Raw genomic sequence first — 111,487 nt, forward strand, 5'->3', positions numbered from 1 at the left:
GCCCGCAGCTGGCCACCAGGCCGTCGGACCAGTCGCGCGCACCGACGTCGAGCCACAGCGTGCCCGAGGCGTCCGACATGTCGCTGGCCCGGGTGCCGCAAAGCATGAAGCGCAGCCAGTCCTTCGGCAGCAGCACGCAGGCGATGCGGGCGAACAGCTCCGGTTCGTGGGCCCGCATCCAGAGCAGCTTGGGCGCGGTGAAACCGGGCATGGCGAGGTTGCCGGCGATGGCGGCGAGGCAAGGGACACGGGCGGCCAGCTCGTCGCACTCGGCGGCGCTGCGGCCATCGTTCCAGAGGATGGCCGGGCGCAGCACCTGGCCGTCGGCATCGAGCGCGACCGCCCCGTGCATCTGGCCGGACAGGCCGATGGCGCGCACCGCGGCCAGCGCGCCGGCATCGGTCGCGCGCAGCGAAGCCATCGCGGCCTCGAGCGCGGCCCACCACTGCGCGGGGTCCTGCTCGGACCACAGCGGTGCGGGCCGGCTGACCGTCAGCGGGGCGCGTGCCAGGGCGGCGATCCGGTGCTCGCGGTCCAGCAGCAGTGCCTTCAGCTCCGTGGTCCCGAGATCGAGTCCGAGGTACATGCGCGGCCCTATCCGGCCAGGCTGCCGAAGCGGCTGTCGCTCTGCCGGCGGAATTCGGTCGGCGTCATGCCCTTGATCTCGAGGAAGCGGCGGTTGAAGTTGGCGACGTTGTTGAAGCCGACCTGGTAGCAGATGTCGGTCACGTAGTGGTCGGTCTGCATCAGCAGGTGGCAGGCGCTGTTGATGCGCACCCGGTTGACGAAATCGGTGAAGCTGTTGCCGGTCGAGCGCTTGAAGAAGCGGCTGAAGCGGCTTTCGCTCATGCCGAGCTCGCCCGCGATGTCCGCCATCGCCACCGGCTCGGCGAGGTTCGAGGTGATGCGGTTGACGATGGCGTTGACCTGGTCGACCTCGGTGTCGCCTTCGACGCCCTGCATCTGCACGTTCGACAACAGCCGGTAGTCGCTGCAGTGCGCCAGTTCGCACAGGTAGTCCAGGAACAGCGCGAGACGGTGCAGGCCCCGGGCGGCCTTGATCGCGTCCCAGTGCGCCAGCGCGCGCTCCTCGAAGCCGAAGAACTCGATGCCGTGGCGGGCCCGCCCGAGCAGCTGCAGGGCTTCGCGCAGCTCGGGGATGTCGGCCGCGGCGCGCTCGATCGGATCGTGGCGGAACTGGATCACGCGGTCGCGCCCGGTGGCGCCGCCCTCGGGGATGTCCAGCGAGATCCAGTTGTGCGGCAGGCGCGGCCCGCACAGCACCAGGTGGCCGGGGTGGAAGGGCCCGATCCAGTCGCCGACGAAGGCCCGGCCCGAGGTCTCGGTGATGAGGTGCAGTTCGTACTCTTCGTGGAAGTGCCAGCGCACCAGCGGGCTCGGGAATCCGTGGGCCAGGCAGCGCACCAGGCCGGCGTCCTCGGGCGCCTCGTAGCCCAGCGAAGGCGAACGGGTGAAGTCGCGCTCGAGTTCGGGTTTGCGATCGCGGGGCAGATGGCGTTGGCGCGGCGATGTCATGGCGTGGTCCTTTCCCCTGAACCTTCAGCTCATGACATTACCACCGTCGACATTGAGCGTCTGCGCCGTGATGTAGCGCGCCTCGTCGCTGGCCAGGAACACCGCCACGCCGGCGATGTCGGCCGGCGTTCCCATCCGGCCGAGCGGAACCTCGCGCCCGACCCGCTGCTTCTTTTCCCCCGGGCGCAGGCCTTCGTGCTTCGCGAAAAGGGCGTCGACCTGGTTCCACATCGGCGTGTCCACCACGCCCGGCGCGATGGCGTTGACCCGGATGCCGTGCGGCGCCATCGCCAGCGCGGCGCTCTGCGTGTAGCTGATGACCGCCGCCTTGGTCGCGCAGTAGTGCGACACCAGCGCCTCGCCGCGGCGGCCGGCCTGCGAGGCCATGTTGATGACCGAGCCGCCCGCGACGCCGGCATCCACCATGTGCTGCAGCACGCGCTGCATCACGAAGAACATGCCCTTGACGTTGACCGCGAACAGGCGGTCGAAGGAGGCCGCGTCGCTCTCGAGCAGCGGCGCCATGTCGAACAGCGCCGCGTTGTTGACCAGGGTGTGGATGTCGCCGTGCGCCGCCCGCGCCGCGTAGAGCATTCCGCCCACCGATGCGCTGTCGCTGACGTCCGCCGCCACGTAGGCGGCCGCGTCGGGGTGCCGGCGCCGCAGCTGCGCCACGCCATCGGCCGGGGTGTCGGCCCGGTCGGCCAGTGTGCAGACGGCGCCTTCGGCGAGGCAGGCCTCTGCGATCGCGAGCCCGATCCCGCCGCCGGCACCGGTGATCAGCACATGGCGCTGCGCCAGACGGCCGGTCATGGCCGTGCTCCGGCGATGAAGCGCTGCACCCGCAGGTCGGCGGCCCGCAGCGCATCGACCAGCCGGGCGTCGCCGGCGGCGTCGCCCCACAGGCCGCGGTCGGCGCCCAGCGCCGCCACCGGATCGGCGGCCGCGCAGATCGCATGGGCGAGCGCCTCGTCCATGCCCTGGTCCTGGTATGCGTAGGGCAGCGTGCCCTGGTGCCAGCGCTGCAGGAAGGCCAGGAACAGGGCCGGCAGCAGGGCGACGCTGGCGATGGGCTCGCCGCGCGACAGCCGCTCGCGCACGGTCGGCGCGATGAAGCCCGGGATCTTCGAGAAGCCGTCCATCGCCACCCGCTGGTTGGTGTCGCGGATCGCAGGATTGCCGAAGCGCTCGAGCACCACGTCGCGATAGGCCGGCAGGTCGACCGGACTCGGCTGTCCCGGGCGGTCGAGGCAGGGGATGACATCGTCCGTGACGTAGTCGAAGGCCATGCGCCGGATCGTCGCGTCCTGCGTGCCTTCATGGATGTAGTTCAGCCCGGCCAGGGTGCCGGCCCAGGCGATGCAGCTGTGGCTGGCGTTGAGGATCCGGATCTTCGCCTCCTCGTAGGGCGAGACCGAATCGACCAGCTGCACGCCGACCTTTTCCCATGCGGGCCGGCCGTGGATGAAGCGGTCCTCGATCACCCACTGGATGAAGCTCTCGCCGGTGACCGGCGCGGCGTCGTCCCAGCCGGTGGCGGCGCGCACCCGCTGGCGCAGCTCGGGCGGCGGGCGCGGCGTGATCCGGTCGACCATCGCGTTCGGCGTGCTGGTGTGGGCGTGCGCCCAGGCCAGCAGATCGGTCTCGCCGGCGGCCTCGATGAACGCGCTCAAGCCGCGCTGGAAGCGATCGCCGTTGTGGCGCAGGTTGTCGCAGTTCAGCAGCGTCACCGGCCCGCCATCGGTGGCCCGGCGCGCGCGCAGGATGGCGCAGACCGCGCCGTAGATGGTGCTGCCGGCGAGCCCTTCGCGAGCCCGGTCGAGGTCGCACGCCAAGTCGGGCGCCGCGACATCGAGCCGGTCGTGGGGGTCGAGGTAGTAACCGGCCTCGGTCACGGTGAACGAGACGATCCGGGTGCGGGGGTCGGCGCCGCGGGCGATCACCGTGGCCAGGCTGGGCTCATAGGGCAGCACCTCGCGGATCGCCTCGATCCGATGGTAGAGGTAGGCGCCGGCCGGCGACACCGTCTCCAGCGTATAGCGGCCACCTTGTGCGCGCAGGGCGGATTCGACATCGGCCATGTCGGGCCGCAGATTGGCGCCGCTGATCGACCAGCGCGTGTCGCCGGCATCGATCAGCGCCTGCATGTACGCTGCCTGGTGGGCCCGGTGGAAGGAGCCGAGCCCGAGGTGGAGCATCACGAGGTCGGTAGGGGCAGGGGAGGTCATGGCGCAAGCAGGGTCAGGCCGCGACCGCGCGGCCTTCGCGGTTGAAGAAATGAAGCACGGCGGGGTCCAGTTCGACGCTCACCGGGTCGCCGGCCTGCAGGGCCGTGCGCTCGTTCTGGCGCGCCACCAGCGGCACGCCGCCGACATCGATGTGGATCAGCGTGTCGGCGCCGAGCGCTTCGATCAGCTCGACGCGGGCCGGTGCGCCGAGACCTTGCCCCTGGTGCACGCGCAGCGCCTCCGGGCGCACGCCGAGAAAGCCGTCGGCCGGCAACCGGCCGCCGGTCTGGGCCGAGAAGCTGGGGATCGCCTTGGCCTCGACCATGTTCATCGACGGCATGCCGATGAACTGGGCGACGAACTGGTTGGCCGGGCGGTCGTAGAGTTCCATCGGCGTGCCGACCTGCTCGATCAGGCCGTCGCGCAGCACCACCACGCGGTCGGCCAGCGTCATCGCCTCGACCTGGTCGTGCGTCACGTAGATGCTGGTGGCGCCCAGCGCGCGGTGCAGCTTGTGAATCTCGACCCGGGTGTTGCCGCGCAGCGCGGCGTCGAGGTTGGACAGCGGCTCGTCGAACAGGAACACCTTCGGCGCCCGCACGATCGCGCGGCCGATCGCCACCCGCTGGCGCTGGCCGCCCGACAGTTCCTTCGGCGTGCGGGCCAGGTACTGCGTGAGGTTGAGCGTCTTCGCCGCGTAGTCCACCTTGCTCTTGATCACGTCCTTCGACACCCCCGCGAGCTTGAGCGCGAAGGACATGTTGTCGAACACGCTCATGTGCGGATAGAGCGCATAGCTCTGGAACACCATCGCCAGGTCGCGCTTGCCCGAGGGCGTGTGCGTGATGTCCTTGCCGTCGAGCAGGAGCCGGCCGCTGGTGATCGATTCGAGCCCCGCGATCAGGCGCAGCAAGGTCGACTTGCCGCAGCCCGAGGGGCCGACGAAGACGATGAATTCGCCCTTGTCGATCTCCAGGTTCACGCCCTTGATCACGTGCGTGTCGCCGAAGCTCTTCTGGATGTTGTCGAGTTGGAGGTAGGCCATGTGGGTGTCCTCTCTGAGGTTCGTTACTTGACTGCGCCGAAGGTGAGGCCTTGAACGAGTTGCTTCTGGCTGAACCAGCCGAAGACCACGATCGGTGCGATCGCCATGACCGAGGCGGCCGACAGCTTGGCCCAGAAGAGGCCTTCGGGGCTCGAGTACGAGGCGATCATGGTCGCCAGCGTGCCGGCCTTCGCGGAGCTGAGGTTGAGCGCCCAGAAGGCCTCGTTCCAACTCAGGATCAGGCACAGCAGGCCGGTTGAGGCGAGCCCGCCGATCGACAGCGGCAGCACCACGTGGCGGAATTCGGTCCACAGGGTCGCGCCGTCCATGCGCGCGGCCTCGAGGATCTCGGGCGGGATGTCCTTGTAGCTCGTGTAGAGCATCCACACCATGATCGGCAGGTTCGACAGCGTGAAGACCACGGTGAGCGCGGTGCGCGTGTCGAGCAGGCCGGCGGTCTGTGCGATGACGTAGATCGGCACCAGTGCGCCGACCGCCGGCATCATCTTGGTGGAGAGCATCCACATCAGGATGTCGCGCGTGCGCTTCGTGCGGAAGAAGGCCATCGAGTACGCGGCTGGTGCCGCGATCGCGAGGCCGATGATCGTGGAGCCGATGCTCGTGATCAGCGAGTTCCTCGCGAACAGCAGGTAGTCGCTGCGGCGCTGCACCTCGGTGAAGTTCTCCAGCGTCGGCTCGAAGAAGAAGAGCGGCGGCACGTGGATCGCCTGCAGCTCGGTCTTGAACGAGGTCAGCACCAGCCAGCCGAGCGGAAAGAACAGCAGCAGGGTGACGATCCACGCACCGACGGCGCGAAGGATCAGGGGGAGTCGGCGTTCGTCCATGGCGTGCATCCCTTCAGTCGAGGTTCTTGCCGATGATGCGGATCAGGAAGGCCGCCACGATGTTGGCCAGCACCACCGCGAACAGCGCGCCCGCCGATGCGACACCGACGTCGAAGTTCATCAGCGACTGCTTGAAGATCATGTACGTGAGGTTCGTGCTCTCGTTGCCGGGGCCGCCGGCGGTGGTGATCGCGATCTCGGCGAACACGGAGAGCAGGAAGATCATCTCGATCATGATCACCACCGCCATCGGCCGTCCGAGGTGCGGCAGCGTGAGGTAGCCGAAGCGCTGGACGGCAGTCGCGCCGTCCATGCGCGCGGCCTCCATCTGCTCGCGGTCGAGCGACTGCAGCGAGGTGATGAAGATCAGGCAGGCGAAGGGCAGCCACTGCCAGGCGACCATGATGATCACGGAGAACAGCGGCAGGTCCGTGAGCCAGTCGACCGGCTCGGCCCCGAAGGCCCGCCAGAGGTCGGCCAGCACGCCATAGATCGGGTTCATCATCATGTGCTTCCACAGCAGCGCGTTCACCGTGGGCATCACGAAGAAGGGCGAGATCAGCAGCACGCGCACGATGCCGCGGCCCGGGAAGGGCTCGTTCACCAGCAGCGCCAGCCCCACGCCCAGCACCACCGTGATGACGATCACGCTGCCGATCAGCACCAGCGTGTTCCACACGGCGGGCCAGAAGTCCGGGTCGGTGACGAAGTAGTGGAAGTTCTCGATCCCGTTGAACGTGCGCTCGCCGGGCTGCATGAGGTTGTAGTTGACGAACGAGAAGTAGATCGACATCAACAGCGGCGCCAGCATCCAGAGGAGCAGGACCGCCACGGCCGGCGCCATCAACGCGCGCGGAAGCAGGCGGCCCGCGGCTGCGTCCTTTGGAGCGGACCGGGTGCCGCCATGGAGCCAGCCCTGCGGGTCCGCCGGCGGTGTCTCCGGGACGGGAGTTGGGAGATGCGACACGGCGAAATGTCCGGTGTCGGGCTACTTGTAGTACCCGGCCTTCTTCATCTCGCGCTCGGCGGTGGTCTGCGAGGTCTTCAAGGCCTGGTCGACCGTCACCTTGCCCGCGAGCGCCGCGCTCATCTGCTGGCCCACGGCCACGCCGATGGCCTGGAATTCCGGAATGGCCGCGTACTGCACGCCGACGTACGGCGACTTGGGCAGCGTGCTGTCGTTCGGGTTCGCAGTGTCGATGGCCTTCTTCTCGGCCTCGGCGAAGCGCGCGGCCTTGACGAACTCCGGCGTGGCATAGGTCGACTTGCGCGTGCCGGTCGGCACCGAGCCCCAGCCTTCTTCCTTCGCCACCAGCTTGATGTAGTCCTTCGAGGTCGCCCACTTGATGAAAGTCTGCGCCGCGTCGACCTTCTGCGAGCCGGCCGGAATCGCGAGCGCCCAGGCCCACAGCCAGTTGGCGCCCTTCGGCGTGACCGCGGTCGGGGCCTGCGCGAACGCCACCTTGTCGGCCACCTTCGACTGCTTGGGATCGCTCACGAACGAGGCCGCGATGGTGGCATCGACCCACATCCCGCACTTGCCTTCGTTGAACAGCGCCAGGTTCTCGTTGAAGCTGTTCGCCGACGCGCCGGGCGGGCCGTAGGCCTTCATGAGGTCGACGTAGAAGCTGATCGCGTCATGCCAGGGCTTGGTGTCGATCTGGGGCTTCCAGCTGTTGTCGAACCACTGGCCGCCGTTGGTGTTGACCATGGTCGTCAGCAGCGCCATGTTGTCGCCCCAGCCCGGCTTGCCGCGCAGGCAGATGCCGTAGACACCGGCCTTCGGGTCGTGGATCTTGCCGGCGAGCTCCTTCACCTGCACCCAGGTCGGCTGGTCGGGCATCTTGAAGCCGACCTTGTCCGCGAGGTCCTTGCGGTACATGAGCATCGAGCTTTCGCCGTAGAAGGGCGCGGCGTAGAGCTTGCCGTCGGCAGAGAGGCCGTTGCGCATCGCCGGCAGCAGGTCGTCGACGTCATATGCCGCGTCGGTCGCGATCGGGTTGAGCCAGCCCTTCTTGGCCCAGATCGGCGTCTCGTACATGCCGATGGTCATGACGTCGAACTGGCCGCCCTTGGTGGCGATGTCGGTCGTCACGCGCTGGCGCAGCGTGCCTTCTTCCAGCGTGACCCACTTGAGCTTGATGTCGGGGTTGGCCTGCTCGAAGAACTTGCCGAGCTTCTGCATCTCGATCATGTGGCCGTTGTTCACGGTCGCGATCACGAGCTCGGTTGCGGCATGGGCCAAGCCCGCACCGGCCATTGCGAGCGCGAAGCCCGCCTTCAGAAAACGCTTCATGAATGTCTCCTTGTGATCGACGACGCGGGTCGCCGTGCGCCGATTGTGGAGACGCGAATTTCCGGGTTTGGTACTTCCTTTGCCCCGGCTGATACTTGGATGCACCGATCATCTCGGTGTCATCCCTAATCCCGCAACCAGGGATGTGCAGGGGGACTTGCTTTGGCGGGCTCAGGCGGTCTGCAACAGCGCTTCGCGGTCGCCCAGCCGGCTGCTCCAGGCGGCCAGGGCCAGGGCGCCGAGCGAGATGGCCGCGCCGGCCCAGGGCAGGCCGGCCAGCGGCGCGCCCGCGGCCAGCATGCCGCTGCCGATCCAGGCGCCGGCGGCGTTGCCGAGATTGAACGCGCCCTGGTTCAGGGTCGAGGCGAGGTTCGGCGCCGCGCTCGCCTGCTGCACGATCAGCGTCTGCAGCAAGGGCACCAGTGCGAACGAGAGCGTGGTCCACAGCAGCATCAGCAGCACCGTCGGCGCCTTCAGCGGCAGCGCGAAATGCAGCAGCCCCAGCACCAACGCGTTGAGCCCCAGCACCCCCAGCATCGAGGGCACCAGCCGCCGGTCGCCGAGGCGGCCGCCGATGGTGCTGCCGATCGTCAGTCCGACGCCCAGCAGCAGCAGGACCGGTGCCACGGCCGCGTTCGAGAAGCCGCTGACTTGAGTCAGCAGCGGCGCGATGAAGGTGAAGACGCAGAACAGGCTGGCCGAGGTGAGGGCGCTGGTGGCGAGCGCGAGCAGCACGCGGCGGTCGGCCAGCACGCTGAATTCGCGGAGGATATTGCCCCGCTGCATCTCGATCTGCCGCGGCAGCAGCGCGACCAGGGCGGCGACGGCGCCCAGCGCAATCACCACGATCGCGGCGAAGGTCATCCGCCATCCGAAGTGCTCGCCGATGATCCGGCCCATCGGCACGCCGAGCACGTTGGCCAGCGTGAGGCCGGTGAACATCAGCGCGATCGCCTGCGAGCGGCGGTTGGGCGGCACCAGTCCTGCGGCGACCACCGATCCGATGCCGAAGAAGGTGCCATGGGCCAGGGCGGTGATGACCCGGGCGGCCATCAGCAGTCCGTAGTCCGGTGCCAGCGCGCACAGCAGGTTGCCCAGCACGAACAGGCAGGCCAGCGCGACCAGCGTGGCCTTGCGCGGCAGCCGTGCCGTCGCCACTGCGAACACCGGCGCTCCGACCACCACGCCCATCGCATAGCCGGTCACCAGCAGGCCGGCCTGCGACAGCGTGACGCCGAGGTCCAGGGCCATGTCGGGCAGCAGGCCCATCACGACGAACTCGCTGGTGCCGATGGCGAAGGCGGCGGCGGCGAGGGCGAGCAAGGCCACGGGCATGCGCGGCGACGCGCGCTGCGGGGAAGGAGCTGTCATCAAGGGGGGGGGGGGCGAGGGTTAACCCTTATTATCTCGAAGCGCTGCCGCGGGCGGCGGCGAAAGGGCTTTGCGCCTGAATTCGGTGCCGTAATACAACAGGCCGACCCCCCCGAAGCCGGCGCCCAGGGCGCACAGCGCGCCCCATCCGTGGAAGGTGTAGACCGCCGCCGCCAGCGCCGAAGCCACCGCGGCGCAGAGGAAGATGAAGGTCAGGAACAGCCCGTTGAGCCTGCCTCGCAGTTCCGGCGCCATGATGTAGAGGCTGCGCAGACTCAGCACGTTGCACAGCTGAACCGCGCCGTCGAGCAGCACCGCGGCAGCCACCAGCGCCGCCATCGAATGAAAGCGGAAGCCGAGCGCGGCGACACCGAACGAGAGCAAGGCGACGCCGATGGCCGCGCCCGTGGCGGGTTGCGTGTGTCCCCGGTCGGCCAGCCGGCCGGCCCAGGGGGCGACCAGCGCACCGGCCGCCCCGGCCAGCGCGAACAAGGCGATGCCGCCCTGGCCGAGGCCGAACTCGTGCGCCAGCGCCAGCGGCACGGCGGTCCAGAAGGCCTGGAAAGCCGAGAAGAGCAATCCTTGGTAGAGCGCTCGCCGGCGCAGCAGGGGCGTGCGCCGGACGATGCCCGGCAGCGAGGCGAGGGTGCGGGCATATCCGATCGAGCGATGGGGATGGCGCCGGGGCAGGGCCCGCCAGAGCACCCCGGCCAGCACGGCCATCAGCAGCGCCGAGACCGCGAACACCGCCCGCCAGCCGAAGGCCGAGGCCACCAGGCTGGAGAACGGGCGGGCCAGCATGATTCCGGCCAGCAGCCCGGCCATGATGTTGCCGACCACCTTGCCCCGTGTCGCGTCGGCCACCAGGTGCGAGGCCAGGGGCACCAGCACCTGGGCCGCCACGGCGCAGGTGCCGACCAGGAAGGAGGCCGCCAGAAAGGTGACGGCCGAGTTCGACAAGGCGATCCCGACCAGGCCCACGACCGCGCCGGCCATCGCGGCCAGGATCAGCCGGCGGTTTTCCACCACGTCGGCCAGCGGCACCAGGAAGAGCAGCCCGGCGCCGTAGCCGAGCTGGGTCAGCGTCATGATCAGCCCGGCCAGGCCGGCGTGCATCTGCAGCGTGGCCGCGATGGGGCCGATCAGCGGCTGGGCGAAGTAGATGTTGGCGACGCACAGCCCGCAGGCCACCGCGAACAGCAGCGTGAGTCCGGTCGAGAGCGCGGCAGGCACGGCGGGAGCCTGCGGCCCGGCATGGCCGGGTGCTGGGTGAGATGGCACGGGGGAGGGGAAGGTGAAGGGTTAACCCTGGATTCGCACCATAGCATTTCCGCCGAAGGCCTGCAGGCGGGCGCTTCGAGCGCGCGGCATAGAGCGAATGGCGCATGGATTCCGCACCCGCGGCGGACCAGACTGACCGCCGGGCAACTCCGAGAAAAGGACGCAGCATGGCGAAGAACATCGTTTTTTGTGCCGACGGCACCTGGAAGGGCCTGGGCCATGACCAGGGCGATGGCGACGAGTTGCAGGCCGACGCCACCAACGTGCTGCGGCTGTTCGCGGCCCTCGCCGGCGAGGTCACGCCCGACTCGCTGCGCAAGCAGGACGAACAGGAAAAAGTCGCGCTCGGTCCCGACGGCGGCGCCACCCAGGTCGCCAAGTACCTGCATGGCGTGGGCGATTCGGGCAATGCGATCCGCAAGATCCTGGGGGGCGTCTTCGGCGAGGGCTTCATCGAGCGGATCGTGCGCGGCTACACCTTCTTGTCCCGCAACTACCAGCCGGGCGACCGCATCTACCTGGCCGGCTTCAGCCGCGGCGCCTACACCGTGCGCGCCCTGGGCGGCATGATCGCCGCGATGGGCCTGCTGCCTCCGGACGCGATGCGCGGCGACGACGGCCGCTACGACGCCGGCAAGGCCTATGGCCTCGGCATCCATGTCTGGGCCGAGTACCGGCGGCGGGCGGGCAAGGCGAGCACCCTGCTGGGCTACCTGGAGGAATTCAAGTCGCGTCGCATCGACCTGGCGCGGCTGGTGCAGGGTGCCGGCATCGAGGCCATCGGCGTCTGGGACACGGTCGGCTCCCTGGGCGTGCCGCTGTACGATCCGGCCGACGCGAAGAAGATCGACGTCTTCGAGTTCGCCGACCGGGCGTTGTCGCCCAAGGTGCGCAGCGGCTTCCATGCCATCGCCATCGACGAGCAGCGGGGCGACTTCGAACCGACCCTGTGGGACGCCAGGGACGGCGTCCACCAGCGCTGGTTCTGCGGCGCACACGCGGATGTCGGCGGCGGCTACCCGACGCAGGACCTGTCGGGCTTCGCGCTCGACTGGATGATTGGCCACTTCAGGGACGGCGGCGTGGCGATCTCGCCGCAGTACCAGGCGGTGAAAGCTGGCAACTTCGGGCCGGTCCATACACCGTACAAGGACCCGCCCTTCGCCCTGCTGCCTCACGGGCCGCGGAAGATCCCGCAGGATGCGCTGTTCCATCCGAGCGTGCAGGTCTACCTGGACGGTTTCGCGGGCTACCAGCCGCAGGGACTGGCGGCGCTGTTGCGGGGGCGCCGGCTGGATCCGGGCCTGCTGCGGGCTTAGGGTGGCAAAATTCGGCACTCCGTCCGCCGCCCAGGGCGAGCCAAGTCCCACTTCGAATCCGGAACGCCTCCTTGACTGCACCGAAGATCCTGTCCGTCGCACCCATGATGGACTGGACCGACCGCCACTGCCGCTACTTCCATCGCCTGCTGACCCGCCGCGCCTTGCTCTACACCGAGATGGTGACCACCGGCGCGCTGATCCATGGCGACGTGCCGCGCCACCTGCGCTTCAACGCCGAGGAGCACCCGGTGGCGCTGCAGCTTGGCGGCAGCGAGCCCGCCGACCTCGCCCACTGCGCGAAGCTGGGCGAGGCCTGGCGCTACGACGAGATCAACATCAACTGCGGCTGCCCGAGCGAGCGGGTGCAGCGCGGCGCCTTCGGGGCCTGCCTCATGAACGAGCCGCAGCTGGTGGCCGACTGCGTGAAGGCGATGGTCGACGTGGTCGACGTCCCGGTCACGGTCAAGCACCGCATCGGCATCGACAAGATCGAGAGCTATGAATTCGTGCGCGACTTCGTCGGCCGGGTCAGCGAGGCCGGTTGCAGCACCTTCATCGTCCATGCCCGCAACGCCTGGCTCAAGGGCCTGTCGCCGAAACAGAACCGTGAGGTGCCGCCGCTGCGCTACGAGCTGGTGCACCGGCTCAAGCACGACTTCCCGGCGCTCGCCTTCTCGATCAACGGCGGCTTCGCCGACACGGCGCAGATGCAGGCCCATCTGCGCCTGCTCGACGGCGTGATGATTGGCCGCGAGGCCTACCACAACCCCTGGAGCCTGTCCGAGTGGGATGCGGTGTTCTACGGCGAGCCGCCGTCGACGCTGACGCGCGAAGCGGTCGAGCTGCAGATGTGCGACTACATGGCCCGCGAGGCCGCCGAGCACGGCACGCCCTGGTCCAATATCGCGCGCCACATGCTCGGCCTGCGCAACGGCCTGGCGGGCGCTCGCCGCTGGCGCCAGGTGTGGAGCGACCACAAGCTCAAGACGCTGCCGCCGCACGAAGTGATGGACATCGCGCACGAAACGGTCGCCGCCGCCCAGTGACCTCCGGCCGGCGAAGCCCGGCCGTGTTCGACGAACTCAATTCGCCGCCTGCAGTCCGTTGCGGAAGTGTTCCTGCGTCCGGGCCATCGCCGCGTCCGGGTCGCGCGCCTTGATCGCCGCCATGATCGCCCGGTGCTCGTTCAGCGATTCGTCGATCCGCCCCGCCTTCAGCAGCGAGTTGTGGCGGTTCAGCTTCATCACCTTGCGCAGGTCGGCCACCATCTGGTCGCGCCAGCGGTTGTTGGCGATCGCCAGCAGTCGCATGTGAAAGCGCTCGTTGAGCGCGAAGAAATGCTCGCGGTCGACATGCCCGGGCTTGGCGGCCGCCTCGAGTTCGGCGTGCAGCCGCTCGAGCTCGGCCAGTTCGGCCTCGCTTGCGTGCCCGGCCACGACGCCGGCCGCATCGCTCTCGAGCAGGCTCAGCAGGTGGTAGACGTCCGCCAGGTCCTTTTCCGACACCTCGGTGACGTAGGCGCCGCGCCGCACCTTCATCGTCACCAGTCCTTCGGCGGCCAGCACCTTCAGCGCCTCGCGCAGCGGCGTCCGGCTGATGCCGTATTCCTCGGCCAGCCGGAGTTCGTCGATCCAGCTCCCGGGTTCGAGCTCGCGGCTGAAGATGCGCTGGCGCAGCAGCTCGGCCACTTCTTCATAGAGGGCGCGCGGGGTGAGGGTGACGGCGGACATGCCTGAAATGTACCGCAAACCGGCGACTTGAATTAATAATTATGAATAAGGTACACTCGCTGGCGTTGTGCTGCGACTGCGCAGACACTCGTCCCCGAACCTTTGCATGACCTCCTAAGCGGCGCCCATGAGCAAAACCGACTACACCTTCTCGCCTGCCACCCTCGAAGCCTGGACCAGGGCGGCCGCCAAGTCCGCCCCCGGCGGCAACCTCGAAGCGCTCAACTGGGTCACGCCGGACGGCATCACGGTCAAGCCGCTCTACACCGCGGCCGATCTCCAGGGCCTCCAGTACGCCGACACCTTGCCCGGCTTCGAGCCCTACCTGCGCGGCCCCCAGGCCACCATGTACGCGGTGCGGCCATGGACCATCCGCCAATACGCCGGCTTCTCGACCGCCGAGGAATCGAACGCCTTCTACCGCAAGGCCTTGGCGGCAGGCGGGCAGGGCGTATCGGTCGCCTTCGACCTCGCCACCCACCGCGGCTACGACAGCGACCATCCGCGGGTGACGGGCGACGTCGGCAAGGCCGGCGTGGCGATCGACTCGGTCGAGGACATGAAGATCCTGTTCGACCAGATCCCGCTCGACAAGGTCAGCGTCTCGATGACCATGAACGGCGCGGTGCTGCCTGTGCTGGCGGGCTATGTGGTCGCGGCCGAAGAGCAGGGCGTGGCCCAGGACCAGCTGAGCGGAACCATCCAGAACGACATCCTCAAGGAGTTCATGGTCCGCAATACCTACATCTTTCCGCCGGCGCCGAGCATGCGGATCATCGGCGACATCATCGAGTACACGGCGCAGAAGATGCCGAAGTTCAACTCGATCTCGATCAGCGGCTACCACATGCAGGAGGCCGGCGCGAACCAGGCGCTCGAGCTGGCCTTCACCCTGGCCGATGGCAAGGAATACGTGAAAACCGCGCTGGCCAAGGGCCTGGACGTCGACGGCTTCGCCGGCCGGCTCAGCTTCTTCTGGGCCATCGGCATGAACTTCTACCTCGAGGTCGCCAAGATGCGCGCCGCGCGCCTCCTGTGGTGCCGGATCATGAAGGAGTTCAATCCGAAGAATCCCAAGAGCCTGATGCTGCGCACGCACTGCCAGACCTCCGGCTGGTCGCTGACCGAGCAGGACCCCTACAACAACGTGGTGCGCACCACCATCGAGGCCATGGCCGCGGTCTTCGGCGGCACCCAGAGCCTGCACACCAACGCGCTCGACGAGGCGATCGCGCTGCCGACCGAGTTCAGCTCGCGCATCGCGCGCAACACCCAGCTCATCATCCAGGAAGAGACCCACATCACCAGCGTGATCGACCCCTGGGCCGGCAGCTACATGATGGAAAAGCTGACGCAGGACATGGCCGATGCGGCCTGGGCGATCATCGAGGAGGTCGAGGCCATGGGCGGCATGACCAAGGCCGTCGACAGCGGCTGGGCCAAGCTCAAGATCGAGGCCGCGGCGGCCGACAAGCAGGCGCGCATCGATTCGGGCCGCGACGTCATCGTCGGCGTCAACAAGTACAAGCTCAAGACCGAAGACACCCACGACATCCTGCAGATCGACAACGTCAAGGTCCGGGATGGCCAGATCGCCAAGCTCAAGGCCATCCGCCAGAAGCGCGACAGCGCCGCCGTTCAAGCCGCGCTCGACGCGCTCACCGCCGCCGCGGAAAGCGGCGAAGGCAACCTGCTCGAACTGAGCATCAATGCGGTGCGCCTGCGCGCCACCGTCGGCGAGATCAGCGACGCGCTCGAGAAAGTCTATGGCCGCCACCGCGCCGACACCCAGAAGGTCACCGGCGTCTATGCCGCCGCCTACGACTCGGCCGAAGGCTGGGAGGCGCTGCAGCACGAGATCGCGGCTTTCGCCGAGGAACAGGGCCGGCGCCCGCGCGTGATGATCTCAAAGCTCGGCCAGGACGGCCACGACCGCGGCGCCAAGGTGGTTGCCACCGCTTTCGCCGACCTGGGCTTCGACGTCGACATGGGCCCGCTGTTCCAGACCCCCGAGGAATGCGCGCGCCAGGCGATCGAGAACGACGTCCATGCCGTGGGCGTCAGCACGCTGGCCGCCGGTCACAAGACGCTGGTGCCGGCCATCATCGCCGAGCTCAAGAAGCAGGGCGCCGACGACATCATCGTCTTCGTCGGCGGCGTGATTCCCCGCCAGGACTACGACTTCCTCTACGAGGCCGGCGTCAAGGGCATCTACGGTCCCGGAACGCCGATCCCGGCGAGCGCCAAGGACGTGCTCGAGCAGATTCGCGCGGCGGTTGCAGCCTGACGATGCCGCCCGCCAAGACACCGGTCACGGTGGACGCCCTGCTGGCCGACGACGGCCCGCCGCAGCGCCGCGCGATCGCCAAGGCGATCACGCTGCTCGAGTCGACCCGTGCCGACCACCGCGCGCAGGCCGACGAGCTGCTCACCGCCCTGCTGCCGCACACCGGGAAATCGTTCCGGCTCGGCATCTCGGGCGTGCCGGGCGTCGGCAAGTCGACCTTCATCGAAACCCTCGGGCTGTTCCTGATCGGACAGGGGCACCGGGTGGCCGTGCTCACCATCGATCCGTCGTCCACCGTCTCCGGCGGTTCCATCCTCGGCGACAAGACGCGCATGGAGCACCTGTCGGTGCATGAGCGCGCCTACATCCGGCCCAGCCCCTCGAGCGGCACCCTCGGCGGCGTGGCCGAAAAGACGCGCGAGGCGATGCTGGTCTGCGAGGCGGCCGGCTACGACATCGTGATCGTCGAGACCGTCGGCGTCGGACAGAGCGAGACCGCGGTCTCGGGCATGACCGACATGTTCGTGCTGCTGCAGCTGCCCAACGCCGGCGACGACCTGCAGGCGATCAAGAAGGGCGTGATGGAGCTGGCCGACCTTGTGGTGATCAACAAGGCCGACATCGACAAGGATGCGGCCACCCGCGCCCAGGCCCAGATCACCTCCGCGCTGCGCCTGTTCGGCCACCATGGCAATCCCGCGCATGCCCAGGCCATCCACGCGGCCCACGCGACGCCCGGCTCGCCCGAGGCCGAAGTGCGCTTCTGGCTGCCCCGGGTGATCCAGCTCAGTGCCCTGCTGGGCACCGGCGTGGACGCCTTCTGGGACGCGGTGCTGCAGTTCAAGTCGCTGCAGGCGGCCAACGGCCGCTTCGCCAGCCGGCGCGAGAAGCAGGCGCTGGCCTGGATGTGGGAGCGCATCGACGCCGGCCTGAAGCAGGCCTTCCGCCAGCATCCGCGGGTGCGCGAACTGCTGCCGCAGGCGGTGGCCCAGGTGGCGGCCGGCCGCCTGCCGGCCTCGACGGCTGCGCGCCAACTGCTCGCCGCCCAGGCCGGACAGGCGTAGCCTTCGGCCATCCCTTTCAAAAAAGATCAACTCCTACGACGGAACGTCATGAAAGAAATCCTCGAACAACTCGAAAATCGCCGCGCCCAGGCGCGGCTCGGCGGTGGCCAGAAGCGCATTGACGCCCAGCATGCCAAGGGCAAGCTGACGGCGCGCGAGCGCATCGCGCTGCTGCTCGACGACAACACCTTCGAAGAATGGGACATGTTCGTCGAGCACCGCTCGAGCGACTTCGGCATGGCCGACAACAAGATCCCGGGCGACGGCGTGGTCACCGGCTACGGCATGATCAACGGCCGCCTGGTGTTCGTCTTCAGCCAGGACTTCACGGTCTTCGGCGGCGCGCTCAGCGAAGCCCACGCCGAGAAGATCTGCAAGGTGATGGACCAGGCCATGAAGGTCGGCGCGCCGGTGATCGGCCTCAACGATTCGGGCGGCGCCCGCATCCAGGAGGGCGTGGCCTCGCTCGGCGGCTATGCCGAAGTGTTCCAGCGCAACGTGATGGCCTCGGGCGTGGTGCCGCAGATCAGCATGATCATGGGCCCTTGCGCCGGCGGCGCCGTCTATTCGCCGGCCATGACCGATTTCATCTTCATGGTGAAGGACAGCAGCTACATGTTCGTCACCGGCCCCGAAGTGGTGAAGACCGTGACCCACGAGGACGTCACCGCCGAAGAGCTCGGCGGCGCCTCGACCCACACCACCAAGAGCGGTGTCGCCGACATGGCGTTCGAGAACGACGTCGAGGCGCTGATGATGCTGCGCCGGCTCTACAACTACCTGCCGCTCAACAACCGCGAGAAGGCGCCGGTGCGGCCCAGCGGCGACCCGGCCGACCGCGCCGACCTGTCGCTCGACACCCTGGTGCCCGACAACCCCAACAAGCCCTACGACATGAAGGAGCTGATCGTGAAGGTGGTCGACGACGGCGATTTCTTCGAGCTCCAGCCCGACTACGCGAAGAACATCGTCATCGGCTTCGCCCGCATGGAGGGCCAGAGCATCGGCATCGTCGCCAACCAGCCGCTGGTCCTGGCGGGCTGCCTGGACATCAAGTCGTCGATCAAGGCGGCGCGCTTCGTGCGCTTCTGCGACGCCTTCAACATCCCGGTCGTGACCTTCGTCGACGTGCCCGGCTTCATGCCCGGCACCAGCCAGGAGTACGGCGGCATCATCAAGCATGGCGCCAAGCTGCTGTACGCCTATGCCGAGTGCACGGTGCCGAAGATCACCGTCATCACGCGCAAGGCCTACGGCGGTGCCTACGACGTGATGGCCTCGAAGCACTTGCGCGGCGACGTCAACCTGGCCTGGCCGCGCGCCGAGATCGCGGTGATGGGTGCCAAGGGCGCGGTCGAGATCATCTTCCGCGAAGACAAGAACGACCCCGAGAAGCTCGCCGCGCGCGAGGCCGAATACAAGGCGCGCTTCGCCAACCCGTACGTGGCCGGCACGCGCGGCTACATCGACGACGTGATCCTGCCGAGCGAGACGCGCAAGCGGATCTGCCGCAGCCTGGTGATGCTGCGCGAGAAGAAACTCGAAAACCCGTGGCGCAAGCACGGCAACATTCCGCTCTGAGACCGGAGAACAACAACATGTTCAAGAAAATCCTGATCGCCAACCGCGGCGAGATCGCTTGCCGCGTCATCAAGACGGCGAAGAAGATGGGCATCCTCACCGTCGCCGTCTATTCCGATGCCGACAAGGACGCGCGCCACGTCGAACTGGCCGACGAGGCGGTGCACATCGGCGGCTCGGCCAGCCGCGACAGCTACCTGCAGGCCGATCGCATCATCGCCGCCTGCAAGGCGTGCGGCGCCGAGGCCGTGCACCCCGGCTACGGCTTCCTGTCCGAGAACGAGGCCTTCGCGCGCAAGGTCGAGGAGGAGGGCATCGTCTTCATCGGCCCGAAGCACTATTCGATCGCCGCGATGGGCGACAAGATCGCCTCGAAGAAGCTCGCCAACGAAGCCAAGGTCAACACCATCCCCGGCTGGAACGACGCCATCGAGAGCGCCGAGCGCGCGGTGCAGATCGCCCAGGACATCGGCTACCCGGTGATGATCAAGGCCTCGGCCGGCGGCGGTGGCAAGGGTCTGCGCGTGGCCTTCAACGACAAGGAGGCCTTCGAGGGCTTCACCTCGTGCCGGAACGAGGCCCGCAACAGCTTCGGCGACGACCGCGTCTTCATCGAGAAGTTCGTCGAGGAGCCGCGCCACATCGAGATCCAGGTGCTGGGCGATGCGCACGGCCACGTGATCTACCTGAACGAGCGCGAATGCTCGATCCAGCGACGGCACCAGAAGGTGATCGAGGAAGCGCCGTCGCCCTTCATCAGCGACGCCACGCGCAAAGCCATGGGCGAGCAGGCCGTGGCGCTGGCCAAGGCCGTGAAGTACCAGAGCGCGGGCACGGTGGAGTTCGTGGTCGGCAAGGACCAGAGCTTCTACTTCCTGGAAATGAACACCCGGCTGCAGGTCGAGCACCCGGTGACCGAGGCGATCACCGGCCTGGACCTGGTCGAGCTGATGATCCGCGTCGCCGCCGGCGAGAAGCTGCCGCTGGCGCAGAAGGACGTCAAGCGCGAGGGCTGGGCGATCGAATGCCGCATCAACGCCGAGGACCCGTTCCGCAACTTCCTGCCCTCGACCGGCCGGCTGGTGCGCTTCCAGCCCCCGAAGGAGACCATGTTCTCCGCCGACACCGAGCACCTGTACGGCGTGCGGGTCGACACCGGCGTCTACGACGGCGGCGAGATCCCGATGTTCTACGACTCGATGATCGCCAAGCTGATCGTCCATGGCCGCGACCGCGCCCACGCCATCGCGCTGATGCGCGAGGCGCTCAACGGCTTCGTGATCCGCGGCATCAGCAGCAACATCCCGTTCCAGGCGGCGCTGCTGGCCCATCCCAAGTTCGTCAGTGGCGACTTCAACACCGGCTTCATCGCCGAGCACTACGGCAAGGGCTTCCATGCCGAGGACGTGCCGCACGACGATCCCGATTTCCTGGTCGCGCTGGCGGCCTTCGTGCATCGCCGCTACCGGGCGCGCGCGTCGGGCATCAGCGGCCAGCTCGACGGACACGGCGTGAAGGTCGGCGAACAGTTCGTCGTGGTCGTGCTGGACGCGCGGGGCCAGCATGTCCACAAGTCGGTGTCGGTCACCGACTTCCATGGCCAGACCGGCTCCAGCGCGGTGACGGTCGGCAGCAACAGCTACAAGATCGACAGCCGCGCACAGCTCGGGAACATCCGGGTCGATGGCCTGGTCAACGGCCGCACCTTCACCGCGCAGGTCGAGCGCGGCGCGGGCAAGAACCCGCTGGCATTGCGGGTGTCGCACAACGGCACGCAGATCGAGGCGATGGTGCTGTCGCCGCTGGGCGCGCAGCTGCTCTCGCTGATGCCCTACAAGGCGCCGCCGGACCTGAGCAAGTTCCTGATGTCGCCGATGCCTGGCCTCCTGGTCGAAGTCTCGGTCCAGCCTGGCCAGCAAGTGCAGGCCGGCGAGAAGCTCGCCGTCATCGAGGCGATGAAGATGGAGAACGTGCTGTTCGCGACGCAGGACGGCGTGGTCGGCCACATCGCGGCGGCCAGGGGCGAATCGCTGGCGGTCGACCAGATCATCATGGAGTTTGCATAGATGGGGGCCAACGACCTGTCGACGGCCAAGGCCGTCACCCTGCATCGCCCGGCGCCGCCGCCGCTTGCGCCGGCGGGGCCATGGTCGGTGGAGGCCGTGCAGGCCCTGCTCGACAAGCCCTTCAATGACCTGCTGTTCGAGGCCCAGGCGGTGCACCGCGCCCATTTCCCCGACGGCGACATCGAGCTCGCCACGCTGCTGTCGGTGAAAACCGGCGGCTGTCCCGAGAACTGCGGCTATTGCCCGCAGTCGGCCGAGTTCGACACCGGCGTCAAGGCGCAGAAGCTGATGGAGGTCGACGAGGTGCTGCGCGCCGCGCAGGCCGCCAGGGACGCCGGCGCCACGCGCTTCTGCATGGGCGCCGCCTGGCGCGCGCCCAAGGATCGCGACGTCGAGAAGATCGCGGTGCTGGTCGAGGCCGTCAAGGGCCTGGGTCTGCAGACCTGCGCCACGCTCGGCATGCTCGAGCCGCAGCATGCGCTGCAGCTCAAGGCGGCCGGGCTCGACTACTACAACCACAACCTCGACACGGCGCCCGAGTACTACACCGACATCGTCGACACCCGCACCTACCAGGACCGGCTCGATACGCTGGCCCACGTGCGCGCCGCCGGCATCAGCGTCTGCTGCGGCGGCATCGTCGGCATGGGCGAGGCGCCGGTGCACCGGGCGGGGCTCATCGCCCAGCTCGCCAACCTCGATCCGTATCCGGAATCGGTGCCGATCAACAGCCTGGTGCGCGTGCCCGGCACGCCGCTGGCCGATGCGCCGCCCATCGATCCGCTGGACTTCGTCCGCATGATCGCCGTCGCCCGCATCACGATGCCGAAGGCACGCGTGCGGCTGTCTGCGGGTCGCCAGCAACTCGGCGATGCGGTGCAGGCGCTGTGCTTCCTGGCCGGCGCCAATTCGATCTTCTACGGCGACAAGCTGCTGGTCACGGGCAACCCCGATGTCGAGGCCGACGTCCAGCTGCTGGCCAAGCTGGGCCTCAAGGCCCGTTCGACCACCGAACAAGGAGCATGCGCATGACGCGTCCATTCAGGGTGCTGGGCATCCAGCAGATCGCGATCGGCTGCCCGGACAAGACCCGGCTGCAGAAGCTGTGGGTCGACATGCTGGGCCTGGAGGTCACCGGCACCTTCAAGAGCGAGCGCGAAAACGTCGACGAAGACATCTGCGCGATCGGCAGCGGCCCCTTCAAGGTCGAGGTCGACCTGATGCAGCCGCTCGACCCCGAGAAGAAGCCGGCGGTCCACACCACGCCGCTGAATCACGTGGGCCTGTGGATCGACGACCTGCCCAAGGCCGTCGAATGGCTCACGGCCCAGGGCGTTCGCTTCGCGCCCGGCGGCATCCGCAAGGGCGCGGCCGGTTTCGACATCTGCTTCCTGCATCCGAAGAGCAACGACGAATTCCCGATCGCGGGCGAGGGCGTCCTCATCGAAATGGTGCAGGCTCCCCCGGAAGTAGTGACCGCCTTCTCGACGATGTCCAGCGGCTGACGCCCAACGTCGGGGCGAGCAGCAACTAGCCGGGGCGGCGCCAGATCGCCAGCGTGGCGGCCAGCAGCCACATGCCGACCGCACAGCCGCGGTTGAGCGCGCGCAGGCTGCGCTGCGAGAGCCAGCGCACGGCCTGGGTGCCGGCGGTGGCATAGCTCAGCATCACCAGTGTGTCGATGCAGACGAAGATGACGCCCAGCACCAGGTACTGGGGGCCCTGGGGATGGGCGATGTCGACGAACTGAGGCAGGAAGGCCGCGAAGAACAGCAGCGACTTCGGATTCGACAGCGCAACCGCCAGGCTGCGCAGCAGCGCCAGCCGGCCGCGCAGCGGCGGGTCCGCCGCCACCGCCAGCGCCGCGCCGACATCCGCCGGCGGCGTGCGCCAGAGCTTGACGCCAAGCCAGACCAGGTAGAGCACGCCGGCGACGCGAAGCGCATTGAAGAGCCATTCGGACGCCGCCAGCAGCGAGCCCAGTCCCAGCGCGACAGTGGTGATCACGACGCAACTGCCGATCGACGCCCCGGCGATGCCCCAGGCGGCCGCGCGCATGCCGCCCGAGATGCCGTTGGAGAGCGCCAGCAGCATGGTCGGCCCCGGCGTGATCGCAAGCGCGATCGAGGCCAGCGCGTAGAGGAGCAGGGTGTCCAGGCTCATGGCTCGCGGCGCTGGCTGGCCGCGGCACGGGCCCGCGCCAGCGCCGCCTCGATGATGGAGCGCTTGCGGTCGGCCGCCTCGGGTGCCGCCGCCGGCGCCTCACTCGGAGGCACGGCCGAAGCCGCGCCTGAGGCCTGCCGGGCGGCATGCAACGCGTAGCGCTCGCGCGCGTGGTCGGCCTGCGCCTGCGACCAGGCCTGCCATCCGGTGCGGCCCGGCGTGACGGTCTCCAGCGAGATGCAGTCGACCGGGCAGGCGGGAATGCACAGCTCGCAGCCCGTGCAATGGGCGTCGATCACGGTGTGCATGCGCTTGTGGATGCCGACGATGGCATCGGTCGGGCAGGCATCGAGGCACAGGGTGCAGCCGATGCACCAGGCCTCGTCGATGACCGCCAGGGTGCGCGGCAGCTCGATGCCGAATTGCGGGTCTAAGGCCCGGGCGGGCCGGCCGGACAGGGCGGACAGCCGCTGCACGCCCTCGGCGCCTCCGGGCGGGCATTGGTTGATGTCGGCCTCGCCGGCCGCGATGGCTTCGGCGTAGCCGGCGCAGTCTGGGTAGCCGCAACGGGTGCACTGCGTCTGCGGCAGGGCGTCCAGCAGGGCGGCAGCGCGCGGGTCCACGGCCTCAGGCGGATTTGCGCGCCACCCGCTTCGTCTGCGTGGCGGGCGCCTTCTTGCGCGCTGCGGCGGTGGCGGGCTCGGCGCTGCGCGTCGCCTTCCTTGCCGTTACCGGCCGCACCATGTCTTCGGCGACCGGCACCGGCGGCCCCGCGCGCTTCTGCGGCTTGTCGTGCTGGGCAATGAAGGCCTGGACTTCGGGGTAGACCAGTTCGCGCCAGCGGCGACCGCTGAAGATGCCGTAGTGGCCCGCGCCCTTGACCTCGTAGTGGTGCTGCTCGCTGTCGACGATGCCGGTGCAGAGATCGTGCGCCGCGCGCGTCTGGCCGGAGCCCGAGATGTCGTCCAGTTCGCCTTCGATCGTCAGCAGTCCGATGCCGCGAATGTCCTGCGGGCGCACCAGTTCGCGCTCGCCCTGGGGGTTGGTCACCTGCCAGGTGCCGTTCACCAGGTCGAACTGCTGGAACACGGTGCGGATGGTGTCCAGGTAGTAGTCGGCGTCCATGTCGAGCACGGCGTTGTACTCGTCGTAGAACTTGCGGTGCGCCTCGGTGCTGGCGTCATCGCCCTTGATCAGGTTCTTGAAGTAGTCGTAGTGGCTGCTGGCATGGTTTTCCGGGTTCATCGCGACGAAGCCGGTGTGCTGCAGGAAGCCCGGGTAGACGCGGCGTCCGGCACCCGGGAAGCCGTCGGGGACGCGGTAGATGACGTTGTTCTCGAACCACTCGAAGCTCTTGTTCATCGCCAGGTTGTTGACCGCGGTCGGCGACTTGCGGGCGTCGATCGGACCGCCCATCATGGTCATCGACAGCGGAATCTGCTCGCCGCGGCTGGCCATCAGCGACACCGCCGCCAGCACCGGCACCGTCGGCTGGCAGACGCTGATGACATGGCAGTTGCCGTATTCGGTCTGCAGGTAGCGGATGAACTCCTCGACGTAGTTGACGTAGTCGTCGAGACGGAACTTGCCCTCGGACAGCGGCACCAGCCGGGCGTTGGTCCAGTCGGTGATGTAGACCTTGTGGCCCTGCAGCAGGGCGCGCACCGTGTCGCGCAGCAAGGTCGCATAGTGGCCGGACAGCGGCGCCACCACCAGCACCACCGGCTGGCTCTTGAGCGTCTTCAGGGTTTCCGGCTGGTCGGTGAAGCGCTTGAAGCGGCGCAGCTTGCAGAACGGCTTCTCGAGTTCGACGCTTTCATGGATCACCACGTCGTGGCCATCGACCTTGACAGTCTTGATGCCGAATTCCGGTTTCTCGTAGTCCTTGCCGAGCCGGTACAGGAGGTCGTAGCCAGCCGCGATGCGCTGCGCCAGCGGCGCCTGTCCGAATGCCGTGCTTTGGCCGTAGAGTTTGGAAGCGGCCTGGGCGAAGTCGGCGAACGGCTCCATGAGGGAGCGCTGCGCTTCGTAGAGTTGGTAGAGCATCGGGGATTCTGAGAGTTGTTGCGATGCAATATATCAGCAGCTCCCCCTCCAAAATAGAGGGGGCGCCCCACTCGGGGGTGCCAGTCGTGACATCTTCACGCGGCGGCGTCGGCAGGGCGCCGGGAACGGCCGGAACCGCCGTCAGAGCACCTTGGCGATGCTCTCGCAGACGTAGTCGATGTTCTTGCTGTTGAGCGCCGCCACGCACATCCGACCGGTGTCAGTGCCGTAGACCCCGAACTCCTCGCGCAGGCGCACCATCTGATCCTTGGTCAGGCCCGAATAGCTGAACATCCCGATCTGGGAGGTGATGAAGCCCATGTCCTGCTTCACGCCGGCGGCCTTCAGGCCGTCGACCAGCTTCTGGCGCATGGCCTTGATTCGCACGCGCATTTCAGCCAGTTCTGCCTCCCAGACGGCGCGTCGTGCCGGGTCGTTGAGGACGGCGGCCACCACTGCGCCGCCGTGGATCGGCGGGTTGCTGTAGTTGGTGCGGATCGCGATCTTGAGCTGCGACAGCACGCGGGCGGCCTCTTCCTTGCTCTCGCACAGCACCGAGAGGGCGCCCACGCGCTCGCCGTACAGGCTGAAGCTCTTCGAGAAGGAGGTCGAGACGAAGAAGGTCAGGCCGGCTTCGACGAACTTGCCGATCACCGCGCCGTCTTCCTGGATGCCGTGGCCGAAGCCCTGGTAGGCCATGTCGAGGAAGGGGGTCAGGCCGCCGGCCTTGACCGCGGCGATGACCTGGTCCCACTGGGCGGGCGTGATGTCGTAGCCGGTCGGGTTGTGGCAGCAGGCGTGCAGCACGACGATGGTGCCGGCCGGCGCCGCCTTGAGCGCCGCCAGCATGCCTTCGAAGTCGATGCCGCGCTTGGCGGCGTCGTAGTAGGGGTAGCTCTCGACCGTGAAACCGGCGTTGGTGAACAGCGCGCGGTGGTTTTCCCAGCTCGGATCGCTGATCAGCACCTTGGCGGCGGGGGTGAGCTTCTTGAGGAAGTCGGCGCCGACCTTCAGGCCGCCGGTGCCGCCGATCGCCTGGATGGTGGCGACGCGGCCGGACTGCACGGGTTCGCTGTCGGCGCCGAAGACCAGGCCCTTGACCGCGTTGTCATAGGCGGCGATGCCGTCGATCGGCAGGTAGCCGCGGGCGCTGGGCGCCTTCATCATGTCTTCTTCCGCGGCCTGCACGCACTTCAGCAGCGGCAGCTTGCCGTTGTCGTCGTAGTACACGCCCACGCCGAGATTGACCTTTTTCGGATTGCCGTCGGCAGCGTATTGCTCGTTGAGGCCCAGGATCGGGTCGCGAGGCGCCATTTCGACGGCGGTGAACATTGACATGGAAAGTCCTTTGGATGAGCGGTTCACGTGAAGCCGGGTCCTGCGTTACGCTGCCCGGTTAGCTTGAATTTTACCGGCCACGCCACCAGCTTCAGCCGTCCACGCCATGCCAGAAACCTCAGAAGTCATTCCCGAACCGCAACATGCCGACCCGGTGGGTCCGCACAAGCCGGGCGAATTCATCAGTTTTCCCGGGTCGCCGTTCGAGCTTTTCCAGCCCTATCCGCCGGCGGGCGACCAGCCGAAGGCGATCGCGGGGCTGGTCGAGGGCGTGCAGGACGGCGAGGTGTTCCAGACCCTGCTTGGCGTGACCGGTTCCGGCAAGACCTTCACCATGGCCAACGTGATCGCCCGGCTAGGGCGCCCGGCGATCGTCTTCGCGCCCAACAAGACCCTGGCGGCGCAGCTCTACAGCGAATTCCGCGAGTTCTTCCCGAAAAACGCGGTCGAGTACTTCGTCAGCTACTACGACTACTACCAGCCCGAGGCCTATGTGCCGCAGCGCGACCTGTTCATCGAGAAGGACAGCTCGATCAACGAGCACATCGAGCAGATGCGGCTGTCGGCCACCAAGAGCGTGCTGGAGCGCCGCGACACGGTGATCGTGGCGACCGTGAGCGCCATCTACGGCATCGGCACGCCCGAGGACTACACGCAGATGCGCTTCATCATGCGCCAGGGCGACAAGATCGGTCAGCGCGACGTGATCGGCCGCCTGATCCGCATGCAGTACACGCGCAACGAGCAGGATTTCTCGCGCGGCACTTTCCGGGTGCGCGGCGACACCATCGACGTCTTCCCGGCCGAGCACAGCGAGCTCGCGATCCGCATCGAGCTGTTCGACGACGAAATCGAGTCGCTGCAGCTGTTCGACCCGCTGACCGGGCGCATCCGGCAGAAGATCCCGCGCTTTACGGTCTATCCGTCGAGCCACTACGTCACACCGCGCGACAAGGTGCTGAGCGCGGTCGAGACCATCAAGCTCGAACTCGACGAGCGGCTCAAGTTCTTCGTCGCCGAGGGCAAGCTGGTGGAGGCGCAGCGCATCGAGCAGCGCACCCGATTCGACCTCGAGATGCTGGCCGAGATCGGCCACTGCAAGGGTATCGAGAACTACACGCGGCATCTCTCGGGCGCCGCGCCCGGCGAGCCGCCGGCCACGCTGACCGACTACCTGCCGAAGGACGCCCTGATGTTCCTCGACGAGAGCCACCAGATGATCGGCCAGCTGGGCGGCATGTACAACGGCGACCGGGCGCGCAAGACGACGCTGGTCGAGTACGGCTTCCGGCTGCCGTCGGCGCTGGACAACCGCCCCCTCAAGTTCGAGGAGTTCGAGACCCGGATGCGGCAGTGCATCTTCGTCTCGGCCACCCCGGCGCAGTACGAGAAAGACAACGCCGGCAACGTGGTGGAGCAGCTGGTGCGCCCCACCGGCCTGATCGACCCCGAGGTCGAGGTCCGCCCCGCCACCCACCAGGTCGACGACGTGCTGCAGGAGATCCGCCTGCGGGTCGACAAGAACGAGCGGGTGCTGATCACCACCTTGACCAAGCGCATGGCCGAGCAGCTGACCGACTACCTGAGCGACAACGGCGTCAAGGTGCGCTACCTGCACAGCGACATCGACACGGTCGAGCGGGTCGAGATCCTGCGCGACCTCCGGTTGGGCAGCTTCGACGTGCTGGTCGGCATCAATCTGCTGCGCGAAGGCCTGGACATCCCCGAGGTCTCTCTGGTGGCGATCCTCGATGCCGACAAGGAAGGCTTCCTGCGCGCTGAGCGCTCCCTGATCCAGACCATCGGCCGCGCCGCGCGCAACCTGAACGGCAAGGCGATCCTGTACGCCGACCGGATGACGGATTCGATGAAGAAGGCGATCGGCGAGACCGAGCGGCGCCGGGCCCGCCAGATCGCCTACAACGAGACCCACGGCATCACGCCGCGCAGCATCGTGAAACAGGTGCGCGACCTGATCGACGGCGTCTACAGCGAGAAATCGGGCAAGGAGGCGGCCAAGCGCGAACTGGAGCGCGCCAAGGTCGAGGACATGTCCGAAAAGGACGTGGCGCGCGAGATCAAGCGGCTCGAGAAGCTCATGCTGGAGCACGCCCGGAACCTCGAGTTCGAGAAGGCCGCCCGGGTCCGCGACCAGCTGGCCGAACTGCGCGAACAGGCATTCGGGGCCTCCGGGCACGACAACATTGCTATCTGAGACCTTGCGGGACAGACCAAGAAACTGCGAAGCAGTTTTTGCTCTGTCCCCAACTGATCAGGTCTCCCCCCGCGCCACCGGGTTTACCCCAGCAGCCTGCAGGGGCTTCTGCTATACTTGACCGAAATACTCAAGAACAAAAGAACTTCGCGATGAAGGGCGACTCCAACCTTTCGGTTCACCGATCGGACCGGGGTCGTGCAGGGCGGAGACGACGTCACCGCGGCCCGGGGGGTTCGGTGTCCTTTCCACGGTAAGCACTCAAGGAGCTTGCGATGCGTCTCACTACCAAAGGCCGCTTTGCGGTTACGGCCATGATCGATCTGGCACTGCGCCAGAACACCGGTCCGGTCACGCTGGCCGCGATCAGCCAGCGGCAGCAGATTTCGCTGTCCTATCTGGAGCAGCTGTTCGGCAAGCTGCGCCGCCATGAACTGGTGGAGTCCACCCGCGGTCCCGGCGGCGGCTATTCGCTCGGCCGCAAGGCGGCCGACATCACGGTGGCCGACATCATCGTCTCGGTCGACGAGCCGATCGACGCCACCCAGTGCGGCGGCAAGGAAAACTGCCTCGGCGAGGCTGGGCGCTGCATGACGCACGAACTGTGGGCTTCGCTGAACCAGCGGATGGTCGAGTTCCTCGACTCCGTCACCTTGCAGAAGCTGGTCGACGACCAGATCGCCAAGGGCGTGCAGATCGAGAATAAGCCGGCCGTCAAGCGGGCGATCTCGGCCCAGCCGGTGGTCAAGCCGATACGCGTGAACGCACCGAACTCCGTGTTCGCACTGGGCAACGCCTTCGCCAAATCCTGATCCGGCGGCGCCTTCGGGCGCCTCGGTTGAAACACCATACACAACGATCAACCCCACGCCAGCCTGAGCCAGCCATGGACGTCACCCCTCATTTCCCCATCTATCTCGACTACGGCGCCACCACGCCGGTGGACCCGCGCGTCGTCGACGCGATGATTCCCTGGTTGCGCGAGCATTTCGGCAACCCGGCGTCGCGCAGCCACGCCTGGGGCTGGGAGGCCGAGGAGGCCGTCGAAAAGGCCCGTGTCGAGGTGGCCGACCTGATCGGCGCCGATCCGCGCGAGATCGTCTGGACCTCCGGCGCCACCGAGTCGAACAACCTCGCGCTGAAGGGCGCGGCGCATTTCTACAAGGGCAAGGGCAAGCACCTCATCACGGTCAAGACCGAGCACAAGGCGGTGCTCGACACGATGCGCGAACTCGAGCGCCAGGGCTTCGAAGTGAGCTACCTGGACGTCCAGGAGGACGGCCTGCTCGACCTCGAGGCGTTCAAGGCCGCGATCCGTCCCGACACCATCCTGGCGAGCGTGATGTTCGTCAACAACGAGATCGGCGTGATCCAGGACGTGGTCGCGCTGGGCAACATCTGCCGCGAAAAGGGCGTGATCTTCCACGTCGACGCGGCGCAGGCCACGGGCAAGGTCGAGATCGACGTCAAGACGCTGCCGATCGACCTCATGAGCCTGGCTTCGCACAAGACCTACGGTCCCAAGGGCATCGGCGCGCTGTACGTGCGCCGCAAGCCGCGCGTGCGGCTCGAGGCCCAGATGCACGGCGGCGGCCACGAGCGCGGCATGCGCTCGGGCACCCTGCCGACGCACCAGATCGTCGGCATGGGCGAGGCTTTCCGCCTGGCCAAGCTCGAGATGAAGGAAGACATCGCCAAGGCCACCGCGCTGCAGAAGCGGCTGCTCGACGGCCTGAAGGACGTCGAGCAGGTCTTCATCAACGGCAATCTCGAACACCGGGTGCCGCACAACCTGAACATCAGCTTCAACTACGTCGAAGGCGAGTCGCTGATCATGGGCATCAAGGGCCTGGCGGTGTCCAGCGGCTCGGCCTGCACCTCGGCCAGCCTGGAGCCCAGTTACGTGCTGCGCGCACTCGGCCGCAGCGACGAGTTGGCCCACAGCAGCCTGCGCATGACCATCGGCCGTTTCACGACCGAAGAAGAAATCGACTACGCGATCTCGACCATCAAGCACAACGTCGCCAAATTGCGCGAACTCAGCCCGCTGTGGGAGATGTTCAAGGACGGCATCGACATCAGCACGATCCAGTGGTCGGCTCACTGAAAATTCACAGAGGTACCCCACCATGGCTTACTCATCCAAGGTCATTGACCACTACGAAAATCCCCGCAACGTCGGCTCCTTCGAAAAGGGCGACGACTCGGTCGGCACCGGCATGGTCGGAGCGCCGGCCTGCGGCGACGTCATGAAGCTGCAGATCAAGGTCAACCCCGAGACCGGCGTGATCGAAGACGCGCGCTTCAAGACCTACGGCTGCGGCTCGGCGATCGCCTCGTCCTCGCTCGTGACCGAATGGGTCAAGGGCAAGACGCTCGACGAAGCGGCGGCGCTCAAGAATTCGCAGATCGCCGAGGAACTGGCGCTGCCGCCGGTCAAGATCCACTGCTCGATCCTGGCCGAAGACGCGATCAAGGCGGCTGTCAGCGACTACAAGGCCAAGCACGGCGTCGCGGCCGCGGCGGCGGAATCCGTTCACTGACATGGCTGTGACCCTGACCGAATCGGCCGCGCGCCACGTCTCCCGATACCTCGGCAAACGAGGCAAGGGCGTGGGCGTGCGGCTGGGCGTCAAGACCACCGGCTGCTCGGGCCTGGCCTACAAGCTCGAGTACGTGGACGAATTCGAGCCCGAAGACGTGGTGTTCGAAGACCATGGCATCAAGGTGCTGGTCGACCCGAAGAGCCTGGCCTACATCGACGGCACGCAGCTCGACTTCGTGCGCGAGGGCCTCAACGAGGGCTTCAAGTTCAACAACCCGAACGAACGCGACCGTTGCGGCTGCGGCGAGAGTTTTCGCATCTGAGCCCCTGCGCGCGATGCACCCGAGCCGCCCACACCAACGTGCCGGCGGCTTTTTAACGAGATGAGCCCCCAAGTTCGGCACTTCGTGTCCTTTCTGCCCCCCGAGGGGGCGCAGGCTGGCCTTGGGGCGGCCCGGCGCCCAGCCTTATGAACCTAAACGACACCGATTTCGTGCTTTTCGGCGTGCCGGCGACCTTTGCGCAAGACCGCGGCGCCCTCGACACCCGCTGGAAGGAACTGCAGCGCGAGGCCCATCCCGACCGCTTCGCGGCGCAGGGCGGCGCGGCGCAGCGGCTGGCGATGCAGTGGTCGGTGCGCATCAACGAAGCCTATCAGCGGCTCAAGAACCCGATCAAGCGGGCCACCTACCTGTGCCAGCTGAACGGCGCGCCGATCCGGGCCGAGACCAACACGGCGATGCCGGCCGCCTTCCTGATGCAGCAGATGGCGTGGCGCGAGGAACTCGACGACGCCCAGGACCCCGCCGCGTTCGAGAAGTTGCGCGTGGAGGTCGAGGCGGCCCGCGCGCGCGCGCTGTCCTCGCTCGACTGGCTGATCGACGAGAAGGGCGACTACGCAGAAGCGGCACGACAAGTGAGAGCCCTCATGTTCATCGAGCGCTTTGCCGAGGACATCGAGGCCAAGGTCGACCAATAGAGAAAATAGCGCGATGGCATTGCTCCAGATTTCAGAACCGGGCCAGGCGCCCGATCCGCACCAGCGTCGCATCGCGGTCGGCATCGACCTCGGCACCACCCATTCGCTCGTCGCGGCGGTCCGCAACGGCGTCGCCGAATGCCTGCCCGACGCCGAAGGCCGCGTGCTGCTGCCCTCCGCCGTGCGCTACCTCGACGCCGAGCGCCGGCAGATCGGCTTCGACGCGCTGGCCGCGCGGGCGAGCGATCCGTCCAACGTCATCACCTCGGTCAAGCGGCTGATGGGCCGCGGCCTGGCGGACGTCGCCAACCGCGAGGCGATGGCCTACCACCTGGCGGGCGACGGCGGCATGGTCAAGGTCCAGACGGCGGCCGGCGAGAAGTCGCCGACCGAAGTCAGCGCCGAGATCCTGGCGACCCTGCGCTACCGGGCCGAAGACACCTTCGACGACGACCTCCATGGCGCCGTGATCACCGTGCCGGCCTACTTCGACGAAGGCCAGCGTCAGGCCACCAAGGATGCGGCGCAGCTCGCCGGCCTCCACGTCCTGCGGCTCATCAGCGAGCCGACCGCGGCCGCGATCGCCTACGGGCTGGACAATGCCAGCGAAGGCGTCTACGCCGTCTACGACCTCGGTGGCGGCACCTTCGACATCTCGATCCTGCGGCTCACGCAAGGGGTGTTCGAAGTCATCGCCACCGGCGGGGATTCGGCGCTGGGCGGCGACGACTACGACCATGCGCTGGCCGGCCTCGTGCTCTCGAAGTGCGGCCTCGAGGCGCGCAGCGATGCCGATCGGGCGGCCCTGCTGGTCGCCGCCCGGGCCACTAAGGAGGCCCTTTCGGAGGCCACGTCCGCGCCTTTCGTCGCCCACCTGGCGGATGGCGACATCCGGGTCGACGTGTCGCGCGAGCAGTTCGAAGCCGCCACCGCCGCGCTGACCGCGCGCACCATCGCGGCCGTGCGGCGCGTGCTGCGCGATGCGCGGCTGGCGCCGGGCGAACTGCAGGGCATCGTGCTGGTCGGCGGCGCCACGCGCATGCCGCAGGTCCGCCATGCGGTGGCCGATTGCCTCGGCCGCGAGCCGCTGACCAACCTGGACCCGGACCAGGTCGTGGCGCTCGGCGCCGCGATCCAGGCCAACCAGCTGGCCGGCAACGGCGGCGCCGGCGACCTGCTGCTGCTCGACGTGATTCCGCTGTCGCTCGGCATCGAGACCATGGGCGGCCTGGTCGAGCGGATCGTGCCGCGCAACCAGACCATCCCGACCGCGATGGCGCAGGACTTCACCACCTACAAGGACGGCCAGACGGCGCTGGCGCTGCACGTGGTGCAGGGCGAGCGCGACCTGGTCGCCGACTGCCGCAGCCTGGCGCGGTTCGAGCTGCGCGGCATCCCGCCGATGGCCGCCGGCGCGGCGCGCATCCGGGTCACCTTCACCGTCGATGCCGACGGCCTGCTCAGCGTGAGCGCGAAGGAGCAGGGCAGCGGCGTCGAGGCCAGCGTTGCGGTCAAGCCTTCCTACGGGCTGTCGGACGAGCAGATCGCGGCGATGCTGAAGGACAGCTTCGCGACCGCGCAGCAGGACATGCAGGCCCGCGCGCTGGTCGAGGCGCGCGTCGATGCCGACCGCATGCTGATGGCGACGCAGAGCGCGCTGGACGCCGACGCCTCGCTGCTGTCGGCCGAGGAGCACGCCGCGATCGAGCAGCTGATGGCCGCGCTGCGCAGTGCGCGCTCGGCCGACGATGCCGCCGTGGTGGAGGCCGCCACCAAGGCGCTGGCCGACGGCACCGAAGCCTTCGCGGCCGCCCGAATGAATGCCGGCATCGCGCGTGCGCTCTCCGGCCGACAGATCGAATCCCTCTAGAACATGCCCACGATCAAGATCCTTCCCCATTCCGAGTACTGCCCGCAAGGCGCCGAGATCACGGCGCCGGCCGGCACCTCGATCTGCGAGGCCATGCTCGAGAACCACATCAACATCGAGCATGCCTGCGAGATGAGCTGCGCCTGCACCACCTGCCACGTGATCGTCCGCAAGGGCATCGAGTCGCTGAACGAGGCGGAAGAGGGCGAGGAAGACCTGCTCGACCGCGCCTGGGGCCTGGAGCCGCAATCGCGCCTGAGCTGCCAGGCGATACTCGCCCAGACCGACTTGACGGTCGAGATCCCGAAGTACTCGATCAACCACGCCAAAGAAAACCACTGATGTCCAGGCTCATCGTTCTAGACACCGAGACCACCGGCCTGTCGGCCGAGAACGGCGACCGCATCATCGAACTGGGATGCGTGGAGCTGTTCAATCGCAAGCTGACCGGCAACGACCTGCACATCTACTTCAATCCCGAGCGCGAGAGCCACGAGGACGCGCTGAAGGTGCACGGCCTGACCACCGATTTCCTGCGCGACAAGCCGAAGTTCGCGACCTTGGCGCAGGATGTCGTCGACTACCTGCGCGATGCCGAGCTGATCATCCACAACGCGGCCTTCGACGTCGGCTTCCTCAACAAGGAACTCGAACTCGCCGGCCTGCCGCCGCTCGCCAGCTTCGTCGGCGAGGTGACCGACACGCTCGCCATGGCCAAGGCGGTCTACCCGGGCAAGCGCAACTCGCTCGATGCGCTGTGCGATCGCTTCGGGGTCGACCGGTCGAACCGCACCTTCCACGGCGCCAAGCTCGACGCCCAGCTGCTGGCCGACGTCTACATCAACCTCACACGCGGACAGGATGCCCTGCTGATCGACGTCGCGTCGAACGAGCCCGCGCACGGTGCGGTGGTGACGATCGACCTGAGCGCCTTCGAGCTGCCGGTGCTGGTCGCGACCGAGCATGAGCTCGCCGCGCACGAAGAGGTCTTGGTGCAACTCGACAAGTCCAGCAACGGCCGAACGCTTTTTCGCCAGACAGCCGAAAAAGCTGTGGCATAATCGCAGGCTTCGCATCGCACGGTGCGAAAAACATCCAGAAGGTATCCAAAAAGATACCTAAAGGTGTGCGGCCAGATTCACTCTGACGCCGTGTACCGGGGGCGGTTAGCTCAGGGGTAGAGCACAGCATTCACACTGCTGGGGTCGGAGGTTCGAAGCCTCCACCGCCCACCAATCACTTTTTTCATCGTCGGCATCCCGCGCGCTAAGCTTGGCGTATGGACGAATTCGATTGCGCCGTCATCGGCGCCGGCGTGGTGGGTCTGGCCGTGGCGCGCGCGCTGGCCCTGCGGGGACGCGAGGTCATCGTGCTCGAATCCGAGGGCGCGATCGGCACCGGCACCAGTTCCCGCAACAGCGAGGTGATCCACGCCGGCATCTACTATCCCCAGGGCTCCCTGAAGGCGCAGTTGTGCGTCGAGGGCAAGCAGCGTCTGTACGCGTACGCCGAAGACCGCGGGCTTCCGCATCGACGCTGCGGCAAGCTGATCGTCGCCACCAGCGAAGCGCAGGTCGGGCAGCTCGAGGCGATCGCCGCCAAGGCGCGCGCCAACGGCGTCGACGATCTCGTGCTGCTCTCGCGCACTCAGGCCAGGGCGATGGAGCCGGCGCTCGAATGCCTGGCGGCCCTCCATTCGCCGAGCACCGGCATCGTCGACAGCCACGCGCTGATGCTGAGCCTGCAGGGCGACCTCGAGCATGCCGGCGGCGTGCTGGCGCTGAAGTCCGGTGTCGTCGGCGCTGAGTGCGGCGGCGCCGGCATCGTGCTGAAGGCTTCCGACGGCACGGCCCTGCGCTGCAACAGCGTGGTCAATGCGGCCGGTCTGGCCGCGCCGCTGCTGGCCCGGCAGTTCGACGGCCTGCCTGCGGCCGCGGTGCCGGGGGCCTGGTTCGCCAAGGGCAGCTATTTCACGCTCGCCGGCCGGGCGCCGTTCAGCCGCCTGATCTATCCGGTGCCCGAGGCCGCGGGACTGGGCGTGCACCTGACCCTCGATCTCGGCGGCCAGGCCAAGTTCGGACCGGACGTGCAGTGGGTGGCATCGCCCGACGACCTGGTGGTGGACCCGGCGCGCGGCGAGGGCTTCTATGCCGAGGTACGCAAGTACTGGCCGGCGCTGCCGGACGGCGCGCTGGTGCCGGGCTATGCCGGCATTCGGCCCAAGATATCCGGCCCCGGGGACGCCGCGGCCGACTTCATGATCCAGGGCCCGGCGGCGCACGGCGTGCCCGGGCTGGTCAACCTGTTCGGGATCGAGTCGCCGGGGCTCACCAGCAGCCTGGCGATCGGCCGCTTCGTCGGTGATCTGCTGTCGTAGAGCCGCGCGGGCATGTACCATGGAACGGCGTGCCGTTTTGTCGGCGCGGTGTCGCCGGCGCGGTGCCGGCGTGAATGAGGAGGACCTTTTTCGATGACTGCTTCCACCAACCTCGAAGCCGCGGCCAACGCCGTGGCCGAAGACATCGCCAGCGACGTGCGCGGCGTGCTCGCCAGCAAGGACCTCGATTCCGTGCCGCACATCAAGGCACTGCGCCAGCGCATCGACAGCAAGCTGGCGATCGCGCGGGAGCTGGCGGCCGAGAAGAGCCGCATCGCTGCGCAGAAGGCCCGTGAAGCCGCCAATACGGCCAATGCCTACGCGCATGACGAACCGTGGCAAATTGCCGGCGCCGCGCTGGCCGTGGGTGTGCTGGTGGGCCTGCTGCTTGGGCGCCGCTGATCAACGCCCCAGGGGCGCGGCGGAGTTCGGAGGATGAGCCTCAGCGCCCTGTTCGGAATCAAGTCCCGCCTGCGGCGCCTGCGCATCCTGGCCGGTGAAGGGGCGCTGGCCGCCAGTGATCGCGCCCAACTCCTGCGGCTGGCCTGGGACGAGGAGAAGCAGCGCCTGCGGCTGATGCTCGGCCTCGGGGTGGCGGTTGCCGGGCTGACCACCGTCGTCATCGCGCTGCTGTCGGTGGCGATCGTGGTGCATTTCTGGGACACGCCGTATCGCGCCACGGTGGCCTGGGTGCTGGCGCTGGCGTGGGGTGGGCTCTGGATCGCGGCCGTGCTGCTGCTCATGGGCACGCTGCGCAAGTCCTCGGCCCTCGATTCGGCGCGCCTGACCTTCGAACGCGATCTGGACTGGTTCCACCACCGCTTCGGTGCCGATCAGGACGAAGATGACGCGCAAGCGCTTTCGCTCACCAGCGAGCAGTTGCTGGCCCGTATCGAGCGCCAGCGCGAGCGCATCGCCACGCTCGAGGCGGCCGCCAGCGGCGCCGGCGAAGCGCCGAGCCAGCCCGAAACCGTCTCGGCCGCGGCCCTGCGCATCGCGCGCGAACATCCGATCGCCACCGGGGTCGCGACGGCCACGGTGATCGCCGTGCTGGGTCCGCGTCGCCTGGTCCGATGGGCGACGGTGATCGCCCCGGTGCTCTGGCGGATGCGCGGCTGAAGCCTGGGCGGGCTCGATCTGGCCCGCGCATCTCAGCCTTTGCTTGCGCGCAGGGCCTGGGCGGCCTGGCGCACCAGCGCCGGGCCGCGGTAGATGAGCCCGGTGTAGATCTGCACCAGGTCGGCGCCGGCCTCGACCTTGGCCAGGGCGTCCGCTGCGCTCAGCACGCCGCCTGCGCCGATGATCGGAAAGCCCTTGCCGAGCGTCGCGCGCAGTTGGCCGATCACCCGGTTGCTGGCTTCGCGCACGGGTGCACCCGACAGGCCGCCGGCTTCCTCGGCATGGGGCAGGCCCGCCACGGCGTCGCGTGCCAGCGTGGTGTTGGTGGCGATGACGCCGTCCATCCGGTGGCGCAGCAGCGTCGCGGCGATCACCTTGACCTGCGCCTCGTCGAGGTCGGGCGCGATCTTGACGAACAGCGGCACCCGCTTGCCCTGGCGTGCCGCCAGCGCTTCGCGCTTGTCGGCCACGGCACCGAGCAGGCCGTCGAGTGCCTCGTCGCTTTGCAGCGAGCGCAGGTTGGCGGTGTTGGGGCTCGAGATGTTGATCGCGACATAGTCGGCGTGCGGATAGACCCCATCGAGGCAGACCAGGTAGTCGTCGACCGCGCGCTCGATCGGGGTGGCTGCGTTCTTGCCGATGTTGAGCCCCAGCAGCATCGGCGGCCTCGAGGTGTCGCGCCGGAAGCGGGCCCGCTGCACGTTGGCGATGAAGGCCTCGAGGCCTTCGTTGTTGAAGCCGAGCCGGTTGATGAGCGCGTCGCGCTGCGGCAGGCGAAAGATCCGCGGCTTCGCGTTGCCCGGCTGCGGCTTGGGCGTGACCGTCCCGACTTCGACGAAGCCGAAGCCCATGGCGCCGAAGGCGTCGATGCAGCGGGCGTTCTTGTCGAGGCCCGCCGCCAGGCCGACCCGGTTCGGGAACGACAGCCCCGCCAGGGTGACCCGGTCGGCCACGCGCGGCGCCGCGTAGGCGCAGGCCAGCGGCGTGTTCTGGGTCCGCGCCAGCGCGTCCAGGGTCAGCTCGTGGGCCCGTTCGGCGTCGAATCCGAACAGGAAGGGGCGGGCAAGCGCGTAAAGAGAGGAGGGCAACGGCAGGAGCATCGGATAATTCTCGGCTTCAGACTTCAATCAGCCCAGGATTCTCCCCGATGACTTCCTCCGCACCCGCTCCGGTCCTGACGCAGGACGAACTCAAGGCACTGGTCGGCCGCGCCGCGCTGGACTACGTGCCCAAGGGCGAGATCATCGGCGTCGGCACCGGCTCGACCGTGAACAAGTTCATCGAGGCGCTGGCCGGCATCAAAGACCAGATCCGGGGTGCGGTGTCGAGTTCGGTGGCCTCGACCGAGCGGCTGCGGGCGTTGGGCATCGCGGTGTTCGACAGCAATGCGGTCGACGAACTGGCGGTCTATATCGACGGGGCCGACGAGATCGATGGCCGCGGCTACATGATCAAGGGCGGCGGCGCCGCGCTCACGCGCGAGAAGATCGTGGCGGCGCAGTCGAAGCGCTTCGTCTGCATCGCCGATGCCTCCAAGCTGGTGAACACGCTGGGCGCCTTCCCGCTGCCGGTCGAAGTCATCCCGATGGCGGCCCGGCGCATCATGCGGCAGTTCTCGCGGCTGGGCGGCCTGGCGCAGGTGCGCGAGAAGGACGGCGCCCCGCTGGTGACCGACAACGGCCAGCACATCGTCGACGTGACCGGCCTGCGGATCACGGATCCGCTCGGCTTCGAGAACGAGGTGAACCGGTGGCCCGGCGTGGTCGAGGTCGGCGTGTTCGCCCACCAGCGTGCCAGCGTCTGCCTGCTGGCGACGCCCTCGGGCGTGCGCACGATGACCTTCGGCTGAGGGAACGCCGGAGGCTGCTAGAACCGGATTCCGGCCGGATTGCTCGGCGTCGGTCCGTTGGCCGCAGCGGGCAGGTCGGCCGCCGGCGAAGGCGGCGGTTCCGCGGCGGCCGGCGCGGGCGCCGCCGCAGGTTGCTGCGCCACAAGCGGCTGGGCCGGGCCGTTGCGCCAGCCGGCCGGCAATTGCGAGCTCTTGGGATAGCCGGCCGCATCCAGGTACTGCGACCACTCGGCGTCACCGAAGCCCTTGAGCTGCTGCGATCCGATCGTCAGCAGCGGCAGCGAGCTCTGGCCGCTCAGGCGCTGGAGCGCCGCCACGTCCTCGTTGGACTTGACCGTGCGTTCGTCGAAAGGTACGCCGCGCGTGACCAGCAGCGAGCGACCGGCGGCGCAAGGGCCACAGTCCTCGCTGGCGTAGAGCATGACCGGATAGCGCTGGACCACCTGCCGCAACTCGTAGGGCAGCCCGCCGCCCGCGCTCGCGACGCTGTTGCCGGTCCGGGCCGGCGCCGCCGGCGCGTTGGCGCTCGGCGGCTGGTCGGAGAAGGTGACCTTGCCGTTCTTGTCGACGTTGCGGTACACCGGCTGCGCCAGCGCGGCGCCGGCGACCAGCAGCAAGGTGAGACCCGCGAAGGCAGTCTGGAGCTTCATTCGTGCTTTCTGGATTCCAATGTAACGAAGTATGTCAGGCCGGCTGCGCCTCGGCCATGCCCTGGTGTCGCAACAACGCATCGAGTTGGGGTTCGCGGCCCCGGAAAGCCTTGAAGGACTCCATCGCGCTGCGGCTGCCGCCGGCTTCGAGGATCGCCTCGCGGTACTTGCGCCCGGTTTCGATGCTCGGCTCGCCGTTGGCGCCCGCGGTCTCCTCGAAGGCTGCGTAGGCATCCGCGCTCAGAACTTCGGCCCACTTGTAGCTGTAGTAGCCGGCCGCGTAGCCGCCCGAGAAGATGTGGCTGAAGGTGTTCGGCGTGCGGCTGAATTCGGGCGCCGGCATCACCGCGACTTCCTGGCGCACCTCGGCCAGCAGCGCCATCACGTCGCCCGGCTGGGCGGTGGCGGCGTCGTAGCGGGTGTGCAGCAGCATGTCGAAGAGCGAGAACTCGATCTGGCGCAGGGTCTGCAGGCCGCTCTGGAAGTTCTTCGCCGCGGTCATCTTGTCGAACAGGGGGCGCGGCAACGGCGCGCCGGTGTCGACGTGCGAGGTCATGTGCGCGAGCACGTCCCATTCCCAGCAGAAGTTCTCCATGAACTGGCTCGGCAGCTCGACCGCGTCCCATTCGACGCCGCTGATGCCGGAAACGTCGCGTTCGTCGATGCGGGTCAGCATGTGGTGCAGGCCGTGGCCAAACTCGTGGAAGAGGGTGGTGACGTCGTCGTGCGTGAGCAGCGGCGGTTTGCCGTCGACGCCCTCGGCGAAGTTGCAGACCAGTTGGGCGACCGGCGTCTGCACCCGGCCGGTGTCCGGGCGCAGCCAGCGGGCGCGGACGTCGTCCATCCAGGCGCCGCCGCGCTTGGCGGCGCGGGCCGAGGGATCGAGGTAGAACTGGCCGACCTTCTGGCCGGCGCGCTCGATGCGGTAGAACTCCACGCTGGGGTGCCAGACCGGCGCCGTGTCGCGCTGGATCGACACCTCGAACAGGGTCTCGACGATCTTGAACAGGCCCGCCATCACCTTGGGCGCCGTGAAGTACTGCTTGACCTCCTGCTCGCTGAAGGCGTAGCGCGCTTCCTTGAGCTTCTCGCCGACGTAGGTCCAGTCCCAAGGCTGGGGATCGGCGAGCCCCAGGTGCTCGGCGGCGAAGGCCCGCAGGTCGGCCAGGTCGCGCTCGCCGTAGGGCCGGGCCTTGGCGGCGAGGTCGCGCAGGAACTTGATCACCTGGTCGGCCGACTCGGCCATCTTCGGCACGATCGAGAGCTCGCCGAAGTTGGGGTAGCCGAGGAGCTTGGCTTCTTCCTGGCGCAGCGCGAGGATCTCGCGGATCAGTGCGGTGTTGTCGAAGGCCGGGTCGCCGAATTCGCTGGCCCGCGTGACGTAGGCGCGATAGAGCCGCTCGCGCAGCGCGCTGTTCCTGGCGAACTGCATCACCGGCAGGTAGCAGGGCATCTTGAGCGTGAGCTTGTAGCCGTCCTTGCCCTCGGCCTCGGCGGCGGCGCGGGCGGCGCCGATCACGTCTTCAGGCACCCCATCGAGGTCTTCGAGGACGGCGTACCAGGCAAAGGCGTCGGTGGCGTCGAGCGCGTTCTCGCTGAACTTCTGGCTCAGTTCGGCCTGGCGTTCCTGGATCTCGGCAAAGCGGGCCTTGGCCTCGCCCTGCAACTCGGCGCCGCCGAGCACGAAGTTGCGGATCGCGTTGCGGTGCGCCTGGCGCTGCTCGGGGTTCAGGGTCGCGGGGTCGATGGCCTTGTACTTGGCGTACAGCCGCTCGTCCGAGCCCAGGCGGGTCCAGAAGGCGGTGACGCGCGGCATGGCCTCGTTGTAGGCCGCCCGCAGCTCGGGGGTGTCGGCGACGGCGTTGAGGTGGCCGACCGCGCCCCAGGCGCGGCTGAATCGCTCCGACGCCACGTCCAGCACCTTTGCGATGGCGGTCCACTCGGCCGGAAAGGCGGGCTCGGTCACCGCCTGCAAGGCCGACTCGGCGCCGGCGAGCAGGGCGTCGACCGCCGGTGCGACATGCTCCGGCTTGATCTGGTCGAACAGCGGGAGGTCGTTGAAGTCGAGGAGCGGATTGGTCATGGTCTGATTCAGATGGCGGACGGGGGGCGCGAGTTCAAGTGGCGCTGGCGGCGGCCGTGCGTTCTGCGGCCTCGATCGTGTTCACCAGCAGCATCGTGATGGTCATCGGGCCGACGCCGCCTGGCACCGGCGTGATCCAGCCGGCCACCTCGCGCACGCCGGCGAAGTCGACGTCGCCGCAGAGCTTGCCTTCGTCGTTGCGGTTCATGCCGACATCGATCACGACGGCGCCGGGCTTGACCATGTCGGCCGTGAGCACGTTGCGCTTGCCGACCGCCGCCACCACCACGTCGGCCTGGCGGGTCATGGCGCCCAGGTCGGCGGTCGCGCTGTGGCAGATGGTGACGGTGGCGCTCTTGGCCAGCAGCATCAGGGCCATCGGCTTGCCGACGATGTTGCTGCGGCCGATGACCACCGCGTGCTTGCCGCGCAGCTCGTAGCCGATCGACTCGAGCATCTTCATGCAGCCGTAGGGGGTGCAGGGCCAGAAGCCGGGCGAGCCGGTCATCAGGGCGCCGGCGCTGGCGACGTGGAAGCCGTCGACGTCCTTGGCCGGCGCGATCGCCTCGATCACCTTCTGGGCGTCGATGTGGGCCGGCAGGGGGAGCTGGACCAGGATGCCGTGGATGGCCGGGTCGCTGTTGAGCGCCTCGACGCGGGCCAGCAGGTCGGCTTCACTGAGCTCGGCCGGGTACTTCTCGAGTACCGAGTGCAGGCCGTTGTCCTCGCAGGCCTTGACCTTGTTGCGCACGTAGACCTGGCTTGCCGGGTTCTCGCCGACCAGCACCACCGCCAGGCCGGGCACCACGCCGCGGGCCTTGAGCGCCGCGGCGCGGTTGGCGACCTCGGCGCGCAGTGTCTTGGAGAGCGCGTTGCCGTCAATCAATTGGGCTGTCATCGTTTTTCGAACTTCAGAAATGGAAACGCCCGCTTGCGCAGGCGTGGAGTTTGCAACCGGTTGCCGGTGGCGGTACAGGCCGGCGCCGGGCCGCCCCAAGGCGGCCTGCGGCCCCCTCGGGGGGCAGCGACACACGAAGTGAGGAGCGTGGGGGCAAGTGACTAGGCCTTGGCGGGCGTCGCCGCTTGCCCGAGGGCGATCTTGAGCAGGTCGGCCACGGTGTTGGCGTTGAGCTTTTCCATGATGTTGGCGCGGTGCGCCTCCACCGTCTTGATGCTGATGCCGAGGTCGTCGGCGATCTGCTTGTTGAGGCGGCCGGCGACGATGCGCTCGAGCACTTGGGCCTCGCGGCCGGTCAGCTTGGACAGCAGGGCGTCGCGGCTGGCCGATTGCTGGTGCTGCGCGAAGGCGCCGCGGGCATGGTCGAGCATGCGCTCGACCAGGGCCACCAGCGCCTCGTCGTTGAAGGGCTTCTGGATGAAGTCCATCGCGCCCTTCTTCATCGAGTCGACCGCCATCGGCACGTCGCCGTGGCCGGTGATGACCACGATCGGCAGCGGCGAACGGCGCTCGATCAGGCGGTCTTGGAGCTCGATGCCCGACATGCCGCCCATGCGGATGTCGACGATCAGGCAGGCCACTTCGCGCGGGTCGTAGCGCGACAGGAAGGACTCGGCCGAATCGAAGCAGCGGACCCGGTAGTCCTTGCCCTCGAGCAGCCATTGCAACGAATCACGAACCGCTTCATCGTCGTCGACGACATAGACAGTGCCCTTCTTCGGAATCAAACTCATGCAGGTACTTTCGCCTCGTTGCTTGCTACGGAATCGATAGCGTCCAACACCGGTAACCAGAAGGAAAAACGGCATCCGACCACATCCGGCCCATTGTAGATGTTCTCGGCCTGCATCCGGCCACGGTGGGACTCGACGATGGTGCGGCAAAGGTTGAGGCCGATCCCCATGCCTTCCGGCTTGGTCGAGAAAAAGGCCTCGTAGAGCCGGTCCATGACTTCGGGCGCCAGGCCCATGCCGGTGTCCTGGACCGAAAACTCGACCGCCGGCTGGCCGTCGATGTTCTTGGGCAGCACCCGCAGCTCGACGCTGCGGCGCGCCAGCGGCCGGTTGGCCAGGTCGATCGACTCGGCGGCGTTCTTCAGCAGGTTGACCATCACCTGCTCGATCAGGATCGGGTCGACCCGCAGGATCGGCAGCCGCGCCGCCACGTAGTGATTGAGCCGCACGTTGCGCCGGCGCAACTCGATGCCGGCCAGCTCGACCGCTTCGCTGACCATGGTCGAGACCTCGGCCGGCGTGCGGTTGGGCTCGCTGCGTTTCACGAAGGAGCGGATGCGCTGGATGATCTGGCCGGCGCGCTGGGCCTGCTTGGAGGTCTTCTCGAGCGCCGCCAGCAGGGCCTCCGAGTCGATCTGCTGGCCCTTGATGCGCGACACCATCCCGTTGCAGTAGTTGGTGATCGCGGTCAGGGGCTGGTTGAGTTCGTGCGCCACGCTGGAGGCCATTTCGCCCATCGTGATCAGGCGGCTGGCGGCATGGGCGCGGTCGGCCTGCGCCGCCGCCAGGTCCTCGGCGTCGCGCCGCGGCGTGATGTCGGTGGCGATCACCAGCTGCGCCAGCCGGCCGTCGACCCAGGTCAGGTAGCGCGAGCGCACTTCCAGCCACTTGCCGAGTTCGGGCACGAAGATCTCGTTGTTGGCAGGCTGGGCGGTGGTCAGCTGGTCGATCGGCAGGCCGGCGAAGGAGTCGACGTCGTCCATCTCCTCGTCGCGCGCCTGCGTGGCCGGCACGCCGGCCTGCGCCACCATGCCCAGGTGGCCGACCGTGTTCGAGCCGAACCAGAGCCGGTAGAGCTTGTTGGCGAACAGCAGCTCCTCGCTGCCGAGCGGCGCCACCGACACCGAGGCATCCAGCGCCTCGAGCACCGTCGTGAAGCGCTCGTACGAGGCCGACAGCTGCTCCCGGATCCGGGTCGGCTCGGTGATGTCGGTCATCGAGGTCATCCAGCCGGTCTGGTGGCCGCGGGCGTCGATCAAGGGCGAGACGTAGAGCCGGGCATTGAAGACGCTGCCGTTGCGGCGCTTGACCCGGACCTGGAAGCCGCCGGGCAGGGCGCGGCCGTGGAGTTCTTCCTCGAGCCGCTCGTTCATGACCTCGCGGTCGGACTCGAGCCAATAGGGGAAGGGCGGCGTTTGGCCGACCAGCTCGTTCTCGCTCCAGCCGGTCATGGCGCAGAAGGCGGCGTTGACGTAGGTGATGCGGCCCTCGAGGTCGAGCACCCGCATGCCGGTCAGCATGGAGTTCTCCATGGCGCGCCGGAAATTGGTCTCGGCCACCAGCGCCTGCTGGGCCTGCAGCCGGCGGCGGGTGTGGCGCCAGGTGCCGATCAGCATCCAGCTGGTGAGCACGCTGAGCGCCCCGACCAGCCAGAACAGGCCGTTGCCGACCACGCCCTGCGAGGTTCGATAGGCCTGCGCCCGCAGCACCAGCGCATTGCCGACCGGCGACACCGGGACTTCGTATTCGTTGGTGCGCACGGTCCAGGGCAGCAGCCGGGTGCCGGCGCCGCGCGGGCTGGCGACCGTGTTGCCGGCGATCAGCCCGCCCTTGGCGTCGAGCAGCGACACCGCATAGCGGGCCGACACCTCCGAAGGCATGCCGTAGCGCAACAGGCCGTCGATCGAGAACTCGCCCATCAGCATGCCGGCGAACAGCCCCTGGTCGAACAGCGGGATGTAGAGCCCGAGCATCGGCGGCGGGTCGCCGCCGGCCAGCGGCTGCGAGAACACCGGCTGGCGCAGTTCGCGCGCCAGCGCATAGTTGCTTTCGATGTCGCCCGGGCGCAGCACCTCGCCGACCGCATGCTGCAGCGCCGGATGGACGCTCGGCGCCGCGTAATTGGCCTTGAAGCGCCGGCGGTCGTCGATCCAGCTGACCGACTGCAGCTCGGGGAACTGGCTCACCAGCGACTCCGCCCGGCTGGTGAACTCCGCCGCGTCGATCTCGCGATTGGAGGCGTCGCGGGCCAGCCGCATCAACTGCTCCTGCCGTTCGAGCAGGCGCAGCCGCACCCGCTGCTGGGCGTACTCGACGTCGCGCTTCACCGATTCCTGGACCCGCTCCACCTCCTCGGCCCGCAAGTACCAGAAGGCCGAGACGATGGCCGCGAGGAAGAGCAGAACGGCGGCCAGCGGCGCCAGCATGGCGACCGCGTCCTGCAGCACCGGCGTCTGGCGGCGCCACCAGCGTCGCAGCCAGGACAGCGGCGACGCGGCATTGCGCGCGACGGCGATCGGAGAGGAAAGGGGCATCGTGCAAGTTTAGGTGATGCCCTGTGGCGGGAGAGGGGCGCAGTCCGAGTGCCGGGGACCCACGTGCGGATGCTTTGTCCTGATGAGTTTCATAATAAGAAATCAACAAGCACGATTTGAAATCTCAATAATTCTGTGCGAAACTCCCGCGCACTGCTGGATACGGCACTAAATTACGCCCACAACCCCTCACAAGGAGACAAGCATGTCGGCAAATCCCGAGAACCATTTCGGCTCGGCTGCAAACGACCTGGACGCGCAGGAAACGCGTGAATGGATGGACGCACTGTCCGCCGTGATCGAGAGCGAGGGGCCCGATCGCGCGCACTTCCTCCTCGAGCAATTGCTCGAGCACGCACGCCAGAACAGCATCGACAAACCGTTCTCGGCCAATACCGCCTACGTCAACACGATCGAGACCAACCAGGAGGAGCGCTCGCCCGGCAATGCCGAGATCGAGGAGCGGCTGCGTTCGTACATGCGCTGGAACGCGATGGCGATGGTGGTCAAGGCCAACCGCCACCACCCGCCCGAAGGCGGCGACCTAGGCGGCCACATCGGCTCCTTCGCCTCGCTGGCAAGCATGTTCGGCGCCGGCTTCAACCACTTCTGGCACGCCGAGAGCGAGAACCACGGCGGCGACTGCCTCTACATCCAGGGCCACGTGTCGCCCGGCATCTATGCCCGCGCCTACCTCGAAGGCCGGCTGACCGAAGAACAACTGCTCAACTTCCGCCAGGAAGTCGACGGCAAGGGCCTGTCGAGCTATCCGCATCCCAAGCTGATGCCCGAGTTCTGGCAGTTCCCGACCGTCTCGATGGGTCTGGGCCCGCTGATGGCAATCTACCAGGCGCGCTTCCTCAAGTACCTGCATGCCCGCGGCATCGCCAACACCGAGAACCGCAAGGTCTGGGTGTTCTGCGGCGACGGCGAGATGGACGAAGTCGAATCGCTGGGCGCGATCAGCCTGGCGGCGCGCGAGAACCTCGACAACCTGGTGTTCGTGATCAACTGCAACCTGCAGCGCCTGGACGGCCCGGTGCGCGGCAACGGCAAGATCATCCAGGAACTCGAGGGCGAGTTCCGCGGTTCGGGCTGGAACGTGATCAAGCTGATCTGGGGCAGCAACTGGGACCCGCTGCTGGCGCGCGACAAGGAAGGTGCGCTGCGCAAGATCATGCTGGAGACCAACGACGGCGACTACCAGTCGTTCAAGGCCAATGACGGCGCCTACGTGCGCAAGCATTTCTTCGGCCGCGACCCGCGCACGCTCGAGATGGTCGCCAAGATGAGCGACGACGAGATCTGGAACCTCCGCCGCGGCGGCCACGACTCGCAGAAGGTCTATGCGGCCTTCGACGCCGCCGTCAAGCACAAGGGCCAGCCGACCGTGCTGCTCGTGAAGACCGTCAAGGGCTTCGGCATGGGCAAGATCGGCGAGGGCAAGAACACGGTCCACCAGACCAAGAAGCTCGGCGACGAGGACATCAAGGCCTTCCGCGACCGCTTCAACATCCCGATCCCGGACAGCCAGATCGCCGACCTGCCGTTCTACAAGCCGGCCGACGACACGCCCGAGATGAAGTACCTGCACGAGCGCCGCAAGGCGCTGGGCGGCTACCTGCCGCATCGCCGCGTGAAGGCCGACGAGAGCTTCACCGTGCCGGCGCTGGAGACCTTCAAGGCCGTGCTGGAACCCACCGCCGAGGGGCGCGAGATCTCGACCACACAGGCCTACGTGCGCTTTCTCACGCAGCTGCTGCGCGACCAGGCCCTGGGCCCGCGGGTGGTGCCGATCCTGGTCGACGAGGCGCGCACCTTCGGCATGGAAGGCCTGTTCCGGCAGATCGGCATCTACAACCCCGCGGGGCAGCAGTACACGCCGGTCGACAAGGACCAGGTGATGTACTACCGCGAGGACAAGGCCGGCCAGATCCTGCAGGAAGGCATCAACGAGGCCGGCGGCATGTCGAGCTGGATCGCGGCGGCCACCTCGTACAGCACCAACAACCGGATCATGGTGCCGTTCTATGTGTACTACTCGATGTTCGGCTTCCAGCGCATCGGCGACCTGGCCTGGGCGGCCGGCGACATGCAGGCGCGCGGCTTCCTGCTCGGTGGCACCTCGGGGCGCACCACCCTGAACGGCGAAGGCCTGCAGCACGAGGACGGCCACAGCCACATCCTGGCCAACACGATCCCGAACTGCGTCAGCTACGACCCGACCTTCGCGCACGAAGTCGGCGTGATCCTGCACCACGGCCTGAAGCGCATGGTCGAGAAGCAGGACAACGTCTACTACTACATCACGCTGCTCAACGAGAACTACCCGATGCCCGGCCTGCAGCCCGGCACCGAGGAACAGATCATCAAGGGCATGTACCTGTGCAGGCAGGCGGCCGCGCTCAAGGCCAAGTCGCCGTCGGTCCAACTGCTGGGCAGCGGCACGATCCTGCGCGAGAGCTTCGCGGCCCAGGAGCTGCTCGAGAAGGACTGGGGCGTTTCGGCCGCGGTCTGGAGCTGCCCGAGCTTCAACGAGCTGACTCGCGACGGCCAGGAAGCCGACCGCTGGAACCTGCTTCATCCGACCGAGAAGCCGCGCGTGTCCTTCGTCGAACAGCAGCTGTCGGCGAGCAGCGGTCCGGTGGTGGCTTCGACCGACTACATGAAGGCCTACGCCGAGCAGATCCGTCCCTTCATCCCGAAGGGCCGCAACTACAAGGTGCTCGGCACCGACGGCTTCGGCCGCAGCGACTTCCGCAACAAGCTGCGCGAGCACTTCGAGGTCAACCGCCACTTCATCGTGGTGGCGGCACTGAAGGCGCTGGCCGAAGACGGTGCGGTGCCGGCACAGAAGGTGGCAGACGCAATCAAGAAGTACGGCATCAACGCCGAGAAGATCAACCCGCTCTACGCATAACACCAATCAACGGCGCCCGTAGGGCGGGAGACACGATATGGCAACAGTGGAAATCAAGGTGCCGGACATCGGCGACTTCGACGAGGTCGCGGTGATCGAAGTGCTGGTGAAGGTCGGCGACACGGTGAAGGCCGAGCAGTCGCTCATCACCGTGGAGTCGGACAAGGCCTCGATGGAGATTCCGTCGAGCCAGGCCGGCGTGGTCAAGGAACTCAAGGTGGAGGTCGGCAGCAAGGTCAAGGAAGGCTCGGTGGTGCTGGTGCTCGAAGGCGAGGGCGCGGCTGCGCCTGCGGCCTCGGCGCCCGCGGCAGCAGCACCGGCACCTGCGGCCGCTGCCCCTGCGCCGGCAGCGGCGGCCGGCCCGATCGACATCAAGGTGCCCGACATCGGCGACTTCAAGGATGTCGCGGTGATCGAGGTGCTGGTCAAGCCCGGCGACACGATCAAGGCCGAGCAATCGCTGATCACGGTCGAGTCCGACAAGGCCTCGATGGAGATCCCGTCGTCGGCGGCGGGCGTGCTCAAGGAACTCAAGGTCAAGGTCGGCGACACGGTCAACATCGGCGACCTGATCGCGGTGATCGAAGGCACCGCGGGCGCCGCGGCGCCCGCGGCTGCGGCACCGGCATCGGCACAGGCCGCTGCGGCAGCGGCACCGGCCAGCGCGTCGGCACCGGTCCCTGCGGCGTCCGCACCGGCCGCCGCCCCGCCGGCGCACGACCCGACGGTTGCGCCCAGCGGCAAGATGCCGCACGCCTCGCCCTCGGTGCGCAAGTTCGCGCGCGAACTCGGCGTGCCGCTCGAGGAAGTCAAGGGCAGCGGGCCGAAGGGCCGCATCACCCAGGAAGACGTGCAGAGCTTCACGCGCTCGGTGATGAGCGGCGCGGCCAGCACCAAGGCCGCCGGCGCCAAGGCGCCCGCGGGCGGCGGCGGCGAGGCGCTCGGCCTGATCCCGTGGCCGAAGGTCGACTTCACCAAGTTCGGCACGGTCGAGCGCAAGGACCTGTCGCGCATCAAGAAGCTCAGCGGCGCCAACCTGCACCGCAACTGGGTGATGATCCCGCACGTCACCAACAACGACGAGGCCGACATCACCGAGCTTGAGGCCTTCCGGGTCGCGACCAACAAGGAGAACGAGAAGTCGGGCGTCAAGGTGACGATGCTGGCCTTCGTGATCAAGGCCATGGTCTCGGCGCTGAAGAAGTTCCCCGACTTCAACACCAGCCTGGACGGCGACCAGTTGGTCTACAAGCAGTACTACAACATCGGCTTCGCGGCGGACACGCCGAACGGGCTGGTGGTGCCGGTGCTCAAGGACGCCGACAAGAAGGGCGTGCTGCAGATCAGCCAGGAAATGGGCGATCTGGCCAAGAAGGCGCGGGACGGCAAGCTCGGTTCCGCCGACATGCAGGGCGGCTGCATCTCGATCAGCTCGCTGGGCGGCATCGGCGGCACGCACTTCACGCCGATCATCAACGCGCCCGAGGTCGCGATCCTGGGCCTGTCGAAGGGCCAGATGAAGCCGGTGTGGGACGGCAAGCAGTTCGTGCCGCGCCTGACGCTGCCGCTGTCGCTGTCCTATGACCACCGCGTCATCGACGGTGCTGCGGCGGCGCGATTCAACGCCTACCTGGGCCAGGTGCTCGCGGACTTCAGACGCGTTCTCCTATGACCACGGTGGTGGCCGTCCGCAAGGGCGGCCAGGTCGTGATGGCGGCGGATTCGCTCGTGACCTTCGGCGACACGCGCCTGTCGCACCGCGCCGAAGCCAACCAGAAGCTGTTCATGGTGAACGATGCGGGCGGGCAGAGCATCTTCGCGGTGGCCGGCGCGGCGGCGCACTTTCTTGTGCTCCAGCATGCGCTGGCGGCGCAGCCCCCCGAGGCGCTGCGCTTCGGCAGCAAGGACGAGATCTTTCGCACCTTCACGCTGCTGCATCCGGTGCTCAAGGACTCGTTCTTCCTGCAGGCCAAGGAAGACGAGCACGAGCCCTACGAGTCGAGCCAGTTCACGATGCTGCTGGCCAATGCCAGCGGCATCTACGGCATCTACAGCTACCGCGAGGTGTTCGAGTTCAAGCAGTTCTGGAGCATCGGCTCGGGACGCAGCTTCGCACTCGGCGCCATGCACGCGGTCTACGACAAGGCGCGTTCGGCGCGCGATGTCGCCGAGGCCGGCGTTGCGGCGGCCTGCGAATTCGATCGCAATTCGGCCGGTCCGGTCGACGTTCTCACACTCAAACTGAAGGTGTCCAAATGAGCGAAGTACAAGTCAAGGTGCCGGACATCGGCGATTTCGATGAAGTCGCGGTGATCGAGGTGCTGGTGAAGGCCGGCGACACGGTGAAGGCCGAGCAGTCGCTGATCACGGTGGAGTCGGACAAGGCCTCGATGGAGATCCCGTCGTCCGCGGCCGGCGTGGTCAAGTCGGTGGCCGTGAAGGTCGGCGACAAGGTCAAGGAGGGCTCTGTGGTGCTGACGCTCGAGGCGGCCGAAGGCGCCGCCGCGGCGCCGGCACCGGCACCGGCGGCAGCAGCCCCTGCCGCAAGCCCGGCGTCGGCACCGAAGCCGGCCCCGGCTGCGGCGGCCCCCGCGCCTGCCGCCGCATCGAGCTACACCGGTTCGGTCGACCACGACTGCGATCTGCTGGTGCTCGGCGCCGGCCCGGGCGGCTATTCGGCCGCCTTCCGCGCCGCCGATCTCGGCCTCAAGGTGATCCTGGTCGAGCGCTACGCGACGCTCGGCGGCGTCTGCCTCAATGTCGGCTGCATCCCGTCGAAGGCGCTGCTGCACGTCGCCGCGGTGATCGACGAGGTCAAGCACTTCGCCGACCTCGGCGTCAGCTACGGCGAACCGAAGATCGACCGCGCCAAGCTGCTCGGGCGCAAGAACAAGGTGGTGGGCAAGCTCACCGGCGGCCTGGCGGCGATGGCCAAGATGCGCAAGGTCACGACGGTGCGCGGCATCGGCGAGTTCATCGATCCCTTCCACGTGAAGGTGCAGGAAACCAGCGGCGACGGCCAGGCCACCACCGGCAAGGCGCAGACGGTCAAGTTCCGGCATTGCGTGATCGCGGCCGGTTCGCAGGCCGTGCACCTGCCCTTCATGCCGAAGGACCCGCGCGTGGTCGACTCCACCGGCGCGCTCGAACTCGGCATCGAACCGAAGCGCATGCTGATCCTCGGCGGCGGCATCATCGGGCTCGAGATGGGCTCGGTCTATTCGACCCTGGGCGCGCGGCTCGACGTGGTCGAGATGCTCGACGGGCTGATGCAGGGCGCCGACCGCGATTTGGTCAAGGTCTGGCAGAAGCTCAACGCGCCGCGCTTCGACAACATCATGCTGAAGACCAAGACCGTGGGCGCCGAAGCCACCAAGGATGGCATCCGCGTGACGTTCGAGGGCGAGCAGGCGCCGAAGGAGCCGCAGTTGTACGACCTGGTGCTGCAGGCCGTGGGCCGCAGCCCCAACGGCAAGAAGATCGGCGCCGAGAAGGCCGGTGTCGCGGTCAGCGACCGCGGCTTCATCCCGGTCGACATCCAGATGCGGACCAACGTGCCCCATATCTTCGCGGTCGGCGACATCGTCGGCCAGCCAATGCTGGAGCACAAGGCGGTGCACGAGGCGCACGTGGCGGCCGAGGTGATCGCCGGCGAGCAGAAGGGCGACAAGGAACTGGCGAGCGCGGCTTTCAATGCCCGCGTGATCCCGAGCGTGGCCTACACCGACCCCGAAGTGGCCTGGGTCGGCCTGACCGAAGACCAGGCCAAGGCCGAAGGCGTGAAGATCGAGAAGGGCCTGTTCCCCTGGACCGCCTCGGGCCGGGCGATCGCCAACGGCCGCGACGAGGGCTTCACCAAGCTGCTGTTCGATGCCGAGTCGCACCGCATCGTCGGCGGCGGCATCGTCGGCACCCACGCTGGCGACATGATCGGCGAAATCGCGCTGGCGATCGAGATGGGCGCGGACGCCTACGACATCGGCAAGACCATCCATCCGCATCCGACGCTGGGCGAGAGCATCGGGCTGGCGGCGGAGGCGGTGCATGGCCACTGCACCGACCTGCCGCCGGTGAAGCGCTGAGCGGCGGCTTGCCGCCCCATGAAAAAATCCCGCCTGGCGCGGGATTTTTTTCGTCCGGATCAGGGCGGTATCAGTCGCCCGAGGCCTTGACCTCGTCCTGCGCCGCGGCGACCCGGCGGGCGCCGCTGAAACGGCGCTGCCAGTAGCTGCCGCTCATGTCTTCGACCCGCACTTGCGCGCCGGGCTTGGGGGAATGGATGAACTTGCCCTCGCCGACATAGATCCCGACGTGGCTGAAGGCGCGGCGCATGGTGTTGAAGAACACCAGGTCGCCGGGCTTGAGCTCGCTGCGGTCGATCTTCTGGGTGGCGGCGGCCTGTTCTTCGGCGCGGCGCGGCAGCAGGTGGCCGACCGTCTGGGTGTACATGGCGCGGACGAAGCCGCTGCAGTCGAAACCGGTCTCGGCCGTGTTGCCGCCGCGGCGGTAGGGGACGCCCAGGAAGCCGATGGCGGTCACCACGAGGTCGGAGGTGCGATCGGCGACCGTCTGGCGAACCTGGTGGAATTGGCCCAGCAGGGTCTTCTCGGCGACCGGGGTGCCCGTCTGCGGGTCGGTGGTCGGATCCAGCTGCGGCGCGGCGTGTGCGTGGAGGGCGAGCAGCAAGCTGGCGGTGAGGAGAAAAAGTCGCATGGCGCGTAGGATATGGACGACACCTTGGGGTGTCAATTTCATGCGGATTCGGGATTCTGCACGTAAACAGTTGTCGGAGAAAGGATTTTTTCCATTTCTCACATACCCAAATGTAAAAGTCAACGTTATGGGCCATAAGTTCTTTGCTGGATGTAATGCAAAAGATTTGCAATTCGGGTTGAAATGGCACCGGCCCGGAAATCCGCCGACGCCAAGGAAAACATGAAATCGTTGCTGCTTTCGCGGGTTCGCCAAGGGCTCGCCCGTTTCCTTTTCGCGTCCCTGGCGACCCTCGGCGTGGCGCAGGCGGCACCGCGACCGGAGATCGTCGCGGCCGGGCTCGAGAACCCCTGGGGCGTCGCCTTTCTTCCGGACGGGCGCTTTCTGGTCACCGAGCGGCCCGGGCGGCTGCGGGTGGTGGCGGCAGACGGCCAACTCGGCGCACCGCTGGCCGGGCTGCCACCGATCGCGGCGGGCGGGCAGGGGGGGCTGCTCGACGTGCTGGCCGATTCCGCCTTCGACCGGAACCGCACGCTGTACTTCTGCTTTTCCGAACCCGAGGCGGGCGGCCCGGCCAACGGCACCGCGCTGGCGCGCGCCCGGCTGTCCGCCGACGCCAGCCGCCTCGAGGATGTCAGGGTGATATTCAGCCAGCGGCCCAAGGTGGTCAGCCGCAACCATTTCGGCTGCCGCATCGTCGAGGCCGCGGACGGAACGCTGTTCCTGACCCTGGGCGAGCGTTTCAGCCGCAAGGAAGACGCGCAGAAACTCGACAACCACCTGGGCAAGATCGTGCGTATCGGCAAGGATGGTTCGGTGCCCAGGGACAATCCCTTCGTCGGCCAGGCCGGCGCGCTGCCCGAGATCTGGAGTTATGGCCACCGCAATGGCCAGGGCGCGACGCTGGGGCCCGATGGCAAGCTGTGGATGCACGAGCATGGACCGCAGGGCGGCGACGAGATCAACGTCCCGCAGGCCGGCCGCAACTACGGCTGGCCGGTGATCACCTACGGCGAGAACTACGGCGGCGGCAAGATCGGCGACGGCATCACGCAGAAGGAGGGCATGGAGCAGCCGCTGCACTACTGGGTGCCCTCGATCGCCCCGTCGGGCATGGCCTTCCTGACCAGCGACCGCTACGGCGCGACCTGGAAGGGCAACCTCTTCGTGGGCTCACTCAAGTTCGGCTACCTGGACCGGATCGTCCTCAAGGACGGCAAGGTCGCGTCCGAGCAGAAGCTGCTCGAAGACGGCAAGGCGCGCATCCGCGACGTCAAGCAGGGGCCGGACGGCCTGCTCTATATCCTGACCGACGAGTCGAACGGCAAGCTGATCCGGCTGCGGCCCGACTGAAGCACGTTCCGCCGCCGCAGCACGCGCGGGCCGCAAGTCCCCGCGCAACGGTGGTACGGTCCGGGATCACACCGTATTTCGCGAAAGACTCCCATGCTGCTCGATGCCTCCCAATCCCAACTGGTCCTGGTCGACTACCAGACGCGCCTGATGCCGGCCATTTTCGAGGCCGAGGCCGTCGCGAAGAACGCGGTCCGGCTGGGAGAAATGGCCCGGCTGGTGGAGGTCCCGATCTGGGGCACCGAGCAGAATCCGTCCAAGCTCGGCGAGAACCTGCCTGAGATCCGCGCGCTGTGCCAGCGCACGCTGGCCAAGATGCACTTCAGCGGCGCCGAGGAGGGCCTGGGCGAATGGCTGCGCGTGCCCGTGAAAGCGCCGCAAGGCAACGCCCGCAGCCTTCCCAAGCACTTGCAGAAGCCCGCCGCGGCCGAGGAGCGCAACACCATCGTGATCGCCGGCTGCGAGGCCCACGTCTGCCTGCTGCAGACGGCGCTCGACCTGCTCGAGGACGAGTTCGAGGTCTGGGTCGTGACCGATGCGTGCAGTTCGCGCACCGAGCGCAACCGCGACGCCGCCTTCGACCGGCTGGCCGGCGCGGGTGCCGAACTCGTGACCACCGAGATGGTCGGCTTCGAATGGCTGCGCACGGCCGAGCATCCGCGGTTCAGGGAACTGCAGGCCCTGATTCGCTGACGGCCGGACCCTCGAGACGCGGGGCGCTTCAGGGCGGGGCGCCGCGACGGGGCCGCCGGAGCCGCTTCAGATAGGCGTCGCGGACGATCAGGGCCATGGTCTCCACCGGCGTGAACACCAACGAGGCGCTGCCGAGCACGGCCGAGGCGAAGTCGCCGAGCTGGAACACGGCCGGCCCGCCGTCAGGGGTCAGGAAATGGCTGATGACCAGGGCGTGCCAGAGGAACAGCAAGAAATTGGCCGCCAGCACGGTCTTCAGCAGCCGGCTGCTGAACATGGTCAGGCAGATGCCGGCCTGCACGGTGGCGGCCGCCAGCAGCGCCATGCCGAGCGGGTAGCCCGCCGCGTAGCCTTGCAGCGCGGCGGCGGCCAGCAGCAGGGAGATGGCCGCCAGCAGTGCCGACTTGCGGCGTACCGAAACGATGGCGGCGGAGCGATGGGGAGTCACTGGCCCCAGTCTGGACGAGGCGCGCGCGGAAGTGAATCCGCCATATGGGGGATGGGGATGGCTCGCGACCGGGCCTCAGTGGGCAAAGGCGAGCGGCTCGAAGTCGCGCCCTTCGGCTTGCGCGATCAGCCGCGCCGTGGCGTGGGCGGCCATCTCCAGGCGCCGGACGTCGCGCTGGTCCAGATGGGGGCAGGCCGCGAAACTGAAGCCGCACAACATGCCGTACAGCGTGCCGTCCGACAGGCGCACCGGCACACCGATATGGGCGCCCAGCGCTTCGTAGTAGAGGGGAAGTCCGTAGTCCGAACGGACACTTGCGACGTCCGGCGTCAGGCACGGCATGCGGCCGTCGACGATGCGCTGGCAGATGGTTTCGTCGAGGGGATGGCCCTCGCCCTGCTTGATGACGGCGTCTTCGGTGCGCGAGGCGATGTGGCGGAACACCCGGGAGCCGTCGACGAACTCGCCGATGAAGACCACCTCCAGCTTGAGCTGCTCGCGCACCACACGCAACAGGCTGCCGATCGAGACCTCGATCAGGCCGCTGGCGCGCAGGTCGGCGTCGGCCGTCACAGCGGTGAGCCGCGTCGCCCCGTCGTCCGCAGGGTCGGGGCTCGTGTCGAGAATCGTTTTCATGGAGTGCCGATTCTGCCGCCAGAGTGAAAAAAGCCGAACTCGTTCATTTGTCCTGGAGGCGTCGATAGGCGCTGAAGTGCCGGATCGCCTTCTTTTCGTCTCCCAGGTGGTCGTGCAGGCGCGCCGCATTGAAGTGAGCGTCGCCCAGGCCCGGGTCGAGCGTGAGGCAGCGGTCGTAGGCCATCAGGGCCTCGCGGTAGCGCTCCAGGTCTTCCAGCGCCACCGCGCGGTTGAAATGCAGCAGGGCGACCTCGGGGCGCTGGGCGAGCGCCTCGTCGTAGAGCGCCACGGCCTCCGCATGGCGGCCCGATTCGCAGAGCAGGGCGCCGAGATTCAGGTAGGCGTCGGCATACGCCGGCGCGCCCTCGAGCAGGCGGCGGTAGGCGCGCTCGGCCGCTGCCGGGTCGCTCGCCTCCAGGGCCTCGGCTTGCGCGAACAGCGTCTCGGGCGACGACTGGACCAGCGCCGGCGCCTCGGCCGGGCCGCGCTCGACGAAGGCCACGGTGCCGCTCATCGCCGCGACATCGAAATCCATCAGCAGCTGGCCCGACTCGGCCGCCCACCGGCTGCCCCGCTCGTGCACGGCGACCTCGCTGCCGACGGCGGTGATCCGCAGTCCGCTCAGCGGCAGTTCGGCTGGCAGCGTGCCCTTGAGCCGCTGCAGCGCGCGCACGATCTTGCGCGTCGGGATGTCGGCCAGTTGCAGCTTGTGGGCGGTGCGCAACAGGACGACGTCTCGAAACGAGAAGCGGTATTCGTTGCGCGGTCCGCGCGATGGGCTGACGAAGCCATGGGCGATGAGTCTGGCGACCGCGCTGCGCGACAGGCCCAGCATCTCCTGGATGCCGCGCAGGGTATGGGGCGCCGGCGGCGGCGACGGCTTCACTTTCTCGATCGCGCGCGCGCCGGGGCCGGGGCCTCGGCCTCGGGCGCCTTGGCGCTGGCCCGCTTCACGCCCTTGCGCTCCTTCGAGGCCAGCGGCGTGACCTTGTCGGCGGGCGCCCGCGCGGCGCGCTGGCCGGCTGTGCCGCCGCGGGCCAGGCTGGCACGCAGCATTTCGGTGAGGTCGATGATCTGGCCGCCCGCGTCGGCGTCGCGCGCCTCGGCCGCGACCACCTGCTTGCCGGCGATCTTGGCATCGATGGCGGCCAGGATGCGCTGCTTTTCCTCGTCGACGAACTGGGTCGGGTCGTAGCTGTCCTCGGCGATCTGGTCGATCAGCTGGAGCGCGAGCTTCACCTCCGCGTCCGAGGGCTGGACCTGCTCGATATCGAGTTCCTTCAGCGAGCGGACCTCGTCGGCGTAGAGCAGCTGCTGCAGCACCAGGCCGTCTTCGGCGGCGCGCACCTGGACCACGTACTGCTTGCCCTTCCAGGCCCATTTCGCGAGTGCGCAGCGGCCGCTTTCCTGCATGGCGGCGCGCAGCAGCGAATAGGATTTGCCGCCGCGCTTGTCGGGGGCGAGGTAGTAGGCCTTGTCGTAGTAGATCGGATCGACCGCCTTCTCGGGAATGAAGCTCACGATGTCGATCGCATGGCTGGCGCTTTCCTCGACCGCCTTGAGTTCATCAGGCGTGAAAAGCACATAGCGATCCTTCTCGAATTCGTAGCCCTTGACCATCTCGGACCGCGGAACGACGGTGGCCGGGTCTTTTTCGGACACGTACTGTTGCTTGACGCGGGAGCCGTCGCGAGTGAGGAGGTTGAACTTCACCGTGCTGCTGCTCTCGGTCGCGGAATACAGCTTGACCGGAATGGAGACCAGACCGAAACCCAGGGACAGGGAAGCGATCGAACGAGCTGCCATGCGGACCTCCAAGGACGGTGCGGCGCACCCAGGATGCGCAGGATGCCACTTTACGGTGGCTTCGAACAGGGGCGGGAGCCCCCGGCTGCACCCGTCATTGCTTGCCGAGATGCACCGCGACCTGCTCGACCCGGGGGCCGACGTCCGCCACCGCCTGGCGCAGCGCATGCTCGCTCACGCCGAGCCGTTCGCACCAGTATTGGATCTCGCCCGCCTGAGTGACGTCGATGGGGTCGTGGGCTTCGTCGGACATGGCAGTGTTCTCCATTCGGTAGGCGGCCATCGTGGCCGTCGGCTCGGCGCCGGCATGGCGGAAAATCCTGCGTCTTCGTGCAGGACGATGCCGATGTCCGGGCACTCCATGGCCTTGAACAGTGCCCCCGGCACCGTCATATGCGCGTCGTGGCACAATGCGAGAGTACTCAGGCCCTTCCCCAGCCACAGTCGCATCCGCCAACCGGTCCAGCCGTGTCGCGGAAGGTTTCTTAACCAGCTAGTGCTTCCTTCAGGGAAGCGAAGGTCAGCGGAATATGAGCGATTCCTCGTCGACGGGTTCTTCCGTCTACAGCGCCTACCAAGGCAACACCTACCTCTTCGGCGGCAATGCGCCCTATGTCGAAGAGATGTACGAAAACTACCTCTCCAATCCCGGCAGCGTGCCCGACAACTGGCGCTCGTATTTCGATGCGCTCCAGAACGTGCCCGCCACCGACGGCAGCAATGCCAAGGACGTGCCCCACCTGCCGGTGGTCAACGCCTTCGCCGAGCGTGCCAAGCAGGGCACCACCAAGGTGGTGGTGGCCAGCGGCGCCGACTCCGAGCTGGGCCGCAAGCGCACCGCGGTCCAGCAGCTGATCGCCGCCTACCGCAACGTCGGCGCCCGCTGGGCCGACCTCGATCCGCTCAAGCGCACCGAGCGTCCGGCCATTCCCGAGCTCGAGCCTTCGTTCTACGGCTTCGCCGACGCTGACCTCGAAACGGTGTTCAACACCAGCAACACCTTCTTCGGCAAGGAGACGATGTCGCTGCGCGACCTGCTGAACGCACTGCGCGAGACCTACTGCGGCACCATCGGCGCCGAGTACATGTACATGACCGACCAGGGCCAGAAGCGCTGGTGGCAGCAGAAGCTCGAAAGCGCCCGCACCAACCCGCAGCTGGGTGCCGAGCAGAAGAAGCGCGTGCTCGAGCGGCTCACCGCCGCCGAAGGTCTCGAGCGCTTCCTGCACACCAAGTACGTCGGCCAGAAGCGCTTCTCGCTCGAAGGCGGCGAGAGCTTCATCGTCGCGATGGACGAGTTGATCAACCAGGCCGGCATCAAGGGCGTCCAGGAGATCGTGATCGGCATGGCCCACCGCGGCCGCCTCAACGTGCTCGTCAATTCGCTCGGCAAGCTGCCGGCCGACCTGTTCGCAGAGTTCGACCACACGGCGCCCGAAGACCTGCCCAGCGGCGACGTCAAGTACCACCAGGGCTTCAGTTCCGACGTGACCACGGGCGGCGGCCCGGTCCACCTGAGCCTGGCTTTCAACCCCTCGCACCTCGAGATCGTGAACCCGGTGGTCGAAGGCTCGGTGCGCGCGCGCATGGACCGCCGCGCCGACCCGCTCGGCAAGCAGGTGCTGCCGGTGATCGTGCACGGCGACGCCGCCTTCGCGGGCCAGGGCGTCGTGATGGAAACGCTGGCGCTGGCCGAAACCCGCGGCTACTCCACGGGCGGCACGGTCCACATCGTGATCAACAACCAGATCGGCTTCACCACCAGCGACCCGCGCGACAGCCGCTCGACGCTGTATTGCACCGACATCGTCAAGATGATCGAGGCGCCGGTGCTGCACGTGAACGGCGACGACCCCGAAGCCGTGGTGCTGGCCACCCAGCTCGCCCTCGAGTTCCGCATGGAATTCCAGAAGGACGTGGTGGTCGACATCATCTGCTTCCGCAAGCTCGGCCACAACGAGCAGGACACGCCGGCGCTGACGCAGCCGCTGATGTACAAGAAGATCGCCCAGCACCCCGGCACGCGCAAGCTGTACGCCGACAAGCTAGCGGCCCAGGGCCTCGGCGCCACGCTCGGCGACGACATGGTCAAGGCCCAGCGCGCCGCCTTCGACGCCGGCAAGAACACCTCCGACCCGGTGCTGACCAACTTCAAGAGCAAGTACGCGGTCGACTGGAGCCCCTTCCTCAACAAGAAGTGGACCGACGCCGGCGACACCGCGATCCCGACCGCCGAATGGAAGCGTCTGGCCGAACGCATCACGAAGGCGCCCGAAGGCTTCACGGTGCATCCGCTGGTCAAGAAGGTGCTCGACGACCGCGCCGCGATGGGCCGCGGCGACGCCAATGTCGACTGGGGCATGGGCGAGCACATGGCCTTCGCCTCGCTGGTGGCGAGCGGCTATCCGGTCCGCCTCTCGGGCGAGGACAGCGGCCGCGGCACCTTCACGCACCGCCATGCGGTGCTGCACGACCAGAATCGCGAGAAGTTCGACGAAGGCACCTATGTGCCGCTGCAGAACGTGGCCGACAACCAGGCCCCGTTCGTCGTCATCGACTCGATCCTGTCCGAAGAAGCGGTGCTGGCTTTCGAATACGGCTACGCCTCGAACGATCCCAACACGCTGGTGATCTGGGAAGCGCAGTTCGGCGACTTCGTCAACGGCGCGCAGGTCGTGATCGACCAGTTCATCGCCTCGGGCGAGGTCAAGTGGGGCCGCGTCAACGGCATCACGCTGATGCTGCCGCACGGCTACGAAGGCCAGGGTCCGGAGCACAGCTCGGCGCGCCTCGAGCGCTTCATGCAGCTGGCGGCCGACACCAACATGCAGGTGGTGCAGCCGACCACGGCGAGCCAGATCTTCCACGTGCTGCGCCGCCAGATGGTGCGCAACCTGCGCAAGCCGTTGATCATCATGACGCCGAAGTCGCTGCTGCGGAACAAGGACGCGACCTCGCCGCTGTCCGAGTTCACGAAGGGTGGCTTCCAGACCGTCATTCCGGACAGCAAGGACCTGAAGGCCGAGAAGGTCAAGCGCGTGATCGCCTGCTCGGGCAAGGTCTACTACGACCTGGCCAAGAAGCGCGAGGAGAAGGGCGCCGACGACGTGGCGATCATCCGCGTCGAGCAGCTCTATCCGTTCCCGCACAAGGCCTTCGCCACCGAGCTGAAGAAGTACCCGAACCTGGTGGACGTGGTCTGGTCGCAGGACGAGCCGCAGAACCAGGGCGCCTGGTTCTTCGTGCAGCACTACATCCACGAGAACATGCAGGAAGGCCAGAAGCTCGGCTACTCCGGCCGTGCCGCCTCGGCATCGCCGGCGGTCGGTTATTCGCACCTGCACCAGGAACAGCAGAAGGCGCTGGTCGACGGCGCGTTCGGCAAGCTCAAAGGCTTCGTGCTGACCAAGTAAAAAAAAAGGAGCGCCCAGTGCGCTCCGACCCAATTCCAAAGAAACACGAAGCGAGCACATAGAAATGTCCATCGTAGAAGTCAAGGTTCCCCAGTTGTCCGAGTCCGTGGCCGAAGCCACCATGCTCCAGTGGAAGAAGAAAGCCGGCGACGCCGTCGCCATCGATGAAATCCTGATCGAGATCGAGACCGACAAGGTCGTGCTCGAAGTGCCGGCCCCCGCGGCGGGCGTGCTGGCCGAGATCGTCCAGGGCGACGGTGCCACCGTCACCGCCGAGCAGTTGATCGCCCGGATCGACACCGAAGGCAAGGCCGGCGCCGCCGCGCCTGCCGCCGCCGCACCGGCCGCCGCGCCGGCCGCGGCCCCCGCGCCGGCTGCGGCCGCAGCCGCTGCCACCGGCGGCTCGAAGTCCGACGTCGCGATGCCGGCGGCCGCCAAGCTGCTGGCGGACAACAAGCTGAGCACCGGTGACGTTGCCGGCACCGGCCGCGATGGCCGCGTCACCAAGGGCGACGTGCTCGGCGCCGTGGCGGCCGGCACCACCGCGAAGGTGGCGGCACCCGTGCCCGTGCCGACCGGCGCGCCCAAGGCGGCGCTGCCGCAGGTTGCTGCGCCGACCCGCGCGCCCGACCTCGGCGACCGTCCGGAAGAACGCGTGCCGATGAGCCGCCTGCGCGCGCGCATCGCCGAGCGCCTGCTGCAATCGCAGTCGAGCAATGCCATCCTGACCACCTTCAACGAAGTCAACATGGCCCCGGTCATGGAGATGCGCAAGAAGTTCCAGGATGCGTTCACCAAGGAGCACGGCGTCAAGATCGGCTTCATGAGCTTCTTCGTGAAGGCCGCGGTGCATGCGCTCAAGAAGTACCCGGTGATCAACGCCTCGGTCGACGGCAACGACATCGTCTACCACGGCTACTTCGACATCGGCATCGCGGTCGGTTCGCCGCGCGGCCTGGTGGTGCCGATCCTGCGCAACGCCGACCAGATGAGCTTCGCCGACATCGAGAAGAAGATCGCCGAGTTCGGCCAGAAGGCCAAGGACGGCAAGCTGGGCATCGAAGAGATGACCGGCGGCACCTTCTCGATCTCCAACGGCGGCACCTTCGGCTCGATGCTGTCGACCCCGATCATCAACCCGCCGCAGTCGGCCATCCTGGGCGTGCACGCGACCAAGGACCGCGCGGTGGTCGAGAACGGCCAGGTCGTCGTTCGCCCGATGAACTACCTCGCGATGAGCTACGACCACCGCATCATCGACGGCCGCGAAGCCGTGCTGGGCCTGGTCGCCATGAAGGAAGCGCTGGAAGATCCGTCGCGCCTCCTGTTCGACATCTGAGGAGCACCGGATGTCTGACAAGCAATTCGACGTCGTCGTCATCGGCGGCGGCCCCGGCGGCTACGTGGCTGCGATCCGCGCGGCACAGCTCGGCTTCAACGTGGCCTGCATCGACGAGTGGAAGAACGCCAAGGGCGGTCCGGCCCTCGGCGGCACCTGCACCAACATCGGTTGCATTCCCTCGAAGGCGCTGCTGCAGTCGTCGGAGCACTACGAGCACGCCGGCCACAGCTTCGCCGACCATGGCATCAAGGTCGAGGGCCTGGGCCTCGATGTCGCCAAGATGCTGTCCCGCAAGGACACTGTCGTGAAGCAGAACAACGACGGCATCGTCTACCTGTTCAAGAAGAACAAGGTCGCGTTCTTCCATGGCCGCGGCTCGTTCGTGAAGGCCTCCGACGCCGGCTACGAAATCAAGGTCGAGGGCGCAGCCGAAGAGAGCATTACCGCCAAGCAGGTCATCGTCGCGACCGGCTCCAATGCGCGTCCCTTGCCCGGCGCACCGTTCGACGAGGAGAACATCCTCTCGAACGACGGCGCGCTGCGCATCGGCGCCGTGCCGAAGAAGCTGGCGCTGATCGGCTCCGGCGTGATCGGCCTCGAAATGGGCTCGGTCTGGCGCCGCCTCGGTGCCGAGGTCACGGTGCTCGAAGCGCTGCCGACCTTCCTGGGCGCGGTCGACGAGCAGATCGCCAAGGAGGCGCTCAAGGCCTTCACCAAGCAGAACCTCAAGATCGAGCTCGGCGTCAAGGTCGGCGAGGTCAAGTCGGGCAAGAAGGGCGTCTCGATCGCCTACACCGACGCCAAGGGCGGCGCGCAGTCGCTCGAGGTCGACAAGCTGATCGTCTCGATCGGCCGCGTGCCCAACACCATCGGCCTCAATGCCGAAGCAGTGGGCCTGAAGCTCGACGAGCGCGGCGCCATCGAGGTCGACGAAGAGTGCCGTACCAACCTGCCCGGTGTGTGGGCCATCGGCGATGTGGTGCGTGGCCCGATGCTCGCGCACAAGGCCGAGGAAGAGGGCGTGGCGGTGGCCGAGCGCATGGCCGGCCAGCACGGGCACGTCAACTTCAACACGATTCCCTGGGTGATCTATACCTCCCCGGAAATCGCCTGGGTCGGCCAGACCGAGCAGCAGCTCAAGGCCAGCGGCCGGGCCTACAAGGCCGGCACCTTCCCGTTCCTCGCGAACGGTCGGGCGCGTGCATTGGGCGACACCACCGGCATGGTCAAGTTCCTGGCCGACGCGGCCACCGACGAGATCCTCGGCGTCCACATGGTCGGACCGATGGTGAGCGAGCTGATCTCCGAAGCCGTGGTGGCGATGGAGTTCAAGGCCAGCGCCGAAGACATCGCGCGCATCTGCCACGCCCATCCGTCGCTGTCCGAGGCGACGAAGGAAGCGGCCCTTGCCGTCGACAAGCGCACGCTGAACTTCTGAGTTCGTGACTACTGTCAGGCAGGCGTACGACGCGGAGCTGGCTGCGCGGGGTTACCAAAGCGACCCCGCGCAGCTGCGCGCCGTGGAAGCCCTCGACCGCTGCGCGCGCGAGTGGGGCGAGTACAAGGCGCAGCGTTCCAACGCCTTCAAGAAGCTGATCAACCGGCCGGAGATTCCGCGCGGGGTCTACATGTACGGCGGCGTCGGGCGCGGCAAGAGCTTCCTGATGGACTGCTTCTACAACGCGGTCCCGCTCAGGCGCAAGACGCGGCTGCACTTCCATGAGTTCATGCGCGAGGTCCATCGCGAGCTGGCCGAGCTGCAGGGCACGGTCAACCCGCTGGACGAGCTGGGCCTGCGGATTTCCAAGCGCTACAAGCTGATCTGCTTCGACGAGTTCCATGTCGCCGACATCACCGATGCAATGATCCTGCACCGGCTGCTGGCGGCGTTGTTCGAGAACGGCGTGGGCTTCGTCACCACTTCCAACTTCAAGCCGGACGACCTCTACCCGGGCGGCCTGCACCGCGACCGGATCCTGCCGGCGATCGCGCTGCTCAACCAGCGGCTGGAGGTGATCAGCGTCGACAACGGCACCGACTACCGGCGCCGCACGCTCGAGCAGGTGCGTCTCTACCTGACGCCCAACGGCGCCGCGGCCGACAAGGAGATGCGCAAGGCCTTCGAGCGGCTGGCCGAGAGCGCCGACGAGAACCCGGTGCTGCACATCGAGTCGCGCGAGATCCATGCCCGGCGCAAGGCCGGGGGCGTGGTCTGGTTCGACTTCAAGACGCTGTGCGGCGGTCCGCGCTCGCAGAACGACTACCTCGAGATCGCGACCCAGTTCCACACCGTGCTGCTCTCCGACGTGCCGTACATGCCGGTGCGTATGGCCTCTGAAGCACGTCGTTTCACATGGCTGGTCGACGTGTTCTACGATCGGCGCGTGAAACTGATCATGTCCGCCGAGGTCCCGCCCGAGGCGTTGTATACCGAAGGGCCCCTGGCCCATGAATTTCCTCGCACCGTGTCGCGGCTCAACGAGATGCAATCGACCGAGTTCCTGGCGCTGGAGCGGCGCACCGTCGACACCCGCCTCACATGAAGAACATCGTCCTTGCCTTGTTGTTGGGTGTCGCAGCGTTGCCGCTCTGGGCGCAGTCGAGCGCGACCGCGGCCGGCGCCGACCTCGACGCCGAGCGGGCCCGCCTGGCCGAGGAGCGCAAGGCGATCAGCGCCCGCTACGACGCCGACCGCACCGCCTGCTACAAGAAGTTCGCGGTCGAGGGCTGCCTGCAGGAAAGCCGGCAGCGCCGCCGCGTGGCCACCGACGACGTCAAGCGCCAGGAAGCGGAGATCAATGACCTGGAGCGCAAGCGCCGCGGCGCGGCGGCACTCGACAAGCTCGACGAAAAGGGCAGCAGTGCGCGCGCCAGGGAGGCCGATGCGAAGCGCGAGGAGTCGCTGAAGTCGCAGCAGGATCGCGAGCAGCGCGCCGCCGACCATGCGGCCGGCCGCACCCAGGCAGCCAGCGAAGCGGCCGAGAAGCAGCGCCAGTTCGACGACAAGCAGCGTGCCCATGCCGAGGAGCAGGCGAAGGCGGCGCGCCGCCGCGCCGAAGCGCCGGCTGCACGCCAGGCCTACGAAGACAAGCAGCGGCAGGCCGACCAGCATCGGGTGGACAACCAGAAGCGAAACGCCGACCGGACCAAGCCGCGCTCGGCGCCCCTGCCCGATCCGGGGACTGCGGCCACCCCGGCCGCGACGCCTACTCGTCCTTAGGCAGGTCCTCGAGCTTCACGACGACGATCGAGATGTTGTCGCCGCCGCCGTGGGCGCGCCGGCGGGCTTCGGCGACCAGCAGCTCGACGGCCTCGCGCGGCGGCTTCTCGGCCAGCAGTTCGCCCATCTCTATCGGGCTGAAGTAGTGCCATAGGCCGTCGCTGCAGGCCATCAGCACGTCGCCGGCCTTCAGGCGCGGGATCAGGTGGACGTCGACCGGGGGCGGGGTCGACTTCATGCCGAGGCAGCCGAGCAGGATGTTGCCCTGGGGATGCACGCTGGCCTCGTCCTCGTCGATTTCGCCGCGGTCCACCAGCACCTGCACGTAGGAGTGGTCCTTGGTGCGCTTGACCAGCCGGCCGTCGTGGAAGTGGTAGATGCGGGAGTCGCCCGCGTGGATCCAGGCGCAGTCGCCCTCCGGGTTCATGAGGAAGGCCGCCAGCGTGCTGTGCGGCTCCTGCTCGCTGGACACCGCCGTGAGCTTGATCACGGTGTGGGCTTCCTCGAGCAGCTGGCGCAGCATGCCGACCGGTTCGTCGCGCCCGGGCTTGTAGCGGGAGAAGAGCTGGCGCGCGGTCAGCAGCACCTGGTCGGAGGCCTTGCGTCCGCCGCTGCGCCCGCCCATGCCGTCGGCGACGACCGCCAGCACGCAGCCCGGCACGCGGGGGTGGGTGACGACCAGGACCTGGTCTTGCTGGTAGGGGCGGTCTCCCTTGTGGAGACCGGTGGCGGCGGCGAGTCGAAAGCCTCGGGTCATGTGGCGCTGCTGCGCCGATGGCGCGGTTCTTGTTGTGAGGATGCTGACGGAACGAAGACGTATTATCGAGCGAACACAGGCGCCGGCCGGACCGTCGCCGCTTCGCTTTTTTGACTGCGTGCCCTTGGACTCCAATCTTCACTCATTTTCCCGCCAGCTGATCGAACTGCGGATCGAGCATGCCGACCTCGATGCCACGATCGACCGGCTGGGCGACGTCGTGCCGCAGGACGAACTGCTGCTGCGGCGCCTGAAGAAGAGGCGGTTGGCTCTGCGCGACCAGATCGCGCGGCTGGTCGATCTGCTCGACCCCCAAGAGCCAGCCTGATGCCGCTCGAACAAGAAGTGCGCGAGGTCTTCGCGCAGGGCGGGGTGCTCTCGCATGCCGCCGACCAGTTCCGGGAGCGCGAGGGCCAGACCCAGATGGCGCTGGCGGTGGCGCGCACCATCGAACAAGGCGGCGTGCTGGTGGTCGAGGCCGGCACCGGCGTCGGCAAGACGTTTTCGTACCTGGTGCCGGCGCTGCTGAGCGGCGAGCGGGTGCTGCTGTCGACCGCCACCAAGACGCTGCAGGACCAGCTCTTCGGCCGCGACCTGCCGCGGCTGGTCACGGCACTGGGCCTGCCGGTGCGCACCGCGCTGCTCAAGGGCCGGGCCAGCTACCTCTGCCTGCACCGGCTCGACCTCGCGCGCCACGACGCCTCGCTGCCGGAGCGCGGCTCGCTGCGCACGCTGGCCAAGATCGAGCAGTGGTCCAAGGCCACCCGCACCGGTGACCTGGCCGAGCTGCCGGGGCTCGACGAGCGCTCGCCGCTGATTCCGCTGGTCACGTCGACGCGCGACAACTGCCTCGGCGCGCAGTGTCCGCAGTTCAAGCCCTGCCATGTCAACCTGGCGCGGCGCGAGGCCATGGCGGCCGACGTGGTGGTCATCAACCACCATCTGTTCTTTGCCGACCTGGCGGTGCGCGAATCGGGCATGGCCGAACTGCTGCCGAGCGTGCGGGTGGTGGTGTTCGACGAGGCGCACCAGCTCAACGAGACGGGCGTGCAGTTCCTCGGCGTCCAGCTCGGCACCGGGCAGGCGCTCGATTTCGCCCGCGACATGCTGGCGGCCGGGCTGCAGCAGGCGCGCGGCCTGGTTGACTGGCAGCAGCTGGTGGCGGCGGTCGAGCGCGGCGCCCGCGACCTGCGGCTGGCGGTCGGCAAGCAATGGCCCGGCGCCAAGCTGCGCTGGGCCGGCCCGGCGCCGGAAGGCGTTCCCGCGGCGGCCTGGGAGGACGCGCTGGGCGCCTTGCAGCAGGCCTTCGCCGACGCGGCGCGCGGCCTCGATACGGTCAGCGAGCTGTCACCCGATTTCGTCCGGCTGCAAGACCGGGCGCAGCAGCTCGCGCAGCGCGCCGAGCGCTTCGCCGAGGCCTGCGCGCTCGGATCGGTGCGCTGGGTGGATGTGGGCACGCAGCTGCGGCTGGTCGAATCGCCGCTCGACATCGCCGAGGCGGTGCGGTCGCGGGTGCTCAAGACCGGTGGTGCCGAGCCGGAGGAGGACGACGACGACGCGCAAGGGCGGGCCTGGGTGTTCACCTCGGCGACCCTGGGCGACGACCCCAAGCTGCGCTGGTTCACCGAACCCTGCGGCCTCGAGGACGCCGAGGTGCTCCGGGTCCAGAGCCCCTTCGACTACGCGCGGCAGGCCGCGTTGTTCGTGCCGCGTGTCTTTCCAAAGCCGAATGACCCGGCCCACAGCCAGCAGGTGGCACTGCTGGCCGCACGGGGCGCCGGGGCTCTGGGCGGACGCACGCTGGTCCTGACCACCACCCTGCGCGCGCTGCGCACCATCGGCGAGGCGATGAAGGCGCAGTTCGAGCGCCTCGAGGCCGGACAGCGGCCCGAGGTGCTGGTGCAGGGCGAGCTGCCCAAGCGGGTGCTGATGGACCGCTTCCGCGAAGGCGCCAGCGAGGGCCGGGCGGGCTGCGTGCTGGTCGCGTCGGCCTCGTTCTGGGAGGGCTTCGATGCGCCGGGCGATGCGCTGCAGCTGGTGGTGATCGACAAGCTGCCGTTCCCGCCGCCCAACGACCCGTTGGTCGAGGCGCGTTCGCAGCGGCTCGAATCACAAGGGCGAAGCGCCTTCGGGGAGTATTCGCTGCCGGAGGCCGCAGTCTCGCTCAAGCAGGGTGCCGGCCGCCTGATACGGCGCGAATCCGACCAGGGCGTGCTGGTGATCTGCGACACGCGGCTGGTCGCGATGGGCTACGGCAAGCGCCTGCTGGCCGCGCTGCCGCCGATGCGCAGGATCGAGGGCGAGGCCGAACTCGACGCCGAGATCGCCGCGCTCAGGAGATGAACGGCCAGCGGCCTACCAGAGCTTCCACCAGGGATCGTCCTTGGCCCGGAAGCCGCGCGTGAGGTATTCGCTCTGCGGGTAGTTCTTGGTCAGAACGCGCTGGGCGTCGTCGCGCAGGTCGGTCATGCCGAGCTTGTCGTAGGACATGTACATGATGTACAGCGCCTCTTCGAGTGCCGGCACTTCGCGGTAGTCGGACAGCGCCAGCTGGGCGCGGTTGATCGCCGCCAGGTAGGCGCCGCGGGTGTAGTAGTAGCGCGCCACGTGCACTTCATACTGCGCCAGCGAATTGACGATGTAATTCATGCGCAGCCGCGCGTCGGGCGTGTAGCGCGACTCGGGGAAGCGGGTCACCAGTTCCTTGAACGACTCGAAGGATTCCTTGGCCGCCTTCTGGTCGCGCTCGGACAGGTCCTGGCGGGTCATCCACGAGAACAGCCCGAGGTCGTCGTTGAAGTTGATCACGCCCTTGAGGTAGAGCGCGTAGTCGATCGCCGGGCTGGCCGGGTGGAGCTTCATGAAGCGGTCGAGGGTGGCGATCGCCGGCACCTTGTCGCCGGCCTTCCATTGGGCGTAGGCCTTGTCCAGCTGGGCCTGCTGCGCGAGCGGGGTGCCGGCGGCGCGGCCTTCGAGTTTCTCGAGCAGCGGAACGGCCTTGTCGTAGGCGCCGGAGTTCGATTCGTCCTTGGCTTCGGAGTAGATCCGGTTGGGGCTCCAGTTCGCGGTCTTGTCGGCTTCGGTCGTCGAGCAGCCGGCCACCAGCCACGCTGCGGCGCACAAGGCCAGCCAGCCGGGGACGACCGATAATTTGGCGCGAAACATCAGATAAGGCTTTCGTGAAACAGTTGCCCTCGATTATATCGACCGACCCCCTGGCGGACGCCCCTGAGGCGGCCGACCACGACGAGGGCGTGGAGCTCTCCGCCGCCAGCGAAGTCCGCGCCTTCATGATCGGCCCCGCCGAGCATGGCCAGCGGCTCGATCGCGCGCTCGCGGCGCTGGTGCCGGAGTTCTCGCGCAGCTACCTGCAGCAGCTGATCGAGGCCGGCATGGTCGAGATCCAGGGGCGGGTGCTGACCAAGGCCTCGGCGACCGTCCATGCCGGGGAGGCCGGGCAGATCGAACTGCGGCCTACGCCGCAGAGTCAGGCCTTCAAGGCCGAGCCCATGGCCCTGGCCGTGCTGTACGAGGACGACCACCTGCGCATCATCGACAAGCCGGTCGGTCTGGTGGTCCATCCGGCGCCGGGCCACTGGAGCGGCACGCTGCTCAACGGCCTGCTGGCGCTCGATCCCCGGGCGGCGCTGCTGCCGCGCGCCGGCATCGTGCACCGGCTCGACCGCGACACCAGCGGCCTGATGGTGGTGGCGCGCAGCCGCCAGGCGATGGATGCCCTGGTGGCGTCGATCGCCGCACGGGAGGTCAAGCGCCAGTACCTGGCGCTCGCCCACCGCAGCTGGCAGGGGGCTCGCACGCGCCATGTCGACGCCCCGATCGGCCGCGATCCGCGCAACCGGCTGCGCATGGCCGTGGTCGATCTCGAGCGCCATTCGGGCAAGACGGCCCGCACGCTGGTCGAACTGCTCGACGGCACCGAGCAGGGCTGCGCGGTGCGCTGCACGCTCGAAACCGGCCGGACCCACCAGATCCGGGTCCACATGGCGTCGATCGGGCATCCGCTGGTCGGCGACGCGCTCTACGGCGGTGCGCCCGCAGCCGGCCTGACGCGGCAGGCGCTGCATGCCTTCAGGCTCGAATTCGCGCATCCGGTCACGCACGAGCCGATGGAGTTTCGCTCGCCGCCGCCACCGGACCTGCTTCAGGGTTTCTCCGAGTGGGGGCTGGATTACAATCGCGCCTGACGGTCCCGAGGGCCGCGCCGGCCGCCTGATTGCCGGCTTTGCGTTGCTTTTCGCCGCGTGCCGGCAGCGCCTCCTTCCATCCTTCTGAACTAGCGTCCTCGAGACGCCTTTTCCTGGATAACGCGAACCATGAATACGGCGGATGCCAAGCGCATTCTCGAAACCGCCTTGATCTGTTCGACCCAGCCGTTGCCGGTGCGCGAACTGCGCGTGCTGTTCGACGACGAACTGGGCGCCGACACGATCAAGTCGCTGTTGCTTGAACTGCAGGAAGACTGGTCGCAGCGCGGCCTGGAGCTCGTGAGCGTGGGCAGTGGCTGGCGCTTCCAGAGCCGGCCCGAACTGCGCGACCACCTCGATCGGCTGCATCCCGAGAAGCCGCCGCGATACACCCGCGCGGTCCTCGAGACGCTGGCGATCATCGCCTACCGGCAACCGGTCACGCGGGGCGACATGGAGGACATCCGGGGCGTCACGATCAACTCGCTGATCCTGAAGCAGCTCGAAGACCGCAACTGGGTCGAGGTGATCGGCCATCGCGAAACCGTCGGCCGGCCCGCGCTCTACGCGACGACGCGTCAGTTCCTCGACGACCTGGGCCTGGCTTCGCTGGACCAGTTGCCGCTGATCGAGACGCCGGCGCAACAGGGCGCGCTGATCGACGCGCTCGGCCAGGCGGCCGGCGAGGACCAGCCCGCGCTGCCGATCGAGGACCTGCCGGCCGAAACGCTGCTCCTGGCCGAGGTCGAGGTCGAGGTCGAGATCGAGGCCGAGGCCGAGGCTGCCGCCGTGACTGCCCTCGAGCCTTTCGAACCCCCCATTCCCGCGCCCGTCGACGCCGAAGCGGCGCCCGACGAGGCCGACACCACCGCCGCCCCTTCCGGAACCCGACCATGAGCCCCATTGATCCTGATGATGCAGCCGCGCTGCCGGCCGACGCCGCTTCCGACGTGCCCGCGGTCGAGACCCCCGTAACGGCAGCCGAAGGCGAGGCCGCGCCGCGCAAGCGTCGCCCCCGCAAGCCCAAGGCGGCCGTCGCCCAGCCGATCGACGCTCCCGCCGTGGAGGAGGGCGCCGCCGAAGCGGCCGCGCCGGCCACCCTGGCCGCGGCGCCGGAGGCCGTGGCCGTGGCCGTGGCCGCGGCCGCGGCCGTGGCCGAGGTCGTGCCGCCGCCGCAGCCGCTCGCTCCGGTGGTGGCCGCGCCGGTCACTGTCGCCGCCGCCCGCGACGAGGCGGATGAAGACGAGGAAGAAGACGAGGAAGAGCCGGACGAGGAAGAAGACGACCTCGACCGCGCCCGCCGCGCCGCCGAGCGCGAGCAGCGCAACGCCCCGCCGCCCGAGCCGATCCGCTTCGCCGACGTGATCTCCGGCCAGTTCGACGCCGACGAGGAAAGCCCCGAGGTGCCGCCGCTAAAGCGCGTGCTGCTGCCCGAGGCCGATTCGCCCAAGCTCCACAAGGTGCTGGCGCAGGCCGGCCTGGGCTCGCGGCTCGAAATGGAGCAGCTCATCCTCCAGGGCCGCATTTCGGTCAACAACGAGCCGGCCCACATCGGCCAGCGCATCCAGTACGGCGACCAGGTCAAGATCAACGGCAAGCCGATCCGCTACCGGATCGCGCCGCCGCCGGCGCGCGTCATCGCCTATCACAAGCCGGTCGGCGAGGTCGTCACGCACGACGACCCGCAGAATCGGCCGACCGTGTTCCGCAAGCTGCCGCGCCTGCAGCAGGGCAAGTGGCAGTCGGTCGGCCGCCTCGACCTGAATACCGAAGGCCTGCTGCTGTTCACCAGTTCGGGCGAACTGGCCAACCAGCTCATGCATCCGCGCTTCGGCCTGGAGCGCGAATACGCCGTGCGTGTGCTCGGCGCGCTCAGTGCCGAGGAGAAGAAGCGGCTGCTCGAAGGCGTGCGGCTGGACGACGGCATGGCCCAGTTCGGCACCATCGAGGAGGGCGGCGGCGAAGGCTCCAACTGCTGGTACCGCGTCACTATCTCCGAGGGCCGCAACCGCGAGGTGCGGCGCCTGTTCGAATCGGTCGGCCATGCCGTCAGCCGGCTGATCCGCATCCGCTACGGCGCGATGGTGCTGCCGCGCGGGCTCAAGCGCGGCGCCTGGATGGAGCTCGACGAGCGCGACATCCAGGCCCTGTTCCAGGCCGCCGGCGGTGGCGGCGAACGCGCCCCCCGGCACGGCAACGGGCCCAAGGGCCAGGGGCCGGGCCAGGACAACGGCGGGCGCAACCGCAACCGCAAGCGCCGCGGCAACCGCAACGGCGGCGCGCAGGGCGACGCCCGCGAATCGATCCCGAATCCGCTGGCCCATGGCCCGGGTGCGCGCCCGGACCGCGGCGGCGGCAAGGGCCCGCCCCAGGGGCGCCGCGGCAACCGTGGCGACCGGCCGCCAGGGCAGGGGCCCGGGCCCGGTCCGCAGGGACGCAGCCGCCCGGGTGACGACCGCGCTCCCGGCGGTGCGAACCAGCCCGATCCGATGAAGACCTCGCTCGGCTACATCGGCACCGACAGCTTCTCGCGCCAGCGCAAGGAGCAGCGCCAGGGCCCGCGTCGCGGTGGACCCGGCGGCGGCGGTGGCGGCGGCGGTGGAAACTTCGGCGGCGGCGGCGGCGGCGGCGGCGGCGGCGGTGGTGGCGGTCGACGCCGCGGCCGCTGAATTCGGCAAAACGGCGCGGCCTTTCGCCCGCCCGCGGCGAGGGAAGGCTCTCGCGCCGGTTAAAATCAGAGGCTTTGTCAAGGCTTGCAACCCGCATGTTGCGGCCATGACGGAACTCATTCAGATTCAAGCTCTCAAGAAAGCACTTCCATGGCCATCGAACGCACCCTCTCCATCATCAAGCCCGACGCCGTCGCCAAGAACGTCATCGGCAAGATCGTCTCCCGCTTCGAGGCCGCCGGCCTCAAGATCGTGGCAGCCAAGCTGATCCACCTGTCGCGCAGCGAAGCCGAGCAGTTCTACGCAGTCCACAAGGAGCGTCCCTTCTTCAAGGACCTGGTCGAGTTCATGATCTCCGGTCCGGTGTTCGTGCAGGCGCTCGAAGGCGAGAACGCGATCGCCAAGAACCGCGACCTGATGGGCGCCACCGACCCCAAGAAGGCCGCTCCCGGCACCATCCGCGCCGACTTCGCCGACAGCATCGATGCCAACGCGGTGCACGGTTCCGACGCGCCCGAAACGGCCCAGGTCGAGATCGCCTTCTTCTTCGCCGGCCTCAACGTCTACGCCCGCTGAGGGCGAGCCCGCCTGACGCAATGACCACGGCCAACCTGCTCGACTTCGATCTGGAGGGATTGGCCGCGTTCTGCGAACGGCTGGGGGAGAAGCGTTTCCGCGCGACGCAGCTGTTCCGCTGGATCCACCAGCGGGGTGCCAGCGATTTCGCGCAAATGACCGACCTCGCCAAGTCGCTGCGCGAGAAGCTCGCGACCACGGCCCGGGTCGAGGCGCTGCCGGTCATCACGCAGCACGAATCCGCCGACGGCACCATCAAGTGGCTGTTCGACGTCGGCGACGGCAATGCGGTCGAGGCCGTGTTCATTCCCGAGGACGACCGCGGCACGCTGTGCGTGTCGTCGCAGGCCGGCTGCGCCGTCGGCTGCCGCTTCTGTTCGACCGGGCACCAGGGCTTCAGCCGCAATCTCACCACCGGCGAAATCACGGCCCAGCTGTGGTTCGCCGAGCATTTCCTGCGCAAGCACCTGGGCCGCGCCGAGCGCGTGATCTCCAACGTCGTGATGATGGGCATGGGCGAGCCGCTGCAGAACTATGCGGCGCTGGTGCCGGCGCTGCGCACAATGCTCGACGACAACGCCTATGGCCTGTCGCGGCGCCGCGTGACGGTGTCGACTTCGGGCGTGGTGCCGATGATCGACCGGCTCGGCGGCGACTGCCCGGTGGCGCTCGCGGTGTCGCTGCACGCGCCCAACGATGCGCTGCGCGACGACCTCGTGCCGCTCAACCGCAAATACCCCATCGTCGAACTGCTCGAGGCCTGCAAGCGCTACCTCGCGCATGCCCCGCGCGACTTCATCACCTTCGAATACTGCATGCTCGACGGCGTCAACGACCAGCCCGAGCATGCGCGCCAGCTGCTGGAACTCGTGCGTTCGTCCGGCGTGTCCTGCAAGTTCAACCTGATTCCCTTCAACCCATTCCCGGCCTCGGGCCTGCTGCGCTCGCCGCAGCCCCGGGTCCTGGCCTTCGCCAAGGTGCTGAGCGAAGCGGGCATCGTGACCACGGTGCGCAAGACGCGCGGCGACGACATCGATGCCGCCTGCGGACAGCTCGCCGGCGACGTGAAAGACCGCACCCATGCGGCCGAACGGATGGCGCAGCGGCGCACCGTGATCCTGCACCCGGCCTCTCGCCAGGCCGCCACCCCCAATGCCGAGGAGCAATGATCCGATGAGCAAGGCGTTTCCGAATGCACGCACGCTGCTGCTGCAGGTGTCCTGTGGCGTCGCTGCAGCCTATCTGCTGGCAGGCTGCGTCAACACCCGGAATGGCGTGGTGCAGACTTCCCCCGGCAGGGACGCGGCCATCGTGACGGACTCCGACGAAACCAATGGCCGCAAGCGCGCCAAGCTGCGGACCGAGCTCGCAGTCGGCTACTTCCAGGCCGGGCAGACCACGGTGGCGCTCGACGAGATCAAGCAGGCCCTGGCGGCGGATCCGAGCTTCCCGGACGCCTACAACCTGCGCGGCCTGGTCTACATGCGGCTCGACGACCCGGCCCAGGCCGAAGACAGCTTCCGCCGTGCCATCGCGCTCGACCCGCGCGAGCCCAATGTGCTGCACAACTACGGCTGGCTGCTGTGCCAACAGAACCGCTTTGCCGATGCGCAGCAGCAGTTCTCGGCCGCGCTCGCCATCGCCACCTACACCGACCGGGCCAAGACGCTGATGACGCAGGGCGTCTGCCAGCTCAAGGCCGGTCTGAAGCCCGAAGCCGAACGCAGCCTGATGCAGGCCTACGAGATCGATGCCGGCAATCCGGTGATCGGCTACAACCTGGCCTCGATCCTGGCCCAGCGCAACGACTGGCAGCGGGCCCAGTTCTACATCCGCCGCGTCAACAACAGCCCGTCGGCCAGCGCCGAGTCGCTTTGGCTCGGCATCAAGATCGAACGTCAACTCGCCAACCGCGAAGCGGTCTCGCGGTTGGCGGACCAATTGCAACGGCGCTTCCCACAGTCGCGGGAGGCGATCGCGTACGAGCGCGGAAATTTCAATGATTGAGCGAGCGAGCGAATTCGGGGCTTCGGCCGCGGTGCCCCTGGTCGGTGGCGACAGCACGAACAAGTCGGCCGGCGACATGCTGCGCGAGGCGCGGGAGGCGCACGGCCTGCACATCGACATGGTCGCCGCGGCGCTCAAGGTGTCGCCGCAGAAGCTGGCCGCGCTCGAGGGCGACAACATCGAGGCGCTGCCCGACGCCGTTTTCGCGCGCGCGCTCGCGGCCAGTGTCTGCCGGGCGCTGCGGATCGATCCGCAGCCGGTGCTGGCGAAGCTGCCCGGTGCGCAGCGGCCCGGATTGGCGGATGCCGACCGCACCATCAGCAAGAGCCTGAAATCGGCGGCGCCGCGCTCGGGTTCCGGCGCCAGCGGCCTGCCGTCGCGGGCGCTGCTGGTCGTGGTCGTGCTGCTGCTGCTCGGCGCCGCCGTGCTGTTCTGGCTGCCGCAGTCGGCCTTCGACCGGGTCGGCGCGGTGTTCGCGGGCCTGGGCTCGCACAGCGACACGACGACCGCCAGCGGCACGCCGGCAGCGGCGGCCGTGGAGCCGACGGCGCCGAGCGCACCTCCGGTCCTGCCGCCGCCGGCCGACACCGCGCCGGTCGAAGCGCACGCGGTGGCCGAGCCGCCGGCCGCTGCCGTGAGCAACGACCTGATCGTCTTCGTCGCCCGCGACGAATCCTGGATCACCGTGACCGAGGCGGGCGGCAAGCAATTGATCCGCCGCACGGTCAAGGCGGGTGAAACCGTCGGGCTGACCGGCGCGCTCCCGCTGTCGGTCGTGATCGGCCGGGCGTCGGCGGTCGACGTGCGTGTGCGCGGCAAGCCCTTTGACCTTACGCCGCTCGCGCGTTCCGGCGGCGTGGCACGCTTCGAAGTCAAACCCTGATCGAGCCCGACATGACCGATGCCCAGAACCCCTTCGGCTGCCTGCCGATCGAACCCGCCGCGCCCCGGCCGCGCCGCTCGCGCCAGGCCAGCGTGGTCTGGGGGCCGCGCACCGTGACCGTCGGCGGCGATGCGCCGGTGCGCGTGCAGTCGATGACCAACACCGACACCGTCGACGCCATCGGCACCGCGATCCAGGTCAAGGAGCTGGCGATCGCCGGCTCCGAGATGGTCCGCATCACGGTCAACACGCCCGAGGCCGCCGCGCAGGTGCCCTACATCCGCGAGCAGCTCGACCGCATGGGCATCGACGTGCCGCTGATCGGCGATTTCCACTACAACGGCCACCGCCTGCTGACCGACTATCCGGCGTGTGCCGAGGCGCTCAGCAAATACCGCATCAATCCGGGCAACGTGGGCAAGGGCGACAAGAAGGACCGCCAGTTCGGCCAGATGATCGACGCCGCGATGCGCTGGAACAAGCCGGTGCGCATCGGCGTCAACTGGGGCAGCCTCGACCAGGAACTGCTGGCCAGCGTGATGGACACCAACAGCGCCCGGGCCGAACCCTGGGACGCCAAGTCGGTCATGTACGAGGCGCTGGTCACCTCGGCCATCGATTCCGCGAAGCTCGCCGAGTCGATGGGCATGGCCGGCAACCAGATCATCCTGAGCTGCAAGGTGAGCGGCGTGCAGGACCTCATATCGGTCTACCGCGAGCTCGCCCGGCGCTGCGACTACACGCTGCACCTGGGCCTCACCGAGGCCGGCATGGGCACCAAGGGCACGGTGGCTTCGGCCACCGCCCTGTCGATCCTGCTTCAGGAAGGCATCGGCGACACGATCCGCGTCTCGCTGACCCCCCAGCCCGGCGAATCGCGCACCCAGGAGGTGCTGATCGCCAATGAGATCCTGCAGGCGCTGGGCCTGCGCGTGTTTGTCCCCAGCGTCACGGCCTGCCCGGGATGCGGGCGCACGACCAGCACCACCTTCCAGGAACTGGCCAAGCAGATCGACGACTACCTGCGCATGCAGATGCCGGTCTGGCGCAACAAGTACCCGGGTGTCGAGACCATGAAGGTGGCCGTCATGGGCTGCATCGTCAACGGGCCGGGCGAAAGCAAGCACGCCGACATCGGCATCAGCCTGCCCGGCACCGGCGAGGCGCCGGCGGCGCCGGTCTTCATCGATGGCCAGAAGGCGCTCACGCTGCGCGGCGACAACATCGCCAACGAGTTCCACCAGCTGGTCGAAACCTACATCCAAAAACGATTCGGCAGCGGCATCGCTTCCGAGGTCGCCTGAGCTCCATCCATGGCTGAAAAAATCAGTGCCGTCAAAGGCATGAACGACATATTGCCGCCCGATTCGGCGCGCTGGGAATGGCTCGAAGCCATCGTGCGCGACCTGATGGGCCGCTACGCGTACCGCAACATCCGCACGCCCATCCTCGAACAGACGGCCTTGTTCGTGCGCGGCATCGGCGAAGTCACCGACATCGTCGAGAAGGAGATGTACTCCTTCGAAGACAAGCTCAACGGCGAGGCGCTCACCTTGCGTCCCGAGAACACCGCCAGCGTGGTGCGCGCCGTGACCGAGCATTCGCTGCTGTACGACGGCGGCAAGCGGCTCTGGTACATGGGCCCGATGTTCCGCCACGAGCGTCCGCAGCGCGGACGCTACCGCCAGTTCCACCAGATCGGTGCCGAGGCCCTGGGCTTCGCTGGCCCGGACGTCGATGCCGAACTGATCCTGCTCGCCAGCGCGCTCTGGAAGGCCCTGGGCCTCACCGACGTGCGGCTCGAGCTCAACAGCCTGGGCCAGCCGGCCGAGCGGGCGCTGCACCGCACGCGGCTGATCGCCCATTTCGAACAGCACGCCGACAAGCTCGACGAAGACGGCAAGCGCCGCCTGCACAGCAATCCGCTGCGCATCCTGGACACCAAGAACCCGGCCATGAAGGAGGTCGTCGAGTCGGCGCCCAGGCTCATGGACTTCCTGGGCGAGGCCTCGCTCGCGCACTTCAACGGCCTGCGCGCGATCCTCGACGCCAACGGCATCGGCTACACCATCAACCCGCGCCTGGTGCGCGGGCTGGACTACTACAACCTCAGCGTCTTCGAGTTCGTGACCGACCGCCTCGGCTCGCAGGGCACGGTCTGCGCCGGCGGCCGCTACGACGACCTGATCGTGCAGATCGGCGGCAAGCCCGCGCCGGCGGTCGGCTGGGCACTGGGCGTCGAACGGGTGCTCGAACTGGTGAAAGAGCAGGGCACGCCGATCCCGCTGCCGGTCCCCGACGTCTACGCGGTGGTGCCCGACGCCGCCGCCATGCCGGTGGCGCTGCGCACCCTGCAGCAGCTGCGCGATGCCGGCCTGCGGGCCCAGATGCACGCGGCCACGGCCGACGGCCTCGGCAGCTTCAAGTCGCAGTTCAAGAAGGCCGACGCCAGCGGTGCGGCGCATGCGCTGGTCTTCGGCGCCGACGAGCTCGCCCGTGGCGAGGTCACGGTCAAGTCGCTGCGCGACGGCAGCGGGGCCCAGACCACCCGGGCGCTCACCGACCTGGCCGCCTGGGCCGCCACCCTACAATCCTCGGCTCCCCAACATTCATAGCGCATGGCCACCCATCTCGATCTCGAAGAACAGGAACAGCTCGACCAGCTCAAGCATTTCTGGAACACCTACGGCACCCTGATCACCTGGGTCGTGCTGCTTGCGGCCGGCGCCTTCGTCGCCTGGAACGGCTGGCAGTACTTCCAGCGCAACAAGGCGGCGCAGGCTTCCGCCCTCTATGACGAGATCGAGCGCAGCGCGCAGGCGGGCGACATCGCCCGCATCGAGCGCGCGCTGGCCGACATGAAGGACAAGTTCGCGGGCACCGCCTACGCCCAGCAGGCCGGCCTGCTGGCGGCGCGGACGCTCAACGACAAGGGCAACACCGAAGCGTCGCGTGCGGCGCTGGCATGGGTCTCCGAGCACGCGGTCGATCCGGGCTACCAGGCGGTCGCCAAGCTGCGGCTGGCGGGCGAGCTGCTCGAGGCCAAGCAGTACGACGAGGCCCTGAAGGCGCTCGCCGGCGAGATGCCGAAGGAATTCGAGGCCCTGGCGGCCGATCGCAAGGGCGACATCTACCTCAGCCAGGGCAAGCGCGAGGAGGCCAAGGCCGAGTACCTCAAAGCTCTGGCCGCCTTCGAACCGGGCGCCGACTACCGCCGCCTGGTCGAGATCAAGCTCAACGCTGTCGGCGTCGACCCCAAGAGCCTGGCTCCGGCGGCCGGCAGCGCCGCATCCCCAGCCAAGACCACACCATGAATTTGAAGCGTTACCTGACTTGGGGGCCCGCCCTGCGCATCGGGGCGGCCGCCGCATTGATCGCAACGCTGGCGGCTTGTTCCGGCACGTCGCGGCCGAAGCCCGCCGAACTGCCGCCCAACGTGGGGCTGATGGGGATCAAGCAGGCCTGGACCCTCAAGATCCCGAAGGTCGAGTTCCCGCTGGCGACGGTGGTCAACGGCGACCAGATCGCGGTCGCCAGCGCCGACGGCACCGTGGTGGTGATCGACGCCCGCGCCGGCACCGAAGTCTGGCGCGCGAACGTCGGCGCGCCGCTGGCTGCCGGGGTCGGCAGCGACGGCCGCCTGGTGGCGGTGGTCACGGCCAACAGCGAACTGGTGGCCCTGGAGGCCGGCAAGGTGCTCTGGAAGGAGCGGCTCACGGCCCAGGCCTACACGCCGCCGCTGGTGGCCGGCCGCCGCATCTTCGTCCAGGCCGCGGACCGCACCACCAGCGCGTGGGACGGCCAGAGCGGCCGCCGCCTCTGGTCGCAGCAGCGCACCGCCGAGAACCTGGTGCTGAAGAAGCCCGGCGTGCTGCTGGCGGTGGGCGACACCCTGGTCGCCGGCGTCGGCGGCCGGCTGGTGGGCATCAACCCGGCCAACGGCTCGTCGCGCTGGGAGTCGCCGATCGCCGCGCCGCGCGGCACCAACGACGTCGAGCGCCTGGTCGACCTGACCGGCACCGTGAGCCGGCAGGGCGACATGGTGTGCGCGCGGGCCTATTTCGCCAGCGTCGGCTGCGTCGATACCGCGCGCGGCGCCTTGCTGTGGACCAAGCCGGCCGTCGGTGCCGACGGCATCGGCGGCGACGACCGCTACATCTTCGGTTCCGAGGACAGCGGCGCGGTGGTGGCCTGGCGCCGCAGCGACGGCGAACGGGCCTGGCAGCAGGCCGACCTGCTCAAGTACCGCCTCCTGACCGCGCCGCTCGCGGTCGGACGCTCGGTGATCGTCGGCGACACCACCGGTCTGGTGCATGTGCTGTCGCGCGACGACGGCAAGCCGCTGAACCGGCTCAATCCCGATGGCTCGGCCATCGCAGCGACACCGGTCCTGGCCGGCAACACGGTCGTGGTCGTCACCCGCAATGGCGGCGTGTTCGGCTATCGGCCCGAGTAATCAAGTGAAAGGACGCCTTCCATGAAGCCGGTCATCGCGCTGGTCGGGCGTCCCAACGTCGGGAAGTCGACCCTGTTCAACCGCCTGACGCAGACGCGTGACGCCATCGTCGCCGACTTCGCGGGCCTCACGCGCGACCGCCACTACGGCAACGGCCGCCTGGGCAAGCACGAATTCATCGTCATCGACACCGGCGGCTTCGAGCCCGATGCGGGCAGCGGCATCTTTAAGGAGATGGCCAAGCAGACCCGCCAGGCCGTGGCCGAGGCCGACGTCGTGATCTTCGTGGTCGACGCGCGGGAAGGGCTGTCGGCACAGGACCACGACATCGCCAACGAACTGCGCCGGCTCGGCAAGCCCTGCGTGCTGGTGGCCAACAAGGCCGAGGGCATGCACGACGGCACCAAGCTGGTCGATTTCTACGAACTCGGCTTCGGCGAGGTGCATGGCATCTCGGCGGCCCATGGCCAGGGCATCCGCGACCTGGTCGAGCTCGCGCTCGAACCGCTGGCGTTGCCGGAGCCCGAGGAAGAGGGCGAGGAAGATCCCAACAAGCCGATCAAGCTGGCCGTCGCGGGCCGCCCGAATGTCGGCAAGTCGACCCTGATCAACACCTGGCTGGGCGAGGAGCGGCTGGTCGCCTTCGACCTCCCGGGGACGACGCGCGATGCGATCTCGGTGCCCTTCGAGCGCAATGGCCAGCGTTTCGAGCTGATCGATACGGCCGGGTTGCGCCGCAAGGGCAAGGTGTTCGAGGCAATCGAGAAATTCTCGGTGGTCAAGACGCTGCAGGCGATCGAATCGGCCAACGTGGTGCTGCTGCTGCTCGACGCCACCCAGGGCGTGACCGACCAGGACGCCCACATCGCCGGCTACATCCTCGAGAGCGGCCGGGCGGTGGTGATCGCGATCAACAAGTGGGACGCGGTCGACAGCTACCAGCGCGAGCAGATCCAGCGTCAGATCGAGACCCGGCTACCGTTCCTCAAGTTCGCCTCGCTGCATTTCATCTCGGCCATCAAGCGCCAGGGCCTGGGGCCGGTGTGGCAGTCGATCGTGCAAGCCCACAAGTCGGCCACCCGCAAGATGTCGACGCCGGTGCTGACCCGCCTGCTGCTCGAGGCGGTGCAATTCCAGGCGCCGAAGCGTTCGGGCATGTTCCGCCCGAAGATGCGCTATGCGCACCAAGGTGGGATGAACCCGCCGATCATCATCATCCACGGCAATTCGCTGGAGCACGTCACGGAGGCTTACAAGCGCTTTCTGGAAGGGCGATTCCGCAAGGAATTCGACCTGGTCGGGACGCCGCTGCGGATCCAGCTCAAGACCTCCAGCAATCCGTACGCCGACAAGGACGATTGAGCCCGTCGCCGGGTGACTTGGCCGCCATTGAGCACCGATGAGGGGCGTCGAGTGCGGAAGTTCCAGCGTTCGGTGCCGTTATTTTTAGAAGGCCATTGGGGCTTGGATGCTGCGGCGCGGAATCGCTGTGTTAAGGTGACCGGTCCAACAACAACTCTTGAACACGGAGAATATCGTGAGCAATAAAGGGCAGCTTCTTCAAGACCCCTTCCTGAACACCTTGCGTCGCGAGCACGTGCCGGTTTCGATCTACTTGGTCAACGGCATCAAGCTGCAAGGCCAGATAGAGTCGTTCGACCAGTACGTCGTGTTGCTTCGCAATACGGTGACCCAGATGGTCTACAAGCACGCCATCTCCACCATCGTGCCGGGTCGGGCCGTCAACTTCTCGGCAGCCGAGAACGACGACACCGCCGCCTGATCGGCGCGAGGCGCGGCGGTTCGTCCGCCGCGCTTTTTTCATATCTGAATCCGCTTGTCTGAACTGATTCCCCGGATAGAAGGCGCCGTCGTTCTGGTCGGCGTGGATTTCGGGCTGCCCCATTTCGACGGCGAACTCGAGGAACTCGGCCTGCTCGCGCAGACCGCAGGCCTGCAGCCTGTCGCCCGCCTCGTGTGCAAGCGCAAGGCCCCCGATGCCGCGCTGTTCGTCGGCAGCGGCAAGGCCGACGAAATCCGCGAACTGGCCGAACTCCATCGTGCCAGCGAAGTGGTCTTCGACCAGTCGCTGAGCCCGGCGCAGCAGCGCAACCTCGAACGCCAACTCGGCATCGCTGTCTACGACCGCACTTTCCTGATCCTCGAGATCTTCGCCCAGCGCGCCCGTTCGCACGAAGGCAAGCTGCAGGTCGAACTCGCGCGCCTCCAGTACCTGAGCACGCGGCTGGTGCGCCGCTGGTCCCACCTGGAGCGCCAGACCGGCGGTGCCGGCGTGCGCGGCGGCCCAGGCGAAAAGCAGATCGAACTCGACCGCCGGATGATCGGCGAGTCGATCAAGCGCACCCGCGAGCGCCTGATCAAGGTGCAGCGCCAGCGCGGCACGCAGCGCCGTCAGCGCGAGCGGCGCGACACTTTCAACATCTCGCTGGTGGGCTATACCAACGCCGGCAAGTCCTCGCTGTTCAATGCGCTGGTCAAGGCCCGCGCCTATGCGGCCGACCAACTGTTCGCCACCCTGGACACCACCACCCGGCAGCTCTACCTCGGCGATGCTCGCCGCAAGGTCTCGATCTCCGACACCGTGGGCTTCATCCGCGACCTGCCGCACGGACTGATCGACGCCTTCAAGGCGACGCTGCAGGAGGCGGTCGATGCCGACCTGCTGCTGCACGTGGTGGATGCCTCGAATCCGCACCACCCCGAGCAGATGGCCGAGGTCCAGGCGGTGCTCAAGGAGATCGGTGCCGACGTCGTGCCGCAGTTGCTGGTGTTCAACAAGCTGGATGCCCTTGAAAGCGCGCAGCGGCCCCTGCATCTCGAGGACGAGATCGAAGTCGACGGCCTGCTGGTGACCCGCATTTTCCTGAGCGCCCATACCGGTGAGGGCCTGCCGGCGCTGCGGGCCGAACTGGCGCTGAGATCGCACTCGGTGCCCGAAGACATGCCCTTAGAGGGCGGGGCCGAATTGCATGAGGCCACCGATTGAGATTGTGCACAATCCCACTTCACTGACCAAAGAACAGACTCGAATGAATTCAAAGCCAGTGTGGAGACGGTTTCCGGCGATGTTCAATCTGAACGACGGCCGCTGGGGCCGGGGTGACGACTCCTCGTCCAGCGGCGACCGCCCGACTGCCAACCGGCCCGAAGGCGAGCCGCCGTCGCCGCCTCCCGGCAACAACAACAACCGTCCGCGGGGCCAGGGTCCGAACCAGGGACCGCCCGACCTCGACGAACTCTGGCGCGACTTCAACCGCAAGCTCGGTGGCCTGTTCGGCGGCGGGCGCGGCGGCGACCGGCCGCCGGGCGGTAACGGCAACGGCGGCGGCATGCGGCCCGACATGAAGAACGCGGGCTTCGGCCTCGGCCTGATCGCCGTGGTCGCCGTCCTGATCTGGCTCGGCACCGGCTTCTTCATCGTCAACGAAGGCCAGCAAGCCGTGATCACCCAGTTCGGGCGCTACAAGGCGACCGTGGGCGCCGGCTTCAACTGGCGGCTGCCGTACCCGATCCAGCGCCACGAGATCGTGGTCACTTCGCAGATCCGCTCTGTCGATGTCGGCCGCGACACCATCGTGCGCTCGACCGGTCTGCGCGAGTCGGCCATGCTGACCGAGGACGAGAACATCGTCGAGATCAAGTTCGCGGTGCAGTACCGTCTGAACGATGCGCGCGCCTTCCTGTTCGAGAGCAAGGCGCCTTCCGACACCGTGGTGCAGGTGGCCGAGACCGCGGTGCGCGAAGTGGTCGGCAAGATGCGCATGGACGCCGCGCTGGCCGACGAGCGCGACCAGATCGCGCCGCGCGTGCGCAACCTGATGCAGACCATCCTCGACCGCTACAACCTCGGCGTCGAGATCGTGGCGATCAACCTGCAGCAGGGCGGCGTGCGGCCGCCCGAGCAGGTGCAGGCGGCCTTCGACGACGTGCTCAAGGCCGGCCAGGAGCGCGAGCGCGCCAAGAACGAGGCCCAGGCCTATGCCAACGACGTCGTGCCCCGCGCGACCGGTACCGGCTCCCGCCTGAAGGAAGAGTCCGAGGCCTACAAGGCGCGGATCGTGGCCCAGGCGCAGGGCGATGCCCAGCGCTTCAGCTCGGTGCTGTCCGAATACCAGAAGGCGCCGCAAGTGACGCGCGACCGCATGTACGTCGACGCCATGCAGCAGATCTACAGCAGCACCAGCAAGATCCTGATCGACTCCAAGCAGAACTCGAACCTGCTCTACCTGCCGCTCGACAAGCTGATGCAGCAGACCGGCGCCAGTGCCGCCGGCACGCCGTCGGATGCCGCGAGCCCCAACGTCGCCGGCACCGCCGCGCCGCAATCCTCAGTGATTCCGGTGGCTCCGTCCGCCGGCGATGCCCGGGCCCGCGATGGCCGTTCACGCGACCGCGACGTGCGCTGAGGACCAGAAAGCTATGAACAGAATCGGATTCATCGTCTCGTCGGTCCTGGTGGCGCTCGCGCTGCTGAGTTCCACGCTCTTCGTGGTCGACCAGCGCCAGTTCGGCGTGGTCTACGCGCTCGGCCAGATCAAGGAAGTGATCACCGAGCCCGGCCTCAATTTCAAGCTGCCGCCGCCCTTCCAGAACGTGTCCTATATCGACAAGCGGCTGCTGACCTTGTCCAGCCTCGACCCCGAGCCGATGCTCACGGCCGAGAAGCAGCGCGTGGTGATCGACTGGTACGTGCGCTGGCGCATCACCAACCCGTCGGAGTACATCCGCAACGTCGGCCTCGACGAGAACGCCGGCGCGGTGCAGCTCAACCGGGTGGTGCGCAACGCCTTCCAGGAAAACATCAACAAGCGCACCGTGCGCGACCTGATCTCGACCCGCCGCGATGCGCTGATGGCCGACGTCCAGCGTGAAGTGCTGGCGGTCGTGAAGGGCGCCAACAAGCCGTGGGGCGTGGACATCGTCGACGTCCGCATCACGCGGGTCGATTATGTCGAGGCCATTACCGAGTCGGTCTATCGCCGCATGGAGGCCGAGCGCAAGCGAGTCGCCAACGAACTGCGCTCCACCGGCTTCGCCGAGGGCGAGAAGATCCGCGCCGACGCCGACCGCCAGCGCGAGGTGATCGTTGCCAACGCCTACCGCGACGCCCAGAAGATCAAGGGCGAGGGCGACGGCCGCGCCGCTGGCATCTATGCCGAGGCCTTCGGCCGCGATCCGCAGTTCGCGCAGTTCTATCGCAGCCTGGACGCCTACAAGCAGAGCTTCAACAAGAAGAGCGACGTCCTGGTGCTCGACCCCTCGTCGGAGTTCTTCCGGGCCATGCAGGGCTCGGGCTCGACCGGCAACGCGCCGCGTCGCTGACGACCGGCTTCGCCGCGTGGACAGCGACACCTTCTGGAGCGCGCTGGCCCTGGTCCTGGTGATCGAGGGCCTGCTGCCTTTCCTGTCGCCCGGCAGTTGGCGGCGCGGCTTCAACCAGCTCATGCAGCTGCGCGACGGCCAGCTGCGCTTCTTCGGGCTGTGCAGCATTGTTCTAGGACTGTTCCTGCTCTGGCTCCTGGGGTGATGTCGCCCCCACGCTTCCCCACTGCGTGTGGGGCGCTGCCCCCCGAGGGGGCCCAGGCCGCCTTGGGGCGGCCCGGCGGCGGCCTGAAGTCGCCCCCACGCTTCCCCACTGCGTGTGGGGCGCCGCCCCCCGAGGGGGCCCAGGCCGCCTCGGGGCGGCCCGGCGGCGGCCTGCCACAGTCCCGGTAGAATCCCGGTTTAACCACGGCCCCCGATCTCCATGTCCGCCTGGGTCCTTCCGGATCACATTGCCGATGTGCTGCCTTCCGAGGCGCGCCACATCGAAGAACTTCGACGCCAGCTGCTCGACACCGCCCGTGGCTATGGCTACGAGCTGGTGATGCCGCCGCTGCTGGAGCATCTTGAATCCCTCCTGTCCGGTACCGGCGAGGCGCTCGACCTGCAGACCTTCAAGCTGGTCGACCAGCTGTCGGGCCGCAGCATGGGCCTGCGCGCCGACACCACGCCGCAGGTTGCCCGCATCGACGCCCACCTGCTGAACCGGGCCGGCGTGGCGCGGCTGTGCTACTGCGGCCCGGTGGTCCACACCCGGCCCGACCGCCCCCATGCCACGCGCGAGCCGCTGCAGTTCGGGGCCGAGATCTACGGCCACGCCGGGCTCGAGGCCGACACCGAGATCCTGCGACTGGCGCTCGACTGCCTGCGGGCGGCCGGCGTCACCGGGCGCGCCCAGGCGCCGGTGATCGTCGACCTGGCGGACGCCCGCATCGTGCGCTCCCTGTTCGCCGGCGTGCCGGTCGATGCCGCTGCGATCGCGCGTGTGCATGCGGCGCTTGCGGCCAAGGATGCGAGCACCCTGCGCGAACTCACGGCCGGCTTCCCGGCCCCGTCGCGCGACGGCCTGCTGGCCCTGGTCGAGCTCTACGGCGATGCCGCGGTGCTCGACGAAGCGGCCCGCGTGTTGCCGGAAAACGTCGGGATCCGCGCCGCGCTCTCCGACCTGAAGCAGCTCGCTGCCCGCCTCGAGGGTGCGCGCGTGAGCTTCGACCTGGCCGACCTGCGCGGCTATGCCTACTACAGCGGCATGCGCTTCGGCATCTACGCCGACGGCGCCAGCGACTCGCTGGTGCGCGGCGGCCGCTACGACGAGGTGGGTGCGGTGTTCGGCCGCAACCGTCCGGCGGTCGGCTTCAGCCTCGACCTGCGCGAGCTGGTTGCGGTGCTGCCCGCGCGGCCGCTGCGGGCCGCGATCCGCGCCCCCTGGAGCGACGCCGAGCCCCTCAACAGGGCCATCGCCGCACTGCGCGGCGAGGGCGAGACCGTGGTCTGCGTGATGCCCGGCCACGACAGCGAAATCGACGAATTCCATTGCGACCGCGAGCTTGTCCTGCAGGACGGCCAATGGCGCGTGCAAGCCATCTGAAATCTTGAGAAGCGAGACACCATGAGCGTTACCACCGGAAGAAACGTGGTCGTCGTCGGCACCCAATGGGGCGACGAGGGCAAGGGCAAACTGGTCGACTGGCTGACCGAAAGCGCGCAGGGCGTGGTGCGCTTCCAGGGCGGCCACAATGCCGGCCACACGCTGGTCATCAACGGCGTCAAGACGGCGCTGCACCTGATCCCGAGCGGCATCATGCGGCCCGGCGTCAAGTGCTACATCGGCAACGGCGTGGTGCTCTCGGCGGCCAAGCTGTTCGAGGAGATCGAAGGGCTCGAAAAGGCCGGCGTCGAAGTGCGTTCGCGGCTGCGCATCAGCGAGGCCTGCCCGCTGATCCTGCCGTTCCATGCGGCGCTCGACATCGCCCGCGAGGCCTATCGCGAGAAGGGCGGCATCGAGAAGATCGGCACCACCGGCCGCGGCATCGGCCCGGCCTACGAGGACAAGATCGCTCGCCGCGCGCTGCGGGTGCAGGACCTGAAGCATCCCGAGCGCTTCGCCACCAAGCTGCGCGTGCTGCTCGACCTGCACAACCATGTGCTGACCCAGGTGCTGAGCGCGCCGGCGATCGATTTCGACACCGTCTACGACGAGGCGATGCGCCACGCCGAACTGCTCAAGCCGATGATGGCCGACGTCTCGCGCGAGCTCAACGATGCGAACCGGGCCGGCGCCAACCTGCTGTTCGAAGGCGCCCAGGGCACGCTGCTCGACGTCGACCACGGCACCTATCCCTACGTCACCTCGAGCAACTGCGTGGCCGGCAACGCGGCCGCGGGCTCGGGTGTCGGCCCGGGCATGCTTCACTACGTGCTCGGCATCACGAAGGCCTACTGCACCCGCGTCGGCGGCGGCCCGTTCCCGACCGAGCTCGACTGGGAGAAGCCCGGCACCGTCGGCTGGCACCTGAGCAACGTCGGCGCCGAGAAGGGCGTGACCACCGGGCGCAGCCGCCGCTGCGGCTGGTTCGATGCCGCGCTGCTGAAGCGCTCGGCCCAGGTCAACGGCCTCTCCGGCCTGTGCATCACCAAGCTCGACGTGCTCGACGGCCTCGAAGAACTCAAGCTGTGCACCGGCTACGAGCTCGACGGCGAGTACACCGACATCCTGCCGATGGGCGCCGACGAGATCGAGCGCTGCACGCCGGTCTACGAGACGCTCGAGGGCTGGAGTGACAGCACCGTGGGCGTGACCCAGTACGACAAGCTGCCGATCAACGCGCGGCTCTATCTGCAGCGCATCGAGCAGGTCACGGGCGTGCCGATCCACATGGTGTCGACCAGCCCCGACCGCGATCACACGATCATGATGCGCCATCCCTACCTGGCCGACTGAACGCAACCACCCGCAGGAACACCATGACCATGTTGACCGAAGACGGCAAGCACCTCTACGTGAGCTACGACGAGTACCACAACCTGATCGAGAAGCTCGCGATCAAGGTGCACCAGTCGGGCTGGCAGTTCGACACCATCCTGTGCCTGGCGCGCGGTGGCTTGCGGCCCGGCGACGTGCTGTCGCGGATCTTCGACAAGCCGCTGGCGATCATGTCGACCAGCTCGTACCGCGCCGATGCCGGCACGGTGCAGGGCCACCTGGACATCGCGCGCTTCATCACCACGCCCAAGGGCGAGATCGCCGGCAAGGTGCTGCTGGTCGACGACCTGGCGGATTCGGGCCACACGCTGCATGCCGTGGTGGAGCAGCTCAAGAGCAACTACAAGCCGATCACGGAGCTGCGCAGCGCGGTGCTCTGGACCAAGGCACTGTCGACCTTCACGCCCGACTACTCGGTCGAGTTCCTGCAGACCAACCCCTGGATCCACCAGCCTTTCGAAGGCTACGACTCGCTCGGCGTCGGGAAACTGCTGGAGAAGTGGTCGGTCTGACCCGGTGAGGCCTCGCGGCCTCACTTGAGTTCTTCGGTGTAGCGCTTCTGCATTTCTTCGGGCGCCACGGCCTCGATGGCGTGCCCGACATTCCACCGGTGTCCGAACGGACAGCGGAAGGTGCCCGAGCGTTCGCCGTAGAAATGATCTTCCAGCGGCATTTCCAGCGTCGCGCCGGCCTTCAGGGCGCGCGCGACCAGCGCATCCGCGTCGTCGACGTGCAGGTGCAGCGTGACGGGGGTGGCGCCCAGCGTGGTGGCGCTGCGGATGCCGTACTCAGGGAATTCGTCGCACAGCATCACGGTGGTGCCGCCGAAATCGAGTTCGGCGTGGCCGATGCGGCCGCCGGGCTCGGTCAGCCGGAACTTCTCGGTGGCGCCGAAGACCTCGCCGTAGAAGGCGATCGCGGCGGCCGTGTCCTTCACGCAGAGATAGGGGAACAGTTCATGGACGGTCATGCGGGGGTCCTCGATGAAGCGGTGTGGGCGCGATTCTGATCCCGCCCGGGCGGGACGTCTTGGACGAAGTTGACCTGTCGACGCAGACGTGGTTCGGTGCGCTCGGCGCCGCCCGGCGGTAGGCCTCCGGGCTCATGCCGGCGATGTCGCCGAACTCCCGGATGCAGTGGGACTGGTCGCTGTAGCCCAGCGCCAGGGCAAGCTCCACCCAGGGCACGATCCCCGGTGCCGTGGCCAGCAGCCGCTGGAAGCGCAGCACGCGCTGCAGGCGCTTGGGCGCGAGCCCGGCCGCCTCCTTGAAGAGGGAGGCGAAATGCCGGTGGCTGTAGCCGCTGGCGCGCACCAGGTCGCGAACCGGCGTGCCGTCGGCAATGCCGCGCAGGCCCCGCGCGACCGCCGGGTGCAGCGCAAGCGGGCGTTGCGCCAGTCGCCGGACGAGCAGGGCCTCGAGCGCGTCCAGCCGGGCCGAAGGCATGCGCAGGCCTTGCAGCAGGTCGAGCGCGTCGCCGGCGGCCCCGCCCCAGAGTGCGTCGAGTGGCGTGTGCCGTTCGGCCAGGGCCGAGGCGGGCATGCCGAACAGCGCCCAGGCGGCGCCGGGGCGCAGCTGCGCGCCCACCGACGCGGTGGGCGCCGCAACCTCCCGGGCATAGAACGCCGAACGGGCGCCGCCGACCATGGCATGGCCCACCGTCCAGCCGGTGCTGTCGTCCGGGTCGGCGAAGAGCCGCAGCGGGGTGTCCGACAACCTGAACACGAGGTGCATGTCACCGGTCGGCAGCACGTGTTCGCGCCGAGGCGCCGGGTGCGGGAGCGCGCCCGCAGGGCCGGGCTCGGCCGCCCACATCGAGCGGACGACGAACCGCAGCGAAGGCGGGGGAATGCGCGTGAGCAGCATGCCGGCCATTGTGCGCACTGGCGGCGATCCGGTCGACTAGCATGGAGGGATGCGAAAGCCCATCACCGACCTGATCCACCATCCCTATAGCCCGCCGGCCCATTTCGCGGCGCCCCAGCCGGGCGTCTACAAGGCTTCGACCGTGTTCTTCGCCGACGTCGCCGCGATGCGCGCGCGCGACTGGCGGACCAAGGTCGGCTACACCTACGGCCTGCACGGCACGCCGACCACCTTCACGCTCGAGGAGCGGCTCGCCACGCTGGAGGGCGGCGCCGAGTGCCTGCTGGTGCCCAGCGGGCTGGCGGCGATCTCGCTGGTCTCGTTCGCGCTCCTGAAGGCTGGCGACGAGGTGCTGATTCCGGACAACGCCTACGGTCCGAACAAGGCGCTGGCGAACGGCGAGCTGGCCAATTTCGGCATCAGCCACCGGCTCTACGACGCCATGAACCCCGCCGACCTCGCGGCCAAGCTGTCGGACCGCACCAAGCTGGTCTGGGTGGAGGCGGCCGGCTCCGTGACGATGGAGTTCCCGGACCTGCCGGCGCTGGTCGGTGCCTGCCGCGAGCGCGGCGTGATCACGGCGCTGGACAACACCTGGGGCGCCGGCCTGGCCTTCGCGCCCTTCGATTTCAACGGCACGGGGCAGGGGGTCGACATCTCGGTCCATGCGCTGACCAAGTACCCGAGCGGGGGCGGCGACGTGCTGATGGGCAGCGTGGTCACGCGCGACGAGCGGCTGCACCGCGCGCTCAAGCTGACCCACATGCGCATGGGCTTCGGCATCGGCGTGGGCGACGTCGAAACCGTGCTGCGCTCGCTGCCCAGCCTGGCGCTGCGCTACCAGGCGCATGACCGCGGTGCCCGCGAACTCGCCCGCTGGCTCGAAGGCCGGGTCGAAATTGCCCAGGTGCTGCATCCGGCGCTCGAGGGCTCGCCGGGCCACGCGCACTGGCTGCGGCTCTGCGGCGCCAGCGACCTGGCGGCGGGTCTGTTCTCGGTGGTCTTCGACGCCCGCTACGGCACCGAGCAGGTCGACCGCTTCTGCGACCGCCTGGCCTTGTTCCGGCTCGGCTATTCGTGGGGTGGGCCGATCAGCCTGGTGGTGCCCTACGACATCGGCCTGATGCGCGACGCCGCGGTGGCCCGCTGGCCGCACAAGGGCACGCTGGTGCGTTTCTCGATCGGCCTGGAAGACGTGGACGACCTGCGCGCCGACCTGGAACAGGCGCTGGCGGCACTCTGAGAGCGCCGCGATATCGCGTACAGTCAAGCCATGTGCAGTCACCGTGACTGTCTCGTGAAGGAGAAGCAGTGGCAACACCAAATTACGGCTATGAAAAGCGCCAGAAAGAACTGGCAAAGAAGAAAAAGAAGGAAGACAAGCTGAGGGAAAAGGCCAACCGCAAGCTCATGCCCAGCAGCGACGGCCTGGCACCCGGCGATCCGGAGACCGATGTCGCTTCGCTGGAACGCGATCCGCCGACGGTGCCCGAACTGCCGACCAAGAACGGCTGAGCCGTTCCGGACCTCCACCTCGAATGAAAAAGCCGCCGCGGCTCAGCGCCGCGGCGGCTTTTTGCTTGCATGAACCGAAGCCGGCCGGCGGCTGGCTATTTCGGCAGCATCTTGCGCAAGGCCGGCCAGACGTTGTCGAGCATGCGCGGCTGGGCGGCCGCGGTCGGGTGGATGCGGTCGGCCTGGAACAGCACCGCCGCATCGGGCCCGTCGGCGATGCCCTTCAGCAGGAAGGGAACCACGGGTGCCTTGGTCGCCGCCGCCACCTTCGAGAAGATGGCCTCGAAGCGGCGCGTGTAGTCGCTGCCGTAGTTCGGCGGCACCTGGATGCCGACCAGCAGCACCTGGGCGCCCATGGCCTGTGCGGCCTTGGTCATCTGCAGCAGGTTGTCCTCGGTGCCGGCCAGCGGCAGGCCGCGCAGGGCGTCGTTGGCGCCGAGTTCGAGCACCACGTGCGTCGGCTGGTGCTGCGCCAGCAGGTTGGGCAGCCGGGCCCGGCCGCCCGCGCTGGTGTCGCCGCTGATGCTCGCGTTGACCACCGTGGCGGCGATCTTTTGTTCGGCCAGCCGCTTGTCGAGCAGCGGCACCCAGCCTTCGCCGCGCTTGAGGCCGTACTCGGCCGACAGCGAGTCGCCGACCACCAGGATCAGGGGCGCCTTGCCCGCTGCCGCCTGCGCGCCGGCGGCCGGCCATGACCCTGCATTCGCGACCAGCGCGGCGCTCAAGATAAAGTGACGTCGATTCACCACGCAAAACCTTTCAATGTCCTCAATCCGATCCGATGGCCGAGCCGACGCCATCGTCGCCGTCCAGCATGTCTTCAAGTCCGTGACCGACTCCACCGGAACGCTGGATATTCTGCAGGACATCGACTTCACCCTGGGCGCCAGGGAGACCGCTGCGATCGTCGGCGCCTCGGGCTCGGGCAAGAGCACGCTGCTGTCGATCGTCGCCGGCCTCGACACGCCCACCCGCGGTACCGTGAAGCTCGGGGGCGAGGACCTGTTCGCGATCGACGAGGACGAGCGTGCGGCCCTGCGGGCGCAGAAGGTCGGCTTCGTGTTCCAGAGTTTCCAGCTGCTCGGCAACCTGAGCGCGCTCGAGAACGTGATGTTGCCCCTTGAACTGGCCGATCGCAAGGATGCCCGCAAGGCCGCCACCGAGATGCTCGGCCGCGTCGGCCTCGGCCAGCGCCTGGGCCACTATCCCAAGGTGCTGTCGGGCGGCGAGCAGCAGCGGGTGGCGCTGGCGCGGGCCTTCGTGGTCCAGCCGGCCCTGCTGCTGGCCGACGAGCCCACCGGCAGCCTCGATTTCGCCACCGGCGAGCAGGTGATGCGGCTGATGTTCGACCTCAACCGTGAACTGGGCACCACCCTCGTGCTGGTCACGCACGACCGTGGCATCGCGGCCCAGTGCGAGCGCAAAATCACGATCGAGGCGGGGCGCGTGGCGCTCGACCAGGGGGGGAACTGAACCGCGGGAGAGCCATGCCCAGACCTTCACCAGACAGCGACGAGGAAGACGACACTGCCTTCGGCGGGCTGGCGCCTCGCAGCGGCCCGCAGGCCGGGCCCAGGGCCCGCAAGCCGTCCCGATGGGCCCGCTGGGCGGGGGTCGCCGCCGGACTGCTGCTGCTGTGCCTGCTGCTCTATCTCGCCGGGGCTCGATAATCCCCGCATGTCTTCCCCCAAAGTGATTTTCGGCTTCCATGCCGTCGGCGTGCGCATCAAGACCTCGCCCCAATCGGTGATCGAGGTGCTGTTCGATGCCAGCCGGCGCGATGCCCGCATGCGGCAGTTCGTCGCCCGCGCCCAGGAAGCCGGCGTGCGGCTGGTCGAGGCCGATGGCCTGCGCCTCTCGAAGCTGAGCGGCAGCCACGGCCACCAGGGCGTGGCTGCGCGCGTCGAGCCGGTCGCCCAGACCCATTCGCTCGACGAACTGCTGGAGGGCCTGGAAGCCGCGGGCACGATGCCGCTGCTGCTGGTGCTCGACGGCGTGACCGACCCGCACAACCTGGGCGCCTGCCTGCGCGTCGCCGACGGCGCCGGGGCCCACGCGGTGATCGCGCCGAAGGACCACGCCGCCGGCATCAACGCCACCGTCGCCAAGGTGGCGAGCGGAGCGGCCGAGACAGTGCCGTATTTCATGGTGACCAACCTGGCGCGCACGCTCAACGAACTCAAGGAGCGCAGCATCTGGTGCGTCGGCACCAGCGACGATGCGCCGGGCACGCTCTACCAGAGCGACCTGCGGCGCCCGCTGGCGCTGGTGCTGGGCGCCGAAGGCGAGGGGATGCGCCAGCTCACGCGCAAGACCTGCGACGAACTGATCAGCATCCCGATGGCGGGCGCCGTGGAAAGCCTCAACGTGTCGGTGGCGAGCGGCGTCTGCCTCTACGAGGCGATGCGGCAGCGGCTGGCCCCGGCTACAGGCTGAAGAAACGCATCACGACCTCGGCCGGGTGCCGCACCCCGACGCCGACGAACATGCGGTCGGTGATCCAGCCCAACGTCTTCGAAGCGGTCTCGAAGCGCGGGTGGCAGCGGAAGTAGACCTGGGCCGGGTCGACGGGTTCGCCACGCAGCAGCGCCGCCATGACCTCGACCGGTGCCGAGCGCACCGCATGGTTCTGGACGTAGATCAGGTCGCCGGCGTCGGTCTCGAGGCCGTAGCGGGCGTCGAGTTCGGACAGGGTGTCGCTGAGGATCAACTGGAAGTCGGTGCCGCCGGGCAGCACGCGGGCGGTCCAGCCGTCGCCGCGGGCTTCGCCGCCGGTGATCGGCACCAGCCGTCGCATGCCGCGCGGGCCGCGGCTCAGGACTTCGGGCCGGCCGACCTCGACCCGGAGATCGGCGAAATGGGCAAGCGTGGGTGGGGCGAGGGGGTCATGGGGATTCATCCCGCAAGCGTATCGCGGATGGGGCCCCGAGGGTCAGGACGGGTCCTTGCCGCGGGTGCGGCCGACGCCGCTGAAGATGCCGATGCCGAGCAGGATCAGGGCGCCGATGCCGATGTAGAGCGAGGGCACGCCGGCCACCGAGGCGGCCCAGCCCACGCCGGCCAGGAATATCAGGAAGCCGATCATGTAGAGGGCGAAGGACATGGTTGTTGCTCCGGGTCTGGGAATATGGGAATCGACCCAGTCTGCCTTCGCCCGCGTCCCTGCGCGGCGGCCGCGGCCGCCAATCCGTGTCGGAGGGAGCCTACCGTTGGGCCGGGGCGGCGGGCTCGGCGCTCGCCGCGTCGAGCGCCGCGATCGTCTCCGGCGACAGCTGGAGCGCGGCTGCCGCGACCAGTTCCTCCAACTGCTTCATCGAGGTCGCGCTGGCGATCGGCGCCGTGACCGCTGGCCGCGCGATCTGCCAGGCGATCGCCACCTGGCCCGGGGTCGCGCCATGGGTCCTGGCGGCGGCGTCGAGCGCGTCGAGGATGCGCAGGCCGCGTGGGTTCAGGTACTTCTTGGTGGTGCTGCCGCCGCGCGCGCTTTTCGCGGCATCCGCCGGGCTTCGGTACTTGCCGGTCAGGAAGCCGGCGGCGAGCGCATAGAAATTGATCACGCTGACGCCGCGCGCGAGGCACAGGGGCTCGAGCGCCTCCTCGAAGACCGCCCGGTCGTAGAGGTTGTACAGCGGCTGCAGGCTCTCGTAGCGCGGCAGCCCCTGCTTCTCGGCCACGTCCAGCGCCTCGGCCAGCCGCGGGGCGCTGAAGTTCGAGGCCCCGATCGCGCGCACCTTGCCCGCCTTGATCAGCGCCGCGAAGGCTTCCGCCGTGTCGGAGAGCGGCGTCTCCGGGTCGTCGTCGTGGGATTGGTAGAGGTCGATGCGATCGGTCTGCAGGCGCCGCAGCGACGCATCGACGGCTTCGTGGATGTAGGCAGGTGACAGGCCCTTCTTGCCTTCGCCCATGGGCTTGCCGAGCTTGGTCGCCAGCACCACGCGGTTGCGCTTGCCGCTCTGGCGCAGCCACTTGCCGATGATGGTCTCGGATTCGCCGCCGCTGTGGCCGGGCACCCAGCTGGAATAGACATCGGCGGTGTCGATGAAATTGAAGCCGGCGTCGAGCCAGGCGTCGAGCAGACGGAACGACAGCGCTTCGTCGACGGTCCAGCCGAACACGTTGCCGCCGAAGGCCAGTGGCGAAACCTGGAAGCCCGAGCGGCCGAGGGGTCGGAGTTGCATGAGGAAGAAGCCTTGAAAAAGAGGTTCAGACGAAACCCAGGGCGCCCAGCAGCGCCCCGGCGCCCAGCAGCCACAGCAGGTGGATGCGGGTGCGCCAGACGATAAACGTGGCCACGCCGCTCAGCAGCCACAGGTGCCAGGCGGGCGCGTTGCCAGCATGGTTTCCGCCCGCCAGCACCCAGCCGGTGGCGACCAGCAGGCCGATGACGATCGGCGCCATGCCCTGCTTGAAGGCGCGCACGCCGCGCCGGGTGCGGTTGCGGTGGCCCCAGCGGGTGGCGAAGTAGGTCAGGGTGGTGCTCGGCAGCATGATGCCGACCATGGTGATCGCGAGGCCCAGCAGGCCCAGCATCCAGGCCTGCAGGCCGGCCCCGATGCCGCCGCCGGCATTCAACCCGACGTTCCAGCCCATCAGCGCCACGAACAGCACGTTGGGGCCCGGGGCGGCCTGGGCGATGGCGACCGAGGAACTGAACTGGGCGTCGGTCAGCCAGCGGTGGTCGCTGACCAGGAAGCGGTGCATGTCGGGCACCGTGGTGATGGCGCCGCTGATCGACAGCAGCGAGAGCATCAGGTACTGGGCGAAGAGCGCGAGCCAGTCCTGCCAGTGCATGACGATGGTCATGGCGCGATCTTTCGCCAGGTCCAGACGCAGGCCACGCCGCCGACCACCAGCAGCACCCAGCCGAGCGGGATGCGGGCGAAGGCGATCGCGGCGAAGACCACGGCGACCAGCACCAGGCAGGTGGCGAAGCCCAGCGGATGCCGCCGCAGCTGCGGTACCAGTTTGATGCCGGTGGCGGCGATCAGCCCGCCCGCCACCGCGCCCATGCCGCGCAGCGCGCCGGCCACCTGCGGGTTGCCGGCGTAGTGGGCATAGAGCACCGCCAGCACCAGGATCACGGCCAGCGGCACGGTGAGCATGCCGGCCACCGCCGCGATCGCGCCGCGCAGGCCGAAGTGGCGGTCGCCGATCATCAGCGCCAGATTGATCACGTTGGGGCCCGGCAGCACCTGGGCGACGGCCCAGTCCTCGAGGAATTCGTCGGGGGTGAGCCAGCGCTTCTTTTCGACCATTTCGCGCTGGACGATCGCCAGCACGCCGCCGAAGCCCTGCAATGCCAGCCAGGTGCAGGAAACGAACAGGTCGCGCGGAGATTGGGGGCGGGGGCGGTCGGATGCCGCCGGTGCAGGTGTAGATGCCGGATCCATGTGGGGCGATTATGGTGGGCCGTGCCGCCGGCCGAGTTGCTGCCAAACTCCCGCCCATGAACGCACGCTCCCTCTTCCAGCTCTGCAAGGACTCGGTCGCCTCGTGGCGGGCCGACTACGCCCCCAGCATGGGCGCCGCGCTGGCCTACTACACGGTGTTCTCGGTCGCGCCGCTGATCCTCATCGTCATTTCCGTGGTCGGTCTGGTGTTCGGCCGGGAGGCGGCCCGCGGCGAGATCTTCGAGCAGCTCTCGGGGCTGATGGGCGCCGACGGCGCGCGAGCGGTGCAGTCGATGCTCGAAGCCCTCAACAAGCCGACCCAGGGCGTCGTCGCCACCGTGGCTGGCGTCGGCCTGGTGGTCGTCGGCGCCACCACGGTCTTCGGTGAGCTGCAGGACGCGTTCGACCGCATCTGGCGAGCGCCGGTGCGCGACGCGGGCGGCGGCGTGCTGTCGCTGCTGCGCACGCGGCTGCTCTCGTTCAGCATGATCATGGGCATCGGTTTCCTGCTGATCGTGTCGCTGGTGGTCAACGCGGCGCTGGCGGCCCTGGGCGAGTGGTGGGCGCCGATGTTCGGCGGCTGGGCCACGCTGGCGCAGCACGTCAATTCGGCCTTCGGCTTCGTGATCGTGACGGTCGGCTTTGCGATGATCTACAAGGTCATGCCGCGGGTCAGGGTGCAATGGCGCGACGTCTGGGTGGGCGCCGCGGTGACGGCGGTGCTGTTCACGGTCGGCAAGTACCTGATCGGCCTCTACATCGGCACCACCGGCGTCGCCTCGGGCTATGGCGCCGCCGGCTCGCTGGTGGTGGTGCTGGTGTGGGTCTACTACTCGGCCCAGATCTTCCTGCTGGGCGTCGAATTCACCTGGGTCTACGCCCACGCTTACGGGTCGCTGAAGGGCGTTCCCCGCCCGGCGCCGGGGCGTTCGCCGATGCGGCCCGAAGAGGGGACGCGGCCCGCCGTGGGCGAATCCGCCGACGGTTAGAACTCTTCCCAGTCGCCCGCCGCCGATACGGCAGAAGCGGCCGTCTGCTTGCGCGGCGCGGATTCCTCAATGGCCGGCTTGGCCTTGGCCTGCGAGCGCCTCGCCGGTGCCGCGGCCGGCGAGCGTGAGGCGTGCGATCCGTCCAGCTTGAACACACCGACCGCGCGCGACAGCTGGCTCGCCTGGTCCTGCAGCGAGCCAGCCGCCGCGGACGCCTCTTCGACCAGCGCCGCGTTCTGCTGCGTCACCTGGTCCATCTGCGTGATCGCCTGGTTGATCTGCTCGATCCCCGAGGTCTGCTCCTGGCTGGCCGCCGTGATCTCGCCCATGATGTCGGTCACCCGCTTGACGCTGTCGACGATCTCTTCCATCGTCCTGCCGGCTTCCGCCACCTGCTTGCTGCCTTCCTCGACCTTCTCCACCGAGTCGCCGATCAGGGTCTTGATCTCCTTGGCCGCCGCCGCCGAGCGCTGCGCCAGGCTGCGCACTTCCGACGCCACCACCGCGAAGCCACGGCCCTGTTCACCGGCCCGTGCGGCTTCCACCGCGGCGTTCAACGCCAGGATGTTGGTCTGGAACGCGATGCCGTCGATCACGCCGATGATGTCCACGATCTTGCGGGATGACGCGTTGATCGAGCCCATGGTGTCGACCACCTGGCTCACCACGCTGCCGCCCTTGACGGCGACTTCGGAAGCCGAGACCGCGAGTTGGTTGGCCTGGCGGGCGTTGTCCGCGTTCTGCTTCACCGTCGAAGTCAGTTCTTCCATCGAGGCGGCCGTTTCTTCCAGCGAGCTCGCTTGCTCTTCGGTTCGCGACGACAGATCCTGGTTGCCCGTGGCGATCTGGCCCGAGGCCGTCGCGATCGTGTCGGTTCCCTCGTGCACCTCGCCGACGATCTTCACCAGGCTGTCGTTCATTTCCTTGAGCGCCTGCAGCAACTGTCCGGTCTCGTCGCGCGTGCCCGCCTCGATACGGCTGGTCAGGTCGCCACCGGCCACCGTTTGCGCCACCTGCACCGCGCGGCCCAGCGGTCGGGTGATGCCGACGGCGAGCCGCCATGCGCACAGTCCGCCCAGGCCGAGCACCGCCGCGCCGAGGGCGAGCAACAGGTTGCGGCTGGCCCGGTAGCTGTCGCCGATCCGGACCACCGTGCCGTCGATCGCGCGCCGCTGCATCTCGAGCAGGTGCTGGACGTTGTCGAGATAGACCTTGGCCGCCGGCATGAACTGGCGGTCGAGCGCCCGGTTGGCTTCCTCCATCGTGCCCTGAGCCTTGGCCTTGACCACCGCATCGCGCCCTTCGAGGTAGCTGGTCCGGACTTGCTGGAATCCCGCCCAGAGCGATTTCTCTTCGTCGCTGACCAGCAGCGGTTCGATCTGCTTCTGCAGTTCCTGCGCCTCCTTGGTCGAGTTCGCGCTCTCCTCGGCGAAGAAGGGGCCGAGCGACGGGTCGGCACTCTTGGCGATGGCGGTGGTGCGGCGTACGCCGACCGCCACCAGCCGATACCAGTCGCTGATCAGCCGCTCCTTGGCCAGCGGTTGGGCGGTGATGGCTTCGGCGGCCGCCGTCACTGCCTGAAGGCGCCAGATGCCAAGTGCCGTCATCAGCGCCATCAATGCCAGCACCAGGCCGAATCCAAGGCCCAGGCGGGTGCCGATCTTCCAGTGTTTCACGTGCGTTCCTCGTTGCCGGCCGCGCCGGCCGTTCGAGGAATATCGGCAGATGGGCGCGAAACTGAAGGCCCGCGCCTGCGTTCAGCCCGTGAAGCCGCCTTCGTCCAGGAAGCGCCGCTCCTCGGCCGTGGTGGTGCGCCCGAGCGCCGCGTTGCGGTGCGGGAAGCGCCCGAAGCGCGCCACGATGTCGCGGTGCAGCACGGCGAAGCGCTGCGTGTTGGCGTCGAGCGAGCGGTTCAGCGCGACCGAGCGTTCCTGGTCGGCCAAGGCCTCGGAGTGCATGAAGGGCAGGTAGAAAAACGGGCGCAGCGCCGGCTCGACATGCTGGTCGAAGCCTGCCGCGACCGCCGCCCGCGCGATCGCCAGCGCCTTGCCGTCGGTCGCGAACATGTGGCCGCTGCCGCGCCAGGCGTTGCGCGGCAACTGGTCCAGCAGCACCAGCAGCGCCAGCGCGCCTTCGGCGTCGGCCGCCCAGTGATCGAGGTCGCCGGTGGCGGCGAGGTGGTGCGCGGCCTCGAAGCGGGCCTTGAAATCGGCATCGAAGGCGTCGTCCTTGGCGAACCAGCGGCGCGGGCCGGCCGCGCGCCAGAAGGCCGTGACAGCGGCGGGGGAGGGAAGCTCGGTCATGGGCCGGATGATGCCATCGGGGGCGGTCCAAAGTCGGGGCGGCGGCCGACAGCGCGCGGGCCCGTTGCTGCCTAAGCTGGGTGGATCACAACCAGATGGAGATCAGCATGACCCGATACGGACAACTCTTGCGCCTGGCACTCGTCGCGGGCGTCACGACCGCGGCCTTGGCCGGCTGCGGCATGATGTCGAAGTCCAGCACCGCGAGCTTCAGCGGTGCCATGAACGCGGCCAGCGAAGTGCCGCCCAACATGACGCGCGGCAGTGGCATGGCCGAAGCCTGGCTCAACAAGGACACCAACGTCCTCAAGTACAAGATCACCTACGAAGGCTTGAGCGGCCCTGCGACGGCGGCCCATTTCCATGGGCCGGCCACCGCGGGGGCGAATGCCGCCGTGGTCCTGCCTTTCGCGTCGCCGGCCAGCCCGATCGAAGGCCAGGCCACGTTGACGCCGGCCCAGGCGGCCGATTTGATGGCCGGCAAGTGGTATGCCAATGTCCACACGGCTGCCAACCCGGGCGGAGAGATCCGTGGCCAGATGCTGCCGAAGATGTAAGCCTGCACGCCTATGGAAACCGACGACGACACCAAGCCTCCGGCCGCGCCCGAACTGCGCAGTTCGTACCTGGAGGAAAAGGCCTTCAAGTCGCGCACGCTGCTGATCTTCGGATCGATCACCGATGCCGTGGCGGCCGACGTGACGCGACGGCTGATCGCGCTCGACGCCGACAGCCAGGCGCCGATCGACATCCTCGTGAGCTCGCCGGGCGGCCACTTGGAATCGGGCGACGCGATCCACGACATCGTGCGCTTCATCAGTGCGCCGGTCCACATGATCGGCACCGGATGGGTCGGCAGCGCCGCCACGCACCTGTTCCTGGCAGCGCCTCGCGAGCGCCGCGTCTGCCTGCCCAACACGCGCTTCCTGATCCACCAGCCGAGCGGCGGCGCCGGCGGGCAGGCCACCGACATCGCCATCCAGGCGCAGGAGATCGTCAAGGCGCGCGAACGCATCGCCCACGAGATCGCGCGCGAAACCGGCAAGCCGCTGGAGGAGGTGCTGGTCGACATCGAGCGAGACCGCTGGTTGTCGGCCCAGGAGGCGGTCGGCTACGGGCTGGTGTCGCGGATCATCGAGCGGAAGACCGAGTTGCGCACTTAGTCGTCCTCGGGTCGGGCGCTGCGAGGGCTGGCGCTTGGTGTCAAATGACGCCATGACCGCCACCAAGAAGCCTCGCACCGCCGCTCACGCCGCTCGTCCCCGCGTCGACATCACGACCGCCCGCAAGGCCCTGGTGCTGCAGGGCGGCGGCGCCTTGGGCGCCTACCAGGCCGGCGTCTATGCGGGCGTGTTCGAGAAGCACAAGACGCTCGACTGGGTGGCCGGCGTCTCGATCGGCGCGGTCAACGCGGCGTTGATCGCCGGCAACCCGCCCGAGCGGCGGGTGGATCGGCTGCGCGAGTTCTGGGACCTGGTGTCGTCGGGGCCGACCCAGCGCCTGCCGGCCTGGTGGGGCGGCGACCGGGCGGCACTGAACCAGTGGAGCGCCGCCGCGGTCGCGATGTTCGGCGTCCCGGGCTTCTTCGAGCCGCGCCGAACGCCGGCGCTGCTGCTGGGCGGCTCGGCGCCGCTTCTGAGCTACTACGACACCTCGCCCTTGAAGTCGACGCTCGAACGGCTGGTCGACTTCGACCGCATTAACCACTGCGAGACCCGATTCAGCGTCGGTGCAGTCAACGTGCGCACCGGCAACTCGCTGTACTTCGACAACACGGTGCAGCGCATCGGCCCCGAGCACATCATGGCCAGCGGCGCGTTGCCGCCCGGCTTCGCGCCGGTGCACATCGACGGCGAGGACTACTGGGACGGCGGCATCGTCTCGAATACGCCGCTGCAGTACGTGCTGGACATGCACCCGCGGAGCGAGACGCTGATGGTGCTGCAGGTGGACTTGTTCAGCGCCCACGGCGCGATGCCGCGCACCCTGGCCGAGACCATGGAGCGCCAGAAGGACATCACCTATTCGAGCCGCACGCGCATGAACACCGATGCCCTGGCTTCCAACATGAACCTGCAGCAGGCCATCGCCGATCTGATCGGCAAGCTGCCCGCGGCGCTCCAGAAGGACCCCAGCGTGCAGGCCGTCTGCGGCCAGCTGAACCACGAGCCGATCGAGATCGTGCACCTGATCTATCGCGACAAGCCCTACGAGCTCGACTCGAAGGACTACGAATTCTCGCGCGCCTCGGTCGACGAGCACTGGGACGCCGGCCTGCGCGACATCCGCAACACGCTGGACCACCCCGAATGGCTGCAGAGCGCCGCGCTGCCGAATGGCGTCACCACCTTCGACCTGACCGAGCCGAATGCGCGCCGGGTGCGCCATCCGATGGCGCTGCCGCAGGTGCCCGCGGCGCGCTGAACGCGATCAGGCTGCCTTAAGCCTGGCCGCGCAGGCTCGGCGCTCGGGCACGCAGATTGCACGCAGATCCATCACTTTCTTCACTCCAAGGAATCCCATGCAGCTCAAGGACAAGGTCGCATTCATCACCGGCTCGGCCAGCGGTATCGGCAAGGAGATCGCCATCGTCTTCGCCCAGGAGGGCGCGAAGATCGTGATCGCCGACCTCAACAAGCAGGCGGCGGATGCCACCGCCGCGGAACTCAAGGCCAGCGGCGCCGAGGCCATCGGGGTCGGCGTCGACGTCACCAGCGAGGAGCAGGTCGATGCGGCGGTCGAAGAGGCGGCCAAGGCCTTCGGCGGGATCGACATCCTGATCAGCAACGCGGGCATCCAGATCGTCCATCCGGTCGAGGAGTTCAGCTTCGCCGACTGGAAGAAGATGCTGGCGATCCACCTCGACGGCGCCTTCCTGACCACCAAGGCCTGCCTCAAGCACATGTATGCCCAGGGCCGCGGCGGCAGCGTGATCTACATGGGCTCGGTGCATTCGAAGGAAGCCTCGCTGCTGAAGGCGCCGTACGTGACCGCCAAGCACGGCCTGATCGGATTGGCCAAGACCGTGGCCAAGGAAGGCGCCAAGCACAACGTGCGCGCCAACGTGATCTGCCCGGGTTTCGTGCGCACGCCACTGGTCGAGAAGCAGATCCCCGAGCAGGCGAAGACCCTCGGCATCACCGAGGAGCAGGTGATCAAGAACGTGATGCTCAAGGAGACGGTGGACGGCGAGTTCACCACCACCGACGACGTCGCGCGCGTGGCGCTGATGTTCGCCGCCTTCCCGACCAATGCGCTGACCGGCCAGTCGCTGGTGGTGAGCCACGGCTGGTTCATGCAGTGAGCGTGGCACCGTAGTTACCCTGATTTGCGTGCCGGCTGGTTGACAGCTCGGGGGCCTAGGATGTCGCGATGAGCGCGCTCGGCGCTCTGCAAGACACGGAGACCCTGCCCCATGACGACATCTCTTCACCATCTCGGCCGACGCACGGCCCTCATTGCGGCTGCACTGGTGCTGGCGGGCTGCGGCGCCGTCGGCACCCGGCCCGCGGCGAGCGACATCCACGTGATGACCTCCGGCGGCTTCACCGCGGCCTACAACGACTTGCGCCCCGGCTTCGAGAAGGCGAGCGGCCGCGCCGTGAAGACGGCCTACGGTGCCTCGATGGGCAATGCCGACGACTCGATCCCGAGCCGGCTGGCGCGCGGAGAGCCGGCCGATGTCGTGATCCTGGCGCGTCCGGCGCTCGATGCGCTGGTCGCGCAGGGCAAGGTGGTGCCCGGCAGCGAGGTCGACCTAGTGCGCTCCAGCATCGGCTTCGCCGTCAAGAAGGGTGCGCCCAAGCCCGACATCTCTTCGGTGGACGCGCTGAAGCGCACCTTGATCGCCGCCCCCTCGATCGCCTATTCGGCGAGCGCCAGCGGCACCTACTACGAGACCGAGCTGCTGAAGAACCTGGGCATCGAGGCGCAGGTCAAGCCCAAGAGCAAGCGCATCCTGAGCGAAAGGGTCGGCACCGTGGTCGCGCGCGGTGATGCGGCGCTCGGGCTTCAGCAGGTGAGCGAGTTGCTGCCCATCGAGGGCATCGACTACGTCGGTGCGCTGCCGGCGGAAGTGCAGCGCGTGACTGTGTTCTCGGCCGGCGTCGCGACCGCATCGAAGCAGCCCGATGCGGCGCGCGAGCTGATCCGCTACCTGAATTCGCCGGCCGCCGCGCCGACCATCGCCAAGACCGGCCTCGAACCCTTGACGGCCCGCTGAACCCGTCATGGAGCTGAGGCAGCTGCGCTACTTCGTGAAGATCTGCGAGTTGCGCAGCATGGGGCGCGCGGCGCTCGAACTCGATCTTGCGACGTCGGCCTTGAGTCAGCAGATCAGCCGGCTCGAGAGCGAGCTGTCGACCCGCCTGCTTCAGCGCAGCTCGACCGGCGTGACGCCGACCGACGCCGGGCTGGCCTTCTTGCAGCAGGCGCAGCTCACGCTGCGGCATGCCGATGAAGCGGTGCGGGCTGCGCAGCAGGCCCGGCTGTCGGGCCACGTCAGCATCGGGCTGCCGCCGACCACCGCCTCGGTGCTCGGCGTGCCCTTGATGCAGGCCATGCGGGAGCGCTATCCGGAGGTCAGGCTGCACCTGGTGGAGTCGTTGTCGGGGCACCTCGGCGCGATGCTCAATGCGCGCCAGCTCGATCTCGCCGTGCTGTTCCAGACCGATGTGGCGAGGCGCTGGAGCGTGCTGCCGCTGCTCGACGAAAAGCTGTTCGTCATCGGCCGCGCCGACCTGCCCGGCCTGCCGACCGGACGCCAGGTGCGCCTGGCGCGCCTGGGCGAACTGCCGCTGATCATGCCGAGCGCCTCGCACGGGCTGCGCGCCACGCTGGAAGCGGCCTTCGCGCGGGCGCGGGTCGTGCCGCGGGTGGTGGCCGAGATCGATGGCCTGGCGATGCTGATGGACGCGGTGCGGGCCGGGCAGGGCGCCACCATACAGCCGGGCGCGGCGACCGCGCGGCTGGCCGACGAGCGCCTTGTGCAAGTGCGCATTGCCGATGCGCAGGTCGGCCGCCGCAACCTGCTGGCGAGCCTGTCGGACGACGAACTCTCGCCCGCCGCGCTGGCCGCCCGCGTGGTGCTGGCCGATGTCGCGCGCAGGCTGGTGCGCGAAGGGCGCTGGGCCGGCGCCACCCTTCACGAAAACTGAAGACCCCTTGCGCAGGGCGCGCTTTCGCGCGGCGCCATGGCTGCCTAAAGTCGAGCTCCTCACGAGGAGACAACTGAAATGATCGATGTCCTGGTCGTCGGCGGCGGCAATGCCGCGCTGTGCGCCGCGTTGATGGCACGCGAGGCCGGCGCCAGCGTGCTGCTGGTCGAGGCCTCTCCGCGCGAATGGCGCGGCGGCAACTCCCAGCACACGCGCAATCTGCGCTGCATGCATGACGCGCCGCAGGACGTGCTGGTCGAGGCCTATGCCGAGGAAGAGTACTGGCAGGACCTGCTCAAGGTCACCGGCGGCCAGACCGACGAGCATCTGGCCCGCATCGCGATCCGCGCTTCGTCGTCGTGCCGCGACTGGATGCGGCGGCATGGCGTTCACTTCCAGCCGCCGTTGTCCGGCGCGCTGCACGTGGCGCGCACCAACGCCTTCTTCATGGGCGGCGGCAAGGCGCTCGTCAACGCCTACTTCCGCAGCGCCGAGCGGCTGGGGGTGCAGGTCCGCTACGAGACGCCGATCGTCTCGATCGAACTCGACGGGGGTCGCTTCGTGGCCGCACGCACCGCAAGCGGCGAGCGCATCGAGGCCCGAAGCTGCGTCCTCGCGGCGGGCGGCTTCGAGTCCAACCGCGAGTGGCTCATCGAGGCCTGGGGCGTGAATGCGCGCGGCGAGCGGCCGGCCGAGAATTTCCTGATCCGCGGCACCCGCTTCAACGAGGGCGTGCTGCTCAAGGCCATGATCGACGCCGGTGCTGATTCGATTGGCGATCCGACGCAGGCCCACATGGTGGCGATCGATGCCCGGGCACCGCTCTACGACGGCGGCATCTGCACGCGCATCGACTGCGTGTCGCTCGGCGTCGTCGTCAACCGCGATGCGCAGCGCTTCTACGACGAGGGCGAGGACTTCTGGCCCAAGCGCTATGCGATCTGGGGCCGGCTGGTGGCGCAGCAGCCGGGCCAGATCGGCTGGTCGATCATCGACCGCAAGGCGATCGGCCGTTTCATGCCGCCGGTGTTCCCGGGCACGGTGGCCGACAGCCTTCCCGAGCTCGCGCGCAAGCTGGGCCTGCCCGAGGCCGCCTTCGTCGACACCATCGACGCCTATAACGCGGCCTGCCGGGTCGGCAGCTTCGACCACACGGCGCTCGATGACTGTCACACCAAAGGCCTCGCGCCGGCCAAGACCCACTGGGCGAGGCCGATCGACTCGCCGCCGTTCTACGGCTATGCGCTGCGGCCCGGCGTCACCTTCACCTATCTGGGCCTGAAGGTGAACGAGCAGGCCGCCGTGCACTTCGGCGGCCGGCCGAGCCCGAATCTGTTCGTTGCCGGCGAGATGATGGCAGGCAATGTGCTCGGCAAGGGCTACACCGCCGGCGTGGGGATGGCGATCGGCACCGCGTTCGGCCGCATCGCCGGCACCCAGGCGGCCCAGGCCGCCATGAAGGAGACGACCCATGCAGCAGCTTGATGCGCTGACCCGGGAGGCCGTGGCGCTCGCCGGCGGCGGGCCACGGGTGATACCGATCCTGAGCGCGCCCGAGGCCGAAGTAGGCCGCCAGATGCAGATCTGCAATGCCTGCCGCTACTGCGAGGGCTTCTGCGCCGTGTTTCCGGCGATGACGCGACGGCTCGAATTCGGCCAGGCCGACATCCACTACCTCGCCAACCTGTGCCACAACTGCGGCGCCTGCCTGCATGCCTGCCAGTACGCGCCGCCGCACGAATTCGCGGTCAACGTGCCGCGCGCGATGGCCGAGGTGCGCGGCCAGACCTATGCGGACTATGCGTGGCCGCCGGCTCTGGGGCGGCTATATCAGCGCAACGGTCTGACGCTGTCGGTGGCGCTCGCGGCGGGGCTGGCGCTGTTCCTGATGCTGGCGGTGGCGCTCAACGGCACGCTGTGGGGCGGCCGGCTGGAGGGCAATTTCTATCGCCTGTTCCCGCACAACCTGCTGGTCGGCCTGTTTGCGCCGGTGTTCCTGTTCGTGGTGTTCGCGTTGGGCAAAGGCGTCACGCGCTTCTGGCGCGAGCTGACGCCGGCCACCAGCGGCGCACCGTTGAACGCGCCTGCCGCGGGCGAAGCCACCCAGGCCGTGCTGCGCCTGAAGTACCTCGACGGCGGCCACGGCGAAGGCTGCCACGACGAGGACGATGCCTACACGCTGTCGCGCCGGCGCTTCCATCACTTCACCTTCTACGGCTTCCTGCTGTGCTTCGCCGCCACCAGCGTCGCGACGCTCTACCACTACCTGTTCGGCTGGCATGCGCCGTACGACCTGCCGAGCCTGCCGAAGCTGCTCGGCGTCGTCGGCGGCGTCAGCCTGATGGTCGGCACGGCGGGGCTCTGGCGGCTCAATCGCCGGCGCCATCCGCTGCAGGGCGATGCGTCGCAGAAGCCGATGGACCTCGGCTTCATCGCCTTGCTGTTCCTCACCAGCGCGAGCGGACTGGCGCTGTGGCTCGGCCGCGGCACGCCGGCCCTGGCGCTGCTGCTGTGCCTGCATCTGGGCGCGGTGATGGCGCTCTTCGCCACGCTGCCCTACGGCAAGTTCGCGCACGGCATCTTCCGCACCGCGGCGCTGCTGCGCCATGCGGTCGAGAAGCGACGGCCGAATCCGATCGGCCTCGGCGCCGACTGAAAAACAACTCGAATCGACAACTGGCAAGGGAACCACGATGAACAAACGACACCTGCTGCGCGCCACCACTTTGGTCGCTGCTTCGCTGCTGCTGGCCGGCCTCGGCCAGGCGCAGGACTTTCCGCCGAACAAGCCGGTGACCCTGGTGGTGGGGTTCGCTCCGGGCGGCGCGGCCGATGCGGCGGCGCGCCTGATTGCGAAGAAGCTGGGCGACAACATCGGCCAGAAGGTCGTGGTCGACAACAAGGCCGGTGCTGGCGGCAACATCGCCCACCAGCTGGTGGCAGCCGGGCCGGCCGATGGCTCGATGCTGCTGTTCGGCTCGATCGGCCCGCTGACCATCGCGCCGCATGTGATGAAGGTCCGCTACGACCCGTTCAAGGACCTGGCCGCCGTCTCGGGCGGCGTCAATTTCCCGAACGTGCTGGTGGTGAACAAGGGCGTGGGCGTGAAGACGCTGGCCGAGTTCGTGGCGCTGGCGAAGAAGAAGCCCGGCAGCATCGATTTCGCATCCACCGGCGCCGGCTCGGCCTCGCACCTGGCAGGCGAGCTTTTCAACCAGCGCGCCGGCATCGACATGGTCCACGTGCCGTACAAGGGCGGCGCGCCGGCGCTGCAGGACCTGCTGGGCGAACGCGTCGCCTCGTATTTTTCGGCGCCACCGACGGCGCTGCCGCAGATCGAGGCCGGCAACCTGATCCCGCTCGCCACCACTGGGTCGACTCGGCCGGCCTACATGCCGAACATCCCCACGGTGGCCGAGTCGGGCTACCCGGGTTTCGAGGCCTTGAACTGGTATGCCTTCGTGGCACCGGGCAAGACGCCGGCGCCCGTGCTCGACCGCTGGAACCTGGAGATCGTGAAGGTGCTGAACGATCCGGGCGTCAAGGAATCGCTCGACAAGCATGGCCTGACGCCGCAGCCGACCACGCGGGCCGAGTTCACCGCCTTCATGCGCAAGGAAGACGCCAAGTGGGGCGGCATCGTGCGCGAACGCAAGATCACGGCTGATTGAGGCGCCGTGCCGGGGCCGCGGCGAGCCTGAGCTCCCAGGTCTCGCCGACCAGTTGCTGCCCGA

109 protein-coding genes and 1 tRNA gene (2 of these 110 cut by a window edge) are annotated in these 111,487 nt (G+C 68.2%); 70 read left to right on the top strand and 40 right to left on the bottom strand.

The annotated features are described in order from the left end of the window. The 10 genes from xylB to QZH52_RS13035 form a co-directional block, all read right to left on the bottom strand. Positions 1-586, bottom strand: the start of a protein-coding gene (gene xylB / locus QZH52_RS12990) for a xylulokinase (protein ID WP_301809427.1). The gene continues 881 nt to the left of window position 1, outside the view; only the first 586 of its 1,467 coding nucleotides appear in the window; the start codon lies at positions 584-586; its stop codon lies off the left edge, out of view. An 8-nt stretch (positions 587-594) separates the two neighbouring features. Beyond that, on the bottom strand, positions 595-1,536 hold the full coding sequence (locus QZH52_RS12995) for an AraC family transcriptional regulator (protein ID WP_301809429.1): 942 nt from the start codon (positions 1,534-1,536) through the stop codon (positions 595-597). Positions 1,537-1,560: 24 nt separating this feature from the next. Continuing rightward, positions 1,561-2,349 carry an L-iditol 2-dehydrogenase gene (locus QZH52_RS13000; protein WP_301809432.1) on the bottom strand — a complete coding sequence of 263 codons (789 nt, stop codon included), beginning with the start codon at positions 2,347-2,349 and terminating at the stop codon, positions 1,561-1,563. Continuing rightward, positions 2,346-3,734: a D-arabinitol 4-dehydrogenase gene (gene dalD, locus QZH52_RS13005; RefSeq protein WP_301809953.1), complete on the bottom strand. Its 1,389-nt coding sequence runs from the start codon at positions 3,732-3,734 to the stop codon at positions 2,346-2,348. Before dalD ends, QZH52_RS13000 begins: the two co-directional genes overlap by 4 nt. 43 nt (positions 3,735-3,777) lie before the next feature. Then, positions 3,778-4,809 (bottom strand): ABC transporter ATP-binding protein, encoded by a 1,032-nt coding sequence (locus QZH52_RS13010; RefSeq protein ID WP_301809435.1) that lies wholly within the window; start codon positions 4,807-4,809, stop codon positions 3,778-3,780. Positions 4,810-4,832: 23 nt separating this feature from the next. Further along, complete coding sequence (locus QZH52_RS13015; RefSeq protein ID WP_301809437.1) at positions 4,833-5,654, bottom strand: carbohydrate ABC transporter permease; 822 nt, start codon at positions 5,652-5,654, stop codon at positions 4,833-4,835. Between the two features lie 13 nt (positions 5,655-5,667). Then, positions 5,668-6,621, bottom strand: a complete 954-nt coding sequence (locus QZH52_RS13020) for a carbohydrate ABC transporter permease (protein ID WP_436411578.1) — start codon at positions 6,619-6,621, stop codon at positions 5,668-5,670. Between the two features lie 21 nt (positions 6,622-6,642). Beyond that, positions 6,643-7,950 carry an ABC transporter substrate-binding protein gene (locus QZH52_RS13025; protein ID WP_301809440.1) on the bottom strand — a complete coding sequence of 436 codons (1,308 nt, stop codon included), beginning with the start codon at positions 7,948-7,950 and terminating at the stop codon, positions 6,643-6,645. A 171-nt stretch (positions 7,951-8,121) separates the two neighbouring features. Continuing rightward, complete coding sequence (locus QZH52_RS13030; protein ID WP_286533115.1) at positions 8,122-9,285, bottom strand: MFS transporter; 1,164 nt, start codon at positions 9,283-9,285, stop codon at positions 8,122-8,124. Between the two features lie 57 nt (positions 9,286-9,342). After that, a complete protein-coding gene (locus QZH52_RS13035; RefSeq protein WP_301809443.1) occupies positions 9,343-10,554 on the bottom strand; it encodes an MFS transporter in 1,212 nt (403 codons plus the stop codon). 215 nt (positions 10,555-10,769) lie between these two features. Here QZH52_RS13035 and QZH52_RS13040 point away from each other — a divergent pair, with 215 nt between their 5' ends. After that, on the top strand, positions 10,770-11,921 hold the full coding sequence (locus tag QZH52_RS13040) for a T6SS phospholipase effector Tle1-like catalytic domain-containing protein (RefSeq protein WP_301809445.1): 1,152 nt from the start codon (positions 10,770-10,772) through the stop codon (positions 11,919-11,921). A 71-nt stretch (positions 11,922-11,992) separates the two neighbouring features. Next, positions 11,993-12,970: a tRNA dihydrouridine(20/20a) synthase DusA gene (gene dusA, locus QZH52_RS13045; protein WP_366919295.1), complete on the top strand. Its 978-nt coding sequence runs from the start codon at positions 11,993-11,995 to the stop codon at positions 12,968-12,970. 36 nt (positions 12,971-13,006) lie between these two features. Here the strand turns inward: dusA and QZH52_RS13050 are convergent, their stop codons facing one another. Next, entirely contained in the window at positions 13,007-13,654 is a 648-nt protein-coding gene (locus QZH52_RS13050) for a GntR family transcriptional regulator (protein WP_301809447.1), read from the bottom strand. Between the two features lie 127 nt (positions 13,655-13,781). Between QZH52_RS13050 and scpA the strand changes: the two genes are divergently transcribed. The 6 genes from scpA to QZH52_RS13080 are packed head-to-tail and all read left to right on the top strand — an operon-like array spanning position 13,782 to position 22,157. Next, entirely contained in the window at positions 13,782-15,941 is a 2,160-nt protein-coding gene (gene scpA, locus QZH52_RS13055) for a methylmalonyl-CoA mutase (RefSeq protein WP_301809451.1), read from the top strand. Positions 15,942-15,943: 2 nt separating this feature from the next. Next, positions 15,944-17,005 (top strand): methylmalonyl Co-A mutase-associated GTPase MeaB, encoded by a 1,062-nt coding sequence (gene meaB, locus QZH52_RS13060; protein ID WP_301809453.1) that lies wholly within the window; start codon positions 15,944-15,946, stop codon positions 17,003-17,005. A gap of 48 nt (positions 17,006-17,053) precedes the next feature. After that, positions 17,054-18,586: an acyl-CoA carboxylase subunit beta gene (locus tag QZH52_RS13065; RefSeq protein WP_286524208.1), complete on the top strand. Its 1,533-nt coding sequence runs from the start codon at positions 17,054-17,056 to the stop codon at positions 18,584-18,586. 17 nt (positions 18,587-18,603) lie between these two features. Beyond that, positions 18,604-20,652, top strand: coding sequence for an acetyl-CoA carboxylase biotin carboxylase subunit (locus tag QZH52_RS13070; RefSeq protein WP_301809458.1), 2,049 nt, complete (start codon positions 18,604-18,606; stop codon positions 20,650-20,652). After that, on the top strand, positions 20,653-21,684 hold the full coding sequence (gene bioB, locus QZH52_RS13075) for a biotin synthase BioB (protein ID WP_301809460.1): 1,032 nt from the start codon (positions 20,653-20,655) through the stop codon (positions 21,682-21,684). Further along, positions 21,681-22,157: a VOC family protein gene (locus QZH52_RS13080; RefSeq protein WP_301809462.1), complete on the top strand. Its 477-nt coding sequence runs from the start codon at positions 21,681-21,683 to the stop codon at positions 22,155-22,157. The genes bioB and QZH52_RS13080 overlap by 4 nt, the downstream gene beginning before the upstream one ends. A 25-nt stretch (positions 22,158-22,182) precedes the next feature. Here the strand turns inward: QZH52_RS13080 and QZH52_RS13085 are convergent, their stop codons facing one another. The 4 genes from QZH52_RS13085 to QZH52_RS13100 form a co-directional block, all read right to left on the bottom strand. Beyond that, on the bottom strand, positions 22,183-22,815 hold the full coding sequence (locus QZH52_RS13085; RefSeq protein WP_301809465.1) for a LysE family translocator: 633 nt from the start codon (positions 22,813-22,815) through the stop codon (positions 22,183-22,185). Further along, positions 22,812-23,438: an RnfABCDGE type electron transport complex subunit B gene (locus QZH52_RS13090; protein ID WP_301809468.1), complete on the bottom strand. Its 627-nt coding sequence runs from the start codon at positions 23,436-23,438 to the stop codon at positions 22,812-22,814. The genes QZH52_RS13085 and QZH52_RS13090 overlap by 4 nt, the downstream gene beginning before the upstream one ends. A gap of 4 nt (positions 23,439-23,442) precedes the next feature. Further along, a complete protein-coding gene (locus QZH52_RS13095) occupies positions 23,443-24,861 on the bottom strand; it encodes a polyhydroxyalkanoate depolymerase (protein ID WP_301809471.1) in 1,419 nt (472 codons plus the stop codon). A 141-nt stretch (positions 24,862-25,002) separates the two neighbouring features. Continuing rightward, complete coding sequence (locus QZH52_RS13100) at positions 25,003-26,199, bottom strand: amino acid aminotransferase (RefSeq protein WP_301809475.1); 1,197 nt, start codon at positions 26,197-26,199, stop codon at positions 25,003-25,005. Positions 26,200-26,305: 106 nt separating this feature from the next. On the opposite strand from QZH52_RS13100, the gene uvrB reads away from it, so the two are divergent. The 13 genes from uvrB (at position 26,306) to QZH52_RS13165 (ending at position 37,304) form a co-directional block, all read left to right on the top strand. After that, positions 26,306-28,414, top strand: a complete 2,109-nt coding sequence (uvrB, locus tag QZH52_RS13105; RefSeq protein ID WP_301809477.1) for an excinuclease ABC subunit UvrB — start codon at positions 26,306-26,308, stop codon at positions 28,412-28,414. 275 nt (positions 28,415-28,689) lie between these two features. Further along, positions 28,690-29,226 (top strand): Fe-S cluster assembly transcriptional regulator IscR, encoded by a 537-nt coding sequence (iscR, locus tag QZH52_RS13110; RefSeq protein ID WP_158720462.1) that lies wholly within the window; start codon positions 28,690-28,692, stop codon positions 29,224-29,226. A gap of 74 nt (positions 29,227-29,300) precedes the next feature. Then, positions 29,301-30,521, top strand: coding sequence for an IscS subfamily cysteine desulfurase (locus QZH52_RS13115; RefSeq protein WP_286524185.1), 1,221 nt, complete (start codon positions 29,301-29,303; stop codon positions 30,519-30,521). Positions 30,522-30,543: 22 nt separating this feature from the next. Further along, positions 30,544-30,957 (top strand): Fe-S cluster assembly scaffold IscU, encoded by a 414-nt coding sequence (gene iscU / locus QZH52_RS13120; RefSeq protein WP_286532960.1) that lies wholly within the window; start codon positions 30,544-30,546, stop codon positions 30,955-30,957. Position 30,958: 1 nt separating this feature from the next. Further along, positions 30,959-31,282: an iron-sulfur cluster assembly protein IscA gene (gene iscA / locus QZH52_RS13125; RefSeq protein ID WP_301809491.1), complete on the top strand. Its 324-nt coding sequence runs from the start codon at positions 30,959-30,961 to the stop codon at positions 31,280-31,282. Positions 31,283-31,428: 146 nt separating this feature from the next. Continuing rightward, on the top strand, positions 31,429-31,938 hold the full coding sequence (gene hscB / locus QZH52_RS13130; RefSeq protein ID WP_301809492.1) for a Fe-S protein assembly co-chaperone HscB: 510 nt from the start codon (positions 31,429-31,431) through the stop codon (positions 31,936-31,938). Between the two features lie 13 nt (positions 31,939-31,951). Further along, positions 31,952-33,808, top strand: coding sequence for a Fe-S protein assembly chaperone HscA (gene hscA / locus QZH52_RS13135; RefSeq protein ID WP_301809494.1), 1,857 nt, complete (start codon positions 31,952-31,954; stop codon positions 33,806-33,808). 3 nt (positions 33,809-33,811) lie between these two features. Beyond that, a complete protein-coding gene (gene fdx, locus QZH52_RS13140; RefSeq protein ID WP_286524177.1) occupies positions 33,812-34,150 on the top strand; it encodes an ISC system 2Fe-2S type ferredoxin in 339 nt (112 codons plus the stop codon). After that, entirely contained in the window at positions 34,150-34,869 is a 720-nt protein-coding gene (gene dnaQ, locus QZH52_RS13145) for a DNA polymerase III subunit epsilon (RefSeq protein WP_286532967.1), read from the top strand. Before fdx ends, dnaQ begins: the two co-directional genes overlap by 1 nt. Positions 34,870-34,968: 99 nt before the next feature. Then, positions 34,969-35,043 (top strand) — tRNA-Val (locus QZH52_RS13150). Between the two features lie 44 nt (positions 35,044-35,087). After that, positions 35,088-36,185, top strand: a complete 1,098-nt coding sequence (locus tag QZH52_RS13155; RefSeq protein ID WP_301809499.1) for an NAD(P)/FAD-dependent oxidoreductase — start codon at positions 35,088-35,090, stop codon at positions 36,183-36,185. A gap of 93 nt (positions 36,186-36,278) precedes the next feature. Then, positions 36,279-36,587, top strand: coding sequence for a glycine zipper domain-containing protein (locus QZH52_RS13160; protein WP_286524169.1), 309 nt, complete (start codon positions 36,279-36,281; stop codon positions 36,585-36,587). A gap of 33 nt (positions 36,588-36,620) precedes the next feature. Next, entirely contained in the window at positions 36,621-37,304 is a 684-nt protein-coding gene (locus QZH52_RS13165) for a phage holin family protein (RefSeq protein WP_301809500.1), read from the top strand. A 32-nt stretch (positions 37,305-37,336) separates the two neighbouring features. Here the strand turns inward: QZH52_RS13165 and QZH52_RS13170 are convergent, their stop codons facing one another. Then, positions 37,337-38,404, bottom strand: coding sequence for a quinone-dependent dihydroorotate dehydrogenase (locus QZH52_RS13170; protein ID WP_301809503.1), 1,068 nt, complete (start codon positions 38,402-38,404; stop codon positions 37,337-37,339). 47 nt (positions 38,405-38,451) lie between these two features. On the opposite strand from QZH52_RS13170, the gene rpiA reads away from it, so the two are divergent. Next, positions 38,452-39,153: a ribose-5-phosphate isomerase RpiA gene (rpiA, locus tag QZH52_RS13175; RefSeq protein ID WP_301809506.1), complete on the top strand. Its 702-nt coding sequence runs from the start codon at positions 38,452-38,454 to the stop codon at positions 39,151-39,153. Between the two features lie 17 nt (positions 39,154-39,170). Here rpiA and QZH52_RS13180 read toward each other — a convergent pair whose 3' ends face one another. The 5 genes from QZH52_RS13180 to QZH52_RS13200 form a co-directional block, all read right to left on the bottom strand. Beyond that, positions 39,171-39,803, bottom strand: a complete 633-nt coding sequence (locus tag QZH52_RS13180) for a glutaredoxin family protein (RefSeq protein ID WP_301809510.1) — start codon at positions 39,801-39,803, stop codon at positions 39,171-39,173. A gap of 34 nt (positions 39,804-39,837) precedes the next feature. Continuing rightward, positions 39,838-41,886: a M3 family metallopeptidase gene (locus QZH52_RS13185; RefSeq protein ID WP_301809512.1), complete on the bottom strand. Its 2,049-nt coding sequence runs from the start codon at positions 41,884-41,886 to the stop codon at positions 39,838-39,840. Positions 41,887-41,920: 34 nt separating this feature from the next. After that, complete coding sequence (gene folD, locus QZH52_RS13190; RefSeq protein ID WP_301809514.1) at positions 41,921-42,784, bottom strand: bifunctional methylenetetrahydrofolate dehydrogenase/methenyltetrahydrofolate cyclohydrolase FolD; 864 nt, start codon at positions 42,782-42,784, stop codon at positions 41,921-41,923. Between the two features lie 161 nt (positions 42,785-42,945). Beyond that, a complete protein-coding gene (locus QZH52_RS13195) occupies positions 42,946-43,578 on the bottom strand; it encodes a response regulator transcription factor (RefSeq protein WP_286507613.1) in 633 nt (210 codons plus the stop codon). Beyond that, entirely contained in the window at positions 43,575-46,112 is a 2,538-nt protein-coding gene (locus QZH52_RS13200) for a PAS domain-containing sensor histidine kinase (protein ID WP_301809518.1), read from the bottom strand. Before QZH52_RS13200 ends, QZH52_RS13195 begins: the two co-directional genes overlap by 4 nt. Before the next feature lie 205 nt (positions 46,113-46,317). Here QZH52_RS13200 and aceE point away from each other — a divergent pair, with 205 nt between their 5' ends. From aceE to lpdA (QZH52_RS13220), 4 genes are read left to right on the top strand one after another with little or no spacing between them, the layout of a single operon-like run. Next, a complete protein-coding gene (aceE, locus tag QZH52_RS13205) occupies positions 46,318-49,032 on the top strand; it encodes a pyruvate dehydrogenase (acetyl-transferring), homodimeric type (protein ID WP_301809521.1) in 2,715 nt (904 codons plus the stop codon). A gap of 37 nt (positions 49,033-49,069) precedes the next feature. Beyond that, the gene (gene aceF, locus QZH52_RS13210; RefSeq protein ID WP_301809525.1) at positions 49,070-50,704 is read left to right on the top strand and encodes a dihydrolipoyllysine-residue acetyltransferase; all 1,635 of its coding nucleotides are present in this window, start codon (positions 49,070-49,072) and stop codon (positions 50,702-50,704) included. Next, a complete protein-coding gene (locus QZH52_RS13215; protein ID WP_286532989.1) occupies positions 50,701-51,291 on the top strand; it encodes an Ntn hydrolase family protein in 591 nt (196 codons plus the stop codon). Before aceF ends, QZH52_RS13215 begins: the two co-directional genes overlap by 4 nt. Beyond that, positions 51,288-53,114 carry a dihydrolipoyl dehydrogenase gene (gene lpdA / locus QZH52_RS13220; protein WP_301809527.1) on the top strand — a complete coding sequence of 609 codons (1,827 nt, stop codon included), beginning with the start codon at positions 51,288-51,290 and terminating at the stop codon, positions 53,112-53,114. The genes QZH52_RS13215 and lpdA (QZH52_RS13220) overlap by 4 nt, the downstream gene beginning before the upstream one ends. 70 nt (positions 53,115-53,184) lie before the next feature. On the opposite strand, the gene QZH52_RS13225 is transcribed toward lpdA (QZH52_RS13220), so the two are convergent. Beyond that, complete coding sequence (locus QZH52_RS13225) at positions 53,185-53,745, bottom strand: C40 family peptidase (RefSeq protein WP_286532991.1); 561 nt, start codon at positions 53,743-53,745, stop codon at positions 53,185-53,187. A gap of 222 nt (positions 53,746-53,967) precedes the next feature. Here QZH52_RS13225 and QZH52_RS13230 point away from each other — a divergent pair, with 222 nt between their 5' ends. Then, entirely contained in the window at positions 53,968-55,098 is a 1,131-nt protein-coding gene (locus QZH52_RS13230) for a PQQ-dependent sugar dehydrogenase (RefSeq protein ID WP_301809529.1), read from the top strand. A gap of 93 nt (positions 55,099-55,191) precedes the next feature. Beyond that, positions 55,192-55,791 carry an isochorismatase family protein gene (locus QZH52_RS13235; protein ID WP_301809530.1) on the top strand — a complete coding sequence of 200 codons (600 nt, stop codon included), beginning with the start codon at positions 55,192-55,194 and terminating at the stop codon, positions 55,789-55,791. Between the two features lie 28 nt (positions 55,792-55,819). Here the strand turns inward: QZH52_RS13235 and QZH52_RS13240 are convergent, their stop codons facing one another. The 5 genes from QZH52_RS13240 to QZH52_RS13260 all read right to left on the bottom strand — a co-directional run bounded on the left by QZH52_RS13240 (position 55,820) and on the right by QZH52_RS13260 (position 58,934). Then, positions 55,820-56,239, bottom strand: coding sequence for a hypothetical protein (locus tag QZH52_RS13240; RefSeq protein ID WP_286524136.1), 420 nt, complete (start codon positions 56,237-56,239; stop codon positions 55,820-55,822). 75 nt (positions 56,240-56,314) lie between these two features. After that, entirely contained in the window at positions 56,315-56,875 is a 561-nt protein-coding gene (locus tag QZH52_RS13245; RefSeq protein WP_301809532.1) for a GAF domain-containing protein, read from the bottom strand. Between the two features lie 43 nt (positions 56,876-56,918). Continuing rightward, complete coding sequence (locus tag QZH52_RS13250) at positions 56,919-57,761, bottom strand: tetratricopeptide repeat protein (protein WP_286532996.1); 843 nt, start codon at positions 57,759-57,761, stop codon at positions 56,919-56,921. After that, positions 57,758-58,681, bottom strand: coding sequence for a non-homologous end joining protein Ku (gene ku, locus QZH52_RS13255; protein WP_286532997.1), 924 nt, complete (start codon positions 58,679-58,681; stop codon positions 57,758-57,760). The genes QZH52_RS13250 and ku overlap by 4 nt, the downstream gene beginning before the upstream one ends. A 94-nt stretch (positions 58,682-58,775) precedes the next feature. Continuing rightward, positions 58,776-58,934, bottom strand: a complete 159-nt coding sequence (locus QZH52_RS13260) for a DUF3606 domain-containing protein (protein ID WP_286532998.1) — start codon at positions 58,932-58,934, stop codon at positions 58,776-58,778. A gap of 277 nt (positions 58,935-59,211) precedes the next feature. Here QZH52_RS13260 and QZH52_RS13265 point away from each other — a divergent pair, with 277 nt between their 5' ends. From QZH52_RS13265 to QZH52_RS13285, 5 genes are all read left to right on the top strand, one after another. After that, positions 59,212-62,094 carry a 2-oxoglutarate dehydrogenase E1 component gene (locus tag QZH52_RS13265; protein WP_286532999.1) on the top strand — a complete coding sequence of 961 codons (2,883 nt, stop codon included), beginning with the start codon at positions 59,212-59,214 and terminating at the stop codon, positions 62,092-62,094. Between the two features lie 64 nt (positions 62,095-62,158). Beyond that, a complete protein-coding gene (gene odhB / locus QZH52_RS13270) occupies positions 62,159-63,433 on the top strand; it encodes a 2-oxoglutarate dehydrogenase complex dihydrolipoyllysine-residue succinyltransferase (RefSeq protein WP_286524128.1) in 1,275 nt (424 codons plus the stop codon). A 10-nt stretch (positions 63,434-63,443) separates the two neighbouring features. Next, entirely contained in the window at positions 63,444-64,874 is a 1,431-nt protein-coding gene (gene lpdA / locus QZH52_RS13275; RefSeq protein ID WP_286533000.1) for a dihydrolipoyl dehydrogenase, read from the top strand. A 4-nt stretch (positions 64,875-64,878) separates the two neighbouring features. After that, positions 64,879-65,979, top strand: coding sequence for a cell division protein ZapE (gene zapE, locus QZH52_RS13280; protein WP_301809541.1), 1,101 nt, complete (start codon positions 64,879-64,881; stop codon positions 65,977-65,979). Continuing rightward, positions 65,976-66,656 (top strand): hypothetical protein, encoded by a 681-nt coding sequence (locus QZH52_RS13285; RefSeq protein ID WP_301809544.1) that lies wholly within the window; start codon positions 65,976-65,978, stop codon positions 66,654-66,656. Before zapE ends, QZH52_RS13285 begins: the two co-directional genes overlap by 4 nt. Here QZH52_RS13285 and QZH52_RS13290 read toward each other — a convergent pair. Next, positions 66,643-67,413 carry a PP2C family protein-serine/threonine phosphatase gene (locus QZH52_RS13290; protein ID WP_301809548.1) on the bottom strand — a complete coding sequence of 257 codons (771 nt, stop codon included), beginning with the start codon at positions 67,411-67,413 and terminating at the stop codon, positions 66,643-66,645. The genes QZH52_RS13285 and QZH52_RS13290 overlap by 14 nt on opposite strands. A 124-nt stretch (positions 67,414-67,537) precedes the next feature. On the opposite strand from QZH52_RS13290, the gene QZH52_RS13295 reads away from it, so the two are divergent. Both QZH52_RS13295 and yoaA read left to right on the top strand, forming a co-directional pair. After that, on the top strand, positions 67,538-67,741 hold the full coding sequence (locus tag QZH52_RS13295) for a DUF465 domain-containing protein (RefSeq protein ID WP_286368180.1): 204 nt from the start codon (positions 67,538-67,540) through the stop codon (positions 67,739-67,741). After that, positions 67,741-69,756, top strand: a complete 2,016-nt coding sequence (gene yoaA, locus QZH52_RS13300; RefSeq protein ID WP_301809551.1) for a DNA repair helicase YoaA — start codon at positions 67,741-67,743, stop codon at positions 69,754-69,756. The genes QZH52_RS13295 and yoaA overlap by 1 nt, the downstream gene beginning before the upstream one ends. A gap of 12 nt (positions 69,757-69,768) precedes the next feature. Here yoaA and QZH52_RS13305 read toward each other — a convergent pair whose 3' ends face one another. Then, positions 69,769-70,578: an outer membrane protein assembly factor BamD gene (locus QZH52_RS13305; protein ID WP_286533006.1), complete on the bottom strand. Its 810-nt coding sequence runs from the start codon at positions 70,576-70,578 to the stop codon at positions 69,769-69,771. Between the two features lie 14 nt (positions 70,579-70,592). Here QZH52_RS13305 and QZH52_RS13310 point away from each other — a divergent pair, with 14 nt between their 5' ends. The 20 genes from QZH52_RS13310 (at position 70,593) to QZH52_RS13405 (ending at position 91,047) form a co-directional block, all read left to right on the top strand. Further along, positions 70,593-71,618: an RluA family pseudouridine synthase gene (locus QZH52_RS13310; RefSeq protein ID WP_436411579.1), complete on the top strand. Its 1,026-nt coding sequence runs from the start codon at positions 70,593-70,595 to the stop codon at positions 71,616-71,618. A gap of 129 nt (positions 71,619-71,747) precedes the next feature. Beyond that, positions 71,748-72,515: an SMC-Scp complex subunit ScpB gene (gene scpB, locus QZH52_RS13315; protein WP_301809556.1), complete on the top strand. Its 768-nt coding sequence runs from the start codon at positions 71,748-71,750 to the stop codon at positions 72,513-72,515. Then, the gene (locus QZH52_RS13320) at positions 72,512-74,287 is read left to right on the top strand and encodes a pseudouridine synthase (protein ID WP_301809558.1); all 1,776 of its coding nucleotides are present in this window, start codon (positions 72,512-72,514) and stop codon (positions 74,285-74,287) included. The genes scpB and QZH52_RS13320 overlap by 4 nt, the downstream gene beginning before the upstream one ends. A gap of 150 nt (positions 74,288-74,437) precedes the next feature. Further along, positions 74,438-74,863 (top strand): nucleoside-diphosphate kinase, encoded by a 426-nt coding sequence (gene ndk, locus QZH52_RS13325; RefSeq protein WP_286507649.1) that lies wholly within the window; start codon positions 74,438-74,440, stop codon positions 74,861-74,863. A gap of 20 nt (positions 74,864-74,883) precedes the next feature. Further along, positions 74,884-76,032 carry a dual-specificity RNA methyltransferase RlmN gene (gene rlmN, locus QZH52_RS13330; protein WP_301809570.1) on the top strand — a complete coding sequence of 383 codons (1,149 nt, stop codon included), beginning with the start codon at positions 74,884-74,886 and terminating at the stop codon, positions 76,030-76,032. 4 nt (positions 76,033-76,036) lie between these two features. Next, complete coding sequence (gene pilW, locus QZH52_RS13335; protein WP_301809572.1) at positions 76,037-76,870, top strand: type IV pilus biogenesis/stability protein PilW; 834 nt, start codon at positions 76,037-76,039, stop codon at positions 76,868-76,870. Then, positions 76,863-77,753, top strand: a complete 891-nt coding sequence (locus QZH52_RS13340; protein WP_301809573.1) for a helix-turn-helix domain-containing protein — start codon at positions 76,863-76,865, stop codon at positions 77,751-77,753. The genes pilW and QZH52_RS13340 overlap by 8 nt, the downstream gene beginning before the upstream one ends. Positions 77,754-77,764: 11 nt before the next feature. Beyond that, complete coding sequence (gene ispG, locus QZH52_RS13345; RefSeq protein ID WP_301809576.1) at positions 77,765-79,057, top strand: flavodoxin-dependent (E)-4-hydroxy-3-methylbut-2-enyl-diphosphate synthase; 1,293 nt, start codon at positions 77,765-77,767, stop codon at positions 79,055-79,057. A gap of 9 nt (positions 79,058-79,066) precedes the next feature. Next, complete coding sequence (gene hisS, locus QZH52_RS13350) at positions 79,067-80,368, top strand: histidine--tRNA ligase (protein ID WP_301809579.1); 1,302 nt, start codon at positions 79,067-79,069, stop codon at positions 80,366-80,368. Positions 80,369-80,371: 3 nt separating this feature from the next. Continuing rightward, a complete protein-coding gene (locus QZH52_RS13355; RefSeq protein WP_301809582.1) occupies positions 80,372-81,067 on the top strand; it encodes a YfgM family protein in 696 nt (231 codons plus the stop codon). Then, a complete protein-coding gene (gene bamB / locus QZH52_RS13360) occupies positions 81,064-82,209 on the top strand; it encodes an outer membrane protein assembly factor BamB (protein ID WP_301809586.1) in 1,146 nt (381 codons plus the stop codon). The genes QZH52_RS13355 and bamB overlap by 4 nt, the downstream gene beginning before the upstream one ends. 21 nt (positions 82,210-82,230) lie before the next feature. After that, positions 82,231-83,571 (top strand): ribosome biogenesis GTPase Der, encoded by a 1,341-nt coding sequence (der, locus tag QZH52_RS13365; protein WP_286507662.1) that lies wholly within the window; start codon positions 82,231-82,233, stop codon positions 83,569-83,571. 175 nt (positions 83,572-83,746) lie between these two features. After that, positions 83,747-83,992, top strand: a complete 246-nt coding sequence (hfq, locus tag QZH52_RS13370; protein WP_093123058.1) for an RNA chaperone Hfq — start codon at positions 83,747-83,749, stop codon at positions 83,990-83,992. A gap of 54 nt (positions 83,993-84,046) precedes the next feature. Next, entirely contained in the window at positions 84,047-85,216 is a 1,170-nt protein-coding gene (gene hflX, locus QZH52_RS13375; RefSeq protein ID WP_301809596.1) for a GTPase HflX, read from the top strand. 79 nt (positions 85,217-85,295) lie between these two features. After that, a complete protein-coding gene (gene hflK, locus QZH52_RS13380; RefSeq protein WP_301809598.1) occupies positions 85,296-86,636 on the top strand; it encodes an FtsH protease activity modulator HflK in 1,341 nt (446 codons plus the stop codon). Positions 86,637-86,649: 13 nt separating this feature from the next. Then, complete coding sequence (gene hflC / locus QZH52_RS13385; protein WP_286524093.1) at positions 86,650-87,552, top strand: protease modulator HflC; 903 nt, start codon at positions 86,650-86,652, stop codon at positions 87,550-87,552. Between the two features lie 16 nt (positions 87,553-87,568). Then, a complete protein-coding gene (locus QZH52_RS13390; RefSeq protein ID WP_301809600.1) occupies positions 87,569-87,757 on the top strand; it encodes a DUF2065 domain-containing protein in 189 nt (62 codons plus the stop codon). 219 nt (positions 87,758-87,976) lie between these two features. Further along, positions 87,977-89,140, top strand: coding sequence for an ATP phosphoribosyltransferase regulatory subunit (locus QZH52_RS13395; protein ID WP_301809602.1), 1,164 nt, complete (start codon positions 87,977-87,979; stop codon positions 89,138-89,140). A 21-nt stretch (positions 89,141-89,161) separates the two neighbouring features. After that, positions 89,162-90,493, top strand: coding sequence for an adenylosuccinate synthase (locus QZH52_RS13400; protein ID WP_301809605.1), 1,332 nt, complete (start codon positions 89,162-89,164; stop codon positions 90,491-90,493). A 29-nt stretch (positions 90,494-90,522) separates the two neighbouring features. After that, entirely contained in the window at positions 90,523-91,047 is a 525-nt protein-coding gene (locus tag QZH52_RS13405) for a phosphoribosyltransferase (RefSeq protein ID WP_286524856.1), read from the top strand. A 20-nt stretch (positions 91,048-91,067) separates the two neighbouring features. Here QZH52_RS13405 and QZH52_RS13410 read toward each other — a convergent pair whose 3' ends face one another. Together QZH52_RS13410 and QZH52_RS13415 are read right to left on the bottom strand one after the other, a co-directional pair. Continuing rightward, positions 91,068-91,505, bottom strand: coding sequence for a VOC family protein (locus QZH52_RS13410; RefSeq protein WP_286533025.1), 438 nt, complete (start codon positions 91,503-91,505; stop codon positions 91,068-91,070). Next, positions 91,492-92,409 carry a helix-turn-helix domain-containing protein gene (locus QZH52_RS13415; RefSeq protein WP_301809964.1) on the bottom strand — a complete coding sequence of 306 codons (918 nt, stop codon included), beginning with the start codon at positions 92,407-92,409 and terminating at the stop codon, positions 91,492-91,494. The genes QZH52_RS13410 and QZH52_RS13415 overlap by 14 nt, the downstream gene beginning before the upstream one ends. 40 nt (positions 92,410-92,449) lie before the next feature. Between QZH52_RS13415 and QZH52_RS13420 the strand changes: the two genes are divergently transcribed. Then, entirely contained in the window at positions 92,450-93,643 is a 1,194-nt protein-coding gene (locus QZH52_RS13420; protein ID WP_301809608.1) for a PLP-dependent transferase, read from the top strand. Positions 93,644-93,711: 68 nt separating this feature from the next. Next, positions 93,712-93,915, top strand: coding sequence for a hypothetical protein (locus QZH52_RS13425; protein ID WP_286507677.1), 204 nt, complete (start codon positions 93,712-93,714; stop codon positions 93,913-93,915). A 95-nt stretch (positions 93,916-94,010) separates the two neighbouring features. Here the strand turns inward: QZH52_RS13425 and QZH52_RS13430 are convergent, their stop codons facing one another. Further along, positions 94,011-94,715, bottom strand: coding sequence for an arylesterase (locus QZH52_RS13430; protein ID WP_301809612.1), 705 nt, complete (start codon positions 94,713-94,715; stop codon positions 94,011-94,013). Here QZH52_RS13430 and QZH52_RS13435 point away from each other — a divergent pair. The 3 genes from QZH52_RS13435 to rlmB are packed head-to-tail and all read left to right on the top strand — an operon-like array spanning position 94,678 to position 96,351. Further along, positions 94,678-95,388 carry an ABC transporter ATP-binding protein gene (locus QZH52_RS13435; protein ID WP_301809615.1) on the top strand — a complete coding sequence of 237 codons (711 nt, stop codon included), beginning with the start codon at positions 94,678-94,680 and terminating at the stop codon, positions 95,386-95,388. The genes QZH52_RS13430 and QZH52_RS13435 overlap by 38 nt on opposite strands. A 14-nt stretch (positions 95,389-95,402) precedes the next feature. Beyond that, positions 95,403-95,585 (top strand): hypothetical protein, encoded by a 183-nt coding sequence (locus tag QZH52_RS13440; RefSeq protein ID WP_301809617.1) that lies wholly within the window; start codon positions 95,403-95,405, stop codon positions 95,583-95,585. Between the two features lie 7 nt (positions 95,586-95,592). Then, positions 95,593-96,351: a 23S rRNA (guanosine(2251)-2'-O)-methyltransferase RlmB gene (gene rlmB / locus QZH52_RS13445; RefSeq protein ID WP_301809620.1), complete on the top strand. Its 759-nt coding sequence runs from the start codon at positions 95,593-95,595 to the stop codon at positions 96,349-96,351. On the opposite strand, the gene QZH52_RS13450 is transcribed toward rlmB, so the two are convergent. The 5 genes from QZH52_RS13450 to QZH52_RS13470 form a co-directional block, all read right to left on the bottom strand. Next, positions 96,341-96,814, bottom strand: a complete 474-nt coding sequence (locus tag QZH52_RS13450) for a DUF3237 domain-containing protein (protein WP_301809622.1) — start codon at positions 96,812-96,814, stop codon at positions 96,341-96,343. The genes rlmB and QZH52_RS13450 overlap by 11 nt on opposite strands. A gap of 33 nt (positions 96,815-96,847) precedes the next feature. Then, a complete protein-coding gene (locus tag QZH52_RS13455) occupies positions 96,848-97,018 on the bottom strand; it encodes a hypothetical protein (protein ID WP_286524069.1) in 171 nt (56 codons plus the stop codon). A gap of 100 nt (positions 97,019-97,118) precedes the next feature. Continuing rightward, entirely contained in the window at positions 97,119-98,093 is a 975-nt protein-coding gene (locus tag QZH52_RS13460; RefSeq protein WP_301809626.1) for an aldo/keto reductase, read from the bottom strand. Between the two features lie 25 nt (positions 98,094-98,118). Next, positions 98,119-98,718 carry a chromate transporter gene (locus QZH52_RS13465; protein WP_301809629.1) on the bottom strand — a complete coding sequence of 200 codons (600 nt, stop codon included), beginning with the start codon at positions 98,716-98,718 and terminating at the stop codon, positions 98,119-98,121. Further along, positions 98,715-99,305 (bottom strand): chromate transporter, encoded by a 591-nt coding sequence (locus QZH52_RS13470; protein ID WP_301809632.1) that lies wholly within the window; start codon positions 99,303-99,305, stop codon positions 98,715-98,717. The genes QZH52_RS13465 and QZH52_RS13470 overlap by 4 nt, the downstream gene beginning before the upstream one ends. A 56-nt stretch (positions 99,306-99,361) precedes the next feature. Here QZH52_RS13470 and QZH52_RS13475 point away from each other — a divergent pair, with 56 nt between their 5' ends. Then, entirely contained in the window at positions 99,362-100,294 is a 933-nt protein-coding gene (locus QZH52_RS13475; protein WP_301809635.1) for a YihY/virulence factor BrkB family protein, read from the top strand. Here the strand turns inward: QZH52_RS13475 and QZH52_RS13480 are convergent. Beyond that, on the bottom strand, positions 100,291-101,970 hold the full coding sequence (locus QZH52_RS13480) for a methyl-accepting chemotaxis protein (protein ID WP_301809641.1): 1,680 nt from the start codon (positions 101,968-101,970) through the stop codon (positions 100,291-100,293). The two genes, QZH52_RS13475 and QZH52_RS13480, sit on opposite strands and share 4 nt — an antisense overlap. An 81-nt stretch (positions 101,971-102,051) precedes the next feature. Next, complete coding sequence (locus QZH52_RS13485; RefSeq protein ID WP_301809644.1) at positions 102,052-102,597, bottom strand: DUF924 family protein; 546 nt, start codon at positions 102,595-102,597, stop codon at positions 102,052-102,054. 107 nt (positions 102,598-102,704) lie between these two features. On the opposite strand from QZH52_RS13485, the gene QZH52_RS13490 reads away from it, so the two are divergent. The 9 genes from QZH52_RS13490 (at position 102,705) to QZH52_RS13530 (ending at position 111,424) form a co-directional block, all read left to right on the top strand. Further along, positions 102,705-103,154 (top strand): CHRD domain-containing protein, encoded by a 450-nt coding sequence (locus tag QZH52_RS13490; protein ID WP_286524052.1) that lies wholly within the window; start codon positions 102,705-102,707, stop codon positions 103,152-103,154. Between the two features lie 12 nt (positions 103,155-103,166). Further along, positions 103,167-103,760, top strand: a complete 594-nt coding sequence (locus tag QZH52_RS13495) for an ATP-dependent Clp protease proteolytic subunit (RefSeq protein WP_286524051.1) — start codon at positions 103,167-103,169, stop codon at positions 103,758-103,760. 52 nt (positions 103,761-103,812) lie between these two features. Beyond that, positions 103,813-105,021: a patatin-like phospholipase family protein gene (locus QZH52_RS13500; RefSeq protein WP_301809651.1), complete on the top strand. Its 1,209-nt coding sequence runs from the start codon at positions 103,813-103,815 to the stop codon at positions 105,019-105,021. A gap of 97 nt (positions 105,022-105,118) precedes the next feature. Then, on the top strand, positions 105,119-105,901 hold the full coding sequence (locus tag QZH52_RS13505; RefSeq protein WP_286533044.1) for a 3-hydroxybutyrate dehydrogenase: 783 nt from the start codon (positions 105,119-105,121) through the stop codon (positions 105,899-105,901). Positions 105,902-106,012: 111 nt separating this feature from the next. Further along, on the top strand, positions 106,013-106,819 hold the full coding sequence (locus tag QZH52_RS13510) for a substrate-binding domain-containing protein (RefSeq protein ID WP_301809656.1): 807 nt from the start codon (positions 106,013-106,015) through the stop codon (positions 106,817-106,819). Between the two features lie 7 nt (positions 106,820-106,826). Further along, positions 106,827-107,753, top strand: coding sequence for a LysR family transcriptional regulator (locus tag QZH52_RS13515; protein WP_301809658.1), 927 nt, complete (start codon positions 106,827-106,829; stop codon positions 107,751-107,753). A 78-nt stretch (positions 107,754-107,831) separates the two neighbouring features. Continuing rightward, positions 107,832-109,238, top strand: coding sequence for an FAD-dependent tricarballylate dehydrogenase TcuA (gene tcuA, locus QZH52_RS13520; protein WP_301809661.1), 1,407 nt, complete (start codon positions 107,832-107,834; stop codon positions 109,236-109,238). Then, entirely contained in the window at positions 109,225-110,409 is a 1,185-nt protein-coding gene (gene tcuB / locus QZH52_RS13525; protein WP_301809663.1) for a tricarballylate utilization 4Fe-4S protein TcuB, read from the top strand. Before tcuA ends, tcuB begins: the two co-directional genes overlap by 14 nt. A gap of 37 nt (positions 110,410-110,446) precedes the next feature. Continuing rightward, positions 110,447-111,424 (top strand): Bug family tripartite tricarboxylate transporter substrate binding protein, encoded by a 978-nt coding sequence (locus tag QZH52_RS13530; RefSeq protein ID WP_301809665.1) that lies wholly within the window; start codon positions 110,447-110,449, stop codon positions 111,422-111,424. On the opposite strand, the gene QZH52_RS13535 is transcribed toward QZH52_RS13530, so the two are convergent. Continuing rightward, on the bottom strand, positions 111,411-111,487 hold the end of the coding sequence (locus QZH52_RS13535) for a bifunctional helix-turn-helix transcriptional regulator/GNAT family N-acetyltransferase (protein WP_301809668.1). The gene runs 913 nt beyond the window's last position; 77 of the gene's 990 nt are visible here — the last part of the coding sequence; the start codon falls outside the window, past its right edge — the gene reads right to left on this strand; the stop codon is at positions 111,411-111,413. The genes QZH52_RS13530 and QZH52_RS13535 overlap by 14 nt on opposite strands.

This window comes from Variovorax ginsengisoli (assembly GCF_030486595.1).
GTDB classification, from domain to species: Bacteria; Pseudomonadota; Gammaproteobacteria; order Burkholderiales; family Burkholderiaceae_C; genus Variovorax; species Variovorax ginsengisoli_B.

Bases quoted from the DNA above. Each gene is read 5' to 3' on its own strand.
- QZH52_RS12995 (WP_301809429.1), bottom strand. From the start codon at position 1,536: ATGACATCGCCGCGCCAACGCCATCTGCCCCGCGATCGCAAACCCGAA.
- QZH52_RS13000 (WP_301809432.1), bottom strand. From the start codon at position 2,349: ATGACCGGCCGTCTGGCGCAGCGCCATGTGCTGATCACCGGTGCCGGC.
- dalD (WP_301809953.1), bottom strand. From the start codon at position 3,734: ATGCTCCACCTCGGGCTCGGCTCCTTCCACCGGGCCCACCAGGCAGCG.
- QZH52_RS13010 (WP_301809435.1), bottom strand. From the start codon at position 4,809: ATGGCCTACCTCCAACTCGACAACATCCAGAAGAGCTTCGGCGACACG.
- QZH52_RS13015 (WP_301809437.1), bottom strand. From the start codon at position 5,654: ATGGACGAACGCCGACTCCCCCTGATCCTTCGCGCCGTCGGTGCGTGG.
- QZH52_RS13025 (WP_301809440.1), bottom strand. From the start codon at position 7,950: ATGAAGCGTTTTCTGAAGGCGGGCTTCGCGCTCGCAATGGCCGGTGCG.
- QZH52_RS13030 (WP_286533115.1), bottom strand. From the start codon at position 9,285: ATGCCCGTGGCCTTGCTCGCCCTCGCCGCCGCCGCCTTCGCCATCGGC.
- QZH52_RS13040 (WP_301809445.1), top strand. From the start codon at position 10,770: ATGGCGAAGAACATCGTTTTTTGTGCCGACGGCACCTGGAAGGGCCTG.
- QZH52_RS13050 (WP_301809447.1), bottom strand. From the start codon at position 13,654: ATGTCCGCCGTCACCCTCACCCCGCGCGCCCTCTATGAAGAAGTGGCC.
- scpA (WP_301809451.1), top strand. From the start codon at position 13,782: ATGAGCAAAACCGACTACACCTTCTCGCCTGCCACCCTCGAAGCCTGG.
- meaB (WP_301809453.1), top strand. From the start codon at position 15,944: ATGCCGCCCGCCAAGACACCGGTCACGGTGGACGCCCTGCTGGCCGAC.
- QZH52_RS13065 (WP_286524208.1), top strand. From the start codon at position 17,054: ATGAAAGAAATCCTCGAACAACTCGAAAATCGCCGCGCCCAGGCGCGG.
- QZH52_RS13070 (WP_301809458.1), top strand. From the start codon at position 18,604: ATGTTCAAGAAAATCCTGATCGCCAACCGCGGCGAGATCGCTTGCCGC.
- bioB (WP_301809460.1), top strand. From the start codon at position 20,653: ATGGGGGCCAACGACCTGTCGACGGCCAAGGCCGTCACCCTGCATCGC.
- QZH52_RS13080 (WP_301809462.1), top strand. From the start codon at position 21,681: ATGACGCGTCCATTCAGGGTGCTGGGCATCCAGCAGATCGCGATCGGC.
- QZH52_RS13085 (WP_301809465.1), bottom strand. From the start codon at position 22,815: ATGAGCCTGGACACCCTGCTCCTCTACGCGCTGGCCTCGATCGCGCTT.
- QZH52_RS13095 (WP_301809471.1), bottom strand. From the start codon at position 24,861: ATGCTCTACCAACTCTACGAAGCGCAGCGCTCCCTCATGGAGCCGTTC.
- QZH52_RS13100 (WP_301809475.1), bottom strand. From the start codon at position 26,199: ATGTCAATGTTCACCGCCGTCGAAATGGCGCCTCGCGACCCGATCCTG.
- uvrB (WP_301809477.1), top strand. From the start codon at position 26,306: ATGCCAGAAACCTCAGAAGTCATTCCCGAACCGCAACATGCCGACCCG.
- iscR (WP_158720462.1), top strand. From the start codon at position 28,690: ATGCGTCTCACTACCAAAGGCCGCTTTGCGGTTACGGCCATGATCGAT.
- QZH52_RS13115 (WP_286524185.1), top strand. From the start codon at position 29,301: ATGGACGTCACCCCTCATTTCCCCATCTATCTCGACTACGGCGCCACC.
- iscU (WP_286532960.1), top strand. From the start codon at position 30,544: ATGGCTTACTCATCCAAGGTCATTGACCACTACGAAAATCCCCGCAAC.
- iscA (WP_301809491.1), top strand. From the start codon at position 30,959: ATGGCTGTGACCCTGACCGAATCGGCCGCGCGCCACGTCTCCCGATAC.
- hscB (WP_301809492.1), top strand. From the start codon at position 31,429: ATGAACCTAAACGACACCGATTTCGTGCTTTTCGGCGTGCCGGCGACC.
- hscA (WP_301809494.1), top strand. From the start codon at position 31,952: ATGGCATTGCTCCAGATTTCAGAACCGGGCCAGGCGCCCGATCCGCAC.
- fdx (WP_286524177.1), top strand. From the start codon at position 33,812: ATGCCCACGATCAAGATCCTTCCCCATTCCGAGTACTGCCCGCAAGGC.
- dnaQ (WP_286532967.1), top strand. From the start codon at position 34,150: ATGTCCAGGCTCATCGTTCTAGACACCGAGACCACCGGCCTGTCGGCC.
- QZH52_RS13155 (WP_301809499.1), top strand. From the start codon at position 35,088: ATGGACGAATTCGATTGCGCCGTCATCGGCGCCGGCGTGGTGGGTCTG.
- QZH52_RS13160 (WP_286524169.1), top strand. From the start codon at position 36,279: ATGACTGCTTCCACCAACCTCGAAGCCGCGGCCAACGCCGTGGCCGAA.
- QZH52_RS13165 (WP_301809500.1), top strand. From the start codon at position 36,621: ATGAGCCTCAGCGCCCTGTTCGGAATCAAGTCCCGCCTGCGGCGCCTG.
- QZH52_RS13170 (WP_301809503.1), bottom strand. From the start codon at position 38,404: ATGCTCCTGCCGTTGCCCTCCTCTCTTTACGCGCTTGCCCGCCCCTTC.
- rpiA (WP_301809506.1), top strand. From the start codon at position 38,452: ATGACTTCCTCCGCACCCGCTCCGGTCCTGACGCAGGACGAACTCAAG.
- QZH52_RS13180 (WP_301809510.1), bottom strand. From the start codon at position 39,803: ATGAAGCTCCAGACTGCCTTCGCGGGTCTCACCTTGCTGCTGGTCGCC.
- QZH52_RS13185 (WP_301809512.1), bottom strand. From the start codon at position 41,886: ATGACCAATCCGCTCCTCGACTTCAACGACCTCCCGCTGTTCGACCAG.
- folD (WP_301809514.1), bottom strand. From the start codon at position 42,784: ATGACAGCCCAATTGATTGACGGCAACGCGCTCTCCAAGACACTGCGC.
- QZH52_RS13195 (WP_286507613.1), bottom strand. From the start codon at position 43,578: ATGAGTTTGATTCCGAAGAAGGGCACTGTCTATGTCGTCGACGACGAT.
- QZH52_RS13200 (WP_301809518.1), bottom strand. From the start codon at position 46,112: ATGCCCCTTTCCTCTCCGATCGCCGTCGCGCGCAATGCCGCGTCGCCG.
- aceE (WP_301809521.1), top strand. From the start codon at position 46,318: ATGTCGGCAAATCCCGAGAACCATTTCGGCTCGGCTGCAAACGACCTG.
- aceF (WP_301809525.1), top strand. From the start codon at position 49,070: ATGGCAACAGTGGAAATCAAGGTGCCGGACATCGGCGACTTCGACGAG.
- QZH52_RS13215 (WP_286532989.1), top strand. From the start codon at position 50,701: ATGACCACGGTGGTGGCCGTCCGCAAGGGCGGCCAGGTCGTGATGGCG.
- lpdA (WP_301809527.1), top strand. From the start codon at position 51,288: ATGAGCGAAGTACAAGTCAAGGTGCCGGACATCGGCGATTTCGATGAA.
- QZH52_RS13225 (WP_286532991.1), bottom strand. From the start codon at position 53,745: ATGCGACTTTTTCTCCTCACCGCCAGCTTGCTGCTCGCCCTCCACGCA.
- QZH52_RS13230 (WP_301809529.1), top strand. From the start codon at position 53,968: ATGAAATCGTTGCTGCTTTCGCGGGTTCGCCAAGGGCTCGCCCGTTTC.
- QZH52_RS13235 (WP_301809530.1), top strand. From the start codon at position 55,192: ATGCTGCTCGATGCCTCCCAATCCCAACTGGTCCTGGTCGACTACCAG.
- QZH52_RS13245 (WP_301809532.1), bottom strand. From the start codon at position 56,875: ATGAAAACGATTCTCGACACGAGCCCCGACCCTGCGGACGACGGGGCG.
- ku (WP_286532997.1), bottom strand. From the start codon at position 58,681: ATGGCAGCTCGTTCGATCGCTTCCCTGTCCCTGGGTTTCGGTCTGGTC.
- QZH52_RS13260 (WP_286532998.1), bottom strand. From the start codon at position 58,934: ATGTCCGACGAAGCCCACGACCCCATCGACGTCACTCAGGCGGGCGAG.
- QZH52_RS13265 (WP_286532999.1), top strand. From the start codon at position 59,212: ATGAGCGATTCCTCGTCGACGGGTTCTTCCGTCTACAGCGCCTACCAA.
- odhB (WP_286524128.1), top strand. From the start codon at position 62,159: ATGTCCATCGTAGAAGTCAAGGTTCCCCAGTTGTCCGAGTCCGTGGCC.
- lpdA (WP_286533000.1), top strand. From the start codon at position 63,444: ATGTCTGACAAGCAATTCGACGTCGTCGTCATCGGCGGCGGCCCCGGC.
- QZH52_RS13285 (WP_301809544.1), top strand. From the start codon at position 65,976: ATGAAGAACATCGTCCTTGCCTTGTTGTTGGGTGTCGCAGCGTTGCCG.
- QZH52_RS13290 (WP_301809548.1), bottom strand. From the start codon at position 67,413: ATGACCCGAGGCTTTCGACTCGCCGCCGCCACCGGTCTCCACAAGGGA.
- yoaA (WP_301809551.1), top strand. From the start codon at position 67,741: ATGCCGCTCGAACAAGAAGTGCGCGAGGTCTTCGCGCAGGGCGGGGTG.
- QZH52_RS13305 (WP_286533006.1), bottom strand. From the start codon at position 70,578: ATGTTTCGCGCCAAATTATCGGTCGTCCCCGGCTGGCTGGCCTTGTGC.
- scpB (WP_301809556.1), top strand. From the start codon at position 71,748: ATGAATACGGCGGATGCCAAGCGCATTCTCGAAACCGCCTTGATCTGT.
- QZH52_RS13320 (WP_301809558.1), top strand. From the start codon at position 72,512: ATGAGCCCCATTGATCCTGATGATGCAGCCGCGCTGCCGGCCGACGCC.
- ndk (WP_286507649.1), top strand. From the start codon at position 74,438: ATGGCCATCGAACGCACCCTCTCCATCATCAAGCCCGACGCCGTCGCC.
- rlmN (WP_301809570.1), top strand. From the start codon at position 74,884: ATGACCACGGCCAACCTGCTCGACTTCGATCTGGAGGGATTGGCCGCG.
- pilW (WP_301809572.1), top strand. From the start codon at position 76,037: ATGAGCAAGGCGTTTCCGAATGCACGCACGCTGCTGCTGCAGGTGTCC.
- QZH52_RS13340 (WP_301809573.1), top strand. From the start codon at position 76,863: ATGATTGAGCGAGCGAGCGAATTCGGGGCTTCGGCCGCGGTGCCCCTG.
- ispG (WP_301809576.1), top strand. From the start codon at position 77,765: ATGACCGATGCCCAGAACCCCTTCGGCTGCCTGCCGATCGAACCCGCC.
- hisS (WP_301809579.1), top strand. From the start codon at position 79,067: ATGGCTGAAAAAATCAGTGCCGTCAAAGGCATGAACGACATATTGCCG.
- QZH52_RS13355 (WP_301809582.1), top strand. From the start codon at position 80,372: ATGGCCACCCATCTCGATCTCGAAGAACAGGAACAGCTCGACCAGCTC.
- bamB (WP_301809586.1), top strand. From the start codon at position 81,064: ATGAATTTGAAGCGTTACCTGACTTGGGGGCCCGCCCTGCGCATCGGG.
- der (WP_286507662.1), top strand. From the start codon at position 82,231: ATGAAGCCGGTCATCGCGCTGGTCGGGCGTCCCAACGTCGGGAAGTCG.
- hflK (WP_301809598.1), top strand. From the start codon at position 85,296: ATGTTCAATCTGAACGACGGCCGCTGGGGCCGGGGTGACGACTCCTCG.
- hflC (WP_286524093.1), top strand. From the start codon at position 86,650: ATGAACAGAATCGGATTCATCGTCTCGTCGGTCCTGGTGGCGCTCGCG.
- QZH52_RS13395 (WP_301809602.1), top strand. From the start codon at position 87,977: ATGTCCGCCTGGGTCCTTCCGGATCACATTGCCGATGTGCTGCCTTCC.
- QZH52_RS13400 (WP_301809605.1), top strand. From the start codon at position 89,162: ATGAGCGTTACCACCGGAAGAAACGTGGTCGTCGTCGGCACCCAATGG.
- QZH52_RS13405 (WP_286524856.1), top strand. From the start codon at position 90,523: ATGTTGACCGAAGACGGCAAGCACCTCTACGTGAGCTACGACGAGTAC.
- QZH52_RS13410 (WP_286533025.1), bottom strand. From the start codon at position 91,505: ATGACCGTCCATGAACTGTTCCCCTATCTCTGCGTGAAGGACACGGCC.
- QZH52_RS13415 (WP_301809964.1), bottom strand. From the start codon at position 92,409: ATGGCCGGCATGCTGCTCACGCGCATTCCCCCGCCTTCGCTGCGGTTC.
- QZH52_RS13420 (WP_301809608.1), top strand. From the start codon at position 92,450: ATGCGAAAGCCCATCACCGACCTGATCCACCATCCCTATAGCCCGCCG.
- QZH52_RS13435 (WP_301809615.1), top strand. From the start codon at position 94,678: ATGTCCTCAATCCGATCCGATGGCCGAGCCGACGCCATCGTCGCCGTC.
- QZH52_RS13430 (WP_301809612.1), bottom strand. From the start codon at position 94,715: ATGGCGTCGGCTCGGCCATCGGATCGGATTGAGGACATTGAAAGGTTT.
- QZH52_RS13440 (WP_301809617.1), top strand. From the start codon at position 95,403: ATGCCCAGACCTTCACCAGACAGCGACGAGGAAGACGACACTGCCTTC.
- rlmB (WP_301809620.1), top strand. From the start codon at position 95,593: ATGTCTTCCCCCAAAGTGATTTTCGGCTTCCATGCCGTCGGCGTGCGC.
- QZH52_RS13450 (WP_301809622.1), bottom strand. From the start codon at position 96,814: ATGAATCCCCATGACCCCCTCGCCCCACCCACGCTTGCCCATTTCGCC.
- QZH52_RS13455 (WP_286524069.1), bottom strand. From the start codon at position 97,018: ATGTCCTTCGCCCTCTACATGATCGGCTTCCTGATATTCCTGGCCGGC.
- QZH52_RS13460 (WP_301809626.1), bottom strand. From the start codon at position 98,093: ATGCAACTCCGACCCCTCGGCCGCTCGGGCTTCCAGGTTTCGCCACTG.
- QZH52_RS13465 (WP_301809629.1), bottom strand. From the start codon at position 98,718: ATGACCATCGTCATGCACTGGCAGGACTGGCTCGCGCTCTTCGCCCAG.
- QZH52_RS13470 (WP_301809632.1), bottom strand. From the start codon at position 99,305: ATGGATCCGGCATCTACACCTGCACCGGCGGCATCCGACCGCCCCCGC.
- QZH52_RS13475 (WP_301809635.1), top strand. From the start codon at position 99,362: ATGAACGCACGCTCCCTCTTCCAGCTCTGCAAGGACTCGGTCGCCTCG.
- QZH52_RS13485 (WP_301809644.1), bottom strand. From the start codon at position 102,597: ATGACCGAGCTTCCCTCCCCCGCCGCTGTCACGGCCTTCTGGCGCGCG.
- QZH52_RS13490 (WP_286524052.1), top strand. From the start codon at position 102,705: ATGACCCGATACGGACAACTCTTGCGCCTGGCACTCGTCGCGGGCGTC.
- QZH52_RS13495 (WP_286524051.1), top strand. From the start codon at position 103,167: ATGGAAACCGACGACGACACCAAGCCTCCGGCCGCGCCCGAACTGCGC.
- QZH52_RS13500 (WP_301809651.1), top strand. From the start codon at position 103,813: ATGACCGCCACCAAGAAGCCTCGCACCGCCGCTCACGCCGCTCGTCCC.
- QZH52_RS13505 (WP_286533044.1), top strand. From the start codon at position 105,119: ATGCAGCTCAAGGACAAGGTCGCATTCATCACCGGCTCGGCCAGCGGT.
- QZH52_RS13510 (WP_301809656.1), top strand. From the start codon at position 106,013: ATGACGACATCTCTTCACCATCTCGGCCGACGCACGGCCCTCATTGCG.
- QZH52_RS13515 (WP_301809658.1), top strand. From the start codon at position 106,827: ATGGAGCTGAGGCAGCTGCGCTACTTCGTGAAGATCTGCGAGTTGCGC.
- tcuA (WP_301809661.1), top strand. From the start codon at position 107,832: ATGATCGATGTCCTGGTCGTCGGCGGCGGCAATGCCGCGCTGTGCGCC.
- tcuB (WP_301809663.1), top strand. From the start codon at position 109,225: ATGCAGCAGCTTGATGCGCTGACCCGGGAGGCCGTGGCGCTCGCCGGC.
- QZH52_RS13530 (WP_301809665.1), top strand. From the start codon at position 110,447: ATGAACAAACGACACCTGCTGCGCGCCACCACTTTGGTCGCTGCTTCG.